111 protein-coding genes and 1 pseudogene (2 of these 112 running past the window's edge) are annotated in these 112826 nt (G+C 59.2%); 72 read left to right on the plus strand and 40 right to left on the minus strand.

Annotated features, from left to right (window positions below):
- From ACP7EE_RS03870 to ACP7EE_RS03880, 3 genes are all read left to right on the plus strand, one after another.
- On the plus strand, positions 1-116 hold the 3' portion of the coding sequence (locus tag ACP7EE_RS03870) for a rubredoxin (RefSeq protein ID WP_034152097.1). The gene continues 52 nt to the left of window position 1, outside the view; only the last 116 of its 168 coding nucleotides appear in the window; its start codon lies beyond the left edge, outside the window; the stop codon is at positions 114-116.
- Between the two features lie 20 nt (positions 117-136).
- Positions 137-1285: an NAD(P)/FAD-dependent oxidoreductase gene (locus ACP7EE_RS03875; RefSeq protein ID WP_426233615.1), complete on the plus strand. Its 1149-nt coding sequence runs from the start codon at positions 137-139 to the stop codon at positions 1283-1285.
- Between the two features lie 190 nt (positions 1286-1475).
- On the plus strand, positions 1476-1751 hold the full coding sequence (locus ACP7EE_RS03880) for an HU family DNA-binding protein (RefSeq protein ID WP_003213368.1): 276 nt from the start codon (positions 1476-1478) through the stop codon (positions 1749-1751).
- 99 nt (positions 1752-1850) lie between these two features.
- On the opposite strand, the gene ACP7EE_RS03885 is transcribed toward ACP7EE_RS03880, so the two are convergent.
- The 3 genes from ACP7EE_RS03885 to ACP7EE_RS03895 are packed head-to-tail and all read right to left on the minus strand — an operon-like array spanning position 1851 to position 4010.
- Entirely contained in the window at positions 1851-2795 is a 945-nt protein-coding gene (locus tag ACP7EE_RS03885; protein ID WP_420649306.1) for a phosphatidate cytidylyltransferase, read from the minus strand.
- Positions 2792-3391 carry a lysophospholipid acyltransferase family protein gene (locus tag ACP7EE_RS03890; RefSeq protein WP_420649305.1) on the minus strand — a complete coding sequence of 200 codons (600 nt, stop codon included), beginning with the start codon at positions 3389-3391 and terminating at the stop codon, positions 2792-2794. The genes ACP7EE_RS03885 and ACP7EE_RS03890 overlap by 4 nt, the downstream gene beginning before the upstream one ends.
- Positions 3378-4010, minus strand: coding sequence for a CDP-alcohol phosphatidyltransferase family protein (locus ACP7EE_RS03895; RefSeq protein WP_426233617.1), 633 nt, complete (start codon positions 4008-4010; stop codon positions 3378-3380). Before ACP7EE_RS03895 ends, ACP7EE_RS03890 begins: the two co-directional genes overlap by 14 nt.
- Positions 4011-4693: 683 nt before the next feature.
- Here ACP7EE_RS03895 and tssA point away from each other — a divergent pair.
- The 44 genes from tssA to ACP7EE_RS04115 all read left to right on the plus strand — a co-directional run bounded on the left by tssA (position 4694) and on the right by ACP7EE_RS04115 (position 50533).
- Entirely contained in the window at positions 4694-6253 is a 1560-nt protein-coding gene (gene tssA / locus ACP7EE_RS03900) for a type VI secretion system protein TssA (RefSeq protein ID WP_426233619.1), read from the plus strand.
- A gap of 32 nt (positions 6254-6285) precedes the next feature.
- A complete protein-coding gene (tssB, locus tag ACP7EE_RS03905) occupies positions 6286-6789 on the plus strand; it encodes a type VI secretion system contractile sheath small subunit (RefSeq protein WP_042561805.1) in 504 nt (167 codons plus the stop codon).
- Between the two features lie 25 nt (positions 6790-6814).
- Entirely contained in the window at positions 6815-8290 is a 1476-nt protein-coding gene (gene tssC, locus ACP7EE_RS03910; RefSeq protein WP_420649302.1) for a type VI secretion system contractile sheath large subunit, read from the plus strand.
- 9 nt (positions 8291-8299) lie between these two features.
- On the plus strand, positions 8300-8707 hold the full coding sequence (tssE, locus tag ACP7EE_RS03915; RefSeq protein ID WP_420649301.1) for a type VI secretion system baseplate subunit TssE: 408 nt from the start codon (positions 8300-8302) through the stop codon (positions 8705-8707).
- A 139-nt stretch (positions 8708-8846) separates the two neighbouring features.
- The gene (locus tag ACP7EE_RS03920) at positions 8847-9131 is read left to right on the plus strand and encodes a hypothetical protein (RefSeq protein WP_426233622.1); all 285 of its coding nucleotides are present in this window, start codon (positions 8847-8849) and stop codon (positions 9129-9131) included.
- On the plus strand, positions 9128-9538 hold the full coding sequence (locus ACP7EE_RS03925) for a hypothetical protein (protein ID WP_426233624.1): 411 nt from the start codon (positions 9128-9130) through the stop codon (positions 9536-9538). The genes ACP7EE_RS03920 and ACP7EE_RS03925 overlap by 4 nt, the downstream gene beginning before the upstream one ends.
- A complete protein-coding gene (locus tag ACP7EE_RS03930; protein ID WP_426233626.1) occupies positions 9538-9930 on the plus strand; it encodes a hypothetical protein in 393 nt (130 codons plus the stop codon). Before ACP7EE_RS03925 ends, ACP7EE_RS03930 begins: the two co-directional genes overlap by 1 nt.
- Positions 9930-10283, plus strand: a complete 354-nt coding sequence (locus ACP7EE_RS03935; RefSeq protein ID WP_426233628.1) for a hypothetical protein — start codon at positions 9930-9932, stop codon at positions 10281-10283. The genes ACP7EE_RS03930 and ACP7EE_RS03935 overlap by 1 nt, the downstream gene beginning before the upstream one ends.
- Positions 10280-10663 (plus strand): hypothetical protein, encoded by a 384-nt coding sequence (locus ACP7EE_RS03940; protein WP_426233630.1) that lies wholly within the window; start codon positions 10280-10282, stop codon positions 10661-10663. The genes ACP7EE_RS03935 and ACP7EE_RS03940 overlap by 4 nt, the downstream gene beginning before the upstream one ends.
- 62 nt (positions 10664-10725) lie before the next feature.
- Entirely contained in the window at positions 10726-11178 is a 453-nt protein-coding gene (locus tag ACP7EE_RS03945) for a hypothetical protein (protein ID WP_426233632.1), read from the plus strand.
- Between the two features lie 27 nt (positions 11179-11205).
- A complete protein-coding gene (tssF, locus tag ACP7EE_RS03950; protein WP_420649294.1) occupies positions 11206-12993 on the plus strand; it encodes a type VI secretion system baseplate subunit TssF in 1788 nt (595 codons plus the stop codon).
- Positions 12957-13964, plus strand: a complete 1008-nt coding sequence (gene tssG / locus ACP7EE_RS03955; RefSeq protein WP_426233634.1) for a type VI secretion system baseplate subunit TssG — start codon at positions 12957-12959, stop codon at positions 13962-13964. The genes tssF and tssG overlap by 37 nt, the downstream gene beginning before the upstream one ends.
- A gap of 11 nt (positions 13965-13975) precedes the next feature.
- Positions 13976-16633, plus strand: coding sequence for a type VI secretion system ATPase TssH (tssH, locus tag ACP7EE_RS03960; RefSeq protein ID WP_426233636.1), 2658 nt, complete (start codon positions 13976-13978; stop codon positions 16631-16633).
- A 10-nt stretch (positions 16634-16643) separates the two neighbouring features.
- The gene (locus ACP7EE_RS03965) at positions 16644-18164 is read left to right on the plus strand and encodes a sigma-54 interaction domain-containing protein (protein WP_426233638.1); all 1521 of its coding nucleotides are present in this window, start codon (positions 16644-16646) and stop codon (positions 18162-18164) included.
- A 279-nt stretch (positions 18165-18443) separates the two neighbouring features.
- Positions 18444-18584: a hypothetical protein gene (locus ACP7EE_RS03970; RefSeq protein WP_003229566.1), complete on the plus strand. Its 141-nt coding sequence runs from the start codon at positions 18444-18446 to the stop codon at positions 18582-18584.
- 18 nt (positions 18585-18602) lie between these two features.
- Complete coding sequence (gene tagH, locus ACP7EE_RS03975) at positions 18603-19799, plus strand: type VI secretion system-associated FHA domain protein TagH (RefSeq protein WP_420649290.1); 1197 nt, start codon at positions 18603-18605, stop codon at positions 19797-19799.
- Between the two features lie 5 nt (positions 19800-19804).
- Positions 19805-20305: a type VI secretion system lipoprotein TssJ gene (gene tssJ / locus ACP7EE_RS03980; protein ID WP_420649289.1), complete on the plus strand. Its 501-nt coding sequence runs from the start codon at positions 19805-19807 to the stop codon at positions 20303-20305.
- Between the two features lie 2 nt (positions 20306-20307).
- Positions 20308-21639, plus strand: a complete 1332-nt coding sequence (gene tssK / locus ACP7EE_RS03985) for a type VI secretion system baseplate subunit TssK (RefSeq protein WP_420649288.1) — start codon at positions 20308-20310, stop codon at positions 21637-21639.
- A gap of 5 nt (positions 21640-21644) precedes the next feature.
- Positions 21645-22520 (plus strand): type IVB secretion system protein IcmH/DotU, encoded by an 876-nt coding sequence (icmH, locus tag ACP7EE_RS03990; RefSeq protein ID WP_426203316.1) that lies wholly within the window; start codon positions 21645-21647, stop codon positions 22518-22520.
- A gap of 13 nt (positions 22521-22533) precedes the next feature.
- The gene (gene tssM / locus ACP7EE_RS03995; protein WP_426233642.1) at positions 22534-26073 is read left to right on the plus strand and encodes a type VI secretion system membrane subunit TssM; all 3540 of its coding nucleotides are present in this window, start codon (positions 22534-22536) and stop codon (positions 26071-26073) included.
- On the plus strand, positions 26073-26801 hold the full coding sequence (locus tag ACP7EE_RS04000; protein WP_426233644.1) for a PP2C family protein-serine/threonine phosphatase: 729 nt from the start codon (positions 26073-26075) through the stop codon (positions 26799-26801). Before tssM ends, ACP7EE_RS04000 begins: the two co-directional genes overlap by 1 nt.
- Positions 26798-27811 (plus strand): serine/threonine-protein kinase, encoded by a 1014-nt coding sequence (locus ACP7EE_RS04005; RefSeq protein ID WP_426233646.1) that lies wholly within the window; start codon positions 26798-26800, stop codon positions 27809-27811. Before ACP7EE_RS04000 ends, ACP7EE_RS04005 begins: the two co-directional genes overlap by 4 nt.
- Positions 27812-27839: 28 nt before the next feature.
- Complete coding sequence (locus ACP7EE_RS04010; RefSeq protein ID WP_426233648.1) at positions 27840-29888, plus strand: type VI secretion system tip protein VgrG; 2049 nt, start codon at positions 27840-27842, stop codon at positions 29886-29888.
- Between the two features lie 5 nt (positions 29889-29893).
- Complete coding sequence (locus tag ACP7EE_RS04015) at positions 29894-30913, plus strand: tetratricopeptide repeat protein (RefSeq protein ID WP_426233650.1); 1020 nt, start codon at positions 29894-29896, stop codon at positions 30911-30913.
- Between the two features lie 16 nt (positions 30914-30929).
- Entirely contained in the window at positions 30930-34109 is a 3180-nt protein-coding gene (locus tag ACP7EE_RS04020; protein WP_426233652.1) for an EF-hand domain-containing protein, read from the plus strand.
- Positions 34099-35004: a tetratricopeptide repeat protein gene (locus ACP7EE_RS04025; RefSeq protein ID WP_426233654.1), complete on the plus strand. Its 906-nt coding sequence runs from the start codon at positions 34099-34101 to the stop codon at positions 35002-35004. The genes ACP7EE_RS04020 and ACP7EE_RS04025 overlap by 11 nt, the downstream gene beginning before the upstream one ends.
- Before the next feature lie 483 nt (positions 35005-35487).
- Positions 35488-35985, plus strand: coding sequence for a hypothetical protein (locus ACP7EE_RS04030; RefSeq protein WP_426233656.1), 498 nt, complete (start codon positions 35488-35490; stop codon positions 35983-35985).
- Between the two features lie 74 nt (positions 35986-36059).
- Complete coding sequence (locus tag ACP7EE_RS04035; RefSeq protein ID WP_426233658.1) at positions 36060-36485, plus strand: hypothetical protein; 426 nt, start codon at positions 36060-36062, stop codon at positions 36483-36485.
- Between the two features lie 9 nt (positions 36486-36494).
- Positions 36495-36956 carry an XAC2610-related protein gene (locus ACP7EE_RS04040; RefSeq protein WP_426233660.1) on the plus strand — a complete coding sequence of 154 codons (462 nt, stop codon included), beginning with the start codon at positions 36495-36497 and terminating at the stop codon, positions 36954-36956.
- A gap of 11 nt (positions 36957-36967) precedes the next feature.
- The gene (locus tag ACP7EE_RS04045; protein WP_426233831.1) at positions 36968-38329 is read left to right on the plus strand and encodes a lysozyme inhibitor LprI family protein; all 1362 of its coding nucleotides are present in this window, start codon (positions 36968-36970) and stop codon (positions 38327-38329) included.
- A 68-nt stretch (positions 38330-38397) separates the two neighbouring features.
- Positions 38398-38886 (plus strand): cell division protein, encoded by a 489-nt coding sequence (locus ACP7EE_RS04050; protein WP_426233832.1) that lies wholly within the window; start codon positions 38398-38400, stop codon positions 38884-38886.
- Positions 38879-40321: a TIGR01777 family oxidoreductase gene (locus tag ACP7EE_RS04055; RefSeq protein ID WP_426233662.1), complete on the plus strand. Its 1443-nt coding sequence runs from the start codon at positions 38879-38881 to the stop codon at positions 40319-40321. The genes ACP7EE_RS04050 and ACP7EE_RS04055 overlap by 8 nt, the downstream gene beginning before the upstream one ends.
- 9 nt (positions 40322-40330) lie before the next feature.
- Positions 40331-42781 (plus strand): alpha/beta hydrolase, encoded by a 2451-nt coding sequence (locus tag ACP7EE_RS04060; protein WP_426233664.1) that lies wholly within the window; start codon positions 40331-40333, stop codon positions 42779-42781.
- A complete protein-coding gene (locus ACP7EE_RS04065) occupies positions 42778-43287 on the plus strand; it encodes a hypothetical protein (RefSeq protein WP_426233666.1) in 510 nt (169 codons plus the stop codon). The genes ACP7EE_RS04060 and ACP7EE_RS04065 overlap by 4 nt, the downstream gene beginning before the upstream one ends.
- A 32-nt stretch (positions 43288-43319) precedes the next feature.
- Positions 43320-44021 (plus strand): hypothetical protein, encoded by a 702-nt coding sequence (locus tag ACP7EE_RS04070; RefSeq protein WP_426233668.1) that lies wholly within the window; start codon positions 43320-43322, stop codon positions 44019-44021.
- Between the two features lie 37 nt (positions 44022-44058).
- Positions 44059-44559: a hypothetical protein gene (locus tag ACP7EE_RS04075; protein ID WP_426233670.1), complete on the plus strand. Its 501-nt coding sequence runs from the start codon at positions 44059-44061 to the stop codon at positions 44557-44559.
- Between the two features lie 10 nt (positions 44560-44569).
- On the plus strand, positions 44570-44941 hold the full coding sequence (locus ACP7EE_RS04080) for a hypothetical protein (RefSeq protein ID WP_426233672.1): 372 nt from the start codon (positions 44570-44572) through the stop codon (positions 44939-44941).
- 19 nt (positions 44942-44960) lie between these two features.
- Entirely contained in the window at positions 44961-45509 is a 549-nt protein-coding gene (locus ACP7EE_RS04085; protein WP_426233674.1) for a hypothetical protein, read from the plus strand.
- Positions 45496-46341: a tetratricopeptide repeat protein gene (locus tag ACP7EE_RS04090; RefSeq protein WP_426233675.1), complete on the plus strand. Its 846-nt coding sequence runs from the start codon at positions 45496-45498 to the stop codon at positions 46339-46341. The genes ACP7EE_RS04085 and ACP7EE_RS04090 overlap by 14 nt, the downstream gene beginning before the upstream one ends.
- A gap of 2 nt (positions 46342-46343) precedes the next feature.
- Positions 46344-47111: a lysozyme inhibitor LprI family protein gene (locus tag ACP7EE_RS04095; protein WP_426233833.1), complete on the plus strand. Its 768-nt coding sequence runs from the start codon at positions 46344-46346 to the stop codon at positions 47109-47111.
- A gap of 82 nt (positions 47112-47193) precedes the next feature.
- Positions 47194-48093 carry a hypothetical protein gene (locus tag ACP7EE_RS04100; protein ID WP_426233677.1) on the plus strand — a complete coding sequence of 300 codons (900 nt, stop codon included), beginning with the start codon at positions 47194-47196 and terminating at the stop codon, positions 48091-48093.
- A gap of 28 nt (positions 48094-48121) precedes the next feature.
- On the plus strand, positions 48122-49210 hold the full coding sequence (locus ACP7EE_RS04105) for a hypothetical protein (RefSeq protein WP_426233679.1): 1089 nt from the start codon (positions 48122-48124) through the stop codon (positions 49208-49210).
- A gap of 293 nt (positions 49211-49503) precedes the next feature.
- A complete protein-coding gene (locus ACP7EE_RS04110; protein ID WP_426233681.1) occupies positions 49504-50091 on the plus strand; it encodes a lysozyme inhibitor LprI family protein in 588 nt (195 codons plus the stop codon).
- A 4-nt stretch (positions 50092-50095) separates the two neighbouring features.
- Entirely contained in the window at positions 50096-50533 is a 438-nt protein-coding gene (locus ACP7EE_RS04115) for a hypothetical protein (RefSeq protein WP_426233683.1), read from the plus strand.
- A gap of 55 nt (positions 50534-50588) precedes the next feature.
- On the opposite strand, the gene ACP7EE_RS04120 is transcribed toward ACP7EE_RS04115, so the two are convergent.
- Positions 50589-50975 carry a DUF6124 family protein gene (locus tag ACP7EE_RS04120; protein ID WP_426233685.1) on the minus strand — a complete coding sequence of 129 codons (387 nt, stop codon included), beginning with the start codon at positions 50973-50975 and terminating at the stop codon, positions 50589-50591.
- Positions 50976-51342: 367 nt separating this feature from the next.
- Between ACP7EE_RS04120 and ACP7EE_RS04125 the strand changes: the two genes are divergently transcribed.
- Positions 51343-51726, plus strand: a complete 384-nt coding sequence (locus tag ACP7EE_RS04125) for an SCP2 sterol-binding domain-containing protein (RefSeq protein WP_426233687.1) — start codon at positions 51343-51345, stop codon at positions 51724-51726.
- A gap of 5 nt (positions 51727-51731) precedes the next feature.
- On the opposite strand, the gene ACP7EE_RS04130 is transcribed toward ACP7EE_RS04125, so the two are convergent.
- From ACP7EE_RS04130 to exbB, 8 genes are all read right to left on the minus strand, one after another.
- Entirely contained in the window at positions 51732-52496 is a 765-nt protein-coding gene (locus ACP7EE_RS04130; RefSeq protein WP_426233689.1) for a Fic/DOC family protein, read from the minus strand.
- A complete protein-coding gene (locus ACP7EE_RS04135) occupies positions 52493-52750 on the minus strand; it encodes a hypothetical protein (protein ID WP_426233834.1) in 258 nt (85 codons plus the stop codon). The genes ACP7EE_RS04130 and ACP7EE_RS04135 overlap by 4 nt, the downstream gene beginning before the upstream one ends.
- Before the next feature lie 370 nt (positions 52751-53120).
- Complete coding sequence (locus ACP7EE_RS04140; protein WP_420649267.1) at positions 53121-54521, minus strand: aminoacyl-tRNA deacylase and HDOD domain-containing protein; 1401 nt, start codon at positions 54519-54521, stop codon at positions 53121-53123.
- Between the two features lie 79 nt (positions 54522-54600).
- The gene (recG, locus tag ACP7EE_RS04145; protein WP_420649266.1) at positions 54601-56676 is read right to left on the minus strand and encodes an ATP-dependent DNA helicase RecG; all 2076 of its coding nucleotides are present in this window, start codon (positions 56674-56676) and stop codon (positions 54601-54603) included.
- A 9-nt stretch (positions 56677-56685) separates the two neighbouring features.
- A complete protein-coding gene (locus ACP7EE_RS04150) occupies positions 56686-57615 on the minus strand; it encodes a LysR substrate-binding domain-containing protein (RefSeq protein WP_426206505.1) in 930 nt (309 codons plus the stop codon).
- Between the two features lie 217 nt (positions 57616-57832).
- A complete protein-coding gene (locus tag ACP7EE_RS04155; protein WP_426233691.1) occupies positions 57833-58579 on the minus strand; it encodes a TonB family protein in 747 nt (248 codons plus the stop codon).
- Positions 58576-59004: a TonB system transport protein ExbD gene (gene exbD / locus ACP7EE_RS04160; RefSeq protein ID WP_420649264.1), complete on the minus strand. Its 429-nt coding sequence runs from the start codon at positions 59002-59004 to the stop codon at positions 58576-58578. Before exbD ends, ACP7EE_RS04155 begins: the two co-directional genes overlap by 4 nt.
- 6 nt (positions 59005-59010) lie before the next feature.
- Positions 59011-59964: a tonB-system energizer ExbB gene (gene exbB / locus ACP7EE_RS04165; protein ID WP_426233693.1), complete on the minus strand. Its 954-nt coding sequence runs from the start codon at positions 59962-59964 to the stop codon at positions 59011-59013.
- Between the two features lie 188 nt (positions 59965-60152).
- Between exbB and ACP7EE_RS04170 the strand changes: the two genes are divergently transcribed.
- Positions 60153-61010 (plus strand): SDR family oxidoreductase, encoded by an 858-nt coding sequence (locus ACP7EE_RS04170; RefSeq protein ID WP_426233695.1) that lies wholly within the window; start codon positions 60153-60155, stop codon positions 61008-61010.
- Between the two features lie 137 nt (positions 61011-61147).
- Here ACP7EE_RS04170 and ACP7EE_RS04175 read toward each other — a convergent pair whose 3' ends face one another.
- The 6 genes from ACP7EE_RS04175 to ACP7EE_RS04200 form a co-directional block, all read right to left on the minus strand.
- Positions 61148-61888 (minus strand): hypothetical protein, encoded by a 741-nt coding sequence (locus ACP7EE_RS04175; protein ID WP_426233697.1) that lies wholly within the window; start codon positions 61886-61888, stop codon positions 61148-61150.
- A gap of 73 nt (positions 61889-61961) precedes the next feature.
- Positions 61962-62342, minus strand: coding sequence for a RidA family protein (locus ACP7EE_RS04180; protein ID WP_003229509.1), 381 nt, complete (start codon positions 62340-62342; stop codon positions 61962-61964).
- A 24-nt stretch (positions 62343-62366) separates the two neighbouring features.
- Entirely contained in the window at positions 62367-64472 is a 2106-nt protein-coding gene (gene spoT / locus ACP7EE_RS04185; RefSeq protein WP_426233699.1) for a bifunctional GTP diphosphokinase/guanosine-3',5'-bis pyrophosphate 3'-pyrophosphohydrolase, read from the minus strand.
- A 57-nt stretch (positions 64473-64529) separates the two neighbouring features.
- Positions 64530-64793 (minus strand): DNA-directed RNA polymerase subunit omega, encoded by a 264-nt coding sequence (gene rpoZ, locus ACP7EE_RS04190; protein WP_007894670.1) that lies wholly within the window; start codon positions 64791-64793, stop codon positions 64530-64532.
- 168 nt (positions 64794-64961) lie between these two features.
- Entirely contained in the window at positions 64962-65582 is a 621-nt protein-coding gene (gene gmk / locus ACP7EE_RS04195) for a guanylate kinase (RefSeq protein WP_426206500.1), read from the minus strand.
- A gap of 12 nt (positions 65583-65594) precedes the next feature.
- Positions 65595-66458 carry a YicC/YloC family endoribonuclease gene (locus ACP7EE_RS04200; protein ID WP_426206499.1) on the minus strand — a complete coding sequence of 288 codons (864 nt, stop codon included), beginning with the start codon at positions 66456-66458 and terminating at the stop codon, positions 65595-65597.
- A gap of 268 nt (positions 66459-66726) precedes the next feature.
- Here ACP7EE_RS04200 and rph point away from each other — a divergent pair, with 268 nt between their 5' ends.
- Positions 66727-67449: a ribonuclease PH gene (gene rph, locus ACP7EE_RS04205; protein ID WP_420649257.1), complete on the plus strand. Its 723-nt coding sequence runs from the start codon at positions 66727-66729 to the stop codon at positions 67447-67449.
- A 28-nt stretch (positions 67450-67477) separates the two neighbouring features.
- Positions 67478-67846: a DUF4870 domain-containing protein gene (locus ACP7EE_RS04210; protein WP_420649256.1), complete on the plus strand. Its 369-nt coding sequence runs from the start codon at positions 67478-67480 to the stop codon at positions 67844-67846.
- Positions 67847-68120: 274 nt separating this feature from the next.
- Here ACP7EE_RS04210 and ACP7EE_RS04215 read toward each other — a convergent pair whose 3' ends face one another.
- Entirely contained in the window at positions 68121-68900 is a 780-nt protein-coding gene (locus ACP7EE_RS04215) for an exodeoxyribonuclease III (protein WP_003229491.1), read from the minus strand.
- 82 nt (positions 68901-68982) lie between these two features.
- Here ACP7EE_RS04215 and pyrE point away from each other — a divergent pair, with 82 nt between their 5' ends.
- Positions 68983-69627 (plus strand): orotate phosphoribosyltransferase, encoded by a 645-nt coding sequence (gene pyrE, locus ACP7EE_RS04220; RefSeq protein WP_426233702.1) that lies wholly within the window; start codon positions 68983-68985, stop codon positions 69625-69627.
- A 45-nt stretch (positions 69628-69672) separates the two neighbouring features.
- Here pyrE and ACP7EE_RS04225 read toward each other — a convergent pair whose 3' ends face one another.
- The 7 genes and pseudogenes from ACP7EE_RS04225 to coaBC all read right to left on the minus strand — a co-directional run bounded on the left by ACP7EE_RS04225 (position 69673) and on the right by coaBC (position 75269).
- Positions 69673-70056: a hypothetical protein gene (locus ACP7EE_RS04225; RefSeq protein ID WP_426233704.1), complete on the minus strand. Its 384-nt coding sequence runs from the start codon at positions 70054-70056 to the stop codon at positions 69673-69675.
- Entirely contained in the window at positions 70043-70615 is a 573-nt protein-coding gene (locus ACP7EE_RS04230) for a hypothetical protein (protein WP_426206496.1), read from the minus strand. Before ACP7EE_RS04230 ends, ACP7EE_RS04225 begins: the two co-directional genes overlap by 14 nt.
- Before the next feature lie 18 nt (positions 70616-70633).
- Positions 70634-70864 (minus strand): hypothetical protein, encoded by a 231-nt coding sequence (locus ACP7EE_RS04235; RefSeq protein ID WP_426233706.1) that lies wholly within the window; start codon positions 70862-70864, stop codon positions 70634-70636.
- 200 nt (positions 70865-71064) lie between these two features.
- On the minus strand, positions 71065-71970 hold the full coding sequence (gene argB, locus ACP7EE_RS04240) for an acetylglutamate kinase (protein ID WP_109626724.1): 906 nt from the start codon (positions 71968-71970) through the stop codon (positions 71065-71067).
- Between the two features lie 24 nt (positions 71971-71994).
- Positions 71995-73371: pseudogene (locus ACP7EE_RS04245) on the minus strand (phosphomannomutase/phosphoglucomutase); the annotation flags it as partial.
- A 228-nt stretch (positions 73372-73599) separates the two neighbouring features.
- Positions 73600-74055 (minus strand): dUTP diphosphatase, encoded by a 456-nt coding sequence (gene dut, locus ACP7EE_RS04250; RefSeq protein WP_426206494.1) that lies wholly within the window; start codon positions 74053-74055, stop codon positions 73600-73602.
- Between the two features lie 5 nt (positions 74056-74060).
- A complete protein-coding gene (coaBC, locus tag ACP7EE_RS04255; protein ID WP_420649250.1) occupies positions 74061-75269 on the minus strand; it encodes a bifunctional phosphopantothenoylcysteine decarboxylase/phosphopantothenate--cysteine ligase CoaBC in 1209 nt (402 codons plus the stop codon).
- 135 nt (positions 75270-75404) lie between these two features.
- On the opposite strand from coaBC, the gene radC reads away from it, so the two are divergent.
- The gene (gene radC / locus ACP7EE_RS04260) at positions 75405-76079 is read left to right on the plus strand and encodes a RadC family protein (protein ID WP_426233708.1); all 675 of its coding nucleotides are present in this window, start codon (positions 75405-75407) and stop codon (positions 76077-76079) included.
- 130 nt (positions 76080-76209) lie between these two features.
- Here the strand turns inward: radC and ACP7EE_RS04265 are convergent, their stop codons facing one another.
- Positions 76210-77796, minus strand: coding sequence for an ABC transporter substrate-binding protein (locus tag ACP7EE_RS04265; RefSeq protein WP_426206492.1), 1587 nt, complete (start codon positions 77794-77796; stop codon positions 76210-76212).
- A gap of 447 nt (positions 77797-78243) precedes the next feature.
- On the opposite strand from ACP7EE_RS04265, the gene rpmB reads away from it, so the two are divergent.
- A complete protein-coding gene (gene rpmB / locus ACP7EE_RS04270) occupies positions 78244-78477 on the plus strand; it encodes a 50S ribosomal protein L28 (RefSeq protein ID WP_007920377.1) in 234 nt (77 codons plus the stop codon).
- 11 nt (positions 78478-78488) lie between these two features.
- A complete protein-coding gene (rpmG, locus tag ACP7EE_RS04275) occupies positions 78489-78644 on the plus strand; it encodes a 50S ribosomal protein L33 (protein WP_016772554.1) in 156 nt (51 codons plus the stop codon).
- 108 nt (positions 78645-78752) lie between these two features.
- On the opposite strand, the gene ACP7EE_RS04280 is transcribed toward rpmG, so the two are convergent.
- The 3 genes from ACP7EE_RS04280 to ACP7EE_RS04290 all read right to left on the minus strand — a co-directional run bounded on the left by ACP7EE_RS04280 (position 78753) and on the right by ACP7EE_RS04290 (position 79906).
- Positions 78753-79061, minus strand: a complete 309-nt coding sequence (locus ACP7EE_RS04280) for a hypothetical protein (protein ID WP_420649247.1) — start codon at positions 79059-79061, stop codon at positions 78753-78755.
- Positions 79062-79174: 113 nt separating this feature from the next.
- Complete coding sequence (locus ACP7EE_RS04285) at positions 79175-79384, minus strand: I78 family peptidase inhibitor (protein ID WP_420649246.1); 210 nt, start codon at positions 79382-79384, stop codon at positions 79175-79177.
- A 159-nt stretch (positions 79385-79543) separates the two neighbouring features.
- Positions 79544-79906, minus strand: a complete 363-nt coding sequence (locus tag ACP7EE_RS04290) for a cupin domain-containing protein (protein WP_426233710.1) — start codon at positions 79904-79906, stop codon at positions 79544-79546.
- 240 nt (positions 79907-80146) lie between these two features.
- Here ACP7EE_RS04290 and ACP7EE_RS04295 point away from each other — a divergent pair, with 240 nt between their 5' ends.
- A complete protein-coding gene (locus ACP7EE_RS04295; RefSeq protein WP_426233712.1) occupies positions 80147-81640 on the plus strand; it encodes an aldehyde dehydrogenase in 1494 nt (497 codons plus the stop codon).
- 261 nt (positions 81641-81901) lie between these two features.
- Complete coding sequence (locus tag ACP7EE_RS04300; protein WP_426206490.1) at positions 81902-83047, plus strand: MFS transporter; 1146 nt, start codon at positions 81902-81904, stop codon at positions 83045-83047.
- A gap of 111 nt (positions 83048-83158) precedes the next feature.
- On the opposite strand, the gene ACP7EE_RS04305 is transcribed toward ACP7EE_RS04300, so the two are convergent.
- On the minus strand, positions 83159-84733 hold the full coding sequence (locus tag ACP7EE_RS04305) for a phospholipase D family protein (protein ID WP_426233714.1): 1575 nt from the start codon (positions 84731-84733) through the stop codon (positions 83159-83161).
- Between the two features lie 344 nt (positions 84734-85077).
- Between ACP7EE_RS04305 and ACP7EE_RS04310 the strand changes: the two genes are divergently transcribed.
- From ACP7EE_RS04310 to ACP7EE_RS04325, 4 genes are all read left to right on the plus strand, one after another.
- Positions 85078-85737, plus strand: coding sequence for a DUF1120 domain-containing protein (locus tag ACP7EE_RS04310; protein ID WP_426233716.1), 660 nt, complete (start codon positions 85078-85080; stop codon positions 85735-85737).
- A 162-nt stretch (positions 85738-85899) separates the two neighbouring features.
- Positions 85900-86607 (plus strand): fimbria/pilus chaperone family protein, encoded by a 708-nt coding sequence (locus ACP7EE_RS04315; RefSeq protein ID WP_420649240.1) that lies wholly within the window; start codon positions 85900-85902, stop codon positions 86605-86607.
- Positions 86607-89051, plus strand: a complete 2445-nt coding sequence (locus tag ACP7EE_RS04320; RefSeq protein ID WP_426233718.1) for a fimbria/pilus outer membrane usher protein — start codon at positions 86607-86609, stop codon at positions 89049-89051. Before ACP7EE_RS04315 ends, ACP7EE_RS04320 begins: the two co-directional genes overlap by 1 nt.
- Positions 89052-89065: 14 nt before the next feature.
- Entirely contained in the window at positions 89066-89602 is a 537-nt protein-coding gene (locus ACP7EE_RS04325; protein WP_426233720.1) for a hypothetical protein, read from the plus strand.
- A gap of 6 nt (positions 89603-89608) precedes the next feature.
- Here ACP7EE_RS04325 and ACP7EE_RS04330 read toward each other — a convergent pair whose 3' ends face one another.
- Positions 89609-91033, minus strand: coding sequence for a PLP-dependent aminotransferase family protein (locus ACP7EE_RS04330; protein WP_426233722.1), 1425 nt, complete (start codon positions 91031-91033; stop codon positions 89609-89611).
- A 179-nt stretch (positions 91034-91212) separates the two neighbouring features.
- Here ACP7EE_RS04330 and ACP7EE_RS04335 point away from each other — a divergent pair, with 179 nt between their 5' ends.
- Entirely contained in the window at positions 91213-91458 is a 246-nt protein-coding gene (locus ACP7EE_RS04335; RefSeq protein WP_420649236.1) for a DUF1127 domain-containing protein, read from the plus strand.
- Positions 91459-91600: 142 nt separating this feature from the next.
- Here ACP7EE_RS04335 and ACP7EE_RS04340 read toward each other — a convergent pair whose 3' ends face one another.
- Positions 91601-92911 (minus strand): NAD(P)/FAD-dependent oxidoreductase, encoded by a 1311-nt coding sequence (locus ACP7EE_RS04340; RefSeq protein WP_426233724.1) that lies wholly within the window; start codon positions 92909-92911, stop codon positions 91601-91603.
- Between the two features lie 149 nt (positions 92912-93060).
- On the opposite strand from ACP7EE_RS04340, the gene ACP7EE_RS04345 reads away from it, so the two are divergent.
- Entirely contained in the window at positions 93061-93414 is a 354-nt protein-coding gene (locus tag ACP7EE_RS04345; RefSeq protein WP_420649234.1) for a YkgJ family cysteine cluster protein, read from the plus strand.
- A 159-nt stretch (positions 93415-93573) separates the two neighbouring features.
- Here ACP7EE_RS04345 and ACP7EE_RS04350 read toward each other — a convergent pair whose 3' ends face one another.
- Positions 93574-94062: an Lrp/AsnC ligand binding domain-containing protein gene (locus ACP7EE_RS04350; RefSeq protein WP_010465173.1), complete on the minus strand. Its 489-nt coding sequence runs from the start codon at positions 94060-94062 to the stop codon at positions 93574-93576.
- A 164-nt stretch (positions 94063-94226) separates the two neighbouring features.
- On the opposite strand from ACP7EE_RS04350, the gene dadA reads away from it, so the two are divergent.
- The 6 genes from dadA (at position 94227) to ACP7EE_RS04380 (ending at position 100316) form a co-directional block, all read left to right on the plus strand.
- The gene (dadA, locus tag ACP7EE_RS04355; protein WP_420649233.1) at positions 94227-95531 is read left to right on the plus strand and encodes a D-amino acid dehydrogenase; all 1305 of its coding nucleotides are present in this window, start codon (positions 94227-94229) and stop codon (positions 95529-95531) included.
- Positions 95503-95856: a RidA family protein gene (locus ACP7EE_RS04360; RefSeq protein ID WP_426206482.1), complete on the plus strand. Its 354-nt coding sequence runs from the start codon at positions 95503-95505 to the stop codon at positions 95854-95856. Before dadA ends, ACP7EE_RS04360 begins: the two co-directional genes overlap by 29 nt.
- 95 nt (positions 95857-95951) lie before the next feature.
- On the plus strand, positions 95952-97025 hold the full coding sequence (gene alr, locus ACP7EE_RS04365; protein ID WP_426233726.1) for an alanine racemase: 1074 nt from the start codon (positions 95952-95954) through the stop codon (positions 97023-97025).
- An 88-nt stretch (positions 97026-97113) separates the two neighbouring features.
- A complete protein-coding gene (locus tag ACP7EE_RS04370; RefSeq protein ID WP_226500797.1) occupies positions 97114-97662 on the plus strand; it encodes a cupin domain-containing protein in 549 nt (182 codons plus the stop codon).
- A gap of 182 nt (positions 97663-97844) precedes the next feature.
- The gene (locus ACP7EE_RS04375; protein WP_426206530.1) at positions 97845-98258 is read left to right on the plus strand and encodes a c-type cytochrome; all 414 of its coding nucleotides are present in this window, start codon (positions 97845-97847) and stop codon (positions 98256-98258) included.
- 135 nt (positions 98259-98393) lie between these two features.
- Positions 98394-100316: an acetyl-CoA hydrolase/transferase C-terminal domain-containing protein gene (locus ACP7EE_RS04380; RefSeq protein WP_426233728.1), complete on the plus strand. Its 1923-nt coding sequence runs from the start codon at positions 98394-98396 to the stop codon at positions 100314-100316.
- Positions 100317-100444: 128 nt separating this feature from the next.
- On the opposite strand, the gene ACP7EE_RS04385 is transcribed toward ACP7EE_RS04380, so the two are convergent.
- Together ACP7EE_RS04385 and rep are read right to left on the minus strand one after the other, a co-directional pair.
- A complete protein-coding gene (locus ACP7EE_RS04385) occupies positions 100445-101017 on the minus strand; it encodes a xanthine phosphoribosyltransferase (protein ID WP_016772573.1) in 573 nt (190 codons plus the stop codon).
- 52 nt (positions 101018-101069) lie between these two features.
- Complete coding sequence (rep, locus tag ACP7EE_RS04390; protein WP_420649229.1) at positions 101070-103079, minus strand: DNA helicase Rep; 2010 nt, start codon at positions 103077-103079, stop codon at positions 101070-101072.
- Between the two features lie 265 nt (positions 103080-103344).
- On the opposite strand from rep, the gene ACP7EE_RS04395 reads away from it, so the two are divergent.
- On the plus strand, positions 103345-105018 hold the full coding sequence (locus tag ACP7EE_RS04395; RefSeq protein WP_426233729.1) for a putative bifunctional diguanylate cyclase/phosphodiesterase: 1674 nt from the start codon (positions 103345-103347) through the stop codon (positions 105016-105018).
- Positions 105019-105127: 109 nt separating this feature from the next.
- Here the strand turns inward: ACP7EE_RS04395 and ACP7EE_RS04400 are convergent, their stop codons facing one another.
- Complete coding sequence (locus tag ACP7EE_RS04400) at positions 105128-106525, minus strand: NorM family multidrug efflux MATE transporter (protein WP_426233730.1); 1398 nt, start codon at positions 106523-106525, stop codon at positions 105128-105130.
- A gap of 158 nt (positions 106526-106683) precedes the next feature.
- On the opposite strand from ACP7EE_RS04400, the gene ACP7EE_RS04405 reads away from it, so the two are divergent.
- Together ACP7EE_RS04405 and ACP7EE_RS04410 are read left to right on the plus strand one after the other, a co-directional pair.
- Positions 106684-107604, plus strand: coding sequence for a LysR substrate-binding domain-containing protein (locus ACP7EE_RS04405; RefSeq protein WP_420649226.1), 921 nt, complete (start codon positions 106684-106686; stop codon positions 107602-107604).
- A 187-nt stretch (positions 107605-107791) separates the two neighbouring features.
- Complete coding sequence (locus ACP7EE_RS04410; protein ID WP_426206659.1) at positions 107792-109768, plus strand: methyl-accepting chemotaxis protein; 1977 nt, start codon at positions 107792-107794, stop codon at positions 109766-109768.
- 14 nt (positions 109769-109782) lie between these two features.
- Here the strand turns inward: ACP7EE_RS04410 and ACP7EE_RS04415 are convergent, their stop codons facing one another.
- The 3 genes in view from ACP7EE_RS04415 to ACP7EE_RS04425 are tightly spaced (at most 22 nt apart) and all read right to left on the minus strand, a layout consistent with a single transcriptional unit that may run on beyond the window.
- Positions 109783-110496: a phosphocholine cytidylyltransferase family protein gene (locus tag ACP7EE_RS04415; RefSeq protein ID WP_426206658.1), complete on the minus strand. Its 714-nt coding sequence runs from the start codon at positions 110494-110496 to the stop codon at positions 109783-109785.
- A gap of 22 nt (positions 110497-110518) precedes the next feature.
- Positions 110519-111121, minus strand: coding sequence for a gamma-glutamyl-gamma-aminobutyrate hydrolase family protein (locus tag ACP7EE_RS04420; protein ID WP_426233731.1), 603 nt, complete (start codon positions 111119-111121; stop codon positions 110519-110521).
- Positions 111118-112826, minus strand: the 3' portion of a protein-coding gene (locus tag ACP7EE_RS04425) for a PEP-utilizing enzyme (protein ID WP_426233732.1). The gene runs 607 nt beyond the window's last position; the window shows 1709 of its 2316 coding nt (coding positions 608-2316); its start codon lies off the right edge, out of view; it ends in the stop codon at positions 111118-111120. Before ACP7EE_RS04425 ends, ACP7EE_RS04420 begins: the two co-directional genes overlap by 4 nt.

Below are 112826 nucleotides of genomic sequence, written 5' to 3' on the forward strand. Positions count from 1 at the left end.
GCTGGCCGGATGACGGCATCGCGCCGGGCACCTTGTGGCAGGACGTACCGGAAGACTGGCTGTGCCCGGACTGCGGCGTCGGCAAACTGGACTTCGAAATGATCGAAATCAACTAAGTTACCCAAAGGATCTAGCAATGAGCGCACCTGTAGTCATCATCGGCACCGGCCTTGCGGGTTACAACCTGGCCCGAGAGTTTCGCAAACTCGACAGCGAAACCCCGCTGCTGCTGATTACCGCAGATGACGGTCGTTCCTACTCCAAACCAATGCTCTCCACCGGTTTCGGCAAGAACAAGGACGCCGACGGCCTGAGCATGGCCGAACCCGGCGCCATGGCCGAGCAGTTGAAGGCCGAAGTGCGCACCCACACGCGCATCAGCGGTATCGATCCGGGCCACAAGCGTTTGTGGATAGGCGAGGAAGCGGTCAGCTACCGCGACCTGATTCTCGCCTGGGGCGCCGAAACCGTGCGCGTGCCAATTGAAGGTGACGGCGCGGAGCTGGTGTTCCCGATCAACGATCTCGAAGACTACGCGCGTTTTCGTGCTGCTGCGGCCGGCAAACGCCGAGTGCTGCTGCTCGGTGCCGGGCTGATTGGCTGCGAATTCGCCAACGACCTGATTCTCGGTGGCTACGAGGTACAACTGGTCGCGCCGTGCGAACAAGTCATGCCGACCTTGCTGCACCCTGCCGCTGCGGCCGCTTTGCAGGCCGGGCTGGAAAGCCTCGGTGCACGTTTCCACCTCGGCCCGGTGTTGACGCGTCTGCACAAAGTCGCCGATGGACTCGAAGCGCAGCTGTCCGACGGCCAGGTCATTGCCTGCGATGTGGTGGTCTCGGCCATCGGCCTGCGCCCGCGCATCGATCTGGCGGCGGCTGCCGGGATTCAGGTCAATCGCGGCGTGGTCGTTGACCGCCATCTGCAGACTTCCCACGCCAATATCTACGCCTTGGGCGACTGCGCCGAGGTCGATGGGCTGAATTTGTTGTACGTGATGCCCCTGATGAGCTGTGCGCGTGCGCTGGCGCAGACCCTCGCGGGAAATCCTGCGGCGGTCAGCTACGGGCCGATGCCGATCACTGTGAAAACTCCGGTCTGCCCGCTGGTGGTTTCGCCGCCGCCACGCGGTACCGAGGGCGTGTGGACGGTTGAAGGGCAGGACGGCGACATCAAAGTGCTGTGCCACGATGCACAGGGCCAATTGCTCGGTTATGCACTGACGGGTGCGGCGGTGCTGGAAAAACTCGCCCTGAACAAACAGCTTCCGGCACTGCTGGCGTAAATACCGGTCGTTCTGTCGGAATCACCCCGCTTTTGCCCCCACAAACGTCGCGGGGAGACTGGCGCCGCCCTTAAGCGCGTGCCATCCTCACTCCCGTCTGCCGCAGAGTAGAGCCTGCGGCGCCTTGGGCGCTGTTCCAACGAGAACAGCACGGACATAACAACAATAAACCGTCAAAGGGGCTTCACTAATGCGTAAACCAGAACTCGCCGCTGCAATCGCTGAAAAAGCAGATCTGACCAAAGAACAGGCCAACCGCGTACTTAACGCCGTTCTCGAAGAAATCACCGGCGCCCTGCACCGCAAGGACAGCGTGACGCTGGTAGGCTTCGGCACTTTCCTGCAACGCCATCGCGGTGCCCGCACCGGCAAAAACCCGCAAACCGGTGAGCCGGTGAAGATCAAGGCCAGCAACACCGTCGCCTTCAAGCCAGGCAAGTCGTTGAAAGACAGCGTCAATCCATAATTGCGCCGAACTCCCTGAATAACGGGGAGAACCGCAATAAAAAATGGGCATTCCGATTCAGTCGGATGCCCATTTTTTATGCTTCAAGGAAACTGCGGCTCAAGCGGAGAAGAAGTACCGCGTCAGGTGAAAGAAGATTGGTGCCGCGAAACAGATCGAGTCCATGCGGTCGAGCATGCCGCCGTGGCCCTTGATCATCGTGCCCCAGTCCTTGGCACTCAGGCTGCGCTTGATCGCCGACATGACCAGCCCGCCGAGGAAGCCCATCACCACGATCACCAGCGACATCAGCAACGATTCCCAGAAGCTGAACGGCGTCATCCAGAACATGCAGCCGCCGATCAACGTCGCGGACAAACCGCCGCCAACCAGACCTTCGACGGTTTTCGACGGGCTCACCAACGGCGCAACCTTGTGCTTGCCAAAGAGCTTGCCGAACACGTACTGCAACACGTCGCTCATCTGCACCACGAACACCAGATAGAACAGCAGCAACGCGTTCTGCCCGTGGAAACCTTGCAGATCCAGCAGCAACAGCGCGGGTGCGTGGCTGATGCAGTAGATGCAGATCATCACCCCCCACTGAATCTTCGCCGTGCGCTCGAGAAAGGCCTCGGTGTCCTGGCTAAGCACGGCAATTGCCGGCAGCAACAGGAACGCATACACCGGCACCAGCAAGGTGAACATCGAGTACCAGTGGCTGCCGATCAGCAGGTATTGCAGCGGGATCAGGATGAAAAACGCCGAGAACAGCGCGTTATGGTCGCCGCGTGCGGTAGGGGTCAGGGTGATGAACTCGCGCAGCGCAAACAGCGAGATAAACGCGAACAGCACCACCGTGGCATTCGGCCCAAGCAACCACGACACGAAGAAGATGATGACCATGCCCCACCAGGCATTCACGCGCTGGTTGAGGTTTTCAATGGTCGAGATCGAGCTCTCGGACGTCGCCCGCCGCGCCAGTACATAACCAACCAGCGAGGCCACGGCCAGCAGGCCGGCAATGGCCGCGAAGAACCAGAGGAATTTGGTTTCCAGACTCATTTCGACAACCTCACGATGGCGTCACGCGCGCGCTCCAGGAATGCTTGCTTGTCCTCATCGGCAATCCTTGGCAGTGGATCGCCGATGCGGATGGTGCAGATGATCGGCAGCGGCACATGCTTGCCTTTGGGCATCGAGCGATGCAGGTTTTCCAGGTAGATCGGTACCAGATCGACGTCCGGGAAGCTCTCGGCCAAACGGAAGATTCCCGATTTGAATTCTGCCGGCAGTGCCTGAGTCGAGCGCGTACCCTCAGGGAAAATGATGATCGAATGCCCGGCGCGGACCACGTCGAAAATCGGCTCCAGTACGTTCACACCCGGCGCTGGATTGCGCTCGATCAACACCGCGTTCAAACCCTTCTGCGAGATGTACGACAGGAAGCGGTTCTTGCCCCAGTAATCGGCGGCGGCCACCGGCTTCACATTACGACGCGCCTCGGGCGGCAGGGCGGCGATGATCGCCAGGGTGTCCATGTGGCTGGTGTGGTTGGCGTAGTAGATGCGCTGGCGGCTGAGGTCCGGCGGACTCTCCCAGCGCGCCGTGACGCCAATCAACAAGCGCAGCACTGAAATCAGCGCATTACTGATCCACATGAGCGTTCTCCTTCAACTGTCTGGAGATGGCCAGCGTGCGCGTTGCGCAAGTGGCTACCGAACCGATGGCAATGATCGTCAGCGCGATCAGCAATACATAGTGCGTCGCATAAAAACTCGTTTCGACCGCGTTCAACAGCAACCCGACGGTCATCAGCGCCATACGGTGTTGTTTGGCCATTGGCCCGATGAAACTCTGCTTGAGCCCGAGCGAACCGCCGAACACCCGCACATAAGCAGTAAGCGCCGCAGCCAGCGCAGCAAACCAACCCAGATCGGATTGGCCAATGGCGTAACCCAGCCCAACGATCAGCAGACTGTCTGCGACCCGATCGGGAAACTCGTTGTACAGACTGCCGATCGCCGACTGCTTGCCACCTTCAATCGCCACCATGCCATCGAACAGATTGCACAACAGCCGCAACTGAATGGCGACAGCGCAGCAGATCGAGCCGACCACGCCGTTGTCGATGTTCAGCGCCAGCGCGCCGAGCAGCGCAAAGACCATGCTCACCACGGAAATCTGATTCGGTGAGATGTCTCTGTTCACCAGTACTTCGGTGAAGCGCTTGGCCCAACCCGCCGAGCGCGTGTTGATGGGCCTTCTGTTTTCATCCATTTGCCAATGTCCATATCAATGATGAGCAATCGCCATCAAGTGACGGCGGGCGACAATATAAGGGCTTTCTTGTTCGGCAACGCTATTAAGTCAAGAAACAATTCGATGTAAGTACATTCGTCGGTAACTGTCAGATCATTTTCGAGAAAAGTGTTCTCTTTCGGTAAGTCTGTAAGTGTCCGCGACATGTGCGAGGCGGCCTGACGAAGCACTAGAGATTGTATGCAATATAAAATGGCATCAAATTGATGGCACTTTTCCCGATTGCTGCTGTCTTGCACGATTTGTTGATAGAAGCTCGTCGGTTTTAGGAATATTCCTACTTCTATTTCTTACCAGTGTTGTCATGATGTTGCCCGCCGTTGTGGAACGAACGTTCGAATTCATGGGGTTGCGAGACGCTCTAGCTCAAGGCTTGCGGAGGATTAGGCGAATTTGGTCAAATTCAAACGGGTATCGGGGAAAACCCTGCGCGATATAGGGCGATCTCCTACACACTCCAATGAACACTTCGTCTTGTTGTTTAATCGGATGCTTGCTAGTGGCCATCATTGTGATTACGATGCGCGCACTTGAAAGAGCACAAACTCAATTGGATGAGTCTCCAAACTGCTCTTCGATACAGTCCCGCGCCGCGGCAATTCCAATAGGCGCACGACCGTTATCCAAATCAAAGGCCATGGATGTCCTACTCAAGCAAACTTTCCGCCCATTACCTCGAACTCGCCAAAGTCTCTGTTTCCAAAGAGAATTTCGCGGGCGAAGACGTTCGTTTTTCGAGCGAATTCGAGGCGCTGGAAAGTGAGCTGGCCAAAGCCTCGTCGATGCACGAAAGCGGGCAGATCGACTGGCTGAAAATTCGCGAAAACAGTGAATCCCTGCTGCGCACCCAATCCAAGGATTTGCGCGTCGGCGCCTGGCTGACGTGGGCGCTGTATCAGCGCGAATCCTTCCCTGGACTGCTCGCCGGCCTCGGTCTGTTGCACCACTTGTCGGAAAACCATTGGGCCGACATTCACCCGCTCAAGGCCCGCACCCGTGCCGCCGCCGTCGGCTGGCTGGTGCCGCGTCTGGAGCAGGTGCTCACCGAAAACATTGCGATCAAGGAACAGCTGCCGATGTTCCGGCAACTGTCCGAGCATCTGGCAGGCCTCGAAGCGGCATGCACCGAACATCTGGGTGATGACGCGCCGCTGTTGCTGCCGATCTCCCGACGCCTGAAGTCGATGATCCAGCGTGCCGCCGACAACCAGCCGGAACCGGGCATGGTCGGCGCGGCCGTGGCCCAGGTGAAACAGGCCGCCGCCCAGTTGCTCACCCCCGGCGCGCCGATCGACAACGAGAAAGACGCCTACAAAGCCCTGCGCGCCCAGCAGGACAGCGCGCGTCCGTTGTGCGCCTGGTGGCTCAAGCAGAAAGCCACCGACCTGCGCGCCCTGCGCCTCAATCGCACGTTGCTGTGGATGACCATCGACCAGGTGCCTGAGCGTAACGCCGAGCAGATCACCGTGTTGCGCGGCCTGCCGGTGGACAAGCTCAAGCAGTATCAGGATCGTTTCGATCAGGGCAAATACGCCGACCTGCTGGTGGAACTGGAGGCGAGTCTGGCGAAGGCGCCGTTCTGGTTCGATGGCCAGCGAATGGTCTGGGAATGCCTCCAGAATCTCAACGCCGAGCTGGCCATGCGCGAAGTGGAAATCCACTTCGCGCTTTTGATTCAGCGCCTGCCCGGTATCGCCGAGTTGCGTTTCCATGACGGCGCGCCGTTTGCCGATCCGTCCACCCGGGCGTGGATCGCCGCCAACGTCATGCCGCACCTGCAAAGCGCCAGTGCGCCGCGCAAGGTCGAGACCGACGTCGAAACCCAGCCAGCCTGGGAAAAAGCCCTCGAAGAAGTCCTGCCGATCTTGCGCAAGGAAGGCCTCAAGCCTGCCGTGCAGATCCTCAAGCAGGGCCTGCAAGCTGCGCAGGGCGGGCGGGTGCGCTTTTTCTGGCAGTTCGCCCTCGCACGGCTGTGCTTCATGGCCAAGAAATACGAGCTGGCGAAAAACCAGCTGGAAACCCTCGATCAGACATTACAGGACTCAGGCCTGCACGCCTGGGAGCCCGATCTTGCATTGGAAGTGCTGCACCTGCTGCACAGTTGCTGCGAGTTGTTGCCGCAGAACCATGCCGTACGTGAACGCAAGGAAGAGATTTATCGCAGGCTGTGCCACCTCGATCTCGAAGTGGTACTCGAATAGGCCCCAGGGCCACAACCGCAAGGAGAAAAGCCATGGCCAAAGAAGGCTCGGTAGCCCCCAAGGAACGCATCAACGTCACTTTCAAACCCGCCACCGGCGGTGCTCAGGAAGAGATCGAACTGCCGCTGAAACTGCTGGCAATCGGTGACTACACCCACCGCAAGGACGAGCGCAAGATCGAAGATCGCAAGCCGATCAGCATCGACAAGATGACCTTCGACGAAGTGCTGGCCAAGCAAGAGCTCAGCCTGACGATGAACGTGCCGAACCGTCTGCAGGAAGAAGGCAGCACTGAAGAGTTGGGCGTGCAACTGCGCGTCAATTCGATGAAGGACTTCAACCCGGCCAGCCTGGTCGAGCAAGTGCCTGAGCTGAAAAAGCTGATGGAACTGCGCGACGCGCTGGTGGCCCTCAAAGGCCCGCTGGGTAACGCCCCTGCTTTCCGTAAAGCCATCGAAGGCGTACTCGCCGACGACGAATCCCGCGGTCGCGTACTCGGTGAGCTGGGCCTGAACGCCGCAGCCACGGACGCCTGAACCCAGCAGCCAAGGAAGCCAACAAATGAGCACTAGCGCAGCACAAGAGAAAGGCGCCGCCAGCGGCGAGTACAGCATTCTCGACAGCATCATCGCCGAAACCCGCCTGACGCCGGACGACGAAGCCTACGACATCGCCAAACGCGGTGTGTCGGCTTTCATCGAAGAGCTGCTCAAGCCGCAGAACAACGGTGAGCCGGTCAAGAAAGCCATGGTTGACCGCATGATCGCCGAGATCGATGCCAAGCTCAGCCGCCAGATGGACGAAATCCTGCACCACCCGGACTTCCAGGCGCTGGAATCGGCATGGCGTGGTCTGCAGTTGCTGGTCGATCGCACCAACTTCCGCGAAAACATCAAGATCGAAATCCTCAACGTTTCCAAAGAGGATCTGCTGGACGATTTCGAAGATTCGCCGGAAGTCATGCAGTCGGGCCTGTACAAGCACATCTACACCGCTGAATACGGCCAGTTCGGTGGTCAGCCGGTTGGCGCGATCATCGCCAACTACTACATGTCCCCAAGCTCGCCGGACGTGAAACTGATGCAGTACGTGTCCAGCGTAGCCTGCATGTCCCACGCGCCGTTCATCGCCGCTGCCGGTCCGAAATTCTTCGGCCTGGAAAGCTTCACCGGCCTGCCGGATCTGAAAGATCTGAAAGACCACTTCGAAGGCCCGCAATTCGCCAAATGGCAGAGCTTCCGTACTTCGGAAGACTCCCGCTACGTTGGCCTGACCGTGCCACGTTTCCTGCTGCGTAACCCGTACGACCCGGAAGAAAACCCGGTCAAATCGTTCGTGTACAAGGAAACCGTTGCCAACAGCCACGAGCACTACCTGTGGGGCAACACGGCCTACGCGTTCGGCACCAAGCTGACCGACAGCTTCGCCAAATTCCGCTGGTGCCCGAACATCATCGGCCCGCAGAGCGGTGGTGCTGTTGAAGACCTGCCGTTGCACCATTTCGAAAGCATGGGCGAAATCGAAACCAAGATTCCTACGGAAGTGTTGGTTAGCGACCGTCGTGAATACGAACTGGCCGAGGAAGGCTTCATCTCCCTGACCATGCGTAAAGGCTCCGACAACGCGGCGTTCTTCTCCGCGAGCTCGGTGCAGAAGCCGAAGTTCTTCGGCATCAGCGCAGAAGGCAAGGCAGCAGAGCTGAACTACAAGCTCGGCACCCAACTGCCGTACATGATGATCGTCAACCGCCTGGCTCACTACTTGAAAGTGCTGCAGCGCGAGCAACTCGGTTCGTGGAAAGAACGTACCGACCTCGAGCTGGAACTCAACAAGTGGATCCGTCAGTACGTTGCCGACCAGGAAAACCCAAGCGCCGAAGTACGGGGCCGTCGTCCGCTGCGCGCTGCGCAAATCATCGTCAGCGACGTTGAAGGCGAGCCTGGCTGGTACCGCGTGAGCTTGAACGTGCGTCCGCACTTCAAGTACATGGGTGCCGATTTCACCCTGTCGCTGGTTGGCAAGCTGGACAAAGAGTAAGAGCGACTCATGGACGGATACGGCAGCCTTTTCGAACGCCTCAATGGCGATGCAGAAAAACGCAAAGGCAGGAGCCTCGAAGCTTCTGCCATGGCGTCTGTGGCTGCCCATCTGGCCAAAATGCTCAGCACCCGGGCCGGCAGCGTGCAAACGCTGTCCGACTACGGGTTGCCCGATCTCAATGACATGCGCCTGAGCCTGCACGACTCCCTGAGTCAGGCCCGCCTGGCCATCGAAAGCTTCATCGAAGCCTACGAACCGCGCCTGAGCAACGTGCGTGTCATTTCCCTGCCGCGTGACAACGACCAACTGCGCCTCGCCTTCAGCATCGAAGGCCTGCTCGAAGTGGCCGGTTTCAAACGTCAGGTCAGTTTTTCCGCGCGGCTGGATGGCAGCGGTCAAGTGAAGGTGAATTAGGATCATGCGAGGGAGCGCCGTACACCGGGGTAAGTTGGCAACGTTGGGGCGTAGCGCTTTGCTATTTTTTGCCCTGACAGCCGCTGCATTGGTGTCTTTTGCCTGTTACGTGAAAACGACGGCGGCACGGCTTGCTCACGTGTACTCCACGACCTGGAACGAATCCGGAACGTGCTACATCCAGTCCTACATTCCGCAGTATTCGGCGCTTGGCGTCGCGGGAAGCATTGCGAAGTTGTTCGCCAGCGAAGCGTTCTTCCGGGTTTACGCCAAAGACGGCACGTTGTTGAAGTCGTCGGAATGGTTGCTCTGGCAGAACGAGTTCACCACCGATGAGCGCTCGCAGTGGGTATACGGTCACGCGATCTACCCGACAGCGACAGGTTACGAGGGCTGGAATATTCCAGCGTGTGGCCAGCCATGAACATGCGTAAGTGCGCGAAGGTGGTTGGCGTCTTCCTGGCCATGGCGTTATTACTGCCAGCGATCGTCGTGATCGGCGAATTGACGCGTGCCCCGTCCCTGGTGACCTCAAGTCCTTCCGGCGATTACCGGTTCGAAGTGGTACCGACCAGTTGGATGATCGGTGCATCCGGCATGCTCTATCTCAGATTGATCGACCTGAAAGACCCCGATCACACCTACCGCACGCCGCTGATGATCAGTGAGTCGCTGTATATGCGCGACTACGAGGACGAGAAGGTCGTCGGCGTGACGTGGATTGATTTCAACAAGGCTGATCGAACATTCACGTGGTCGCTTCCAGGCTGGAAAGAGCATTGGGCCAACAGCGTGATCAGTAATACCCCCTATAAAGTGATAGAAAACTGATGGGTACCCGACTCATTGGATTGGCCGTGCATGCGCTTGCCTGCGTGCTCTACATCGTCCTCAACAACTTCGCCGTGCCGGTCTACAAGCAGCTCGTGGGCGGACTGACCTCCCGTGGCGTAGCCATCGGTATGGGCATGTACCTCATTTTTTACTTTTTCGTTTTTCTGAATCTTGTCCTGGTCTTCATCAATCGCCTCGCCATCAAGTTTGGTGTGGCGATCTTCATGATGCTGGCGATCCTGTTTTACATGCTCCCGCAGTACCCCGTTCGTGGCATGGCGTACTGCGCGCTGGCGGGCGGTTTGACGATGGCCGCGATTGTGCTGAGTCACCTCTTGAATGCAGCCCTTGTCCGCCTGCGCAGGGAACAGGGAGTGGTTCAATCGTGATGCACAAACGTCGAACACTTTCGTCTCTCGTGTTGACTCCGAGCCTGATCGCCAGCTTCGCAGGGCTGATGGGGTTGTTGTTGGCGGGCGTAGTGCTTGCCACACCGGTTTTTTCCAACGCCTTGATGTTGCTCATGGATCGCGCCAACTTCCTCCCGACAGAGTCGTCGATCTGGGTGTTCGAGCCTTACGAAATCAATCAAGGCTCCTCGTCCTACTGGCTCTACGGTGAGGATCGGGTCAACTACTACCATTTTGCTTACACCCCCGAAAACGCTTACCGGGTGATCGGCAAAAACAATCGATGCGTGGGTTTCGACAAGCGTGATGTGCGTACCTGGTGCGCACCATGACGTGGCAGCGGGTGTGGAAATGGCTCAACCATCTACTGAGTCTGATCGGAGCATTAGCCATCATCGCGGTCGTGACGGTCGCGATCAGGTTGAGCTGGAGTCACTCGAAAACACCGGTATTGCCCAGTTACCCCGACGCGGTGTGGCGTGGTGCCGAGGACGGTGGCGACTTCATCGAAATTACCCGGTCGATGCCGCCGGACTACTTCATTGAGGTGCGCTCAGAGGACGGCAGTCTCGTCAAACAAGGCTGGGTGCGCTTCGCCACCCACGATGGCCAACCGTTGACGATGAACCGTGTCAGTGCTTCCGACGGTGAATACCTCTTCATCGACTCGTACGTGCCGATCACCGCGAGCAAGGGAGGGCAGATTCAGTGAGATTTCGCTCTTGCCAGACAATGGTGCTGTCGGTTTGCCGAGCTGAGGATGGAGGCTCGCCAATGATCGACGCAGCGGATGAGATGCCCAAGCTCAGTCGCGCGCAACTGAGCTACTTCATGGTCGCCTTGTGGTGGCCATTGTTGGTGGTGCTCGCGATTTCTTCCTACGACCTGTGGAGTGGCTTGTACACGACGTACGATTCATCCCATACCTATTGGGAATTCCTGTTGTGGTGGGGTATTCCCGGGCTTTTGGGGTTTGCGCTCTGGATGTCTCGATCCGCGAAAAGCAGAACCGAGCAACAAGCGCTGCGGATGGTCTGGTGGGCGCCCGTGAAGTTCATCCCCTTTTACATCGTGCCATGGGTGATTTATGGCGTGTGCTGTTTGATCGCTGGGCAGTCTCAAGACGCCTATATGGCGTTCGGCCTGATCATGATTGTGCCTTACCTACTCATCGGCGGTTACGTGTGTGCCGCAGCAACGGTCGCGGTCTACAGGATATTTTTTTGATGAGTTCCACTACCAGGCAGGTAACCCGTGTCCTTTAACCACTACTACCAAAGCGAACTCACCGCTCTGCGCCAACTCGGTCGCCGTTTCGCCGAGCGTAGTCCGGCGTTGGCGCCGTTTCTGGGCCAGGCCGGGCGGGATCCGGATGTGGAGCGGTTGCTCGAGGGCTTTGCGTTTCTGACCGGGCGTCTGCGTCAGAAACTCGATGACGAGCTGCCGGAGCTCAGCCATTCGCTGATGCAATTGCTCTGGCCGAACTACATGCGTCCGCTGCCGGCGTTCAGCATTCTGCAGTTCGATCCGCTCAAGCGTTCCGGGCCGGCGCTGCGGGTCGAGCGTGATACGCCGATTGAAAGCGTGCCGATTGAAGACGTGCGTTGCCGCTTCCGCACCTGCTACCCGACCGAAGTCCTGCCGCTGGAACTGGCCGGGCTGGTGTACTCGGTGAAGGGCGACGGTTCGCTGCTGAGCCTGCGTCTGGACATGACCGCCGACGGCCACCTAGGCGAACTGGAACTGAGCAAACTGCGCCTGCACTTCGCTGGCGAGCGCTACATCAGCCAGATGCTTTACCTGAGCCTGTTGCGCAACCTCGAAGGCATTGAGCTGATCCCGCTCGACGGCGCCGGCAAGCCGATCGACGGCGTCGGTGGCAAGCCGATGGCGTTCAAGATCTCCGGTGACAAGGTCAAACCGGTGGGCTTTGCCGAAGAAGAAGCGTTGATCCCGTATCCGCTGAACACCTTCCGTGGCTATCGCTACCTGCAGGAATATTTCGCCTTCCAGGACAAGTTCCTGTTCGTCGATGTGCACGGTCTGGACATCCTTAAGGCGCTGCCGGAAGACACGCTCAAGCAGATGCGCGGCCTGGAAATACGCTTCGACATTCGCAAGAGCGGCATCATGCGCATGCGTCCGACGCTGGATAACGTGAAGCTGTTCTGCACGCCGATCGTCAACCTGTTCGAACACGACGCGCTGCCGATTCGCCTCGATGGCAAACAGGATGAATACCTGCTGCTGCCAGCTGAATACGATCTGGAAAACTGCGGCGTGTTCTCGGTGGAAACCGTGACTGGCTGGAAGCCCGGTGGTCTCGGCTATCAGGATTACGTACCGTTCGAATCCTTCGAGCACGACCCGAGTTTCGACGTGCCCAACAGCCGTCCGCACTACAGCATTCGCCAGCGTTCGTCCCTGCTGCACGACGGCCTCGACACCTACCTGAGCTTCGGCATCCGCCACACCGAGGCTCACGAAACCCTGTCGATCGAGCTGACCTGCACCAACCAGAACCTGCCGCGCAAGCTCAAGCTCGGCGACATCTGCATGGCCTGCGAAGACACCCCGGAGTTCTTGAGTTTCCGCAACATCACGCCAGCCACTTCAAGTTTTGCGCCGCCGCTGAACCGTGACTTCCTGTGGAAGCTGATCAGCAACATGTCGCTTAACTATCTGTCGCTGGCCGACGTCAATGCGTTGAAGGTGATTCTCGAAACCTACGACCTGCCGCGCTATTACGACCAGCACGCGGAGAAAGTCAGCAAGCGCCTGCTCGGCGGGCTCAAGCACATCAAACATCATCACGTCGATCGGCTGCACCGTGGTTTGCCGGTGCGCGGTTTGCGCACCGAACTGACCATCGACCCGGAAGGGTATATCGGCGAAGGCGACCTGTTCGTTTTCGCTTCGGTTCTTAACGAGTTTTTCGCGCTTTACGCCAGTCTCAATTCGTTTCACGAGCTGCGGGTAAAAAGCACACAGGGAGAGGTGTACCAATGGACACCACGTATGGGCCTGCAGCCCCTGCTTTAAGCGGGCTGACCCGGGTAATACGCGAGTACTCGCTGTTTCAGGCCGTGCTGCTGGTCATCGATCGGCTGCGCGATGCACACCCGCACCTGAGCGAAGACGATCTCTACGATCAGGTCGAGTTCCAGGCCAACCCGAGCCTCGGATTTCCGCGCAGCGACGTCGATCGCGTGCAGTTTTTCGAAGAACACGGGCAGTTGCGCGCGCGCGTGCGTTTCAACCTGATCGGTCTGGTCGGTTCCGGTTCGCCGCTGCCGGCGTTCTACGGCGAACAGGCCTTGGGCGATAGCGAAGACGGCAACCCGACGCGCAACTTTCTCGACCTGTTCCACCATCGCCTGCAACGTTTGATGCTGCCGATCTGGCGCAAGTATCGCTATCGCGCGAGCTTCCAGAGCGGTGCAATCGACCCGTTCTCGTCGCAGCTGTTTGCGTTGATCGGCCTCGGCGGCGAAGAGATTCGCAAGGCCAAGGAACTCAACTGGAAACGCCTGCTGCCGTACCTCGGTTTGCTCAGCTTGCGCGCGCACTCGGCGGCGTTGATCGAAGCCGTGTTGCGTTACTACTTCAAGCACGAAGACCTGGTCATCGAGCAGTGCATCGAGCGCCGCGTCGACATTCTCGAAGAGCAGCGCAATCGTTTGGGCCGCGACAACAGCGTGCTCGGCGAAGACCTGGTGCTCGGCGAGCAAGTGCGCGACCGCAGCGGCAAATTCCGCATTCACATCACCCAACTCGACTGGCAACGTTTTCACGAATTCCTGCCGATCGGTTTTGGTTACCAGCCGCTGTGCGCGCTGGTGCGGTTCACCTTGCGTGACCCGCTCGATTACGACATTCGCCTGGTGCTGCGCCAGGAAGAAATCCGCGAACTGCGCATCGGTGAGCAGAACGCCTGTCGCCTCGGCTGGACCAGTTGGCTGGGCCGCGAGAAAGCGGACGGCGTGGTGACCCTGGGCAGCAAAATTCATTAAGGACGTGAGCCATGATCAACGTAGACCTGCAACAACTCATTCAGGCGCTGGACGCCGAAACCCGTCGTGATCTGGAGCGTTCGGCCGAGCGTTGCGTCGCCCGTGGCGGCAGCAAGATTCTGGTTGAAGACATGCTGCTGGGCTTGCTCGAGCGTCCGAACGGACTGCTCACGCGCGCGCTGCAAGATGCCGACGTCGACGCTGGTGAACTGAGCGCCGCCCTGCAATCGCGGGTTGAACACAGCGCTTCGCGCAACCCGGTGTTCGCCCCGGAGCTGGTGCAGTGGCTGCAAGACGCGCTGCTGGTGGCCAACCTCGAACTGGGACAGACCCAGGTCGAAGACGCCGCGCTGATCCTCGCGCTGCTGCGCAACCCGATGCGTTACGCGGGCAGCCGTTACCAGCCGCTGCTGGCCAAGCTGAACATTGATCGCCTGAAGGAATTTGCCTTGTCGCAACAGCCGCAATCGGCTGGCAACGGCAAGCCGGCAGCGCAGGGCGAATCGCTGCTCGAGCGCTTCACCCACAACCTGACTCAACAGGCGCGTGACGGCAAACTCGACCCGGTGCTGTGCCGCGATGGCGCGATCCGCCAGATGGTCGACATCCTTGCGCGTCGCCGCAAAAACAACCCGATCGTGGTCGGTGAAGCCGGTGTCGGTAAGACCGCCATCGTCGAAGGCCTGGCTTCGCGCATCGCTGCCGGTGAAGTGCCACAAGTGCTCAAGGGCGTTGAGCTGTTGTCGCTGGATATGGGCCTGTTGCAGGCCGGCGCCAGCGTCAAAGGTGAATTCGAACGACGTCTGAAAGGCGTGATCGACGAGGTCAAAGCTTCGCCGAAGCCGATCATCCTGTTCATCGACGAAGCGCATACGCTGATCGGCGCGGGCGGCAATGCCGGCGGTTCCGACGCGGCCAACCTGTTGAAGCCGGCACTGGCGCGTGGCGAACTGCGCACCATCGCCGCCACCACCTGGGCCGAGTACAAGAAATACTTCGAGAAAGACCCGGCGCTGGCCCGTCGTTTCCAACCGGTGCAATTGCACGAACCGACCGTCAGCGAAGCAGTGACCATTCTGCGTGGCCTGGCTCAGGTCTACGAGAAGAGCCACGGCATCTACCTGCGTGATGACGCGGTGGTTGCGGCTGCTGAACTGTCCGCGCGTTATCTGGCCGGTCGGCAACTGCCGGACAAAGCCGTCGACGTGCTCGACACCGCGTGCGCCCGAGTGCGCATCAGCCTCGCCGCCGCCCCGGAAAGCCTGGAGCGTCTGCGTGGCGAACTGGCTGAAGGCGGCCGTCAGCGTCAGGCGCTGCGTCGCGATGCGGAAGCCGGTCTGCTGATCGACCACGAAGCGCTGGATGCACTGGAAGCGCGGCTGGAAGAAGCCGAAGACGAAATGGTCGCACTGGAAGCCCTGTGGACCGAGCAAAAGGCCCTGGCCGAGCGCTTGCTGGATCTGCGTCAGCAACTGGCCAAGGCGCGTGAAGCCGCCGCCGTCGAGCCGACGGTCACCGTTGAAGAAGACGCCGAAGGCACGGTGATTGAAACCCACGCTGCCGAAGTCGACGAAACCCAAAGCGTGGCAGCGCTGGAAGCTCAGCTCAACGAAACCCACAGCGCCCTGACTGCCGCTCAAGTCAAAGAACGTCTGGTCAGCTTCGAAGTCTGCCCGCGACTGGTGGCCGAAGTGATCAGTGCCTGGACCGGCGTGCCATTGGCGCAACTGGCCCGCGAGCACAACGCCAAGGTCGCCAGTTTCGCCACCGATCTGCGCACACGCATTCGTGGTCAGGAACAAGCGGTACACGCTCTGGATCGCTCGATGCGCGCCACGGCTGCTGGCCTGAACAAGCCTGACGCGCCGGTTGGCGTGTTCCTGCTGGTCGGCCCGAGCGGCGTCGGCAAGACCGAAACCGCGCTGGCGCTGGCTGACTTGCTGTACGGCGGTGATCGTTTCATCACCACCATCAACATGTCCGAATTCCAGGAGAAGCACACCGTTTCGCGCCTGATCGGCGCACCGCCGGGCTACGTCGGTTATGGCGAGGGCGGCATGCTCACCGAAGCCGTGCGGCAGAAACCGTACTCGGTGGTGCTGCTCGACGAAGTCGAAAAGGCTGATCCGGACGTGCTCAACCTGTTCTACCAGATCTTCGACAAAGGCGTGGCCAACGACGGCGAAGGGCGCGAGATCGACTTCCGCAACACGCTGATCCTGATGACCTCCAACCTCGGCAGCGACCGCATCAGCGACCTCTGCGAAAACGGCGCGCGGCCGACCGCCGAAGTGCTCGAAGAAACCATCCGCCCGGTACTCAGCAAACACTTCAAACCGGCGCTGTTGGCGCGGATGAAAGTGGTGCCGTACTACCCGGTCGGTGGCCCGGTATTGCGCGAGCTGATCGAGATCAAACTCGGCCGTCTCGGCGAGCGTCTGAATCGTCGTCAGCTGGAATTCACCTGGTGCCAGAACCTTGTCGATCACCTGTCCGAGCGCTGCACCCAAAGCGATAGCGGTGCGCGCCTGATCGACCATTTGCTCGATCAGCACGTGCTGCCGTTGGTAGCCGACCGCTTGCTCGATGCGATGGCCACCGGTGAAAGCCTCAAGCGCGTGCACGCCACGCTCGACGGCGACGCCAGCGTGATGTGCGAGTTCGCCTGAGGTGGGTGTGATGTTCACTCGAGTGCCGCAGCCACTGGCCTACGCCGAAGCCTTGCTGGCGCAGTTCGCCAGCCTGTCGCGGGCGGCGGACGATGCTGCGTTGCTGGGTGAATTCGTGCGCGGTCTGGCCGAGCTCAGCGGTTGCGAATTGACGCAGCTGTATCTGCTCGACGCCACGCACACCTGCCTGGGGATGAATGCCGAGTGTCTCGGTGGCCAGCTACAACCGCGCGGATCGGCGAGCCTGCCGGCAGACTACAACGGTGAGCAATTGCTGCAGTTTGCTCTGTGCCAGAACCGCGTGGTCTGCCTCAGCGAGTTGAGCGGCAGCGTGCACGAAACCAGTTTCCTGCCGGCGGCGGTTTTGCCGTGGCAGTCGCTGCTGTGTGTGCCGCTGGTCAATCAGCAGAAGTCGGTCGAAGGCTTGCTGCTGTGCGCGAGTCATCGTGACATCGACCTGCAAGGTTTTGCCGATTCCCTTGGGCAACTGGGTTCTTTCGTGCTCGGCCAACTGCATTTGCTGCAACGCCTGCGTCAGCCAACGGGCGATTCGCGGCCAGCCTCGCACAGCGTGCCGAGCGCCAGCGGTTATGGATTGATCGGCAGAAGTCCGGCGATGCGCCAGACCTATTCGCTGATCAGCAAAGTCCTGCACAGCCCGTACACCGTGCTGTTGCGTGGCGAAACCGGCACCGGCAAGGAAGTCGTGGCGCGGGCGATTCACGATTGCGGCCCGCGTCGCTCGCAGGCATTCATCGTGCAGAACTGCGCGGCGTTCCCGGAAAACCTGCTGGAAAGCGAGCTGTTCGGCTATCGCAAAGGTGCCTTCACCGGTGCCGACCGTGATCGTGCCGGGCTGTTTGATGCAGCTAACGGCGGCACTTTGTTGCTGGATGAAATCGGTGATATGCCGCTGTCGCTGCAAGCCAAATTGCTCCGCGTGTTGCAGGAAGGCGAGATCCGTCCGCTGGGTTCCAACGACACGCACAAGATCGACGTGCGCATCATCGCCGCCACTCACCGTGATCTGTCGGTGCTGGTCAGCGAAGGCAAATTCCGCGAGGACTTGTACTACCGTCTCGCGCAATTCCCGATCGTACTGCCGGCCCTGCGTCAGCGCGAAGGCGACATTCTCGATCTGGCGCGGCACTTCGCCGACAAGGCTTGCGCGTTTTTGCAGCGTGACCCGGTGCGTTGGTCCGAAGAGGCGCTGGAGCATCTGTCCAGTTACACCTTCCCCGGCAACGTGCGCGAACTCAAAGGTCTGGTCGAACGCGCGGTGTTGTTGTGCGAAGGCGGCGAGTTGCTCGCCGAGCATTTCTCGCTGCACATGGAACCGATGTTCGAGGACAACAGCAGCCTCAATCTGCGCGAACGCATGGAGCAGGTCGAACGCAGTCTGCTACTCGATTGCCTGCGCAAGAACGACGGCAACCAGACCCTCGCCGCCCGCGAACTGGGCCTGCCCCGGCGCACCCTGCTGTACCGGCTCGGCCGCTTGAACATCAACCTGGGTGACTTCGATGGTTGATCTGAAAACCTATCTGAAGGTGAGCAATTCCCCTGTGGCGAGGGAGCTTGCTCCCGCTCGGCTGCGCAGCAGTCGCAATCGGGGTAACTCGGGTTTCCTGCACCGATCGGATCGCAGGTCTTGGGGCCGCTTCGCAGCCCAGCGGGAGCAAGCTCCCTCGCCACATTGGTTTGGCGCAATGGCTCGATGTAGAGCCTTCGCGCCTCCTTCAAATACTTATTTCAGCGCCGCCCGCAAGGGTCGGCGCTTTGTGCTTTGTCTAGCCCTGGAGACCCTCTGATGTCTGTTCGTCACTGGCACGCCGTCCTGCTGACCCTTGTCGTTCTATGCGGCCTCGGCGGCTGTAGCGGCAATTACAAATTCAACGACAACGATTATCGCCCGTTGGGTGATCCGCAGGCGGTCAATCGCGGCAAGTGACCGCAAGGAGCATCAAACATGGAATTGGTTTTCGAAATGCTGAACACCAAGCAGTTCGTGCCCACCGAGTTGTGCCAGAAGACCTTCAAACAGGCCGGCGGCGTAATCGGGCGGGGCGAGGACTGCGACTGGATCATCCCTGATCGCAAGCGGCATCTGTCCAACCACCACGCGATTGTCAGCTATCGCGAAGGTACGTTCTTCCTGACCGATGCCAGCAGCAACGGGATTCAGGACGGCGGCAGCGGCGCGCGCCTGCACAAGGGCGAGCCGGTACGCATCGAGCACGGCAGCACTTACGTGCTCGGCGACTTCGAGATTCGTGCGCGACTGGTGCGCGACCCGGCGACATTCGACGGTGAAGCCGGGCGTCCGCGCGCCGCCGGCAGCATCATTCCGGACGACGCGTTTCTGGATCTCGATCCGTTGAATGCCATGGATCAGCAGGAGCGCGTGTACTCGGAAATCGACGAGCTGCTGGCGCCGACTGCCAAACCCGAAGATTCCCGTCAGCGTGCCGACTACGCGCGTATCGACATGGAAAGCCTGATGGTGCCGGAGCTGATCGACGCGCCCGCAGAGCCTGCACCCGCGCCGGCGCCGAAAGCCGTCGAGCGTCAGAGCGAAGGTTTCTGGGAGCACTTCGGCGCCGCGCTGGGGGTGAATCTGAAGAACCTCAGCCACGACGAACGCGAAGCCATGGCGCTGAACGCTGCACGTCTGCTGCGCCAAAGCATCGGCGGTTTGCAGCAGAGCCTGCGCACCCGTTCCGAGCTGAAAAACGAGTTGCGACTGGCGCAGACCACGGTGCAAGGCACCAACAAGAATCCACTGAAATTCGCCGTCGATCCGAGCGAAGCGCTGGACATCCTGTTGCAGCCAAGCAAGCCGGGTCACTTGCCGGCCGAGCAAGCGATATCCCGGGCGTTCCGCGATTTGCAGGCGCATCAGGTGGCATTGCTGACGGCCAGCCGCGCGGCAGTGCGTGGCACGCTGGAGCACTTCTCGCCGCAACAACTGACCCTGCGTTTCGAGCGCGACAACAAGCCTTTACTCGCGACGTCCGGCAGCCGCTGGAGAGCGTACGGCCGTTATCACCAGGCACTGCGTCAGGACGATGACTGGAGCGAACGCCTGTTGGCGCGCGACTTCGCTCAGGCCTACGAAGAACAGATCCGCCTGATCTCCACCCTCCACACCGACCACCAAGGATGATGCGCATGTCTCGCCGCTCGACCGCTTTTATCAAGACGCTGACTGCGCTCACCGTGCTGGTGCTGCTCGCCGGTTGCTCGTCGCTGTCGCCGTACTCGAAAGTGACCAAGCTCAATCTGAAGCTGACCGGTAGCGATCAGCTCAACCCGGATCTCAACGGCCGCCCTTCGCCAATCGTCGTGCGCCTGTTCGAACTCAAGCACCCGGTGACTTTCGAGAATGCTGATTTCTTCAGCCTCTACGAGCGCGCCAAGGAATCCTTGAACCCGGATCTGGTGGCCAGCGAAGAAATCGAACTGCGCCCGGGCGAAACTGTGGAAATGAAGCTCAGCGTGGAGGAGGGCAGCCGTTACGTCGGCATCCTCGCCGCCTACCGCGACCTGCCGGAAACCAAGTGGCGCTACACGATCCAGATCACTCCGCTGGAAGCCACCGATGCGGATGTGACGCTGGATCAGGCCGGCATTCGCAACACCCATGAAGTGCTCGCCAAGGCGGATGACTGATCATGAATACCCATAAAGTCATTTGGCAGGAAGGCATGCTGCTGCGTCCGCAGCACTTCCAGCACAACGATCGCTATTACGATCACCAGATGAAAACCCGCACCAAGTTGCTGGGTGGCTACACCTGGGGTTTTCTTAATCTGGAGATCGACCTGCAGTTCCTCAACATGGGCAAACTGGTGATCAGTGGCGCCTCGGGGATTCTGCCGGACGGCAGCCTGTTCGAACTCGGTGGCAACACCGAACCGCTGGCGCTCGACGTGCCGCCGAACACCGGTAACACGCCGATCTATCTGGCGCTGCCATTGGTCACCGGCAACCACATCGAGTCGCGCCGCCCGGAGCAATCCGACGTGCTCGCGCGTTACACCGCGTACGACGCCGAGGTGGCTGACTCCAACGCCGGCGACGATTCCGCCAGCCAGGTCAGCTGCGGACGTCCAGACTTCAAACTGTTGCTCGGCGAGCAGCAGAGCGATCAGGCCTACGTGAAGCTGAAGATCTGCGACGTGCTCGACACCACGCCCGACGGCGTGATCAGCCTCGATCCGGATTTCGTGCCGACCTACATTCAGGCCCACGCCTCCAGCTACCTGCTGTCGTGCCTGAAAGAAGTGATCAGCATGCTCGGTCACCGTGGCGACACGATTGCCGAGCGCATTCGTTCGAACGGCAAGGTCGGCGGTGCTGAAGTCGGCGACTTCATGATGCTGCAACTGATCAACCGCACCGAACTGCTGTTGCGCCATTACCTCGGTCTGGAGCAAGTGCATCCGGAAGAGTTGTACCGCACGCTGCTGACCATGCTTGGCGATCTGGCGACCTTCTCCAGCGACAGCAAACGCCCGCGTCTGGACAGCCGCTATTCCCACGCGGACCAGGGCGCAAGCTTCCGCAAACTGATGGAGTCGATCCGTCAGGTACTGTCGATGGTGCTCGAACAGCACGCCATCGAGCTGGTCCTGCAAGCGCGTCAGTACGGCATCATCGTATCGCCGTTGCACGACCACAAACTGCTTGGCTCGGCTTCTTTCGTGCTGGCAGCCAGTGCCAACTGCGACTCCGAAGAACTGCGCCACCGCTTGCCGGCGCACCTCAAGGTCGGCCCGGTGGAGCGCATCCGCCAACTGGTCAACCTGCACTTGCCGGGGATCAAGGTCAAACCGTTGCCGGTGGCCCCGCGGCAGATCGCGTTCCACTCGAACAAAACCTATTTCATCCTCGAACTCAGTTCCGAAGACCTGGCACAACTCGAGCGCTCCGGCGGCTTCGCGTTCCACGTGTCGGGCGAATTTGCCGAGCTTGAACTGAAATTCTGGGCCATCAGGAACTGACCGACATGATCAAGGACATGGAACACAACCAGGACGACAAAACCGTCCTGCTCGACCGTCAGGGCCACGGCCCGGCGTCGAGTCCGCTGACCGACTTCGCCGCGCCGCCGCGTTTCGAGCAACTGGAAGAACGCATGATCTACGCCGCGCGCCTGCGTCCGGCCGAAGCGTTCAACATCAGCCTCAATTCGCTGGTGGCCGCATCTTCCGAACTGCTCTCGGAAGTGGTGCGGCTCAAGCACAGCGAAACCCGCGAAGACCTGTACGCGCTCAACGAGCGTCTGACCGCCGGCCTCAAGCTGTTTGAAGTGCGCGCGCTGCACAACGGCGCCGAAAGCAGCCAGGTGATGGCCGCGCGATACGTGCTGTGCACCGTGGTCGATGAAGCTGTCGTGACCACGCCGTGGGGCAACGAAAGCGAGTGGTCGCAGATGAGCCTGCTCAGCAGCTTCCACAACGAAACCTTCGGTGGCGAGAAGTTCTTCCAGCTGCTGGATCGCTTGTCGAAAAACCCGGTCAAGCACCTGCCGATGCTGGAATTGATGTACCTGTGCCTGTCCCTCGGTTTCGAGGGCAAGTACCGGGTGCAGGCGCGCGGCATGCTCGAACTCGAAGGCATCCGTGATGCTCTCTACCGGCAGATCCGTCAGTTGCGTGGCGACGTGCCGCGCGAGTTGTCGCCGCACTGGGAAGGCCTTAACGATCAGCGCCGCAGTCTGGTGCGCATCGTGCCGGCGTGGATGGTGGTGCTGTTCACCCTCGTCTGCCTGGTGGTGATGTATTCGGGCTTCGCCTGGGTCTTGGGCGAGCAGCGCGAAACCGTTCTGCAACCATATCAGCCGCTTGATCCGGCCGCGGTTCAGCCGCAGTCGCAGCCGTAAACAGGGACGTGTGATGAAAAAGTTTTTCAAGAAAGTCGGCGCCTTCCTGCGCCAGACCTGGGTCTGGACCTTGCTGCTGGTGCTGTTCGTGGCGCTGCTGGTGTGGTTTGTCGGCCCGCTGTTGGCGGTGAATGACTACAAGTTCTGGGAAGGTGCGACCTCGCGTCTTTTGACCATCAGCGTGCTGTTCCTGATCTGGGGCCTGACCATGGTCTTCGTCAGCTGGCGCGCCGGTGTGCGCAAGAAAGCCGTCGAAGCAACCGAAGATGGCCAGGACCGCATTCGTCGCGAAGAAATGATCGACGAAGAGCAGAAAGAGCTGAAGGCGCGTTTCAAGGACGCCCTGAAAACCCTCAAGACCTCGAGCCTGTATCGCGGGCGCAGCGAGCGCTGGCGCAGTGACTTGCCGTGGTACTTGCTGATCGGTCCGCAAACCAGCGGCAAGACCAGTCTGCTGGACTTTTCCGGTCTGGAATTCCCGATCAACAAGATCGACCGCAAGCTGACCCGTGACACCCTCGGCACCCGTCATTGCGACTGGTACTTCGCCGACCACGGTGTGCTGATCGATACCGCCGGGCGCTACCTGACCCAGCCGGATGCCGAAGTTGACGGCAGCGCCTGGAGCACCTTGCTCGAGCTGTTGCGCAAGCGTCGTCGCGGCCGTCCGTTGAACGGCGTGCTGGTGACCATTCCGGTGGAAGCGCTGCTCGGCGGCAGTGAGCAAGACATCGACACCCTGGCGCGCCAGGTGCGTGCGCGTCTGCAAGACGTGCATCAGAAACTGCACGTCGATGTGCCGGTGTATCTGGTGCTGAGCAAGGCTGACAAGCTGCTGGGCTTCGACGAGTTCTTCGATCAACTGACCCGCGAAGAAAGCGATCAGGTGCTGGGTACCAGTTTCCGCAAGGATCAGGTCGGCACCGATGTGGCGGTGCTGCGCGGCGAGTTCGAAGAGCTGCTGCGTCGTCTGAACAGCCAAGTGATCATGCGCATGCACTCCGAGCGCGACACTCAGCGCCGTGGCCGCATTCTCGACTTCCCGCATCAACTGGGGCAGATCGGCGAGCGCCTGTGCCTGTTCGTCGACATGGCGTTTACCGGCAACCGCTATCAGCGTGCCACGCAATTGCGCGGTTTCTACCTGACCAGCGCACCGCACCTGACCCAGGAAATGGACGCGACCACCGCCGGCATCGGCGCCAATCTGGGCATGAACGCCGGCGTGCTGCCGACGTTGCGCAGCGGTCGTTCGCGCTTCATCCATCATTTGCTCAGCCGGATGATTTTCCCGGAAGCCGATCTGGCCGGTCTGGACAAACGCGAGCGCAGCCGCATTCATTGGGGCCAGCGTGCGTTGTACGTCGGCGCACTGGCGGCGCTGGCACTGTTCGGCATGCTCTGGGCGGGTGGTTTCTCGGCCAACTACGAGCGTCTGGAAAACCTGCGCAACCTCGCACAGAACTGGGGTCAGCAGCGTTCGGCACTGACCCCGCGTGATGACGCGATGGGCGTGCTGAAAACCCTCGATACCAGCTACGCCGCGACTCAGGTATTCCCGAAAAAAGGCGACGTTTCGTACCACGAACGTGGCGGTCTGTATCAGGGCGAAGACGTCAATCCAGTGGTCAAAGTGGCTTACGAGCACGAGCTCGAACAGCAACTGCTGCCACGGGTTGCCACTCAGCTCGAAGGGCAGATCCGCGCCAACATGAAGGATCGTGACCGGCTGATCAACAGCCTGCGCGCCTACCTGATGCTGAACATGAAGGATCGTCGCGACGCCGCGTGGCTCAAGGACTGGATCGCTACTGACTGGTCGCAGCGCTACACCGGCAACACTGCGGTGCAGAACGGTTTGAACACGCATCTCGAGCGTTTGCTGCAGCAGCCGTTTATCTACCCGCTCAACGATCAACTGGTGGCTCAGGCGCGTCAGGTTCTGCGTGCCGAATCGCTGGCGACCGTGGTTTACCGCATGCTCCGCGAGCAGGCGCGCAACCTGCCGGAATACCGTTTCAGCCAACACCTCGGCCCGCAGGGTTCGCTGTTTGTCGGCACCGATTACGTGATTCCGGGCTTCTATACCCAGCAGGGTTATCAGCAGTATTTCTCGGTACAGGGTTCGGCGCTGGTTACCGACATCCTGCGAGACAACTGGGTGCTCGGTGAAGGCGCTGGTATCAGCGACATGGACTTGCGTCGCCTGATGGTCGAGCTGGAGCAACTGTACTTCCGCGATTACGCCAACTTCTGGAGCGAGGCCGTTGGCCAGGTGGCATTGCCGCCGATCAACGATGCGGGTGAGGGCGCCGAGCAACTGGCGGGCCTGACTTCGGCCAACTCACCGGTACTGGCGTTGCTGACTGAAGTGCGTGAAAACACCCGCTTCGAAGCTGCTGCAGATCCGGTTGAAGAAGCGGGTGATGCCGCTGATGCACTGGCGGGTCAGAAGGGCAAATTGGGTAAGGCGGGCAAACTGGCGTCGGCCGTCGCGGACAAGGCTTCGGCCCTGAACGTGGCGAAAAACCTGCCGGACACCGCCAAGAAATCCCTGCAACGGCGCTTCGAACCGCTGCATCGTCTGCTCGATGAGAACAACGGCCCGGCCGCTGACCTGACGCCGGCGCTGAGTGCGCTCAACGACCTGCAACTGCAACTGGCCAGCCTCGCGCGCTCCAGTTCGCCGGAGCAAGCCGCGTTCGAACTGGCCAAGACCCGCATGAGCGGCCAGCGTGATGCCTTGACCAACCTGCGTAATGCTTCTGGTCGTCTGCCGCGTCCGCTGAGTGTGTGGTTCAACGTGCTGGCCGAAGACTCGTGGCGTCTGGTGCTCAACGATGCTTACCAATACCTGAACGGCCGTTATCAGAACGAGCTGTACAGCGTGTATGGCAAAACCATCAGCAAGCGTTATCCGTTCAGCGCGTCGAGCACCAGCGATGTGGCGATCAGCGATTTCCGCGAGTTCTTCAAGGCTCAAGGCATCGTCGACCGCTTCTTCGACAGCTACATGCGTCCGTTCGTCAGCGGTGATCCGGGCAACTACCGGATGCGCAGCGTCGATGGCCACAGCCTGCCGGTGTCCAAGCTGTACCTCGACCAGATGGCCGCGGCGCAGACCATTCGTCAGAGCTTCTTCTCGATCAACCCGGCCGAGCCGACCGTGCAGTTCAAACTGGAGCCATACACCCTCGATCCGGCGGTCAGCCGTTCCGAGTTCAAGTTCGGCGACAAGACCATGGAATATCGCCACGGTCCGATTTTGCCGATGACCTTCAAATGGCCGACCGATGCTGAAGACGGTCGCACCAGTCTGGTGATGGACAAAATGGCCGGGCGCCCGATCGGCATCGAGAAGAACTCCGGCCCGTGGTCGCTGTTCCGTCTGTTCGACCTGATGCAGACCGAGTACCTGACCGGGCGCGACGTGCTGGTGCTGAAAGCCGATGTAGGTGGCCTGCGCGCCAACTACCTGCTGACCAGCCAACGCTCGCCGAACCCGTTCGACCTCGGCGTGCTGCGCACCTTCCGTATGCCGGTGCAGCTCTGATGCTGGTGGCCAGCCCTTGGCGCAGCGCGGCGCGAACCGACCTGGGCAAGGTGCGGGCGCGCAACGAAGATGCCTTCCTCGACACCCCGCAGCATGGGCTGTGGGTGGTCGCGGACGGCATGGGCGGACATCAGGGTGGCGACATCGCCAGCCAGTTGATCGTCGCCAGCCTGGCCGAATTGCCGCAGCACGAGGATTTCGACGAACGCCTCAAAGCCATCCGCCAGTGCCTGCACTGGCTGAACCGGCGTTTGGGTCAGGAGTTGACGGTCACTGCCGGGCGTCACGACAGCATCATGGGCAGCACCGTCGTGGCGCTGCTGGTGGACGGCAATCGCGCGGCCTGTATCTGGGCTGGCGATAGCCGTTGTTATATGTGGCGCGGTCAGCGTTTGTATCAGCTGTCCAAGGATCATTCGCTGCAGCAGCAACTGATCGACGAGCAACAGATGAGCGTCGAACAGGCTGCTGCGCACCCGGCGGCCCAGGCATTGACCCGGGCCGTCGGCGCGGCGGAACAACTGACCCTGGATGTGCTGGAGCTAGAGGTGTATCCGGGCGATGTGTTTTTGCTGTGCAGCGATGGCTTGTATCAAGGCCTGAGCAGCGACGCCCTCGGCAACGCCCTCAGCCTGACTGCGCCGCATGTGGCGCTGGAACGTCTGTTCGACGGCGCCCTGCGTGGCGCCGCGCGCGACAACCTGACTGCCGTGGTGATCCGCCAATGACTGAAATCGAATCCTCAGTCGATGACTTGCTGATGAGCGAAGAGCAGGCCAACAACCTGACCTATTTCGCTTTTGCGCCTATCAACAAAATGCAGCACAACGCCGAACCCGCGCTGGCGCCCACTCGGGCCAGCGTCGGCGAACTGCCGGATGTTCTGGCAGGCCGCTACCACCTCGAGCGTCTGCTCGGGGCCGGTGGCATGGGTGCCGTTTACCGGGCGCGGGATCTGCTGCACGAACAGTTCGGCGATCCCGATCCTTACATTGCGCTGAAAATTCTCAGCGAAGAATTTGCCGAGTCGCCGGACGCCAGTGCCTTGCTCTACAGCGAGTTCGCCCTGACCCGACGCCTGCGCCACGACAACGTGCTGCGACCGCACACGTTCGAAGTGGACACCGATTGCCAGCGGGCCTTCATCACCATGGAACTCATGCGTGGCCTGACCCTGGACAAATTGCTCTGCGAGCGGCCCCTCGGCCTGCCGTGGAAAGAACTGCGCGACATCGTGCTGCCGCTGCTCGACGCGCTGGCTTACGCCCACCGTCGCGGCGTGTTGCACGGCGACATGAAACCGAGCAACGTCATGCTCAGCGAAGACGGCGTGCGCCTGTTCGACTTCGGTCTCGGGCAAGCCGAGGAGGGCATCCTGCCCGGCCTGCCGCACCTGAGTCGCGAGCGCTTCAACGCCTGGACGCCGGGCTACGCCGCGCCCGAACTGCTTGAGGGCCAACCGTTGTCGGCCAGCGCAGACGTGTACGGCGTGGCCTGCGTGATCTTTGAGCTGGCGGGCGGCAAACACCCGTTCCGCCGCTTGCCCTCGACCCAGGCCCGCGACGAGCACCTGGAGCGCGAGCTGCAAGCACCGCAGCATTTACCGAAACACTGTTGGCCAGCGCTGCGTACTGCGCTGGCTTTTGATCCGGCAGAACGCACCATCACTGCCGACCAATTGCGTGACGCCTTGGGCGCCACTTCGTCCTGGCTGCAACGTCTGCGACTGCGGGCGTAACGGATGACATTCGAACAGGGAGCACTTTATGTTCAACCCCGCTAACGAAACGCACTTCAGCCTTAAGGTCGAAGACTACGTGGGCGACCTGCAAGTCCTGTCGTTTACCGGCACCGAGGGCATCAGCCAGCCGTATCGCTTCGACCTCGAACTGGTCAGCGAAAACCCCGATCTGGACCTGGAAAAACTCCTGCACAAGCAGGCGTTCCTCGCCCTCGATCCACAAGGATCGGGCATCCATGGCCAGATCTATCGCGTCGCTCAAGGTGATGCCGGCAAGCGCCTGACCCGTTACAAAGTCTCGCTGGTGCCGCAACTGCAATACCTGCATCACCGCACCAACCAGCGCATCTATCAGCAGATGTCGGCGCCGAAAATCATCGCGCTGATCCTCGACGAACACGGGATCAAGGGCAACGCCTACAGCTTCCAGTTGAGTCAGCCGTGCCCGGATCGCGACTACTGCGTGCAGTACGACGAAACCGACCTGCATTTCGTCCAGCGCCTGTGCGAAGAAGAGGGTATTCACTACCACTTCCAGCACAGCGACAAAGGTCATCTGCTGGTATTCGGCGACGACCAGACCGTGTTCCAGAAACTTGGCCAGCCGACTGCTTACGTGCAAGGCAGTGGCATGGTCGCCGACGAACCGGTGATCAAGAGCTTCAAACTGCGCCTGGAAACGCGCACCGGCCGTATCACCCGCCGCGACTACGACTTCGAAAAACCGCGCCTGAAAATGGAAGCGGCCTACAAACCAGAAACCGCGCCCGACAGCGAAAGCACCGAACCGGATCTGGAAGACTACGACTACCCCGGTCGCTTCATCGACCGCGCGCGTGGCAAGTTCCTCAGCCAGCGCGCCCTCGAACGCCATCGCGCTGACTACCGCCAGGCCGAAGGTCGCGGCGACCAGACCAGACTGGTCAGCGGCCACTTCATGGAACTGTCCGACCACCCGCGCAGCGAGTGGAACGACCTGTGGCTGCTCACCGAAATCTTCCACGAAGGCAAACAACCGCAAGTCCTCGAAGAATCGGTGACCAGCGACACCACCGACAATAAAGACGACTTCCACCAGGGCTACCGCAACACCTTCCTCGCCACCCCGTGGGACGTGTTCTACCGCCCGGCGCTGGAACACACCAAACCGCGCGTGCTCGGCAGCCAGACTGCCCACGTCACCGGCCCCAAAGGCGAAGAAATCCACTGCGACCAATACGGCCGCATCAAAGTCCAGTTCCACTGGGACCGCGAAGGCCTGGCCGACGACAAAACCAGCTGCTGGCTACGCGTCTCCAGCTCCTGGGCCGGCGACCGCTACGGCGCCATCAGCATCCCGCGCATCGGCATGGAAGTCCTCGTCACCTTCCTCGAAGGCGACCCCGACCAACCACTGGTCACCGGCTGCCTCTACCACAAAGAAAACCCGGTGCCCTACGCCCTGCCAGCGAACAAAACCCGCAGCGTGTTCAAAACCCTCAGCTCACCGGGTGGCGGCGGCTACAACGAACTGCGCATCGAAGACAAAAAAGGCGCCGAACAAATCTACATCCACGCCCAGCGCGACTGGGACGAAAACATTGAACACGATCAGAAAATCCGCGTCGGTAACGAACGCCACGACACGGTGATCAAGAACACTTACACCGAACTCAAAGCTGAAGAACACCGCACCACGATTTCCGACCGCAAGATCGAAGCACGCTCGGATGACCACCTCACGGTTGGGCAGAACCAGCATGTGAAGCTGGGGACTGCGCAACTCACCAGCGTGGGGAAAGAGATCCACCTCAAGGCTGGGGACAAGATCGTTATTGAGGCTGGGACTGAGCTGACGATCTTGGGTGGCGGGAGCTTTATCAAGCTGGATGGCGGCGGCGTGACGGTTGTTGGGCCGGTGGTGAAGATTAATGCGGGTGGCTCGGCTGGGTCGGGGACGGGGATCGGGATTAAACCGCCGGTGCTGCCGGGGGCGGCGGATAAGGATAAGGCGGGGAGTTTGATGGATCAGGCGTTGTTGAATGCTCCGCCTGAGAAGGTTAAACCGAAGGCTTTTTTTGTGTTTTCTGAGTGATCGACATGAATGGTTTTTTGAAGAAGAGGAATGGCTTCGCCGTAGCGGCTTTCACCGCGTCGCTGTTGAGCCTGTTTCATGGCAGCGCTTATGCGGAGGAGTGTCCGTCTGAGGACTTTTCCCAGTTCCTGCCGGCGTTCTCTGCGAATGCTGAAACTCAGCAGCGGTTGACTGCGATGACGGTGAAGTCGCTGGTGTTGAAACCTACTGGGGAGAGCGGAAATTTTGATCCGCAAACGACGGGGGTTAAAAGCTCGACGTTGGCATTTCCACTGATGGCACCCGTAGCCACAGAAAAGACCGAAGGTGTCGAAGTCGAAGCGGTTGACGACAGTCATTTCAATGTTGTGGATAAGCGTGCAGGTAACAGCAACATCAAAATATTCAACTTTTCTCGCCAGGCGTGTTGGGTTCTAGAGGGAGTTGAGGACTGGTCGATTAGTGAGAAAAATCTCGTTGTGGCAAGTACCACGACCATGAATACGGCCGAGAATTTTTGTTATCAGCGCGCGCAAGCCTTCGCTGGGCTAGGTGGGCTGGAGCAGTATCGGCTGACCGGCGAACTGTTTGTGGCCGCGCTGGAAAACTATGTGTGCGCTGCTGCTTCTGGAGACCCACAAGCAAGTTTAAGTGCTGCGGGACTGAGTCTTTCCGGCATGGCACCACAGTTGGAAACGGAAAAAGTCGAGGCGCTTTTCAAGGCCGCCGCAACAACGCTTGCCGATGGTGCAGCTTCTCTTTCGACTTTCTATTGCTATGGAAACAACCCTGTACCCGAAGGGCCTTGCAAACATCCAGAGCAAGCCGAAAAAGAGCTCATTCGCGCCGCATCCATGGGTTCGGTCGATGCGATGAATTACTTGGGTTACTCGTTTGAAGAAGGGAGGCTCGTTACCAAAGATATGTCCAGAGCGCTTGCCTGCTATCGCCTCGCAGCTGACAAGGGTAACGACACCGCTGCCGGAAATCTGAAACGTTTAAACGCGCAAGTCGCTGCTTCTACCAAGACCAGCTATTGCTATTAATTTGCAGGATGCACAAATGACCGAACCACTCGATTTAAGAAACCAGTACACCGGCGGTGATTACGTCTATCTGATGGGGGGCAATGGCACTCAAACCAACGCCGCAGGGAAAAAACTGATCGATTGTTCCCATATGGTGAACCTTCTGCTCACTGGCGCGGGCTACCAGATTGAGTATGAGGAGACGAGAGCTATGAATGCCTCCTCTCGTTTTTATACGGTGGTGCCGCCGGCAGAGGTCAAGAAAGGGGATATTGCTCTGTGGATTGACATCCTTCCTCTAACAGGAGGCAGTCGCCGTCTGTTTCATACCGGCATTGTCATGGAGTACAACGCAGAGACGGGAGCAGGAAAAATATTTGGTGCTCAGACCACCAACGGACCTTCGGAAGCATTCTTTGGACGTAACCCGCCTGCATACTACTGGCCAGTTCCAACTAAGTTTCTGAGGGCGAAGGAGGAGTATCGGACAGGTGCCACCCCAGCCCCAGCCCCAGCGCCCGCGGCAGCACCTCCCCCGGCAGGTCCTGCGCCTTTGATGACCTTTCAATATCCGTTCAGAAAAGCTGACGGCAAGCAGTTCGCTGATGCGGAGGAGATTTATAAAGCCCTCGAGGCAGAAACTGCCGGCCACTACCTGCTGGGCAGCAACAAGTTTTGGCACGGCGGCATTCACATCAGCAATGCTAGTGCTCCGCAATGCGTATTGAACGAACCGATACGTTGTATGGCTGACGGAGAGGTCGTGGCTTACCGCCTCAACGAAGATTATTTAAAGTCGACATTCGGTGCAGGGGAAACGGCGAAAAAACTGGATTACTCCAGTTCCTTCTGCTTGGTGCGGCATGAATACAAGTCTGTGCCAAATCCGGAAGAGGGGCCAAACAAAGGGAAGCAAAACAAGCTGTGTTTTTATAGCCTTTATATGCACCTTTTGCCGTATAAACACTATCCATTAGCTGAGAATGAAAAACCGAAGCCGATAGTGACGATGACGGTTAAGGATTTCAAAGCATACGATGAATTTCCCGCTTCGAATAACTTTCCATCACCGGGCAAGTTGGCAAAAAACACTAAGCTTGAGGTGCTGGAAAAGCGAGTGGTTGAAAATGTTACCTATGCTAAAGGAAAAATACTTTCTGGTAGTGTAAAGCATGGATCAGCCACTGTTCGTGAAGCAGGGCAAGAGGTTTGGTTTGCATACTTAAAGAACGGTGAGCCATATCAAAACTCTAGCCATAAGGCAATTTGGGTAGCAGATGCGATACCTGAACGTGCTAGGCCAAACTATTGGCAAGGCAAGGTAAAGGCTAAAACGACTCAGCGTTTAGCTATGTACGGAACGCCCGTTAATCCTGAGGATGGGAAGCCTGCGGGTGCCCGGATTGAAAGTAATCGGGAGATAACGGTCGGCAGCACTATTGAGTTTGAGAGTAAAAATATAGTTAGTTTGGTTGTCGACAATAAACTACGAAGTATGGCGCCGTGCACTCCGGTAGAAGCTAGTATTTGGACTGGTGATGGAAGTGTGCCAGAAAATTTTTGGGCTGTTATCGAGAGCGACCCTGAAAGCCAGTATGTACAATGGGAGTCAATCACTCCATCCGAATTTGAAGTTGTAACAACTAACGTCCGTATTAAAGCAGGAGACCCAATTGGTTATTTAGGGGCGATTGAAAACCTTGTTGATGAAACGGGAGAGACTGATAGTAAGTTTCAAGTTCATGTGGAAATATTTACTGCTGAAGCCGAGGTGAAAGATTTTCTGGATAATATTGCAGGCCTGAAAACAGGCAAGCAATATCTATATTTGCCAATCGACACAAAGCTCAAAAATAAGCTACCAGGTACGGGTACTAGTGAGCCACTCAAGAATGAGCACGCAATTGAATTAAACAAAGTATCGATTGTGAAGGAGGGTGGCGAAGATTGGTATGAAGTGAAGTTGGTTGATGAGGAGCAAGCGGTCACTGGATTGGTGAAAAAAACGGGAGCGGAAATCATATCCCAACACGACTGGAAGAAATTGGGTTTTCAAATTGTCGAAGAAAACAACGCTATGGCAGATGGTTTTTTGGATCCAGATGATATGCCGGAGTTTTTTAAGCAACTATTTATTAAGATCGATAAAAACCATGATGGAGAAGTTGATCCAGGAGAACTCACGGAAGCGCTTAAAAACGCATCTACGCGTGAGAAATGGACAAAGCTTATTGCTCATCATCCGACGGAGTGGAAGCATACTTCGGATAATGTTAAGTGGAGTAAGCTGGACAAGATTTTGGAAGAGCGTCCAAAAACACTAGATCATGAGAAAGAGCGTATTAGCAAGTATGTTTTTTGGGACGAGCTTGGGGCGGCGGCGATCAGTTCAGAGTTGATCTGGCATTTTCATCCGATTGGCTTTATAAATAATTTTCTTTCACGCACATGCATTCCTCTAGAAAAGGCACAAGAAATCGCGTTATTGATCACGTCTGCATATGAGGGTTCGACGGCCACTTCGTTGGATTATCAGGCGGTCGCAGGTAACTTTGATGGAGCAGGGGTGTCTTTTGGTATTATTCAGTGGAACTTTGGGTCTGGAACTCTCGGGCCACTATTGCTAGCAATGAGGTCGAAAAACCAAATAAAATTTGATAATTGTTTCGATGGGAATATGAATTTCCAAGTAATGCTGAACGCCATTACTACTGGAAACATCCAGTCTCAGTTGGATTGGGCGGATGCTGTTGCAGCGAGTAATCCCAACTGGAAAAGTTCGTTCAAGAAGATTGGAGAGGTTGAAGAATTTAAGGCAATCCAATTGGAGTTTGCTGCCCATTACAATCAGAAGATAAACTCATGCTTGGATCTTATGAGGGAATTGGCTCCTCATTTGATGAAGACAGTTCAGTTGCGAACATACTGCGCACTGTTCGATTTGTGTGTACAGCAGGAGGGATTAGTTAAAGCGGAGCAGCTGATCCGAACTGAATTCCCTTCTGCTCAAATTTCAACTCAGAAAGACTTACTTATATTTGTATGTAGAAAACGTGCGGAAAAGGCGATAGTGAATTGGCGATCTGATGCGTTCAGTCGACGTATGGGGATCATTCAAGGGCAGATGTATACGGCCACGATAGATGGCATTACAAAGCATCGATCAAATGTGAATTTTGGGCTGGTCATAGAGGGAGATGTCTGTGAACTTTAAGAGTGTTTTGTTTTTATTTTTGTTGATGCCAGCCTTTTCCGTTGCAGCGAAAGATATGGTGTGCGATGTTGATAGTAATATATGTACGATTCCAAGTGTTGAAAATTTCTGTGAGTCGGGAGATATCTCTAAAATAAAGTGGGATATTCGCTCTCGACAATATATTTTTTCTTGTGAGTGTGATTGTACTTCTCAAGAGAATAAGATTTGGCTCGTAGATGGGTTCGGTGGCTCGCCTGTTAGATTTGTGGAAGCCAGTAAAATTGAAAGCTCAGTTGGTCTTTCAAGAAGCAAAAGTGGCGTTGCAGATGTTTTTGGATTGGTCCCTTATTGCCGTGTGTCGGAAATCAAGGAAGATCAGCTCGTCGTTTTACAGAAGGTTCCAAGTGAGAACGGCTCTAGCAATCCATATTGCTATGAAATTACTGATGAACTGCCGTCCGAAGTTTGCTCTACGTCTGAATGTACTAATAAGCTCCGCTTGGCTAAAAAAATAGCGAAAGCTACGAAAACTCAATCTCTAATTGAATTTAGAGATGCCACTGCCAGAATATACAACGACAAATTTCGCTTTCAAAGTTTTCCAAAGCGCGATTTTTTAGAAAAGTATATTTCAGTATACGGATACTCTAAGTCTGATCAGCAGATTTATAATGATATTGCCTATTATTGGCAGCAGGCAGGCTTTGCTGAAGACTCTATATGGTTGCTGAAGAAGGTCATATCAAATAATCCTGACCGTGTTGTCGCTTATTTGAATATGGCGGATTCTTATTGGTCGGTTGGAGAAAAGGCAAAGGCTTCCGAAAACTATAAAAAATACAGCGTGCTTATGATTGATTTAGGTAAGCGAGATAAAATCCCCGGTCGTGTTGTTGAGCGAATTGATTTTTAGCGTGGAAGTGTCTGGTTGAAATACGTGCGATTTGCACTAGTAGGGATTAAGAAGTTGATCGAAAGGGGCTGAATTGTTTTTGGTTGGCGGCTTTAGCTCCGTAGGACTTAAATAGAGCTGCCCTGTTTTTGGACCGCAAAGGGGGGGGCAGATTTATTTGTTGAGATTGGTTGGGTGGCGCAAATAGATCTGTTCTGTTCGTTGTACGGCAGTGCCTGCAAGGGTAGCTCAATGGCTTGCTGGATAATATCGGGAAAGTAGATTAGAAGCGGGAGATTTTATGAGTTTCACAATTTTAATTCTGCCGAGAAGACAAATAAGCCTGCCCCCAGTTTCTTGCCACATTTCTTGTATAAGGTCTTTGTTTTGATGCGATTTATGCCTCTCTCCTTGTTTATCTATAGCAGTGTTGCGTGGTCTACTCCAATAGATCATAAGCTACTCTGCAAGAATGTAGATCAAGGGGCCGAATCAGCATCCCGCTTGACTCTCACTTCCGAAAGTGTGGAATTTTTCCTTGAAAACTCTGAGCGCGGATGTCGGTCAGATTATGTCTTTCGAGAAGCGTCAGATAGGGCGAGCAACTACCTTATATTCTCTTATCCAACCAGTGATGAAATGGGGCTTAACGCGCAGATCATGATTTTTGCTGCGCCAGCCTATGGTGGGCTAGCTCAATATATTGGATCGATACCCGCCGGTGTTTCCGACTTGGAAGATGGGAGTTACAAAGACATTCAACAGTCTGGCAACTCAATTTACGAAAGAATTTATCGTATAGATCGTGGTGAAGTGGTGACTATGGTCCCGCGTAAAGAACTTATTATTGCCGGTAAGCAATGCGTATATAAAGTTGAAGGTGACAGCGCTTGTGAGGAGATGCTGGGAAGCTTTGATAGTCCGATATGTGTTTTAAACGAAGGCGAACGGAAAATTTTGGCGGCCGTGAATGAATGCGCGGATATGAGTAAAGATTTTTAAGCGCATTTAGGGGGGGTGAATTTTATCTTCTACTTTATTCCATCCGCCGATTATCTATTTCATAAGAATTTAACATGAAAAAAGCACCACTTTTTCTGGTTGGTCTTTTCCCTCTGATGGCCCACAGCGCAGTCACCACTGAATCACTCTGCTTCGAGGTTTCTCAAGACAGTCCCGTAAAGTTCGAACTGCGGACGTACTACGACGAATCCAGCAAATGGTCGGGCGGCTTTGTGAAGTACGCCAAATCCAACGAACCTATTTCCATTGTGCTGACGGATTCCCAAAACGAGGTTCTCGACCCGGATGCCCCTTGGCAACACACCATGACCTGGTCCGAGGTCATCTCCGGCAAGGTCACGGGAACCTACGAACGGGTGACTCAAGGCTCGCAGATCGTCTCGATGACTTACACGAAGAAGTCCAACGGCAAAGAATATGGTTTCTGGATCAGTACCAGCGTCGACTCTTCTCTAGAGTCCGGATGCAAGTGGGAGTAGGGCGAGCACATGCAATTTAAAACTCTAGCGGTTTCACTGATCGGCTTGATGTGGACGATCCCGGCATTGGCCGAAACCGTCACGTTCATTCCAACCAAAGGCGTCGAGGCGACGCTGGTTCTCGAAGGCTCGATACTGAACGTCGCGGTTAAAAGCGAAATGCACAGCGAGTCGCGAACAATCGAGTTTGAAGCTGAAAACGCACTCCACGTGCAGGTCGATGATTTCAATTTCGACGGCGCCAAGGATTTCTCGGTTTGGCAGCTTGATGACGGCATGGGCACTTACGACTACTACAGGGTTTTCGTTTACCAACCCCAGACCGGCGTCTTCAAGGAGTTGCAGCCGGATTGCGGTGATGGTTTCGTCAATCTCCGCGTCGACAAAAAACGCAAAGTGTTGCTAAGCACTTACTGGGGCATGAACGGACCAGATCAATGCATCACCCGATTTACCCGACGCAAAACCTGAATTTTTCAAGGATGAACACAGTGAAACGTTTTATTTTTACCCTGGTGGTCGCGCTGTTGCTTCCGGTTTCGGCGGTCTATGCGCAGGACGACTGCAGCAAGGTCGGCTCAAGTCTGGAAATGGTCCCCTGTTCTGAGGCGGCGAAGAAGGCTGCTGATGCGCAGTTGAATGTCAGCTACAAGCGGTTGATGTCGCGGCTTGAGTCTGACTATCGAGCAGATCCGGCGTTGGGTAAGGAGTACGCGGCAAAGGTTAAAGAGTCGCAGCGTGCATGGCTCAAGTTGCGCGATGCGAATTGCCCTTTGGAGGCGTTCGAGATCGAGAGCGGGATGCCGGCGCACGTATTCGCTGTTAATTCGTGCATCGCCAGAATGAGCCGCAAGCGCTCGACGTATCTCGACAAGATCTCTCCTGAACAGCTTCAGCAGTCATCCGATAAAAGCGCCGCGTGTCCGTCCGAAGACTTCATGACGTTCCTTGAAGCGTTTTCTGCCGATAGCCAATCCCAGCGTCGACTTACGGCGATGACGGTCAAGTCGCTGGTGTTGAAGCCGGCAGCCGAGGCAGGGCGTTTTGAACCGATCGTCACAGGTGTGAAGGGTGCCGAGTTGAGCTATCCGTTGATGGCGCCTATCCCGTCTCGCAAGATTGTCGGAGTCAAGATTCAAGAGGTCGACGATAGTCACTCCATCGTTGTGGACAAGCGTGCGGGTTGGAGCAACATGAAAGTCTTCAACTTTTCCCGGCAGGCTTGCTGGGTGCTTGAGGGTGTTGAAGATTGGTCTATCAGCGCTAAAGAACTGGTCGTTGCGAGCAAGCCCAAGATGAGCAAGGAGGAGAACTTCTGTTACCAACGCGCTGAGGCGTTCGAAGCATTGGGTGCTCCGGAAGATCAACCGCTCACCGTTGAGCTGTATGAAGCGACGCTGGAAAACCTGTTGTGTGCCGCCCGTTCCGGCGATCCACTAGCCAGTTATAAAGCGGCCATTCTGAGCCTCTCGGGCATGGCGCCACAGGTGCCGACGGATACGCTTGAGTCATTGTTCAAAGCTGCCGCGACCACTTTGCCGCTTGGCGCGATGGGGCTTTCGCAATTTTATTGCGACGGCAACGAACTGACATCCACCGGTCCCTGCAAACATCCCGCACTTGCCGAGGAGACGCTGATTCATGCCGCAAAAACGGGCAGTCCCGTAGCTTTATCCTTTTTGGGTTCAGCCTTCGAGCGCGGTGAAATGAAGACCAAGGACATGGCTCGTGCCCTGGCCTGTTACCAAATGGCAGTTGCGCAGGGCGATGAAGGTGCGATCAGGATGCTGGAGCATCTGAAACAGGATTCCGCCAACGAACTGAAAGCCAGTTATTGCTTCTGACAACCCACGATCCGTGGCCATTTTCCTTTAAACTCCCCACCCCCAAAGGAATGCTCTCAGGACACGGAATGCCAGTCCCTTCTCTATCCCTTCGCCGCGCGTTGGTGCTGTGGCTATACGCCGTTGCGCTAGTGCATTTGCTCGTCAGTTTCGCGCTGACCTGGGCCGGTCATTCCGGGTTGTTCGACGGCTATTTGCAAACGATCGAGCAGGCTTTCTGGGCCGCTGATGCAGTGCCCGTGGCTGCGCGTGAGCAGCAGGTCTGGTGGCTCGGTTTGTTCGGTGCGACGTTGCAAAGTTATTCGCTGTACATGCTCGCGCTGGTGCACATCGGCAATCGCTTGAAGGCTTCGATGGCTTGGGGTTGGTTGATCGCCGGCATCGTGCTGTGGGCGCCGCAGGATATGTTGCTCTCCGCGCAAAAACAGGTGTGGTCGCATCTGTGGTTCGACTGTTTTGCGCTGCTGGTTTTGTTGCCGCCGCTGTTTTGGTTGTTGCGTCATGACCGCAAAAAATCCCTTTCCGTTACCGCATTGAGTGAGCCGAACCATGCCTGATTTTTCGCTGCTGGATTGGGCGGTCGCGTTGCTGATTGCCCAAGCGTGTCTGGGTGCGCTCGACACGCTATATCACCACGAATTGACGGTGGCGTTGCCGTATCGCCATAGCGCGCGGCTGGAGTTGTCGATCCACGCGATGCGCTCGTGTTTCTACGGCGTGCTGTTTTTGGGCATGGCGCATCTGGCGTTTCACGGCACGTGGGCGATTGTGATTGCGTTGCTGTTTGCGCTGGAGATCGGCCTGACGTTGTGGGATTTCGTGGTCGAGGATCGCAGCCGCAAGCTGCCGGCCATCGAGCGCATCATGCACACGGTGCTGGCGGTGAATGGCGGGGCGTTTTTTGCGTTGTACGGCGTGCAACTGGCGCAGTGGGCGAGTTTGCCGACTGGTTTGGGCACGGTGGATTTCGGCTGGCGTGGCTGGTTGCTGACGCTGTTTGCGATTGGCGTGACCGCTTCGGGGATTCGCGATGGGCTGGCGGCGTTGCGCATGCAGCGCGCGGGCAAGCCGTCGAATCCGTTTGCCGGCGGCGCCTACATGCGCGTGCTGGTGACGGGCGGCACCGGGTTTATCGGCGAAGCGCTGGTCAATCAATTGCTCGACGCTGGCCACACCGTCAGCGTGCTGGCGCGTGATCCGTTGAAAGCCGCGTACCTGTTCGACGGTCGCGCGCGTTGCGTGCGCTCGCTGAGCAAACTCGGTTACCACGAAACCTTCGATGTGGTGATCAACCTCGCCGGTGCGCCAGTGGCCGGGCCGCGCTGGAGCACCAAGCGTCAGGCGCAACTGCTCGCCAGTCGCGTCAACACCACCGAAGCGCTGCTGAGCTGGCTGAAAAACGCCACGCACAAACCAGCGCTGTGGATTCAGGCATCGGCCATTGGTTACTACGGCGTGCGCGATGCCAGCGAACATCTCGATGAAACATCGAGCAAGGGCGACGGCTTCATGGCCGAGCTCTGCGCGCAATGGGAAGCCGCCGCGCGACCGGCCACTGAGTTTGGCGTGCGCCAAGTGGTGATGCGCCTTGGCGTGGTGTTCGGGCCGGGCGGTGCGTTGCTGCCGTTGCTGATTCCGTTCCGCCTGGGCTTCGGCGGGCGCATGGGTGATGGCCAACAGATCATGAGTTGGGTGCATCGCGACGATGTGATCCGGGTGGTCGCTCGCGCGTTCGACGATCAAAGTCTGAGCGGCACTTACAACCTGGTGGCGCCGGATACGGTCAGTCAGGCGGCGTTCGCCGAACAGGCCGGCAAGGTCCTCAAGCGCCCGGTGTGGTTCCACATTCCCGCCGCGCCAGTGCGCGCGTTGGCAGGGGAAATGGCTCAGCTTTTTTTCGACGGTCAGCGTGTACTGCCGCAGCGTTTGAGCGAAGCGGGCTACTCGTTCCGCTATCCGACCCTCGACGCCGCCCTGCGCGATCTGGCCTGAGGATCGCCCATGAGCAAGCCGCTGATGTACCTGCTGGCGGGCAACGGCAGCGCTGCCGATTGGTGGGATGACGCGCTGCCGCGTTTTCAGCGTTACGACGTGGTGCCGCTGGAGCTGCCGGGCTTCGGCGCCAATCCGCAGCCACCCTGTGAGGATCTTGCGGATTACGCGCAGACCTTGCTGGCGATGACGCAAAAGGGCAGCGCGATCATGGCGGTCGGGGTCAACGCCTTGCTGGTATTGCATGCATTGCAACGGCAGCCGGGACACTTTTCCCGCAGCGTACTACTGGCGCCAGTCGGGGCGTTTTTGTGGCAACGACGGCTGCCGGCGCTGATGTCGCCATTGCCGATTCGCAAAACCATTCACTGGCTGCTCTCGAACAAACCGACGCTGTTCGCGCGCAAGTTTTCCAACCAGACCTGGACCCCCGCGCAGTACCAACGCATGGGCGCCGGCTATGCCCGCTGCCGCGCGTTTGTGCCGCACTGGGACTTGGTGCGTGCCGACACCGCGCTGCCACTTCTGGAGTGGATTACTGATCCGGTGGAACTGGTCTGGGGTGATCAGGACGCCGTGCTCGGCATCGAGCAAGCGGCGGCGTGGTCGGCGATTCTGGCTCGCGCTGATCTGACCATCAGCCTCGAACCCGGCTGGGGACATTACCCGTGGATCGACGCGCCGGCCGAATTTGCCGCGTGGCTGGAGTCCGGCGAGCGCGGGTTCGTCGCGCATACCAAGGGCGGGCGCTTGCGTCTGGCCGAGCTGGCCGGGCAGCCGGTCCCGGCGGCGTTGTCGCTCAACGATTGCGACGATCCACGCTTGCCCGCGTTTCTCGCCGGTCAGCCCGACGCGACTTGGGCCGTGCGCTCCTCCAGCTACGGCGAAGATCAGGCCGACTCGGCGAATGCCGGTTTGAGCACGACCTATCTGCGCGAGCCGACCGCCAACGTGCCGGCGCGCATCGCCGAGCTGACAGCCGAAGGCGTCGAGGAAGTGGTGGTGCAGCGCTTCATCACGCCGCAGGTTTCCGGCATTGCGTTTGTGCGGCATCTGTCGGTTGAGCTGGAGTGGGTTGAAGGGCATCTGGAGTCGTTGGCCGATGGTCAGGTCAGTCCCGAGCGGGCGACCCTGTCGCGGCTCGGTGATGCCTGGCGCAGCGCCTCGTTTGTCGCAAAACACGGTTTGACCGAAGACCTGTTGTGGCGCTTTTTACAGGACGTGTTGCGCGTATTTCACTACGTGCCCGGCGATGTCGAATGGGCCTGGGACGGCACGCAACTTTGGCTGCTGCAATACCGGCCGATCAGCGATTACGGCTGGCGCCGCCACCTCACCGCCGCCAACATCGCCGAGATCCTGCCGCCGCAACCCAGCGTGCTGGTGGAGTACGCCCAGCGCCGCGCTGCCGCGAGCATTCCGGCGATCATGGCGCGTTGGGATGCGCGGGTGTTGCAGGACAACGAGCCGTTCACCGCGGTGTTCGGCGGCGCGTCCTACATCAACAATGATCTGTTTCTCGCACGGCTGGCTGACTGGGGCATCAGCGCCAGTAACTATGCCGGTGAAGTCGGCGGCGCGACGCCGCATCTAGCGTGGCAACCGCTGCGGATTCTGCGTTCGCTGCCGCTGTTCCTGCGCATGCAGCGCATCGCCCGTGGCCATTTGCTGACCCTTGAACGCGGCTTGCAACGCTTCGATCAAGAGCTGTCCGACCTCGTCACCGAGGGTGCCGACGGTCAGCAACTGGCGGACTGGTTCACCCGGTTTTACGTGTTCGTGGTGCAGGGCAATCTGTGCATCGCCACGGCGCTGGCCAGCAGCGGCGGCGCATGGCTGGGGCGTCCGCCGACCGCATACGACAACCTGGAAAACAGTCCGCATCGCCTGCCGTGGGAGACCGATCCGGCGACCCTGCGCCCAGCCCCGACCGAGCTGCCGCTCCAGGCATTTCCGCAATGGTCGGTAGTGATCCGCCTCGCCAACGCATCCGGCCTGCCGGGCCTGCGCGGTTACTACCTGCAAGTGCGCGAGTGGTACCGCGACAACCTGATGCGCATCTTCTTCCGCCTGCATCACGCCATGCCGCTGGCCGATCGCGAAAACTGGTTCGCCCCGCACCCGGACATTCGCAGCCGCGACGGCAGCTTCTGGCAGGACGGCCGCGAAGGCACCGAACAAGCTGCCGGGTTCATGATTTATCCGGGGCAAGTGCGGGGCGTTCTTGGCGCTGACATCTTGCTCGAAGACACCCTCGACCCGGGGCGGCATGCGCACTATCAAGCCGCTCGAGCGGTGATTGCGCGGATGGGTGGGCGCTTGTCTCATGGATCGACGTTGTTGCGCGAACTGCGCAAGCCTTCGGCGGTGATGCCGCAGGTTGATCCGGCTTGGGTGGGGTGTGAGGTGGTGTATCGGGATGGTGAGTTGGAGCTTTTGAATTCGAAGGATATGAAGTGAAACGACTGCTGTTGTTATGTGTGAGCTGGTTGCCGATAGCGGTTATGGCGGCAGGTGTCTGCAATCAGGAAACTGACTCCAAATATTTCTTATCGCAATGGTCGGAGCGCAGTGAACAGCCGGAAGACATACTTTCCAGTTTCGATGGAAAAGAATTTTCTATCGATCCGGGCCACGTGGTTTTTCGCGGCGATCTAAATGACGATGGTATCGAAGACTTCATCTTCAATTCCCGCGTCGGCATTGGCTCATCAATGGATAGCACATTCGCCTTCCTGATCCAGTGCCGCGGTTACTTGAAATATTCGGGCGGCGATTACTTCGCCGGGGTCAAAGTTTTGGACGGTCCGCCCAAAGGTGGAGGTGAATTCAGGGATATCGAAATCTACTCCTACATCAGGGACAAGAGCGGACGGATTCGTTACAAAGGTGAGGAGGGCATGACCCGGCCACATCTTTGGCAATTCAATCCGCAAACACAGCGTTACGAAGGGCAGTCTGAGTAATGGGCTCTAAGAAGTCTCGATGCCTGTGTGGAGTGTTGATCAGCGCTCTCGTGCTCATGCCAGCAGTCCAGGCCGTCGCTGCAAACACCGTGGTGGTCGGCAACTCAACGGGCCAGCGGCCGGTTGCCCAAGGGGCCACGAAAGCCTCGGTCGACATGACCCCCTGCCGTTTTTCGATGACGCTTGCGCAAGATCAATGGCTGCAATTCAACGCACCCGATCTGATATTCATCGCCTCCCTACAACTGCCCGATTCCACCAGCGCACCACACTTGTGGCAAGCGCCGACATCCAGCGGTTATGAATGGAATTTTGAAAAGTCGGGCAATCTGACTCAGCCATGGTTCGGAATCATGTGTGAAAGCGTCGGCAGCTTTTCCTCCCTGACGACCCAGCCGCCAGCAGATGACACGATCGAACTGCAACTGCTGCGTGAGGCCAATGACCGCAAATGCCCGGCGAGCTTGACCGAAAATGGCTGGCGACCAACACCACTGGCCGGTGACCCGCAAACCTATGCCTTTGAGTCACTGGAGGGGGCGAAGTCGTCGGGGTTCATCATCGGCTATCACACCCCGCATCAACCTCAATTCAGCCGTATCGCCTTCTGCCTGACTCAAGGTGAGCAGGTGCTGATCGGCGCCGCCGAATCAGGCTCGGCCACCCCGTTGGCGATCAGCGCCGCCGGGTTCGAACAGATCAAGACAGCCGTGCGCAGCATTGCCTTCGAATGAGCATCCCGACGATACGTCGCACAGATGGAGTTACAGCGTGAAAGGATTTTTGGTTCTACTCGGCAGCTTGCTGCTGGCGGTCTCATCCATGGCCTTCGCCACCGACCCTGCTTTCAAGGATTACACCGTCACCCCGGTCTTCACCGGCACTCACCCTGCACTGGTGCCGCAGGAAAACAGCAGCCCAGTGATGGACAGTGCGCGAGCGAAGGCCCTGAAAGGCAAGGTTAACTTCGCCGGCCATTACATCGTGCACCAGCTCGGTTGCGGCGGTGGCGCCATCTGCGCCGAAGTGCTTGATGCGCGCACCGGAGAAGTGGTCGGCGGGCTGCCGAATGCCTACGACGGCAGCACGTTCGCCATGCTCTACCAGCCCGACAGTCGCTTGATCTTCATCACCGGTATCACCCTCGACGGCGAAGAAGACGCTCAGGGTAATTCGCTGGAAAGCGTCAACCGGTATCGCTCCTACGAATTTGTGAACAACGAATTCCGCCTTCTGACGATGACCGACACGGAATCGCCGCCGCTTGAATAAGGATGATGGGATGAACGGTTTTTTCATTCGGCACGTTCTGAGCGCGCTGCTGCTTTTGCCTTTGGCCCTGCCGGCGAGTGCCAATGAAGGGAGTTGCTACGGCTACCTGACTGAACTGGTCAGGAGCAGCGACTTTCCGTTTCTGTATGTCGGCAAGGACAAGGTGAATCTGCTGATTGATGAGGATGACGGAGAAATGGTGCGTGCCCAACTGTTCTTCGACACCGACGGCACCGGCACAATTGGCTGGATCAAGTACACCCCGACCACGCGCGTGTTGCTCAACACCTCGGCGGAGCTGGATGAACCGGTGGTGTTGTCCTTCGACGCAAGGTTCGCCGATGGCTACGCAAAGTGTTTGATGGAAAAACAGGCCGGTTAACCGCGACAGGGATTTCACGATGAATCGGTACTTTTTCGCCGGCAGCCTGGCATGGCTGCTCTCGTCGCCGGCGCTCGCTGCGCCGGCGGATGCTTACACCCAGCGCGACGTGATGGACTGCGCTGGTGTTGAAGTGGTGTTGGTGTCGTCATGCCGATCGGTAACGGTGGATGATGCAGAAACCCACCTCATCGCGGTTTGTTCCGATCAGACCATCAACATCGGCGGCAAAGTGCTGCGGCGCAACATCGACAAGGTTTCACAGCTCACGTCCGACGGTAAGAAGGCAAAGATGCTGAGTAACGTGGTAGTGGCGATGGATTGTGTGCAAGGCGCTAAAGGTAGCCTGGTTTCCATTGGCGGTTACGGCGGTTGTGGATCCTGCCCGGAGTGGCATGGATATTACTCACCGGTCGGACGGTTGGAGTATTACAGCTACAGCAATAGCTATAAGTCGTTTGGTTCGAAAGGTTCTCGTGAAGGGCTTATCGAGGCTTATGGCGTCACGAAGAGACAACTGCAATCGGAAAGCCCGACAGTAAAAAGGATCGTGTATGGCCAGCCTTAAATGGGCGCTGATGTTCGTCAGTTTGTTTGCCGCCAGTGCCTTCGCCGCAGACCCGCCAATAGTCGGTATCGACGGACATACGGTGACGTTTCGAGCGAAAAAATGGACGATGCCCGGTGTGGAGTCGGCGACCGCATGGTTCACCGCAAGCGGCAAAACCTTCCCGCTCTTCAGTGCTGACGTTGGCGCCGATGGGCACTCCGATATGCTCAGTCCTGACAAGAAAACCTTGCTGCTCGACCCGGTGATCTTCGGCATGTTGTCGGAGGAGGACGGTAAAGAGACGCTGCAATCACAACAGCATTGCGATGTGATTTCGATGGAGACGGGTTGTGTGCTGGCTGAGCGTTCTGCTTATTTTTGTGTCGGTAAGTGGGTGAGTAATCAGTGGGTTTCCGCAGACGGTGATGTGCTCTCTCCCACCTTGGAGACGGTGTCCCCCAAGGACTTGTTGAAACAGGTCTCAAGTATCGAACCGGCGCAGTCCCGCGCGCAATCCATCGAAGGGAGCCTGGACTTCTTGAGTCCCGAATCCTACATGGCATGCCACCCCCCAGCGCAAAATGTTCAGGCCTATAACGACCTGGGTTTCTACTTGGCCGAGGGCGGTAGAGATGAGCTGGCGCTGAGGTTTTATCGCGGCGTTGAGGCGGTCGGTAAACGCACGGTGTTGATGCTGAACATGGCGGACTCACTGTGGCGACTAAACAGGAAAGACGAAGCCCAGCGTTATTACCGCGAGTACGGCGAAGCAATGGCTGCGGCCGGCAAGGCACAAAAAATACCTCAACGTGTAGTTGAGCGATCCGTCATTCAGGGAATGAAAAATTGAACATGTTTGTGCGCTTTATCGCGTTGTCCTTGGGACTGCTATCCGCTTCAATCGCGCTCGCTGAGGACAACTGCAAAGTCATCACAGTGAGCTGGCAATACGACCAATGCGTCGAGGCCGACCGCAAGAGTGCCGATGCAAAACTCAATGCCAGCTACAAAAAATTGATGACTCGATTCGAGTCTCAATGGAAGCCTGAACCTGAACAAGCAAAGGCATACATGGCCATGGCCAGAGACTCGCAGCGTGCGTGGATCAAGTTACGCGATACCACGTGCCCTCTCGAAGCCACGGACATCGAACCCGGTGCAGCGGCGCACACCACCGTCACCAATAACTGCATCGCCAGAATGAGTCTGGAACGTGTTGCCTATCTGGACGCTATCGCGCCGGATGGTCCGAGTGAAGTGGTCGATGTCGCCAAGGTTTCCAGTTCTGCTTCTCAACGTTTCGGCGATGTTGTGGCTCGGTACGTCACCACGTTTGGTAGTCCGTGTCTCAATGTGCAGATCCTTGCGCCAAATGGCAATTGGAGGGTGTTGTCGTCCAAACGCTTTTGCAGTTTTGCTGGCAAAGCGTTTTGGACTGACTATGCCGACGCTGGTTTTGAGGATCATGTATTTGCTGATGACGGCTTGCACGTGACGCTTAGCCTGACCGAGCTTCGTGGACCGGGAGAGAAGCGCTTGGCCTGTGTGATTCCGATTCAGAACTCACAGATCAAAGAACTGCAATGCGATACATCTGAGTCATCGCAACCAGCAGCGTAAATATTCATCAACAGGGAAGTGAGTGGAATTGGTCAGGCTCTCAAGTTGTATTGGTGCGCTCGGATTCATGGCCGGATTGTCGATGCAGCCGGCAGTCGCAAATGATCCCCAAACCATCGGCCAGTTGCATCCGCCGGTAGTTGCCTCGCTGGGTGATCAAAAGATCACGGTGTTCTTTTTGAAGAACAACCTCAAAGATCAGGTGAGAGAAGCGCATGTGCCCGATGCTGAAATTTTCTACGCCCCCGTGGATGCGCCAACGCCTTCGCTGAATTATGTGTGGAAGGTCGAAGGCGAGGAGATCGCATCGGTGTTCTTCTTCGAGCGCAAATCCCCTGCGCGAGCGGGGAAGTCGATGTTTGTTCTAACAAAACGCAAAGTCTCGGATAGTCATTTCGAAGGTAGCTCCTACTCGGTGCTGGAACTGCCGCTCTTCAGGGATGGCGATCACTTGTCGTTGCAGTTCTTTCGCGGTGACCCGCCAGAACCCGAGTTTCAGAACTGTCGCGACGGGCTGAATAAGGAAGATGACGTAGAAGTCGAGTGCGCTTACAAGGATGCGGCGAGCGTTAAAAAGCGCTTGGCAGAATGGGATGCACAGATGATTGCGCGCTCAAAAGTGGAAGCGGTGAATGTCGCTTGTCCCTCCACAGAATTCTCAGCGTTCCTAACAGCCTTTTCCGAGCGCGCAGATGTGCAAAAAACCTTCGTCCAACAGCCGCTGCAAATGGTCACGACCGTAGCCGGCGATCCTGAACCGGAGATGCAAAAAAACAGCCTCAGCGGTGATCAGTTGAAGTTTCCAATCATCCCTGATCTGGCGAAGCGCGAAGTCCAAGGCCTGACGTTGACGGTCAAGGAAGAGCGGGGCAACAAGGCCACGGCGATTCTGCAGAAGCCGGATACCGACTATGTCTTCGAGTATCGGTTTGTCCGTGGGCAGTGCTGGCGGCTGGAAGAAGTGATGGATTACTCGCTTTGATACAGGTGAAAAGTTGAAAAGATTAGGCTTGATCGCGGTATTGCTGTGTTCTTTCTCGGCAGTGGCGGGGCCGATGTTTCCGTCACTCAAGTCGTGCATGGACGCCGACAGCGACTGTGCGCTCGCGCTGAAGGACGATTTCCTGGTGGACGCACAGTCCGGGCAGCGTCTCTCCGAAAGTGCGGTATCGGCCGGAGCGATGAGTGTTTTCTGGCTGTATCGAGATGGCGAGCGCTACATCCTGGAGGAAGAAAATTCCTCACAGTCGAAGACGCGCCGTTGGCTGGTTTTTTCCTACAACAATGGAAAAGTGCTACTCGACGGTGCCTATATTTTCTCGATAGACATTGATATGAACACCGGCCCGTATTGGCATGGTTACGATTGTCGAGGTGATGCCAAGCCATTCGCTGTTCCCACGAAAGACTCATTCAGTGACGTCGCTTTGGAGGAGTTGTGCGGGGGGGCGGAAGGCTGGGTCGTCTCGGGGAAGGATTCCGTAGTGCCTGTATCTGCCAAGGGGCTGGCTGTGAGCGTCCCCGTTTATCACGCCCGCACCCGTGATGGTTCAGCGACGTACCTTTTTACCGAAAGCGATGTTCCGGATCTTTCGAAGCTGGTTTGCCTGTCCAATTGTGCCGATATTGCGCATACACCGGAGCGCGTCTCGCATGAGACGGCGCCATTGAAGGGTGGGCAGGACGGAACGCTGTGCTCGGATGACGAAGACATTTATTTCAGCTGTCCGTTGACTGGCGGCAAGACGGTTTCTGTTTGTGCGAGTGGGAACAGCAAGCCTTCGGCTGGCTTTGTTCAGTACCGTTATGGTGTGCCGGGAAAAATAGAGATGGTGTTCCCGAAGAGCGCTGTACCGCCCAAAGGAAAATTCTTTGTAGTGAATGCGTCGGAAGGCAGTGTGAACCTGAACATCATCAAGTTTAAAACCGGTCCATACACCTACCTCGTTAATCAAGCCTTCGTCAGCTATCTGACCGTGCTCAAGGATGACAAACTTATCTTCAGGCAGCGTTGCGCTGCCGGAGGTTATTCTTTTATCAACCGGTCAGCGCTCCAAGGGTTGCAGTCACGTACTAAAAGCGCAGAAGACTTTCGCTAGCTCGATTGGTAATGACATCGAGACAGGGGACATAGCGTCCCCTTAACTTCAGCAGCAATCTCGCTACGACTTAATCCCGTATTCCTTCAATTCGATGTGATCGGGCTTCAGCCTGTAATCAAATGGCGGCCAACAAAGGAAAGCATTTGGCAATCAATAATTTGATGCGATTGCGTTGGCGCGGCACAGCACAGAGTCGATCAAGGCAAGTCACTGCATTTGAAGTTCAGAGTGCGCGGGGCATAATTTCCGTATGAGCATGCCACGATGCGCTGCACTGATGGAGTAATAGCATGAATGGATTTTTCTTTTTTTTCGGTAGCCTGCTATTGGCTTCCTCTACTGCCGCATTTGCCGCAGAAACCTGCAATCCCGACAGTTTTTCCAACCCCGACTTGATCACCTGCGGTCAGCAGACTTTCGAGAAAGTCGATGCAGTGCTGAATGAGCAATACAAGAAAGCGCTGGCCAGTTTGGCGCCGGCCGACAGGAAACAGCTGATCGACGTGCAGAAGAAATGGGTACGTTTCAAGGACGCGTATTGCGAGGACATCTATCAGTCGGCGTTGCCCGGCGCAGAGGCGCCTATCGAAAGGCTTGGTTGCCTGGTGCAAACAACCAATGCACGGTTGGGGGAGTTGGTCGCTCTACAGACTGGCGTGATGATTGATGGCTTCTACAAAGCGGCATCCGTTATGGCAGGGGAGAACCGGGAGAAGGGAATGGTGGCTTCAATCGAGCGATTGGGAGGGGCTGAGCTCGATGATCCGCTTTGGACGCAATACGTTGATGGGCACTGTGAAATGAGTGAGCGTGTGTTCCGGGAGGACATTGCTAACTGTGCGATGCGAATGCGCTTTCAATTACCTCTGAATCGTTGAAGGAATGATCGGTTTGAAATCATTGTCTGCGTTTATTTCTGCGCTTCTTCTAATACCGATGACTGCCCACAGTGAGGTCAATACCGAGATTTCTTGCTTTCGTTCGCAGGAAGGAAAGAGCATCAATTTCGAGTTTCGGTCCTATTACGATACGGTCACCCGTTGGAGCGGGGCAGGGGTTCAATACACCAAGTCCCATAAGGTGATTCCACTTGTCTTTCGGAGCACCGAAGAGGAAGTCATGGCAGAGGGGCGCCCTTCTCAGTTCACGACAACTTGGGTGGAGGTTTCCGAGGGATCGCTGACAGGCGAGTATGAAATGGTCAGTCAAGGTGCCCGAATCTATGGGATGACCTACACGAACTACAAATCCGGGAAGAAGTATTCATTCGATCAAGACATCGCCATGGAGGCGTCGCCAGAGAACGGCTGTCAGTGGTGAGTCTGGGCTCATCAGAAAAGGGGACTTAACGTCCCCTTTTTCCGTCCGCGATTTGTTACGGCTTAACCCCGTACTCCTTCAACTCGATGTGATCGAGCACACCTTCAACCATTAGCTGCACGCCATCCGCCATTCTGCTCAGGGCCAATGCCACCGAGCGGCGTGTGCCGTCGAGGTCGTCGGCCAGATCGGCGGCGATGGCGCTGATGGATAGCAGGTCTTCCGAGGCGTTGGCCATTAGGGCTTCGGCGTCGATGTCGCTGGAGAGGGTGAAGAGACCGCCTCGGCGTTTCGGAGGTGGGTCGGACGGTGGGGCGGATGCAGGCGCGGGTGCCGGGCCGAAATGGTGGTCGAGGGCGCGTTCGGCGGCTTCGTGGAATTTCTTCGAGTCTGGGGATTCGTACGGCGAAACTGTTTCGTCAGCGGGCGTTGGATTGGTCATCGGTGTAAATCCTTTTAAGTTGGAAAGATTTGCTCCGAGGTCGGACTTGCACATCCGGCCACCGATTTTGCGGTGACGAACAAAGGTTATCGACGAACCCTCAACCCGCATAGTTCATGGACAGCGCCAGAGTTTGAAGGACATTTCCGACAGGGTTGCGGGTTAGAAGATCAAAAGATCGCAGCTTTCGGCAGCTCCTACAGGAATGTGTTTCGGCAGGTGTAGGAAGTCGGGCGTGAAAGAGTGACTTGGTAGTCATCAGGCGGGAAAAGCGTGGCAACGTCTTCTATCAGTGGCAGATAGTGGCGAATTGGCGCGAAGCCGTTACACTGCGCCGGCCGTTCATTTTCCTTTTGAGGCTGTGCGCATGAAATTTCGTTTTCTTCTGTGGATGCTGGGTCTGTTGATGGGTAAGGCCAGTCGGACAAATCCTGCGTTTCAGCAGCAGTTGGGTGACAAGGATCTGGTGTTTCAGATGCAGACTCTGGACGGCAAGGTGGCGCGGCATTTCGTGGTGAAGGATCAGCGCATTACCAGCAAGTCAGGGATGGTGGCGGAGCCGGCATTCGCGATTGCCTTCAAGGACGCGGCATTCGGGTTTGCCACGATGCAGGCGAAGAACAAGCAGTTGGCGTTCATGCAGGGGATTCAGGACAAGACGATTCAGATCAAAGGCAACCCGGCACTGGTGATGTGGTTCCAGGGGTTGATGAAATATTTGAAGCCGAGAAAGGCCAAGCCGAAGGCGTAGGTCTTTCAGCCATTCGGCTCGGGAGGCTCGCACCCGTCGAGTGGCTGGGCGCGGTATGACTTGTAGATTTGCTGGACTTGCGGGTGGTCCAGGTTCTCGTATGTGATGTCGTCCTTGTCCAGGCCATCCAGACCTCTGATGCCACCGATGGTCTCGGGCCACTCGTCACGACTGGATATATCGACTACGAACGGCTTGAGGTAGTTGTCTAGATGCCTTTCGCGAGGCTCTCGGATCTCATCGCTGAGTGCCCGCAAGTAATCGTCTTTGCTTGTCTTTGACCAGTCGATGGCGAATTTGGCTCGATAACAGAGTTCCATGAAGACTAATAGAATCGTGCGACCATTTCCGTCCAGGAAGGGGTGTGCGAAAGCCAGCTGACCCATTACCCCGCCGGGATGGTCTCTGAAGCGCTTCTTGTCAGCTGCCAGCTCAAGCGCATAGTCAACAGACATCTTGATGGAGTCCGGGCGCTCGAACACGGTGCTGCGCGGGTCGTCGAGGGAGCCCTTGAAGACTGCCAGGTGAGGGACAAGCTCGTTCCGGTCTTTTCCGGCCCAGTGATAGAAGCCCGAGAACAGGATTTCGTGAACTTTGAGAACAGTCTTGTAATCGAGAGGCTTTTTCTTGGCCAAGTAGGCAAGCGCTTCCTCGATACTCAATTCGAACGCAAGATGCTCTGACTCTTTTACTTCAGTAGGGTCTTTTAGTTGCAGCGAATTTTGAAGGTATCCAGCCGTTTCGAAGTCGCCGAACGGGTCAAAGGTCATGCGCTACGTTTCTGTGCGCGCCTTTCCTGAAGATAACGCCCTTGCAGCGCCAGGATTTCAGCTTTGCTCAGGACGCCTTTTCTCTTGAGATTGACCAGCAACTGTTCGATGCCGTCCAGCTCGACGACATCGCCAGCCAAACGGGTAATGCTCACGGCCATACGACTCATGCCGTCACGTTCGGCGGTGACCTTATGGTCTTTCGCAAGCTTACGGACTTGGTTTGCAACACTGACAGCAGATGATTGGGTCATCGGAAAGCCCTCTATTTGCCACCAAATCATAGCAGGGCGCCTTCCTGTTGTCCTCGGTGGCTCATAGCCAACGATCAGATGAAAAGTGAGGAAGTATGTGGGTTGTCGGTAGCTGCTTTTGTGGCGAGGGGATTTAGCGAATCGTCGCACCGCCCCGTTGGGTTGCGAAGCGGCCCCAGACTCTGGGATCTGAGTTGTAACTGACACACCTTGTTGGCCGGGTTTGCGACTGCTGCGCAGTCGAGCGGGAGCAAGCTCCCTCGCCACAGGGGTTGTGTTGAGTCAGTTGGATCGGGGTGGATTCATCGCGGGCAAGCCCGCTCCCACAGAATCGCGTGGATCTTGCGGGGGCGGCTTGCCCGTGATGCGTTTAGGCCTGGCTGAATTGCGAGGCCAGTTCGCGCAGCAGGACTTCAGCTTCGAGGACTTTGCTGACGACGTCGTTGGCTTTGTCGCGGGTCAGGCCGACGCGTTCGAGCAGGGCGTCGGGGATGTCTTCGTCGGGGCCTGAGCCGACTCCGCGAGCGCGTAGCAGGCGTACCGCCAGGCACACGAGGTTCGGGTATTCGGCGTAGGCGCCGTCGTAGCTTGGGTCGTGCTGGAAGCGCAGGGCGGTGGCCAGTTCGTCCGGCATGTCCCAGTAGCGCATCAGCCACGAGCCGATCTGTTCGCGACTGATGCCGAGCAAGTGTTGCTCGACGTAGCTGTGGCACAGGTGCGGGTTGACCTCGAGGTGGCGGCAGATCAGCGAGAAGTGCGGCGGGAACACGTGGGCCAGCAGCAGGTAGCCGAAGTTGTGCAGCAGACCGGCGAGGTAGGTCAGGCCGGCTTCCGGGCGCTGGGCGCGCGGCATGGCGCGGGTCAGGCCTTCGATGACGGCGGCGGTGTAGATCGATTGCTGCCAGTACGGCGTGGTGTGTTGCGGATGGTCTTTGGGCAGGCTCAGGGTCTTGCCAAGGGCCAGGCCCAGCGCCAGATTGATCACCAGATCGAAACCCAGCACGCGGACGATGGCGTCTTCCACCGAACGGATCTTGCCCGGCGAGGCGTAGTACGGCGATGCCGCCCAGCTCACCACTTGTGCGGCCAGTGCCGGATCGGTTTCGACCACGCCAGTGATGTCGTCGATGGTCGCGTTCGGGTCAACCCGCAGCTTGATGATTTTTTGCGCAGTTTCGGCCAGCGGCGGAATCTCGATGGTCGCTTCCAGACGCTGCTGGATGCGCCGCGCGGTGAAAGCTTGCACGGCCTGGGTGATTTCCTCGCGGTCATCATCCGGGCGGTCGAGGTTCGGGCGGATGCTGGTCAGGTTTTCGCCGAAGTTGGCGGCGCTGGCCTTGGTCAGCATGGTCTTGAAGGCTTCGCTGGTGATCTCCAGCAGCAGGCCCGGCTCGCCGGAGTTGATCAGCAACTTCGGTTCACGCAGCAGGCTTTCTTCGTAGAGGCACGGCGAACTGGTCAGCGCCGGCAGGCCCGGCAACAGGCTCAGGCTGTGCTTGCCGAGCATCTTTTCCAGGCGCTCGGTGGACACGGCGGTGAGGCGGCGGCCGGTCAGTTCGGCGAGGCGATTGAGGTCGAGCAACTGGCTCTGCGGGAACAGCACCATCAGCGCGCCCACGGCGTCATCGAGCAAAACGGCCTGGACTTTGCGCGAGGCATTCAGGCCGTGGTGGTCGAGCACTTCTTCGTAGGCGATGCCCAGCTTGCCCAGCAGCAGCCGAATTACCGACGGAGCTTGCGGGGGTTCGGGGGCGAGAGCAGCTTCGGTCATGGTCTGTATCCGTTTTTGAAACAATTGCTGGAGTATAACCAGCTTGGTTGGGACGAGGGTTCAGAAACTGCGACGCTGCTCACACTTGACCATATTGCTGCCCATGGCGCAGCCAGCGGTCGAGCAGCGGACTGACGTGCGTCGGCCAGCGTTCGAGCAACGCTTGCGCAGCATCGCGCACGGCGGGCAGCAGATCGGCGTCGCGCATCAGGTCGGCGACTTTGAATTGCAGCAGGCCGGTCTGGCGGGTGCCGAGCATTTCGCCGGGGCCGCGCAGCTCAAGGTCTTTCTCGGCGATAACGAAGCCGTCGTTGGTCTCGCGCATGATGCCGAGGCGCTGACGACCGATCTGTGACAGCGGCGGATGGTAGAGCAGCACGCAATGGCTGGCCGCGCTGCCGCGTCCGACCCGACCACGCAACTGGTGCAGTTGCGCCAAGCCGAGGCGCTCAGGGTTTTCGATGATCATCAGACTGGCGTTAGGCACATCGACGCCGACTTCAATTACCGTGGTCGCGACCAGCAGTTGCAGGTTGCCGGCCTTGAATTCGGCCATGACGGCGGCTTTCTCCACCGGTTTCATACGGCCGTGGATCAGCCCGACTTTCAACTCGCCGAGGGCGAGGGTGAGGTCTTCGAAAGTGGTTTCGGCGGCCTGGCAGGTCAGCTCTTCGGATTCTTCAATCAGGGTGCAGACCCAATAGGCCTGACGACCTTCGGCGCAGGCACCGCGCACGCGTTCGATGACTTCGACGCGGCGCGTGTCGGTGACCAGCACGGTGTTGACCGGGGTGCGACCGGGCGGTAATTCGTCGAGGATCGAGGTGTCGAGGTCGGCATAGGCGCTCATCGCCAGCGTGCGCGGAATCGGCGTGGCGGTCATGATCAATTGGTGCGGACACATGCGCCCGCCAACACCTTTCTGCCGCAGTGCCAGACGTTGCTGCACGCCAAAGCGGTGCTGTTCGTCGATGATCACCAGCGCCAGATTCTTGAACTTCACTTCGTCCTGAAACAGCGCGTGCGTGCCGACCACCATCGGTGTGCCGCTGGCGATCTGTTCCAGCGCGGCGACACGGTTCTTGCCTTTGAGCTTGCCCGCCAGCCACGCGACTTCGATGCCCAGCGGTTCGAGCCAGCGCTTGAAGGTGATGAAATGCTGCTCGGCGAGAATCTCGGTCGGCGCCATCAGCGCGACTTGATAACCAGCCTCGAGTGCCTGCAACGCAGCGAGGGCGGCGACCACAGTTTTACCCGCGCCAACGTCGCCCTGAATCAGCCGCAGCATCGGTTCGTGCTGGCTGAGGTCGTAGGCGATTTCGTTGCCGACACGCTGCTGGGCGCCGGTCGGGGCGAAGCCGAGATTGGCCAGATATTTCGGCGGCAGCTTGGTAGCTTTCGGCATGGCCGGCGCGCGCAGGGAACGCATGCTCTCGCGCAGACGTTGCTGGGACAGTTGATGCGTCAGCAGCTCTTCGAAAGCCAGGCGATGCTGCGCCCAGTGATGACCGAGCGCGAGTTCATCGACGTCGGCATCGGCGGGCGGGTTGTGCAGGTAGCGGATCGCGTCGGCGAGTGGCGCCAGTTGATAGTCCCGCGCCAGCTCGGTCGGCAGCCAGTCGGGCAGGCTGGACGGGCCGAGCAGGGTCAGGGTCTGCATGCACAGTTGGCGCAGCCGCGCCTGGGTCAGGCCTTCGGTCAGCGGGTAGACCGGGGTCAGGGTTTCATCCACTGGCGGCGGTTCGTCGCCGGTGATCGCGCGGTATTCCGGGTGGTAGATTTCCAACCCCGAAGCGCCGGGCCGGGCTTCGCCGTAGCAGCGAATCCGCGTGCCGCGTTTCAGGCCTTCTTTCTGCGCATTGCTGAAATGATAGAAGCGCAGGCTCAGCCCGCCGGTGCCGTCCTGCATGCGCACCACCAGACTGCGGCGGCGGCCCATGACCACGTCGGCGCCGCTGACGGTGCCTTCGACCACGGCGTCCTGTCCCGGTCGCAAGTGGCCGATCGGCACCACGCGGGTGCGATCCTGATAACGCAGGGGCAGGTGAAACAGCACGTCCTGGAGGTTCTCCAGACCGACCTTGGCGAGTTTCTCGGCCATGGCTTCACCGACACCCTTGAGTGCCGTCACCGATACTTGCGACAGCTCCGTCATGACGCTGACTTAACCGGCTGTGACCGGTGCCGCTGGCTTGGCCACCGAGCACAGGCGAATGGAGTCGGCGAGGATCTCGATGGCTTTCGGCCGTGGGAAGCTCGCGCGCCAGGCAATGGCCACGGTGCGGAACGGTACCGGTGCCGACAGCGGCCGCACTTCAATGACGCCCGGAGCGTAGTGATGGCTGTCGACTGCCGACAGCGGCAGGATCGAAATGCCGAGGCCGGACGCGACCATGTGGCGGATAGTTTCCAGCGAGCTGGATTCAACCGTGGTGTGGCGCGCGCCGTCGTTGCCTTTGGTCAGGGTTGGGCAGGCTTCCAACACTTGGTCGCGGAAGCAGTGACCTTCACCGAGCAGCAGCAGGCTCTTGTCGTTGAGCAGCGCGGCGTCGATGGATTCTTTCTGGGTCCACGGGTGCTGGGCCGGCATCAGGACGTAGAACGGCTCGTCGTAGAGTTGCAGGGTCAGCACATCGGCTTCGTTGAACGGCAAGGCGATGATGATCGCGTCGAGCTCGCCGTTGCGCAGTTTGTCGCGCAGCACGTGGGTGAAGTTTTCTTCGATGTACAACGGCATCTGCGGGGCGACCCGGTGCAGTTGTGGAATCAGATGCGGGAACAGGTACGGGCCGACGGTGTAGATCGCGCCGACTTTCAGCGGGGCGGTCAGCTGGTTCTTGCCAGCCTGAGCCAGCTCGCGAATGCCTTGCGCCTGCTCCAGGACTTTCTGCGCCTGGGCGACGATGCCTTCACCGACCGGCGTCACGCGCACGGCACTCTTGCTGCGCTCGAAAATCAGCACACCGAGTTCGTCTTCAAGTTTCTTCACGCCCACCGACAGGGTCGGCTGGCTGACGTGGCATTTCTCGGCGGCGTGGCCGAAATGCTGCTCTTGGGCGAGGGTAACGATGTAGCGCAATTCTGTGAGGGTCATAGCAAGCGTCCATGAAGGTGCGGGCCAAGCATACCGGCTGCAATCGATAGACGCACGTTATCAGACTGAGTGATGAGAGCGACACCGGGCAATAGCGGTTTGCCGCAGATAGATATGCAAAAGGCACCTTACGGTGCCTTCTTTAAGTGGATTCTTCCGGTTGGAGAAAATCCCTGTGGGAGCTGGCAAGCCAGCTCCCACAGGTTTTTGTAGTGCTTTAACGCCGGCGTTCGAGGGAATACACAAACGGCGCAACAATTTCGATTGTGCCATTGGTCAGCATGTCGGCCGGTGGCTTGGGCAGCGGCTGTGCGCGGCGGATCATTTCCAGGGTGGCCCGGTCCAGATCGGCGTTGCCAGAGCGGCCCACCAGTTCGAACGACAACACGTTGCCTTCAGCATCGACCACGAAACGCAGTCGGTTCAGACCTTCTTTGCCCCGTGCCTGTGCGCTTTGCGGGTACTTCTTGTACTTCTGCAAATGCGCGAGCAGGGTGCCTTGCCAACTGGCCTTGGCCGCCAATTGTGCTGGCGATGGGCCGGGCGCCGGCTGTGCTGACTTCTCGGTTGGCGCCTGGGTTGGTTGAGTGTCGGCCGGTTTTTCCTCGGAAGGTTTTTCCTTCGGTGGATCGGGCAGCTTCTTTTCGACTGGCTTCGGCGGTTTAGGCTTTGGCTTGGGTTTAGGTTTCTGCACCGCGATTTCGGCTTTCGGTGCTTCGGCCAGTTTCGGAATCGGCAGTTCTTCCACCGGAGCCGGTGGCTGCGGTGGCGTGACGACTTTCGGCGGTGCCGGCGGTGGCGGGGCCGGGAGCGGTGCCAGCTCGACCATCATTGCCTGCGGCGGCAATTCGATGGGCGGGCGGGCGGTCCAGTTCAGGGCCAGCGCGATGGCCAGCGCATGCACGCCCAGCACCACGGCCAGGCTACCGCCGTAACGCGTCAGCTTATGGCGCGTCGTGATCATTTTTTGACTGCGCTCTCAAGACCGACCAGGCCGACCTTCAGGTAACCGGCGGCGCGCAGACTATCCATCACGCTCATCAGGTCGCCGTAATCCACGCCTTTATCGGCCTGGAAGAAGATCGTCGTGTCCTTCTTGCCCTTGGTTTTCGCGTCGAGGGTGGCGCCGAGCGACGCGGCGGTCACTTCGTCTTCGCCGAGGAACAGGCGCTGGTCAGCTTTCACGCTGAGGAACACCGGTTTCTCTGGCCGCGGCGCCGGTTTGGCGGTCGAGGCTGGCAGGTCGACTTTGATGTCCACAGTGGCCAACGGCGCGGCCACCATGAAGATGATCAACAGCACCAGCATCACGTCGATGAACGGCGTGACGTTGATTTCGTGGTTCTCGGCCAGATCGTCGTCTGCGCCTTCTTTCAAATGCAGGCCCATGGCCGATTACCCCACTTTGACCATGTGCGGCTGCGAGCTGCTGCGCTCAGGCTGGTGGTCGAGATCGCGGCTGACCAGCAGCAGCACTTCTGCCGACGCATCGGACACCTGCGCCTTGTAGCCGGCGATGGAGCGGGCGAACACGTTGTAGATCACCACCGCTGGAATCGCGGCAACCAGACCCAAAGCGGTGGCCAGCAACGCTTCAGCAATACCAGGCGCCACGACGGCGAGATTGGTGGTCTGGGTTTTGGCGATGCCGATGAAGCTGTTCATGATGCCCCACACGGTACCGAACAGGCCGACGAATGGCGCGGTCGAACCGATGGTGGCGAGCACGCCGGTGCCGCTGCTCATGTTGCGGCCACAGGCGGCAACCAGACGCTCGAGGCGGAAGCTGACGCGTTCCTTGATGCCTTCTTTCTCGCGGGCGTTGGTCGACAGGTGCATTTCTTCCAGCGCATCGTGCACCAGCAGATTGGCCAGGGTGCCTGGCTTGGCAGCTGTCGCGCTGGCTTCTTTAAGGGTGGTGGCTTTCTTCAGTGCGGCGATTTCGCCACGCAGACGACGCTTGGCGCCCATCAGCTCGAAGCCTTTGGCAATCCAGATGGTCCAGGTGATGATCGAGGCGATGGCCAGACCGATCATCACGATTTTCACGATGATGTCGGCGTTCTGGTACATGCCCCATGGCGACAGGTCGTGGGCCATGCCCAGCGAGTTGTCGGCTTCAAGGACTTCAGGTGCGTCAGCGGCGCTGGCGTCGACGGCTTGCACGGGATCGGTGGCGGCCGGCGCAGCGGCGGGAGCGGTTTGCTCCTGAGCTGGCGGAGCGGCAGGTGCCTGGGCGTCAGCGAAAGCGGCGACTGGCGCGAGCATCAGGCTGAGCAACAGGGCAGCCACAGCGCTCCAGGCGCGAGGTCGTGTGGTAGGCGAAGCGGTGTTTTGATTACGTGTCATGCTGGCCGGACCTGAGATAGAAAAACGGTAATGCTCTTCCAGGCCTCGTGAGGCCGAGAACAAAAGTGGCGTGCATTATTGCAAGTAATTCTTGTTAACAAAAGTAATAGAGTATCTTTTTTTCCTTGATTGCTAGCCGCTCGTCCTGTGCCGAGGCTAGTCTGTCGCTTTGAAATGGGAGTTTATTGATGTCCGCGCCTTCTGTTCTGATTGCCGGTTGTGGCGATGTCGGCAGCCGTCTGGCCAAGCAATTGCTGGCTGAAGGCTGGGAGGTTCATGGCCTGCGCCGTGATATTTCACGTCTGCCGGATGGCGTCATCGGTGTGGCCGGTGACTTGTTCAATGAAGACTGCCCGGAGACCTGGCCGGTCGGCGCCGTGGATTATCTGGTGTATTGCGCGGCAGCCACCGAGCACGATGAGGCCGGTTATCGCGCGGCGTATGTGCAGGGTCTGCAGAACGTTTTGAGCTGGCTGGACGATTACGGGCAAGTGCCGGATCGACTGTTGTTCGTCTCCAGCAGCAGCGTTTATGGGCAGCAGGAAGGCGAGTGGGTCGATGAAACATCCGCAACTGTTGCCGCCGGGTATTCCGGGCAGGTGATGCTGGAAGCCGAGCAAGTGGCGCTGAACAGCGGCATCCCGGCGAGCATCGTGCGTCTGACCGGCATCTATGGTCCTGGCCGTGAATGGCTGCTGACGCAGGTGCGGCGTGGTTATCGCGTGGCAGTCGATCCGCCGCTGTACGGCAATCGCATTCATGCGGATGACGCGGCCGGGCTGATGGCGTTTCTGCTGGAAGCGGATCGCAAGGGTGTGACGCTGGACGATATCTACATCGGCGTCGACGATGCGCCCGCACCGTTGGCCGAGGTGGTGGGGTGGTTGCGCGAGTATCTGGGTGTTACCGAGTGGTCGGAAGACGCAAGCGTGCGTCGCACCGGCAGTAAGCGTTGCAGCAATGCACGGGCGAAAGCGCTGGGCTGGACGCCGAAATACCCAAGCTACCGCGAAGGCTACGCGGCGATCCTCGAAGGTAAATGCTGACTCCCAAACACCACAAACCACTGTGGGAGCGGGCTTGCCCGCGATGGCGCCCTGGCAGTCAACACAAGTGTTGAGTCTGATGGCCTCATCGCGGGCAAGCCCGCTCCCACAGGGTTAAGTGTTGTTCTCAGGTATGGTTACTGCTTCTCAAGCAACCACTTGCGATCGCCGGGAGTAAACGCCGGCATTTCATCCGCCAGTGCCGTGTTCACGGTCTGAAAGATTTCCAGCTCCTTGCCCTTGCGCGCAAAGATCCAGGTATTGCCCTGGCCGTTGAGCTGCAGCCACATATTGTCGTTGCCGTTGCTCATCGACGCGCAATCACCCGCCAGGCACAAGGCGTAACGATCAGCACCCGGCAGGCCGGTAACCTGGCCATCCGCCTGGAATTGCACGGTGGCGCCTTCACCCTCGCCGCTGGCGATTTTCCAGCTGCCGCCCAGGTAGGCCGAGTACAACGCGCGTTCGAAACTGGCTCCAATTGGCGCACCTTCCGGTACGGGAATCTGTGCGCGGTCGAACAGCTGCTGTGGTTCGTTTTCGCTGGCAGCCTGTTGCAACTGGCTGCCATCGCGTTTCAGTTCGCTGGCGGAGCTGCCATAGAAGTCGACTTTCCAGGCCCCGGACTGTTCGCCCAGCAGCCGTCCTTCGACTTTCTCAAAACCGTTGGTATAGCGGGCCTGACTGGCCTTGGTGTTGACGTCCCATTCCAGATTCGGGCCATAGGCCTGAAGCGCTTCGCGCAGGGGGCCGCCCTTGGATGCGGCATCGATGGCCACCTGATTGATCCAGGTGCCGCTGATGTCACGGTCGGCAGGGTCGCTGGCGCAGCCGCCGAGGAAAATGGCGAGCAGCGAGAGAGCAAGCGCTTTGCGCATGGTGGAATCCTTTCAAAACCTTTTCTTTACCGCAGAGCAGTCGGCGCAGCGTTTGAGGGCTGCGCCGCGCGCATTACTCGATGACCAGGATGGCATCCATTTCAACCTGCGAACCCTTTGGCAGGGCAGCAACGCCGATGGCGGCGCGAGCCGGGTATGGCTGGTCGAAGTACTTGCCCATGATCTCGTTGACCTTGGCGAAGTGGCTCAGGTCGGTGAGGAAGATGTTCAGTTTAACGATGTCTTTGAACGAACCGCCGGCCGCTTCGGCCACGGCTTTGAGGTTTTCGAAGACCTGAACGGTCTGGGCTTCGAAGCCTTCAACCAGTTCCATGGTTTTCGGGTCCAGAGGAATCTGGCCGGACATGTACACGGTGTTGCCAGCCTTGATTGCCTGGGAGTAGGTGCCGATGGCAGCCGGGGCCTTGTCGCTGGTGATAACAGTCTTGGTCATGTATGACTCCTTGTAATGTTGAATTTATGCACGCATGCGGGTGATGCGGATCACCCCGGTCAGTGCGCGCAGTTTCTTGATCGCGCGGGCCAGGTGCACACGGTCGTGGACGCTGACCACCAACTGGACAACGCTGATGCGACCATCGCGTTCGTCCATGCTGATTTTCTCGATATTGCCGTCGGCCGCGTTGACGCTGCTGGCCAGCAGGGCGATCAGGCCGCGCTGGTGTTCCAGCTCGACGCGCAGCTCGACATTGAATTCGCCGGTGACATCCTTGGCCCACGAGAGCTGAATGCATTTTTCCGGGTTGTGCCGGATTTCGCTGATGTTGCGGCAGTTGTCCAAGTGCACGACCATGCCTTTGCCCGCTGACAGGTGGCCGACAATCGGATCGCCCGGAATCGGCGTGCAGCATTTGGCGTAGCTGAGTACCAAGCCTTCGGTGCCGCGAATCGCCAGCGGGCCTTCCGGACTTGGCAACTGTTCGCCTTCGCCGAGCAGGCGTCGCGCCACAACATAGGCCATGCGGTTGCCCAGACCAATGTCTTCGAGCAAGTCTTCGATCAGTTCGAGGCGGTATTCGCTGAGCATGGCTTTGACGCGTTCGGCCGGGATCTTCTCCAGCGCGCTGTCGAAACCGTTCAGCACTTTGTTCAGCAGGCGTTCGCCGAGGCTGATGGACTCGGAGCGGCGTTGCAGCTTAAGCGCGTGGCGAATGTGCGTACGCGCCTTGCCGGTGACCACGAAGTTGAGCCAGGCCGGGTTCGGCCGTGCGCCGGGAGCGCTGACGATTTCGACCGTGGAGCCGCTCTGCAGCGGTTCCGACAGCGGCGCGAGACGTCGGTTGATCCGGCAGGCGATGCAGCTGTTGCCGACGTCGGTGTGCACCGCGTAGGCAAAGTCGACCGCCGTGGAGCCTTTGGGCAGCTCCATGATCCGGCCTTTGGGCGTGAATACGTAGACCTCGTCCGGGAACAGGTCGATCTTCACGCTCTCGATGAATTCCAGCGAGTTGCCGGCACGTTGCTGCATTTCCAGCACGCCTTTGACCCACTGGCGCGCGCGGGCGTGAGTGCCTTTCGGCTGCTCGTCGCCGCTGGATTTGTACAGCCAATGGGCGGCGATGCCGTTGTTGGCCATCTCTTCCATTTCACGGGTGCGGATCTGGATCTCGATCGGTACACCGTGCATGCCGAACAGCGTGGTGTGCAGCGACTGATAGCCGTTAGCCTTGGGGATCGCGATGTAATCCTTGAAGCGCCCCGGCAACGGTTTGTACAAATTATGAACAGCGCCCAGCACGCGGTAGCAGGTGTCGACCTTGTCGACGATGATCCGGAACGCATATACGTCCATGATCTCGTTGAAGGCCCGACGCTTGCCGCGCATTTTCTTGTAGATGCCGTAGAGGTGTTTCTGGCGGCCACTGACTTCGCCCTGGATCTCGTCGATCGCCAGGCAATGGCTCAGCGACTCTTCGATCTTGTTGACGATTTCCTTGCGGTTGCCCCGGGCACGTTTGACCGCCTGGTAGATCCGCGCGGAACGCATCGGGTGCATGGCCTTGAAGCCGAGGTCTTCGAACTCTATGCGAATGGCGTGCATGCCCAGCCGGTTGGCGATGGGGGCATAGATTTCGAGGGTTTCCTTGGCGATGCGTCGGCGTTTTTCGCCGGACAGCACTTCCAGCGTGCGCATGTTGTGCAGGCGGTCGGCAAGCTTGACCAGGATCACGCGAATATCGCGGGCCATGGCCATGGCCATTTTCTGGAAGTTTTCGGCCTGGGCTTCGGCTTTGGTCTCGAAATTCATCTGGGTCAGTTTGCTGACCCCGTCGACCAGTTCGGCCACGGTTTCACCGAACTGCGCTTGCAGCGCTTCTTTGGCGATCCCGGTGTCTTCGATCACGTCATGCAGCATCGCAGCCATCAGGCTCTGATGGTCCATGTGCATGTCGGCAAGAATATTTGCCACGGCAAGAGGATGCGTGACATACGCCTCGCCACTGCGGCGGCGTTGGCCGTCGTGGGCTTGTTCGGCGTAGAAATACGCTCGGCGGACCAGGTTGACCTGGTCTTTGCCGAGGTAGGCCGATAAGCGATCGGCGAGGGCGTCTATGCTCGGCATGATGACTCCTGCCGTACGTTGTGACCCTGCGCCGTGCTACGTCGACCAGGCATAGGCTTAGACGGCCTCGTTGGACTCGTCCTCGAACGCTGCGAACAGCGGTTCGTCTTCGACGATTTCAGCGTTGGCGATGAACTCGTAGCTCATCAGGCCTTCAGCGATTTCACGCAGCGCTACAACGGTAGGCTTGTCGTTTTCCCACTGAACCAGTGGCTCTTTGCCGCCGGTGGCCAGTTGACGGGCACGTTTGGTGGACAGCATGACCAGCTCAAAACGGTTTTCCACGTGGTTCAGGCAGTCTTCAACGGTTACGCGGGCCATGGTATTCCTCGGAGCGAATGCAAGATGCGCGCTGCCCGGTTGGGCGAGCGGACTGAGCAGTTTAAAAAAACACCAGCGATTAGGGAAGCGCTGATTTTTTGACCAACCTCTTCAACGCGCTGCAAGTGCCAATGTAAAGCCCTTGCAGCGGTTTTGGGAAGTGCTGTTTCAACCGAGCAATTCGGCCAACAGTTTGCCGAAACGCACCTGTTGGCGCCTCTGTTGCAGCTGATTGGCGCGGAAAATCGCCTTCAGGTCGTCCAGCGCATGGGCGAAATCGTCGTTGATGATCAGGTAGTCGTATTCGACGTAGTGGCTCATTTCGTTCACCGCTTCGCGCATCCGTCCGTCGATGATCTCGTCACTGTCCTGGCCGCGATTGGTCAGGCGCTGATGCAATGCTTGCAGCGACGGCGGCAGAATGAACACCGAGCGGGCCTGCGGCATCAGCTTGCGCACTTGCTCGGCGCCCTGCCAGTCGATTTCCAGAATCAGGTCGTGGCCTTCGTCCAGGGTCTGTTGCAGATGGCTTTGCGAGGTGCCGTAGAAGTTGCCGAACACTTCGGCGCGCTCGAGAAAATCACCGTGCTCGCCCATCTTTACAAAGTCTTCGCGGGTCACGAAGTGGTAGTTCACGCCGTCGACTTCACCAGGGCGCATGGCGCGGGTGGTGTGCGAGACCGAAACGCGGATCTCCGGAATGGCGTCAGTCAGGGCCTTGACCAGACTGCTCTTGCCCGCACCCGATGGGGCGGAAATGATGTACAGGGTGCCGGTGCTGTGGGTCATGTCGGGGTAGCCTTACTCAATGTTCTGCACTTGTTCGCGCATCTGTTCGATCAACACTTTGAGGTTGACCGCTGCCTGGGTGCTGCGCGGATCGAAGGCTTTGGAGCCCAGTGTGTTGGCTTCGCGGTTGAGCTCCTGCATCAGGAAGTCCAGCCGGCGACCGGCCGCACCGCCGGATTTGAGCACCCGGCGCACTTCGATGATGTGGGTACTCAGGCGATCCAGTTCTTCGGCCACGTCGCTCTTTTGCGCGAGGATGACCATTTCCTGTTCCAGGCGCTGCGGGTCGAGCTCGGCCTTCATGTCGGCGAAGCGGTCGAGGACCTTCTGGCGCTGGGTGGCGAGCATCTGCGGCACCAGTTCACGCAGGGTCGTCACGTCCTCTTCAATCGAGGTCAGGCGCTCGTTGATCAAGCGGGCCAGCTCTGCGCCTTCGCGCTCACGGCCGGCCTTGAGTTCTTTCAGCCCTTGATTGAACAGCGCCAGCGCTTCAGCGTTCAGCGCTTGTGGATCAGTTGCGTCGCCCACCAGCACGCCGGGCCAGGCCAGTACTTCCAGCGGATTCAGCGCCGCCGGGTTCTTGATCAGGCTCGCGATAGTTTCGGCGGCGGCGACCAGTTGCGCGGCGCGCTCGCGATCGACTTGCAGGGCTTTGCCGGTGCTTTCTTCGGTGAAGCGCAGGGTGCATTCGAGTTTGCCGCGCGACAAACCCTGGCGCAGCGCTTCACGGACGGCGCCTTCGAGGTCGCGAAACGACTCCGGCAAGCGCAGATGGGGTTCCAGGTAGCGGCTGTTGACCGAGCGCAGTTCCCAGCTCAGGGTGCCCTGGACGCCGGCTTTCTCTACGCGGGCGAAGGCGGTCATGCTGTGCACCATGGTGGTACCTCGCAATGCAGATCGGCGCAGAACTGACGTTCTGCGGCCACGATCTCAATGAATGTAAGCCGACTGGCAGCAAAGGCGCAGGATTGTAGCGCAGTGCAGCGAATGCGCCCAAACACACGGTGTGACAAAGGGCTGCAGGCCGTCGGTAATCTGCGTTTCACGGCCTTCAACCGTCGGGCCGAATTTTTAAGCAGTGCCCAGCGCGGTGCACGGCTCTATAATGCTCGGCAGTTTTCCGTCCCCAGTACAGGTATCTCCTATGAAACGTCCAAGTGGTCGCGTTGCCGATCAGCTCCGCTCGATCCGCATTACCCGCAACTACACCAAGCACGCCGAAGGATCGGTACTGGTCGAATTCGGTGATACCAAGGTCATCTGCACCGTCAGCGTCGAAAACGGCGTGCCGCGTTTCCTCAAAGGTCAGGGCCAGGGCTGGTTGACCGCCGAGTACGGCATGCTGCCGCGCGCTACTGGCGAGCGTAATCAGCGTGAAGCGAGCCGTGGCAAGCAGGGCGGTCGTACGCTGGAAATCCAGCGTCTGATCGGTCGTTCGCTGCGCGCTGCGCTGGACATGTCCAAACTGGGCGACGTGACCCTCTACGTCGATTGCGACGTGATCCAGGCCGATGGCGGCACTCGCACTGCTTCGATCACCGGCGCCATGGTTGCACTGGTTGATGCGCTGAAAGTGATCAAGAAGCGTGGCGGTCTGAAGGGCGGCGACCCGCTCAAGCAAATGATCGCCGCCGTGTCTGTGGGCATGTACCAGGGCGAGCCAGTGTTGGATCTCGACTACCTTGAAGACTCCGCAGCCGAGACCGACCTCAACGTCGTGATGACCAGCACCGGTGGCTTCATCGAAGTGCAGGGTACCGCCGAAGGCGCGCCGTTCCAGCCTGAAGAGCTGAACGCCATGCTCGAACTGGCCAAGAAAGGCATGAACGAAATCTTCGAACTGCAGACCGCCGCACTGGCTGACTGATTCGGTTCACAACCGCAAGGAGAATGCGATGAGTGATGAGCAACAGTTGCTGCCCAAGCCGAGCCAGGAGGTTCGTCAGTGGGCGATGTTTTGCCACTTGTCAGCCTTGTTGGGGTTCTGGATTCCATTCGGCAACCTGATCGGGCCGCTGATTCTCTGGCAGATGAAACGCGAGAAGGATCCGTTTATCGATGCTCAGGGCAAGGAAGCGCTGAATTTTCAGATCACTGTGGCGATTGCTTCGATGATCAGCTTCTTCCTGATGCTGTTGGTGATCGGTTTCTTCCTGCTCGGGTTGGTGGCTATTGGCGCGTTGGTGCTGACGATCATTGCCGGGGTCAAGGCTAACGAGGGCGTGCCTTATCGTTATCCGTTTACCTGGCGAGTGATCAAATAGTCTTCGGGTTTGCCTGAGATTGCCCTCACCCTAGCCCTCTCCCAGAGGGAGAGGGGACTGACCGAGCCGTCCTCTCGAGCTACATCGACCTGAGATTCCTCAATCGAACTCGAGTTTGAAAAGCACGAAGATCGGCTCCCTTTCCCACTCGCCCCCCTTGGGGGAGAGGGTTGGGGTGAGGGGGAAGCGATCTCTCAGGCGGCGCAAATCTCAAAAGTTGCCCACAAAAAAACCGACATCACTGTCGGTTTTTTTGTATCTGCGAAAAGATGCTTTAGATCGTCAGCGTCCAGTCGTAGTCCACGATCAGCGGCGCGTGCTGCGAGAAGCGTGGCTGACGCGGCAGGCGTGCGCTGCGCACGAAGCGCCGCAGGCCCGGGGTCAGTAGCTGGTAATCGAAGCGCCAGCCGAGGTTAAGCATCTCGGCCTGTTCGTTATCTGGCCACCAGCTGTACTGATCACCTTCACGGCTGACTTCGCGCAGGGCGTCGACATAACCCATGTTGCCGACAATCTCGTCCATCCAGGCGCGTTCTGGCGCCAGGAAGCCCGGAGATTGCTGGCTGTCGCGCCAGTTCTTGATGTCGAGCTTCTGCTGCGCGACGTACAGCGAGCCACAATAAATGTACTCGCGACGTTTACGCCGCTGCTTGTCCAGGTACTTGCCGAAATCGTCCATGAGCTTGAACTTCTGGTTCAAGTCTTCGTCGCCGTTCATCCCCGAAGGGAGCAGCAAAGTGGCAATACTGACTTTGTCGAAATCTGCTTGCAGGTAGCGCCCGTAGCGGTCGGCCGTCTCGAAACCGAGACCGCTGATGACAGCCTTCGGTTGCAACCGCGAGTACAAAGCCACGCCGCCTTGGGCGGGTACTTCGGCATCGCAGGCATAAAGGAAGTAGCCATCCAGTTGGAAGGCTGGGTCATCCAGTTCAAAGGCGGAGGCACGGGTGTCCTGCAGGCAGATGACGTCGGCATTCTGTGCCTGCAGCCAACTGAGCAAACCACGCTCGACTGCAGCCTGAATACCATTGACGTTCACACTGATGATCCGCATAAATGGCCCCAAAAATCGCGTGCGTGTATGATACACGGCGTCAAGCTAATTAGCTAAATCCGTGGTATTTGGGGTTTTTTTCATGCAAACGTATCAGCGCGATTTCATTCGTTTTGCCATCGATCGCGGCGTTTTGCGCTTCGGCGAGTTCACCCTGAAGTCCGGGCGCACCAGTCCTTACTTCTTCAATGCCGGCCTGTTCAACTCAGGTTCCGCGCTGGCGCAGCTGGGTCGTTTCTACGCCGCTGCCATCGCCGAAAGCGGCATTTCCTTCGACGTGTTGTTCGGCCCGGCCTACAAAGGCATTCCGCTGGCGGCGACCACCGCGGTCGCGCTGGCTGAACATCACGACCGTGATTTGCCATGGTGTTTCAACCGCAAGGAAGCCAAGGCCCACGGCGAAGGCGGCAGCCTGGTCGGCGCACCGCTGACCGGCGACGTGCTGATCATCGACGACGTGATCACCGCTGGCACCGCTATCCGTGAAGTGATGCAGATCATCGCTTCTCAGGACGGCGCCAAGGCAGCCGGCGTGCTGATCGCGCTGAACCGTCAGGAGCGTGGCAACGGCGAGTTGTCAGCGATTCAGGAAGTCGAGCGCGATTTCGGTATTCCGGTGATCAGCATTGTTTCGCTGAACCAAGTGCTGGAATTCCTCGCTGACGATCCGCAGCTCAAACAACATCTGCCAGCAGTCGAAGCCTACCGCGCGCAATTCGGCGTTTGAGAATCAAAGGCCCTGTGAAAACAGGGCCTTTTTTTCAACTCAAAATCAACGCAGCTGGTGCCATTTGGCGATGAGCTGCCAGCTCAGCCAGATGTTGAGTGCCGCGAATCCAAGTAGCGCCCAGGCCATCATTACGTAAAGCGTGCGACCCACATCGAAATTCCACAGATCCAGCGTGCTCGTGCGCACGATTTCTACGGTCGCCGGCAGGTTGATGTAGAACAGCGCCGTGAAACCGCAGCTCAATGGCAACGCGCATCCGAATAGCGTTCTGCGCACTTGTCCTCGACTGCGTTTTCTGGCCAATGGGCCTGACTGGGTTGCATCCAGCTCCAATGCCGCGCGCATTCCCGGCCACGCCAGATTGAACAGAAAAGTCGTCAGGGTCAGCAGCAAGCCACTGACCGCGACGATGTCACTGAACGGCATTCAGGCCGAGTGTCTGGCATAACAATGCGTGGGAATCTTCGCTGATCTCGAATTGCCCGGCACTGCCTTTGCGCTTGGTGATGGGTTTGAAGGTCGGCTCGTTTTGAGTGATCAGCATGTTCAGCTCATCGCGGATGACATCCGAACTGATGACCACCAGATACACGTTCTGCGCGTGCTCGGCAGACTCGACTACCGCGCGCATGCTGTGTTGCAGAATGTCGTCGAGTTGATTGCGAAAGCGCGAAACGGTGTTCTTGAGCAGGGTTTTGCTCTGGCTTTGGGTCAATTGAAAAATCGTCGATATCTGCGATTCGGTCGGCAATGTTTGCTCGAAGTAGCTTTGGATCAGATACAGCAATCGATCCTGCTTGGCTTCGTCGGCCCGGCTCGGCATGCCGCCCTCGACAAGCATTTTCAGGTATTCGGTCAAGCTCGCCTTGGCGATACGTTGCAAGGCGCCAGCGATTTGCGGATCGGTGATTCGCAGGGTTTTCTTGACCGGCTCTTTTTGCTCCAGCTCGAAAGCAGCGGCGTCTATCGTGAACGAGATCTGCATGGCTCATTCTCTCCGAGGTTATCGTCCGCTGCCGGTAGGTTTTTTGGCTGTTCCCGGATACGGGTCCTGCGGCGCATCACCTTGGCCGGTCAGTACTTTCCAGCCCTTGAGCGGGTGGGAGGCTGGCGTGAAGTCGGGGCAGGGCGGCATCGACTTATTTGACTTGCCCGAATACTCTCGGCCGCAATCCGCGCATGCGTAGGTACCTGCTGAAATGTCACTGCCATAAGGAACGTTGTCTTTTTGCATGGTAAATCTCCGGTGGATGAGGGGAAGATCCTAGGGAGATTTGTTCTGAGGCGATGTCGGACGTTTCGTTGATTTGGGTCAGACGTTTCTTGCGCGCATAAAAAAATCGCAGCCTTCGTCAGTTCCTACGGGGATTTCGTACATCCGAAATCCCGCTTTGCAGGAGCTGCCGCAGGCTGCGATCTTTTGCGTTTCAGCTATCAGGGACGCTTGCGATTGCTGATCAGCGTGCCCACACCGGTGTCGGTGAAGATTTCCAGCAGGATCGCGTTTGGTACACGACCGTCGATGATCAGCGAGCTACCAACGCCACCCTGAACGGCTTCCAGTGCGCAGCGGATCTTCGGCAACATGCCGCCGTAGATCGTGCCGTCGGCGATCAGGTCGTCGACTTGCTGCGTAGTCAGGCCGGTCAGCACCGTGCCGGATTTGTCCATCAGGCCGGCGATGTTGGTCAGCAGCATCAGCTTCTCGGCCTTCAGTGCTTCGGCAACTTTACCCGCCACCAGGTCGGCGTTGATGTTGTACGACTCGCCATTGGCGCCAACGCCGATTGGCGCGATCACCGGGATGAAATCGCCTTTGACCAGCAGGTTCAGCAGATCGGTGTTGATCCCGACCACTTCACCCACCTGGCCGATGTCGATGATTTCCGGCTGGGTCATCTCCGGCGTCTGGCGAGTCACGGTGAGTTTCTTCGCACGAATCAGCTCGGCGTCTTTACCGGTCAGGCCGATGGCGCTGCCGCCGTGACGGTTGATCAGGTTGACGATGTCCTTGTTGACCTGGCCGCCGAGGACCATCTCCACCACGTCCATGGTTTGTGCGTCGGTCACGCGCATGCCATCGATGAAGTGGCTCTCGATCGACAGGCGCTTGAGCAGATCACCGATCTGCGGACCGCCGCCGTGGACTACGACCGGGTTGATGCCCACGGCTTTCATCAAGACGATGTCGCGGGCGAAGCCGGTTTTCAGCTCCTCGCTTTCCATCGCGTTGCCGCCGTATTTGATCACCAGCGTCTTGCCGACGTAGCGGCGGATGTAAGGCAGCGCTTCGGACAGGACCTTGGCGGTGTTGGCGGCGGCTTCGCGTTCGAGGGTCATTCAGGGCTCCGGGTGAATCAGAAATCAGAACGGTAGTTGGAGATCAGGTGCAACGCGCTTCAACTGGGCGTGGAACACGTCCTTGATGCGCTGCAATTCAGCCTCGTCATCGGCCTCGAAGCGCAGCACCAGCACCGGTGTGGTGTTGGACGCGCGCACCAGGCCCCAGCCTTTGGCGTAGTCGACTCGCACGCCGTCGATGGTGGTCAGGTCAGCGCCTGCGCCCCATTGCGCGTCGTGCAATGCATCAATGATGCTGAATTTGCTCTCTTCGGTCACATGGATATTGATTTCCGGCGTAGAAATATCGTTCGGGAAGGTCGCAAACAGCTCTTCCGCGGTGGATTTTTCTTTGCTGAGGATTTCCAGCAGCCGTGCGGCACTGTAAACACCGTCGTCGAAACCGAACCAGCGTTCCTTGAAGAAGATATGCCCGCTCATTTCGCCGGCCAACAGCGCGCCGGATTGTTTCATCTTCTTTTTGATCAACGAGTGACCGGTCTTCCACATTAGCGGGCGACCGCCATATTCCTTGATCAGCGGCACCAGACGACGGGTGCATTTGACGTCGAAGATCACTTCCGCGTCCGGGTTGCGTGCCAGCACGTCGCGGGCGAACAGCATCAGCAGACGATCCGGGAAGACGATGGTGCCGGTGTTGGTCACCACGCCGACACGGTCGCCGTCGCCGTCGAAGGCCAGACCGATATCAGCGTTGGTCTCTTTGACTTTGGCGATCAGGTCGACAAGGTTTTCCGGTTTGCCCGGGTCCGGGTGATGGTTCGGGAAGTTGCCGTCGACCTCGCAGAACAGCGGGATGACTTCGCAGTTCAGCGCCTCGATCAATTGCGGGGCAATGACGCCGGCCGCGCCGTTGCCGCAGTCGACCACGACTTTCAGGCGCCGCGCCAGTTTGATGTCCTGGACGATTTCGGTGTTGTAGCGGTCGAGGATTTCGACCTGGGTCACGCTGCCCTGGCCGCTGCTCAAGTTGTTGCTCTTGAGGCGCTCGTGCAGGGCCTGGATCTGTTCGTTGGCGAGGGTGTCACCGGCGATCACGATCTTGAAGCCGTTGTAGTTCGACGGGTTATGGCTACCGGTGAGCATCACCCCGGACTTGCCGGCCAGTACGTTGGCGGCGTAGTACAGCGCAGGCGTTGGCACCAGGCCGACGTCGCTGACGTGGCAGCCGCTTTCGGCGATACCGCGAATCAATTCAGCGACCAGCTCCGGGCCGGACAGGCGCCCGTCACGGCCGACCGACACGTTTGGTTCGCCCTGGGCCAGGCTCTGCGAGCCGATGGCGCGGCCGATCCAGTAAGCGGTTTCGCCGTTCAGAAATTCCGGCACGGTGCCGCGGATGTCGTAGGCGCGGAAGATGCTGTCGGGAAGTTTCGGGGCAACGAGGGCGGGGGTGGTCATCTGCGGAAATGCTCCATCTCAAAAGTGACTGGACAGACCGACGACTGATTCGACGGCAAGCTCAAACTGAAGGGTATGACGGCGTTTTCCACAGAGAGTTCGTGGTATGAAAGGGCCATGACACCGCGAACGGCGCGGCTTTGGTCAGCTAATGCCTTGATTTTCATGCCGAGGGAGAAGACTCCCTCAGTATGATTTTCTGTCGGTTTACTTGGTTCCGGAATGCCCGAAACCACCCGCGCCGCGTTCGGTTTCGACGAACTCTTCAACCATTTCGAAATGCGCCTGCACCACCGGTACCAGTACCAATTGCGCCAGACGCTCGCCGATGGTCATGGTGAAGTCAGTCTGGCCACGGTTCCAGCAAGACACCATCAGCGGGCCTTGGTAATCGGAGTCGATCAAGCCGACCAGATTGCCCAGCACGATGCCGTGCTTATGGCCCAGGCCCGAGCGCGGCAGGATCAGCGCCGCCAGATTCGGGTCGCCGATGTACACCGACAGACCGGTAGGGATCAGTACGGTTTCACCCGGTTTGATCACGGTGTCCTGTTGCAGCATGGCGCGCAGGTCGAGGCCGGCGGAACCCGGAGTGGCGTATTGCGGCAGCGGGAATTCGGTACCGATGCGTGGGTCGAGGATCTTGGCTTGCAAAGCGTGCATGTAAATTAAACCTGGTTCAGACGTTCGGCGATAAAAGTGACGAGCTGGCGAGCAATCTTGCTCTTGCTGGTCTGGGCGAAAACCGTGGCGTGGAGCGCACGGTCGATGACGCTACAGGCGTTTTCTTCGCTGTTGAAACCGATGCTCGGGTTGGCGACGTCGTTGGCGACGATCAAATCGAGATTCTTGTCCTTGAGCTTGCGTGCAGCGTAGTCGAGCAGGTGTTCAGTCTCGGCGGCAAAACCGACACTGAACGGACGGTCGGGACGGGTCGCGATGGTGGCCAGGATGTCCGGGTTACGCACCATTTGCAGGACGAAGCCGTCACCGCTCGTAGGGTCTTTCTTGAGTTTTTGTGGGGCGATGACTTCTGGACGGTAGTCCGCGACCGCAGCCGAGGAAATGAACACGTCGCACGGGATCGCGGCTTCGCAGGCGGCGAGCATGTCGCGGGCGCTGACCACGTCGATGCGCGTGACCCGATCCGGCGTCGGCAAGTGCACCGGGCCACTGATCAGCGTGACGCGGGCGCCAGCTTCAGCCGCAGCTTCGGCCAAGGCAAAGCCCATTTTCCCGGAGCTGTGGTTAGTGATGTAACGCACCGGGTCGATGTTTTCCTGAGTCGGGCCGGCCGTAATCACCACGTGTTTGCCGGTCAGTGCCTGACGCTGGAAGCAGTCCGCCGCGCATTGGGCGAGATCTGTAGCTTCCATCATGCGGCCCATGCCGACGTCGCCGCAGGCCTGGCTGCCGGAGGCCGGGCCGAAGGTCTTCAGGCCACGGCTTTCGAGCAGTTGCAGGTTGGCTTGCGTCGCCGGATCGCGCCACATAGCCTGATTCATCGCTGGAGCCACAGCCACGATGGCGTCGGTGGCCAGCACCAGCGTGGTCAAAAGATCGTTGGCAATGCCTTGGGCCAGACGCGCGAGCAGGTCGGCGGTAGCCGGGGCGATCAGCACCAGATCCGCCCATTTCGCCAGCTCGATGTGGCCCATCGCCGCTTCGGCGGCCGGGTCGAGCAGATCGAGGTGCACCGGATGGCCGGACAGCGCTTGCATGGTCAGCGGGGTGATGAACTCGCTGCCACCACGGGTCATGACCACGCGCACTTCGGCGCCCTGGTCGATCAGGCGGCGAACCAGGTCGGCGCTCTTGTAGGCAGCAATGCCACCGCCGACGCCCAGAACGATGCGTTTCCGATACAGCCGCTGCATAGGTCTGCCTTTGATTTCGTGGGTGACATACGTGGCGAAACCCCCTCCCCAGAGTGAATTCGCCCGCAAAAAAGATGGGCTACGATATCACAGCGACCGCTACGGAACAGCGGCGCCCACAGACAAGGAATGTGTATGAGTATTCGCGATTGGCCGGCGGCGGAAAGGCCGCGGGAAAGGTTGTTGGAACATGGGGCGGCAAGTCTTTCGGATGCTGAACTGCTGGCGATTTTCCTGCGCACTGGTGTGCCGGGGCAAAGTGCAGTGGATCTGGCGCGGCATCTGTTGAATCAGTTTGGCAGCCTGCGTTTGCTGCTTGAGGCTGATCAGGAAGCGTTCAGCAAACAATTGGGTCTTGGTCCCGCGAAATTTGCACAGCTGCAGGCTGCGCAAGAAATGAGCCGGCGGCATCTGGCCGAGCACTCACGCAGAAAACCGGCGCTGGAGAATCCGCAGGCGGTCAGGGACTATCTGAAAGCCATGCTGCGCCACGAGCCGCACGAGGTGTTCGGCTGTCTGTTTCTGGATTCCAAACATCAAGTGCTGACCTTCGAGGCGCTGTTTCGCGGCTCGATCGACAACACCAGCGTGCATCCCCGGGAAGTGGTGAAGCGTTCGCTGGCGAACAACGCGGCGGCGGTGATCCTCTGTCACAACCATCCGTCGGGGAACAGCGATCCCAGTCAGGCGGACAAGCTGCTGACCAAGCGCTTGCAGAAGGCTCTGGAGTTGATCGACGTGCGCGTGCTCGATCACTTCATCGTCGGGGATGGTGAGCCGTTGTCGATGGCGGAGTGTGGCTGGATGTAAATCTCAAGGAACTATAAAACCCTGTGGGAGCTGGCTTGCCAGCGATGATGGCGGCAAATTCAGCACAATTGTCGCCTGGAGCTCCGCTATCGCTGGCAAGCCAGCTCCCACAGGTTTTGTTGTGTAGCGGCTATTTGAGACTGACCTTGGAATAGTCCTGCCGCCCAAACGGGCTCACCGAGTAACCCTGCACGTCCTTGCGCGTCAGCGCAGACGCCGTCGGGTGCGCCAGCGGCAGCCACAGTGCCTGTTGCTGAATCTGCGCCTGTGCCTGCTCGTAGAGCTTGGTGCGCACGCCTTGTTCGCTGGTGGTCTTGCCGGCACTGATCAGCTTGTCCAGATCGGCGTTGCAGTAGCGCGCGAAGTTGGTGCCGGACTTGACCGCAGCGCAGGAAAACTGCGGCGTGAGGAAGTTGTCCGGATCGCCGTTGTCGCCGGCCCAGCCCATGAACAGCAAGTCATGCTCGCCAGCCTTGGCGCGGCGGATCAACTCGCCCCATTCGATCACGCGAATCTCCGCCTGAATGCCGATTTCTGCCAGATCCGACTGCAACATCTGCGCGCCGAGGCTCGGATTCGGGTTCAGCAGGCTGCCTGACGGACGGGTCCAGATGGTGGTCTGGAAACCGTCCTTCAAGCCCGCCTTGGTCATCAGCGCCTTGGCTTTCTGCACGTCGTGGGCATAACCGGGCAGGCCTTTGGCGTAGCTCCAGGTGTTCGGCGGGTAAGGGCCGTTGGCGGCTTCGGCGGTGTCTTCGAATACGGCTTTGAGGTAGTTGGCCTTGTCGAAGGCGAGGTTGATCGCCTGACGCACTTCCGGCTTGTCCAGTGGCGGGTGCTGGCTGTTGATGCCGACGAAAGCGGTCATGAACGCGTCAGTTTTTTCGACTTTCAGCGTCGGTTCTTTCAGCGCTGCCTGCACGTCCAATGGCTTGGGCGACAGCGCGATCTGGCACTCGTTACGCTTGAGCTTTTGCAGGCGCACGTTGGCGTCCGGAGTGATGGCGAAAATCAGCGGGTCGACCGAAGGCTTGCCGCGGAAATAATCGGGGTTGGCCTTGTAGCGAACTGCAGCGTCTTTCTGGAACCGTGTGAAGACGAACGGGCCGGTGCCGATCGGCTGGCTGTTGAGCTTGTCGGTCGCGCCGGCCTTCAACAGTTTGTCGGCGTATTCGGCGGAGTAGATCGAGGCGAAACCCATGCTCAGGGTCGCGAGGAAGGTCGAGTCCGGGTGGTCGAGGGTGAAGCGCACGGTCAGCGGATCGAGTGCGTCGATCTTCTTGATCAACGCGGGCAACTGCATCGATTGCGCATGCGGGAATCCGCTCTGCGCAACTTTGTGCCACGGGTTGGCCGGGTCGAGCATGCGGTCGAAGCTGAACTTGACGTCTTCGGCGCTCAGTTCGCGGCTCGGCTTGAAGTAGTCGGTGCTGTGAAATTTCACCTGCGGGTGCAGCTTGAACACGTAGGTCAGGCCGTCAGTGCTGACTTCCCAACTGTCAGCGAGGCTCGGGACGACCTTGCCACTGGCGGTGTCGAAATCCACGAGGCGGTTCATCAGCACGTCGGCCGAGGCGTTGGTGGTGGTCAGCGAGTTGTACTGCACCACATCGAACCCTTCAGGGCTGGCCTCGGTGCAGACGCTCAGGGCGGCAGCCTGGGCCAGTGGGCTGAGCAACAACGGGGCAAGCAGCAGGGGTAGGGCAGCGAGGCGCATGGTGGGAATCCTTTACAGAACGAAGGCCCATCTGCAAGTGCAGTCTGGAAAAGTCCTACCCTAGTGGTCGCGATTGCAAATGACTATCCCCTTTTTGCTTTTTTGGGGTCGGGTGACTGGCGTTCTGGTGCGGGCTGCGTAGTGAAAATTCTGAAATCGGCGCTCTTGCGAATTTTCTTCGACGAATGGTAAAAGCTGCCGATAGCCTTTGTCTGAGGCGCCTGCGGCCAGAAAGATCAGCTTTTTAGCGGTTCATTGCACACGGAAAGTTGTTGCTCTGCGGTCTTTCTGGTATAAAGCAGCGCTCTTTTCTAGGGGCCCGGTTCCTTCGCTTGTAAGTGAAGCCGGTAAGACCTCTGAAGAAACGCGGCGCCTGGCGCCAAATGACTGAGAGATTAAGCGGCCAACCCATGCCGGGTTGGGCATGTGGTTTTAGAGGGCTGAGGCATGTCGAGAGTATGTCAAGTTACCGGTAAGGGTCCGGTGACTGGGAATAACATTTCCCACGCAAACAACAAAACCCGTCGTCGTTTCCTGCCGAACCTGCAGCATCACCGCTTCTGGGTTGAAGAAGAGAAACGTTTTGTGCGTCTGCGCGTATCTGCTAAAGGCATGCGTATCATCGACAAGCGTGGCATCACTGTCGTGCTCGCCGAACTTCGCCGCGATGGCAAGATTTAAGGGAGCTAATCATGCGTGAATTGATTCGTTTGATCTCGAGCGCCGGTACTGGTCACTTCTACACTACCGACAAGAACAAGCGTACTACCCCGGACAAAATCGAGATCAAGAAATATGATCCGGTTGTTCGCAAGCACGTGATGTACAAGGAAGGCAAAATCAAGTAATTGATTTTTCCGGACTTACGAAAAAGGCCCGTATCTCACGATACGGGCCTTTTTTGTGGCCTGTTGAGCCGGAATCGGTCACCTGCTCAGCAGCGGCAGGTCAGTGGATCAGCCGCACTGGACGTGGCTGTAGACGTTTCCTTTCGCGCTGAACACACGGAGGCGATCGCTGCGGTATTCCTGGGTATAAATCTCCCCGGTTTTTTCATGGCGTACGGTTGCTGCCCCCGACATCTCGCGTAGCTCTTCCAGAAGCTGTGGGGTAACTGCGGTCTCTACGAGGGGGTTGTATGCGAAGTTGCCATCGCACTGGCTTGGTCGAGCTGCATTGTCGGAGGCCGAGGCTTCGACGGCTGCGAAGCTGATTGCCAGCAGGGCGGTCAGGGCTGCGCCCTTTAGAGAATTCATTCTGGTCATGTTATTTCCTTGTTTGATGGTTAAAGCGCCTCGTTTCCTTGAGGCGTGATGAAACGGTACCGAACGGCCTGTTGCCGAGTGCGGTACATATGGATGACTTGTGGGATTGGCAATCAACCGCAGATCAGTTCGATGATCTCGTCGCGTGCGTTGACCAGTACCCGGATGCGATCCGGTTTGGGCAAGAGATTGAACATATCCTCCGGCCGCTCCAGTCGATGCTTTTGCACCCCCGCAGCGTCGCGAATGGCGCTCAGGGTTTCAGGGGTGGCGACTTGGCCGACAGCAAATTGCGCGGCGTTGATGTTGCAGAAATCAGGCATGGTGCCTCCTTGCGTTCTATTCGGATTGAGGCGCTCGCCGGTCAATGCTGCCGAAACGTCCGTGTCGGTAGGAATTTTTCCGGTGTATGAGCGCCGTCGCGAAGTTTCACTCAGAAGCACCGCACACGTCTTACTCAGGTCGTCACTGGCTGTGTCAGATCAGGCCTTCTGTTCGAAGATCACATAAACCTTGCGGCACGCCTCAAGCACTTCCCAAGTGCCACGAAACCCTGCGGGAATCACAAATCGGTCGCCAACACGCAAGGTCTTGGCATTGCCATCGCTGTCACGCAGCACCGAAACGCCCTGAAGGATTTCGCAGTATTCGTGCTCGGTGTAGTTCACCAGCCATTGGCCGATGGCGCCTTCCCACACGCCGGCGCCCATCTGCCCGCACGGGCTGTCGTATTGATTGAACACGGCTTGCTCGGGATCGCCCTTGAGCACTTTGGCCGGGTCCGGGCGATAGCGTTCGGCCTGGTCCATGGTCAGGCTGATGTCGACGACGTTCTGGATGTTCATTGTTGTTATCCCCCCGTAAATACGGCGCGATTGGCTGGAAAGGGCCAAAGTCTATGTTGATTAAAATCAACACTGCAAGGTCATATGGCGACTTTATGTCAAATATATTGAAACAACCCCGGCCGCTGGTTTAGGGTGGCGGATGCCTCTGGCCGAAAGAACGGCTGGCCGGGCAGAATTTTTGAGGACGCTGGCGAAGATCGCGCGGCGCTCGTATTCAACAAGCGGAGGACACTCGAAATGACCACCCTGACTCGTGCCGATTGGGAACAACGCGCCCGCGACCTGAAAATCGAAGGCCGCGCTTATCTCAATGGCGAGTACACCGATGCCGTCTCCGGCGAGACCTTCGAGTGCATCAGCCCGGTCGATGGCCGTCTGCTGGGCAAGATTGCCAGCTGTGACGCCGCCGATGCCCAGCGCGCCGTGGAAAATGCTCGCGCCACGTTCAATTCCGGTGCCTGGTCGCGTCTGGCGCCTGCCAAACGCAAAGCCACCATGATCCGCTTCGCCGGCCTGCTCAAGCAGCACGCCGAAGAACTGGCCCTGCTCGAAACTCTCGACATGGGCAAGCCGATCAGCGATTCGCTGCACATCGATATTCCAGGTGCGGCGCAAGCGCTGAGCTGGAGCGGTGAAGCGATCGACAAGATCTACGACGAAGTCGCCGCCACTCCGCACGATCAGTTGGGTCTGGTGACCCGCGAGCCGGTTGGCGTAGTCGCTGCCATCGTGCCGTGGAACTTCCCGCTGATGATGGCCTGCTGGAAACTCGGCCCGGCGCTGTCGACCGGTAACTCGGTGATCCTCAAGCCGTCGGAAAAATCGCCGCTGACTGCTATCCGTATTGCAGCGCTGGCGGTCGAAGCCGGGATTCCAAAGGGCGTGCTCAACGTGCTGCCGGGCTACGGCCACACCGTCGGCAAAGCCTTGGCTTTGCACAATGACGTCGACACGCTGGTGTTCACCGGTTCGACCAAGATCGCCAAGCAGCTGATGATCTATTCCGGCGAATCGAACATGAAGCGCGTGTGGCTGGAGGCCGGTGGCAAGAGCCCGAATATCGTGTTCGCCGACGCGCCGGATCTGCAAGCCGCCGCTGAATCCGCCGCCAGCGCCATCGCCTTCAACCAGGGCGAAGTGTGCACCGCCGGGTCACGTCTGCTGGTCGAGCGTTCGATCAAGGACAAATTCCTGCCGATGGTGATCGAGGCGCTGAAAACCTGGAAACCGGGCAATCCGCTGGATCCGGCGACCAACGTCGGTGCGCTGGTGGATACCCAGCAGATGAACACGGTGCTGTCGTACATCGAATCCGGCCACACCGACGGCGCCAAACTGGTGGCGGGCGGCAAGCGCATTCTTCAGGAAACTGGTGGCACGTACGTTGAGCCGACGATTTTCGACGGCGTGAGCAACGCGATGAAAATTGCTCAGGAAGAAATCTTCGGCCCGGTGTTGTCGGTCCTCACGTTCGACACCGCCGAAGAAGCGATCCAGATCGCCAACGACACGCCGTACGGTCTGGCGGCAGCGGTGTGGACTCAGGACATCTCCAAGGCGCACCTGACCGCCAAGGCACTGCGTGCCGGCAGCGTTTGGGTCAACCAGTACGATGGCGGCGACATGACGGCACCGTTCGGTGGCTTCAAGCAGTCGGGCAACGGTCGCGACAAGTCGCTGCATGCGTTCGACAAGTACACCGAACTGAAGGCTACGTGGATCAAGCTGTAAACCGCTGATGGGGGCCTGATTCAATCATGCTCCCAACGTTACAGAGATCTCCCGTGGGAGTGAGTTTTTGTGGTGAGGGGATTTATCCCCGTTCGGCTGCGAAGCAGTCGCAAAATCATTGCGCGCGATGTACCTGATACGTCGCGGTTGCAGGTTTTGGGGCCGCTACGCGGCCCAACGGGGATAAATCCCCTCGCCATGAGGGCTCGCTCCCACATTGGTTTTGTGTTGCAGATAAGAATATCCACAGGAGCGTGGGCCATGCGTTGGGCGACGTATTTCGCCGTGTTGGCGTCTGTCTTGAGTGTCGGCCTGGCGCTTGGTGTCAGTATGCCGCTGGTGTCGTTGCGTCTGGAGAGCTGGGGTTATGGTTCGTTCGCGATTGGCGTGATGGCGGCGATGCCGGCAATTGGCGTGTTGCTTGGGGCGAAGATCTCCAGTCATCTGGCGGCGCGTTTCGGTACGGCCAATCTGATGCGCTTGTGCTTGTGGGCCGGCGCGTTGTCGATCGGTCTGCTGGCGCTGTTGCCGAGCTATCCGGTCTGGCTGCTGCTGCGGCTGATGATCGGGGTGATCCTGACCATCGTGTTCATCCTCGGCGAGAGCTGGATCAATCAACTGGTGGTCGAGCATTGGCGCGGGCGGCTGGTGGCGCTGTATGGCAGCAGTTATGCGCTGAGCCAACTGTCCGGCCCGTTGCTGTTGGGCGCGTTGGGCACAGATCACGATTACGGTTTCTGGGTCGGCGTCATTCTGCTGATCGCTTCGCCGCTTCTGCTGTTGGGCCGTAGCGGGGCGCCGAGCAGCGAGGCCAGCAGTGTCACATTCAGCGATTTGTGGCGCTTCAGTCGTGAGCTGCCGGCGATTGCCTGGGCGGTGTCGCTGTTCGCCGCGTTTGAGGCGATGATCTTGACGCTGCTGCCGGTGTATTGCCTGCGCCAGGGCTTCACCGCAGAGATCGCATTGGCGATGGTCAGCACGGTGGTGGTCGGTGATGCGCTGCTGCAATTGCCGATTGGTGCGCTGGCGGATCGGCTGTCGCGGCGCACCTTGTTCACCGGCTGCGCAGTGATCTTGATGCTGTCGAGTCTGGCGATTCCGCTGCTGATCGATACCTTGCTGATCTGGCCGCTGTGGGTACTGTTTGGTGCCAGCGCGGGTGGTTTGTTTACCTTGTCGCTGATTCTGATCGGCGAGCGTTATCGCGACGATGCGCTGGTGCGGGCCAATGCGCACATTGCCCAGTTATGGGGTGTCGGTTGTCTGGTCGGGCCGCTGGCGGCGGGGGCGGGTAGTCAGTGGATCAGCGGGCATGCGCTGCCGTTGTTGATGGCGGCGGGGGCATTCGGGCTGGTGATTCTGCTGATGCGCCAAGGCGCGTTCGGCACAGTGGCTGAGCCTGCCTGAGATCTTTGTGGCGAGGGAGCTTGCTCCCGCTTGAGTGCGCAGCGCTCACAGAATTATGGGGCCGCTGCGCAGCCCGGCGGGAGCAAGCTCCCTCGCCATAAAAGCGCTTTACTACAGCATCCGCTCAAGTCCGACGTGGGTGCTGAACCACGCATTGAAGCGTCGCCACCAACTCCCAGGCTCCTTGGTCAGTGTGTGCAGTTTGCCGTCGTCCTCGGTGACCCAGACGATGTTGCCGTCCTGCAATTTCGCTTCATAGCTGAGTGCCGGCGCCATGCCCTGCATCGCCAGTTCACGCACATGCGCCGCCAGTTCCGGGCTGTCCACCAGCACCCCGACTTCGGTATTCCACAGCACCGAGCGCGGGTCGAAATTGAATGAGCCGATGAACGATTTCTGCCTGTCGAAGATCATCGCCTTGCTGTGCAAACTGGAATCAGAGCCGCGAAACGACTTGCTGTAAAACACATGCGGCCCGCTGCCGCTGCCGCCGCCGTCGCCGGGCTGGCGGCGCAGTTCGTAGAGTTTTACCCCGTGCTCCAGCAGTGCCTTGCGATAAGGCGCGTAACCGCCGTGTACTGCCGGCACGTCGGTGGCTTCGAGCGCGTTGGTCAGCAGCTTCACCGAGACCCCGGCATCGGCACGCCCAGTCAAGTACACCAGCCCCGGCTGGCCCGGCACGAAGTAGGCGGAAATCATGATCAGCTCTTTGCTCACGCCGCGCAGTTCCGGCGCCAGTTGCGTGGTCAACAGCAACTGCGCATCCGGCTCGCCTTTTGACAGCACCTTGCTCGGCGCATCCCACAGCGCCTGATTCCAGGCCCAGATCAGCTCACGGCGCCAGACATCCATGCGCGGATCGGTGCGGTACTTCATCAACTGCTGATACAGCGCGTGATTCTGTTTACGGGTTTCTTCGAGGGATTCTTCCAGCCGGGTGCGGGTGTTTTGCAGATCCCTGACCGACGGTTTGCTGGAGAGGAATTGTTCGATCGGCTTGCTCAGTGCGCTGTTCCAGTACTGATCGAAGCTGTGGCCGAGCTGTTCCGCCACTGGCCCGACGCTGAGCATGTCGATGTCGGTGAAATTCAGGTTTGGCTCGGCATCGAAGTACTCGTCACCCAGATTGCGTCCGCCGACGATGGCCACGCTGTTGTCCGCCAACCAGAGTTTGTTGTGCATGCGCCGGTGTTGCAGCGACAGGTTGAACAGCCGCCCGGCCGCGCGGGTGACACCGGTGCTGCGCCCAAGATGCAGCGGGTTGAACAGGCGAATCTGGATCTGTGGATGCGCGGCCAGCGTGGCAATGATCTGCTCGAGACCGTCGCTGGTGGTGTCATCCAGCAGGATGCGAACGCGCACGCCACGGTCGGCGGCTTTCAACAATTCTTCAACGAGCATCCGCGTACTGACGCCGTCATGCACGATGTAGTACTGCAAATCGAGGCTGCTTTGCGCGTTACGGATCAGTTCGGCGCGGGCGGTGAACGCTTCGGTGCTGTTCGACAGCAGGCGAAAGCCTGACTGACCCTTGTACGGCGCAGCCTGAGCCTGAATCGAACGGCCGAACGCCGAGCCGTCCGCCGGCAGCGCCTGGCTCGGCTGGCGAGGTGCGCTCAGCGAGGCGCATCCGCCAAGCAGCAGGACGAGCAGCAGTGCAAACGGTAGGGAGTGTCTGGAGCTCAAGTCGGATCATTCCGCGTGTGGCCGAGGCCGGAAGTATGGCACGGCGTTGCTGGCGTGCTACCCAACTCACTGATCAGTCAATCCGACCCGCGCGGTAGAGCGGCGTGTAGCTTATGACTGTCGGCGGGGCGAGAGTTCTTAAACAAATTGAAGAATTTTCCGGCTCACATCAGCTACGCCATGCAGCGATTTTTCCAGCGTCGATCAAGAACCTGCCTTACATCACATCCACGAAGCAATTGGAATAATGGCCGCGCTGATTCCGAGGCAGGACTTTTCCTGTTTTTCAGCAGAAGACGCGCAGCTGGCCGTCATCTTTCGGTTCTTATGGAGTGAGAAATTTCATGCGCAAAACCTTTCGTGCAATTGCTGTGGCAACCGCCCTGTCACCGGTACTGGTCATGGCCGACGGTGCAGATCTGAGCATCACCGGCACTATCATCCCGACCTCGTGTACCCCGGGCTTTACCGGCGGCAACACGGTGCATCTGGGCGATATTTCTGCCGCATCGCTGAACCGCGACCGCCAGACCGAACTGGCCAACCACAATGTCACCTTGAGCGTCAGTTGCTCGGCGTCCGCGCCGATGGCGATCAAGGTGCATGACAATCAGTCGCATACCCAACTGCCGGGCATCGTCGTCGACGGTACTGACTGGGCCCTGTACATCTACGGGATCGGCGAGGTCGGCGGGACCAAGATCGGCGGTTATGGCCTGCGATTCGGTACGCCGACGGTCGATGGGCAAACTTCAATCGTGATGTACAAGCAAGGCACCGATACCAATTGGGACGTGCCGGCGCCTGCCACGCTGGTGGGTAAAAACTATGAAGGCAATCTGCGTTATTCGTGGGGTCGCAGCGTGTCTGCCGGGCCGCTTGCCGGGGTGGTGCACATCTTTCCCATGACGCTGGTGCCGGTCATTGGCCCGGCATCGAATCTGCCGATCACCTCTGCGATTGCCCTCAACGGTTCGGCGACCTTCGAGCTGCTTTACCTCTGACGGGGCGCGCGTCGACGTTTTGCGTCGGCTGCGCCAGACACTCTTTGCGGTGACGTCGACAGGCTGCGGCTGCGTGCGCGGCCTGTCATTTCCAATCAACACATCTGGCTGGCCCGTGGCCCGGCATCAATGCCGGCTGCGCGCTCGCCTGTGGACAACGACATGAACACCTTTGTGCGCAACGCCATCACCAGTGTGCTGCTGGTTGCCTTATGGGTGCCAGGCCCGATCCAGGCGGCCGGAATGGTTCCTGAAACACCGGTCGTGGTACTGGATGAAGCGGTCGGTGAGGCCGGGATCAATGTGTTCAACAGCGAAGCGCATCCAGCGCTGTTGCACACGTCTATCGAAGACGTGCCACAGGACACCGAGCCACTGTTGTTGCTGACGCCACCGGTTACCCGGGTCGAGCCCGGTGCCACCCAGCGTGTGCGTTTTATTTTGCGCAGTGCCGAGCCGTTGAAAACCGAGCGCCTGAAACGGGTCGTGTTCGAGGGTATTGCGCCGCAGGATTCATCGGGCAAGGCGCAGGTGAATTTCAGTGTGCGCCAGAACATCCCGGCGATCCTGCGCCCGGCCAATCTGCCGGTCGACCGTGAGCCATGGAAGCATCTGCTCTGGTCGCGCCAGGGCGCCGAGGTGCAGGTGCGCAATCCCAGCCCGTATGTCGTACGGCTGGGCCACGCGGTGAACGTGCTGCCGGGGCGGCAGGAGATGGATCTGGGGCGCACTTACGTGTTGCCCGGCGAAACACTGACATTGAGTGGGGCGGTCACGCCGGGCCAGGAAATGACGCAGGTGCGGCTGTTTCCAGTGACCACTTACGGTTTCGCCATTGAGCACTACGATGCACCGTTGGTGATGGACTGATGAACCGGCGCTGCCACTGCACCACTTGGCTGCTGCTCGCGCTCGGCGGTGGGTGGACGCCGAGTCATGCCGCTTCGAGCGAAACGCGCGCCCCCCTGCTGATGGTGCAGTTCAATCAGGACGTGCTCAAGTCGCGCGGGCTGGATCCGCGTGTGGCCGACTATTTCAGCCGGGCGTCGCGCTTTCGCGAGGGCGAACAAGCAGTAACACTATCGGTCAACGGCGCACCCAAAGGGCGCTTGCAGGTGACCTTCGATGCCGAGGGTGAATTGTGTTTTGCGCCCTCTTTGCTGGAGCGTGGCGGCATCAGAAATCCGCAGCCTGTTGCGCCCGTCCCCGGACCTGCATGCGAGCTGTTCGCTCAACGCTTCCCGGATGCCGTGGTGCAAGCCGATCCGTCGCGCGAACACGTCGAACTGCTGGTGCCGACCGATGTATTGCTGCCTGATAGCCCGGCGCGGCGCAACTTCGTCAATGGCGGCACGGCGGGACTGTTCAATTACGACGCGTTGATGCTCGGCAGCCGCTATGCCGGGCAATCCTCGCAGTACCGCAGCCTCAACGCCGAAGTCGGCCTGAATGCGGCGGACTGGGCTTTTCGCAGTCGTCAGGCGTACAGCGAGTCCGGCGGGCAGGGCCGGGTCGAGCATCTGTACGCCTACGCATCGCATACCTTCGAGCGCTATCAGGCCAATCTGCAATTGGGCCAGTTGAATATGCTTTCGCCGCTGTTTGCCGGCGAGGCCTTCAACGGTTTTCAGGTGCAGCCGGAACTGGCACTGATGGAGTTCGGCGAGGACAGCGCCGGTGCCCGGGTTGAGGGCATCGCCTATTCCGCAGCGCGGATCGAGGTGACGCAGAATGGTGCGCTGATCTACACCACCGTAGTGCCCAGCGGCCCGTTCACGCTGGTGGGTTTGCCGCTGCTGAGTCAAAACGTCGATCTGGAAGTCACGGTGCACGAAGAGGACGGCCAGCAGCGGCGGTTCATTGTGCCGGCTACGCAGCTGCGCGGGGCGCTGCCGGGCCGGGCGGCAGGCTATGGATTGGCCGCCGGGCAGGTGCGGCGTTATGCCGGGGACGAGCGGGATGCGCCGTCGTTTGTCGCGGCCAGCAAGGATTGGCAACTTGGCCCGCGCTGGCAGACCACCGGCGGAGCGATGCTTGGCAGCGGCTATCAGTCGTTGGGCTGGGCGATGCAAGGGGCGGTCGGTGATCGCCTGATACTGGGTGGCCGCCAAGTGATTTCCCGGGCGCAGGACCAGGCACTGTCCGGTACGCAGTTGCAATGGACCGTCAACGGTCTGCTCACCGAAGGACTGTCAGCCAGTCTCGCGCTGACTCAACAGACTCAGGATTTTCGTACGCTGTCGGACACCACTTGGGATGCGCGCAACGACCAGCCGTTCCAGCGCGTGCGCAATCAACTGTCGGCGAATCTCAGTAGCAGCAGTCCGACCCTTGGCAGTTTATCCGGCAGCTATTCACGGTTCTCGATGTTTGACGGGACGGCCTCTTCACGCGTCGCGCTGGCCTGGTCGCAGAGCATCCGGCGGGCCAATGTGTCGCTGACTGTGGAACGCGATGTTGGAGGTGATGCGGATGATGCGCGCGGCACGGCGGCGTATCTGAGCGTCAGTCTGCCGTTGGGGCCGCGCCAGTCATTGCGCGGCTATGTGCGCAATGATCAGGTCAGCGGCACGCGCAGCGGTCTGCGCTTCAACGAGCAACTCAGCGATACCCTGGCCTACAGCGTCGGCGCCGAGCGCCCGGATCACGGCACCCTCGACTACAACGGGCGGCTCAACCTGCTGCCGCGTTACAGCCAGCTCGACATGGGCTATTCGCGCAGCGGCGCCGGCGATCAGACCTATGACGTCGGCTTGCGCGGCGGGGCGCTGGTGCATGCTGACGGCGTGACCCTCTCACCTTATCCGCTGCGCGATACCTTTGCCTTGCTCAAGGCCGGCGACAGCGCCGGGATCAAGCTCAACACCCCGCGCGGCCCGGTCTGGACCGACTACGCAGGCCATGCAGTGGCAGCGAGCCTGCCGGCCTACAGCAAGGGCCGGGTGGAACTCGACACCGCCAGCCTTGGACGCAACGTCGATGTGCACAACGCTTATCAAGAAGTCGAGGCCGGACGCAACGCGGTGTCACGTCTGGCGTTCGAGATAGTGACGACGCGGCGCCTGCTGTTGCAGGCGCGCACGGTGGATGAGGTGTTTTTGGGCAAGGGGTTCGGTGTGTTCGACGGTCAAGGGGAATACGTCACCAGCGTGCTGGCGGCCGGGCGGATTTTTCTGCCTGACGTTCAGCCGGGTCTCGAATTGCATGTCCTGCTACCGGAGGGACAACGCTGTCGTCTCGAGTTCTCCATGAGCGAGGAGCGTGATCTCGACGCACTGTATGAAACCGCGCAGGCCATCTGCCGGACTGTCTGAACAAGGAAAACAGCATGCACAGATTGAAAGCAGCGGCTCTGGGCGGGATATTGCTATGCCTGCCGATGTTCATGGAGCAGGCGCAGGCGAACCCCGATTGCACCATCAGACTCGGCCCTGCCACCATCGATTTTGGCTCGACCACCCGCGGGCAGTTGCTGGCGCAGTCGACTTCGGCGAATGTATTGAGCTTTGGTTTGCGTCGGGCGCAGGTCACTGTTCAGTGTGAACGGCCCGGCCCGTTGCGCATGGAACTGGTCGGGCCGGCGGCCGATGCCGCGCAATATCGCTTCGGCGCCGGTACGCTGCGGGTGCGTGTGCTGGCGCTGCGCATGGACGGCAAGCCGGTGCAGTGGCTGAGCGAGGGAGAAGGGCTGGATAGCGACGTTTTGCGTCCGGGTTCGCGGCTGACACCTGCGCTCGCCGGAACAGCAATCGAAGGCCAAAGTCTGGAAGTCGAGCTGGAGCTGGAGGCGCGTATCCCGACAGTGGCCAGCCGAGTCAGTGACCTGACCCGTTTCGAGGCTGACCTGGGGTTTCGCCTGCGCTGAGCCGGGTCAGCTGTGACTGTCAGCCAGCAGTCTGATCGCCGCTGCGCCTACCTTGCGCACCGCGTCTTCAATCTGCGGTGTCGGCTTGGCCGCGTAGTTCATGCGCAGGCAATTGCGGTACTTGCCCGAGGCGGAAAAAATGCTGCCGACGGCAATCTGTACGCCTTGATCGTGCAACGCCCGATTCAGTTTCAGCGTATCGAAACCTTCCGGCAGTTCGACCCACAGCATGAAGCTGCCTTGCGGACGGCTGGCGCGCGTCCCAGCCGGGAAATAGCGCGTCACCCAGTCAATCATCGCGTCACGATTGCGCTGGTATTGCATGCGCATCCGCCGCAGATGTGGCTCGAAGTGTCCGGCCTTGAGAAATTCGGCGATAGCGATCTGTGGCTGCGGCGCGGTGGAACCGGTGCTGATGTATTTCATGTGCAGCACTCGTTCCAGATACCGCCCCGGTGCGACCCAACCGATGCGCAGCCCCGGCGCCAGGGTTTTGGAAAATGAACTGCACAGCAACACCCGACCGTCTTCGTCGAAAGATTTGATCGTGCGCGGACGCGGGTAGGTGTAGGCCAGTTCGCCATACACATCGTCTTCGATGATCGCCACGTCAAACTTCTGCGCGAGGTTGAGCAGCGCGCGTTTGCGCGCCTCGGGCATGATGTAGCCGAGGGGGTTGTTGCAGTTGGGCGTGAGCTGGATAACCTTGATCGGCCATTGCTCCAGCGCCAGTTCCAGTGCTTCGAGGCTGATGCCGGTGAGCGGGTCGGTGGGGATCTCCAGCGCTTTCATGCCCAAGCCCTTGAGGGTCTGCATGGCGCCGTGAAAGCTCGGCGAATCCACCGCCACAATGTCGCCCGGCTCGCAGATCGCGTGGATGCTGGTGGACAGTGCTTCATGGCAACCGGTGGTCACCACCAGATCGCTGGCGCTCAACTGACAGCCGGAATCGAGCATCAGCCGCGCGATCTGTTCGCGCAGTTCGAGGGTGCCATGGATGTTGTCGTAATACAGGCCGGGCATGTCCTGCCGGCGGCTGATTCGGGCGAGACCACGCAACAGCGGCTTCATGGTGGGTGAACTGATGTCGGGCATGCCGCGACCGAGTTGCACAACGTCTTTGCGCGGCACGGCGCGAATCAGTTCAAGCACCTGATCCCACTGCGAAATCTCCACCGGCCGCTGCGCCGGACGCCCGACCGCGGGCAGCTCAGGCAGCTCGCGACCGACCGGCACGAAGTAGCCGGACTTGGGTTTCGGCGTCGCCAGTCCGCTGTCTTCGAGCATGCGATAAGCCTGCTGCACCGTGCTCAGACTGACTCCATGTTCTACGCTCAAGGCGCGCACCGATGGCAAGCGATCGCCAGGGCGGTAGAAACCTTGTTCGATGCGCGTGCCGAGTAATCCGGCGAGGTTCACATAAAGAGTCATGACACTGCCTCGATGCAGATGATTCGTTAAACCAGTACAGATGCAGCAAAAATCGACAATTCAGCGGCAGAACCAGCAAATCTGTATGGAGTTAATACAGTTGTGTTGAATCTGTAATGCTTTTGCCGACCCGCGCATCATGGAATCTCTGGCTACCCAAGTAAACAGGAGCGACAAAAATGAACGGTTTGAGCGATGTGCGGCTGACGTTACACAGTCAGGAACTGGTGGCAGGGCAGGAGGACAGTGCATGGAATACAGCCCTGCGCAACGCGCCGTCCGGCCTGAGTCGCTGGGGACTGTTCTGGCATCGTCTGCACACGCGCAAGGCGTTATTGAGTCTGACGGCGGATCAGCTCGAGGATATCGGGCTGACGCGGGAGCAGGCGCAGGAGGAGGGCTTGAAGCCGTTCTGGCGGATCTGAGGTCTGTATTGCTTACATGGGCCTCATCGCTGGCAAGCCAGCTCCCACAGGTTTCATGGTGAACACAAATGTTGTGAGCATCCGAGATCACTGTGGGAGCTGGCTTGCCAGCGATAGCGATTTCAAGGGCGCCGAAAAACTATCAGACCAACTCTTTCAGGCGATGCCACAACATCCCCAGCGCCAGCAACGGCGAGCGCAGATGTTTGCCGCCGGGGAAGGTGATGTGCGGCACTTTGGCGAACAGATCGAACCCGCCGCTGTGCTGCCCGCTGATCGCCTCGGCGAGCAACTTGCCGGCCAGGTGCGTGGCATTCACTCCATGGCCTGAATAGGCTTGTGCGTAATACACATTCGGCTGATCCGCGAGCCGACCAATCTGCGGCAACCGATTGGCGCCGATGCCGATCATCCCGCCCCACTGAAAATCGATCTTCACCCCGGCCAGTTGCGGGAACACTTCGAGCATTTTCGGCTGCATGTACGCGCCGATGTCCTGCGGATCGCGCCCCGAATAATGGCAGGCGCCACCGAACAGCAAACGCCGATCCGCCGAGAGCCGGTAGTAATCCAGCGCGACCCGTTGATCGCACACCGCCATGTTCTGCGGCAGCAGTTCGTGGGCCTGTTGTTCGCTCAGCGGTTCGGTGGCGATGATGTAGCTGCCGGCGGGCAGCACTTTGCCGCTGAGTTGCGGATTGAGGTTGTTCAAATAAGCGTTGCAGCCCAGCACCAGAGTCTTCGCGCGCACCGAGCCCTGCGCTGTGTGCACCCGCACTTCAGGGCCGTAATCGATGCGCGTGACAGCCGACTGTTCGAACAGCTTCACGCCCAGATGCTGCGCGGCGGCGGCTTCGCCCAGTGCCAGGTTGAGCGGATGCAAATGCCCCGAACCCATGTCGATCAAACCGCCGATGTAGCGTTTGGAGCCGACTACGGTGTGCATTTCATCGGCTTGCAGCAGGCGGGTTTCGTGGCGGTAGCCGAGGCTGCGCAGTTCTTCGGCGTCCTCGGCAAAACCTTCCAGGTCACGCGGTTTGTTGGCGAGGTCGCAATAGCCCCAAGTCAGGTCGCAGGGAATCTGAAATTGCTCGACGCGCTGGCGGACGATTTCCACGGCTTCCAGGCCCATGAGTTTCATCTCGCGCACGCCGTCGGCACCGATCACGTTGGCGAACTGATCGAGGCCGTGGCCGACCCCGCGAATCAACTGCCCGCCATTGCGCCCGCTGGCGCCCCAGCCGATCTTGTGCGCTTCGAGCAGCACCACGCTCAAGCCGCGTTCAGCCAGTTCCAGCGCAGTGTTCAACCCGGAAAAGCCGCCGCCGACCACGCACACGTCCGCGATCAGCTCGCCTTGCAGCACCGGATGATCAGGCTGCGGCAGGCTGCTGGCGGCGTAATAAGAGGCAACGTGCGGTTGGCTCGCGGTGCTGTGGGCGCGGGCAGTCATGGGCGTCATCCTGAGGCGGGGGGTGTCGAGAAAATTTGACGGAGCATAAGCCGCAGGCCCGAAGGTGGGCAACACTGGTCGGGCGTTGCTGTCTGGATCGGGGGTTTTGCGGCACAATTGCCGCCTATTTCACGTTGGTTACCGCGTCGATGAGCTGCAACAGCGAGACAATCCGCACCCTGCGTCAGCAAATTCCTTCGTTCGACTGCGTGCCGGGCTGCCACGACTGCTGCGGGCCGGTTACCACGTCGCCGGAAGAAATGGCGCGTTTGCCGCGCAAGACCCGCGCCGAGCAGGATGCGGCGATGGAAGAATTGAACTGTGTGCATCTGGGGCCGAATGGCTGCACGGTGTATGGCGAGCGGCCGCTGATCTGCCGGTTGTTCGGCACCACCAAAACCCTGCCGTGCCCGAATGGGCGCGGGCCGGTGGAGTTGATTCATCCGCGTGTCGAGAAGCAGATTTTCGAGTACATGGCGGAGAATCGGCAGGTTTTGGTTTAGCGGATTTTGCTTTGGGCCGAGTCGACGCCATCGCTGGCAAGCCAGCTCCCACAGGATCGTGGTGGACACATATTTTTGTGACCGCCAGCAATCACTGTGGGAGCTGCGGTGCGACGATTCGACTTGCCAGCGATAGGGCCGGGTCAGGCCCAGCAAATCTCAATCCGGGATCGGCAGACATAGGCTTTCTTTGACTTCTTCCATCACGATGTAGCTCTTGGATTCGCGCACATGCGGCAGCTTGAGCAGGATGTCGCCGAGCAGTTTGCGGTACGAGGCCATCTCGGAAATCCGCGCCTTCACCAGATAGTCGAAATCCCCTGACACCAGATGGCATTCCAGCACGTGCGGGAGTTTCAGCACCGCGCGTCGGAACTCTTCGAAAGTGTCGCCGGATTTGTAGTCGAGGCTGATCTCGACAAACACCAACAGACTACCCTTCAAGTGCTGCGGATTCAGCCGGGCGTTGTAGCCCATGATGATCCCCTCGCGCTCCAGCCGCCGCACGCGCTCGGTGCAAGGTGTGGTGGAGAGGCCGACCTTTTCACCCAGTTCGGTAAAGGAAATCCGCCCGTCGGCCTGCAAGATGCGCAAGATGTTGCGATCGATCTTGTCCAGCTCACGTTTGGTCTGAGTGTTGGTACGCATAGGGGATGCGCCTCCGTGAAAAGGGTTTTTGCCGAGAATTGTCGCCAAATATAGGCGCTTATACAGTGAAAAGCACTGGCCATTCTTTTTTACACTGCGCGCATCATTGCTCTGACTACAGAGCCAACAGACATGCGCGGCACGCCGCGATGAGGGATACAAAAATGCGCGTTATGGTCTTGGGTAGCGGCGTCATCGGTACCGCCAGTGCTTACTATCTGGCCCGTGCCGGATTTGAAGTGGTGGTGGTCGACCGCCAGCCTGCCGCGGCCATGGAGACCAGTTTCGCCAACGCCGGCCAGGTCTCGCCGGGTTATGCCTCGCCGTGGGCCGCGCCGGGCGTACCGCTCAAGGCCATCAAGTGGCTGCTGCAACGTCACGCGCCGCTGGCGATCAAGGCCACCGCCGACATCGACCAATACCTGTGGATGGCGCAGATGCTGCGCAATTGCACCGCCAATCGTTACGCAGTGAACAAAGAGCGCATGGTGCGTCTGTCCGAGTACAGCCGCGACTGCCTCGACGAGTTGCGCGCTGAAACCGGCATCGCCTACGAAGGCCGCAGCCTCGGCACCACGCAATTGTTCCGCACGCAGGCGCAGTTGGATGGCGCGGCCAAAGACATCGCCGTACTCAAAGAGTCTGGCGTACCGTTTGAAGTCCTCGACCGCGCCGGCATTGCCCGGGTCGAGCCGGCGCTGGCAGGCGTTACCGATATCCTCGCTGGCGCCCTGCGTCTGCCGAACGATCAGACCGGCGACTGCCAGATCTTCACCACACGACTCGCCGAAATGGCAGTCAATCTCGGTGTCGAATTCCGCTTCGGTCAGGACATCCAGCGCCTCGACTTCGCCGGTGATCGCATCAACGGTGTGTGGATCGACGGCAAGCTGGAAACCGCCGACCGCTACGTGTTGGCGCTCGGCAGCTACTCGCCGCAACTGCTCAAGCCGCTGGGCATCAAGGCCCCGGTTTATCCATTGAAGGGTTACTCGCTGACGGTGCCGATCACCAACCCGGCGATGGCCCCGACGTCGACCATCCTCGACGAGACCTACAAGGTCGCGATCACCCGTTTCGACAACCGCATCCGCGTTGGCGGCATGGCCGAGATCGCCGGTTTTGACCTGTCGCTGAATCCGCGCCGCCGCGAAACCCTGGAGATGATCGTCAACGACCTTTATCCTCAGGGCGGCAATCTGGCCGAAGCGAGCTTCTGGACCGGCCTGCGTCCGACCACGCCGGACGGTACGCCGATCGTCGGCGCGACCCCGTTCAGCAATCTGTTCCTCAACACCGGTCACGGCACCCTCGGCTGGACCATGGCCTGCGGTTCCGGCCGATTGCTGGCAGACCTGATGGCGAAGAAAACGCCGCAGATCAGCGCCGCCGGCCTCGATATTTCTCGTTACGGCAATAAACCTCAGGAGTCCGCAAAACATGGCAATCCAGCGCCAGCTCACCAATGAGCGCATGAGTCAGATCGTCAGCCACAACGCTACGGTGTATCTGTCCGGGCAGGTCGGCGATGACTTCGACGCCGGAATTGAACAGCAGACTCGCGAAGTACTGGCCAATATCGAGCGCTTGCTCGATCTGGCCGGCACCGACAAACAGCACTTGCTGTCGGCGACCATCTACCTCAACGACATCGCGGCGCATTTCGCGGGGATGAACTCGGTGTGGGATCAGTGGCTGCCCAAAGGCGCCGCCCCGGCCCGCGCTACCGTCGAAGCGAAGATGGCCAAGCCGAGCATCCTGGTTGAGATCTCGATTGTCGCTGCGTTGCCGTAACCCGCTGTAAAGATCCCTCTCCCGGTGCTGTTGGCGGTTCACGTCGTCAGCCAGCGCCGGTTTTTATTCCCATGACCGCCTAGAAGTCTGCCGCCATGCGTCCTGCTCGTGCCCTGATCGACCTTCAAGCCCTGCGTCACAACTACCAGATCGCCCGTGAACTCACCAAGGCCAAGGCCCTCGCGGTGATCAAGGCGGATGCCTACGGCCATGGCGCGGTGCGTTGCGCCCAGGCGCTGGAAGGCGAGGCCGATGGTTTTGCAGTGGCGTGCATCGAAGAAGCGCTGGAGCTGCGAGCCGCCGGGATTCGCGCACCTATCCTGCTGCTTGAAGGCTTTTTCGAAGCCGATGAGCTGGCGCTGATCGTCGAGCATGATTTCTGGTGCGTGGTGCATTCGCTGTGGCAGCTCGAAGCGATCGAACAAGCCGCACTTAGCAAGCCGATTACCGTGTGGCTGAAACTTGATTCGGGCATGCACCGCGTTGGCCTGCATCCGAAAGATTATCCGGCGGCTTATCAGCGTCTGCTGGCCAGCGGCAAGGTTTCGAAAATTGTCTTGATGAGCCACTTTGCCCGCGCTGATGAACTGCACCAGCAGAGCAGCGCCGATCAGGTCGCAGTGTTCGAGGCCGCGCGCCAGGGTTTGGCTGCCGAAGTCAGTCTGCGCAACTCGCCGGCCGTATTGGGCTGGCCGCAGATCCACAGCGACTGGGTGCGTCCGGGCATCATGCTCTACGGCGCCACACCGTTCGAAGAAGCCCACACCGTGGCCGGGCGTCTGCTGCCGGTAATGACCCTCGAATCGAAAGTCATCAGCGTGCGCGAACTGCCGGCGGGCGAGCCGATCGGCTACGGCGCACATTTCATCACCGACAAGCCGATGCGCATTGGCGTGGTGGCTATGGGGTATGCCGACGGATATCCGCGTCAGGCACCGACCGGCACCCCGGTGCTGGTGGCGGGCAAACGCAGCCGATTGCTCGGTCGTGTGTCGATGGACATGCTCTGCATCGACCTCACCGATGTGCCGGAAGCGGACCTCGGTTCAACGGTCGAGTTATGGGGCAAGAATATCCTCGCCAGTGAAGTGGCGAAGTGTGCGGGCACCATTCCGTATCAGATCTTCTGTAACCTGCGCCGGGTGCCAAGGCTCTATTCCGAGGGTTGACGCCCAAGCGGGGGTCAAGTGTTGTAAATACTGAACGCTGTCGCCATGATAACGCTCAATACTTCTACAACATCTGGAGGCTCCCACATTGGACGTCGGTGAACGACTGCAATCGATTCGCAAGCTCAAAGGGCTTTCCCAGCGTGAACTCGCCAAACGCGCGGGCGTCACCAACAGCACCATTTCGATGATCGAAAAGAACAGCGTCAGCCCTTCGATCAGTTCGCTGAGGAAAGTTCTGGGCGGGATTCCCATGTCCATGGTCGAGTTCTTTTCCGAAGAAATCCTGCAGGAAATCCCGACCCAGATCGTCTACAAGGCCAATGAGCTGATCGACATCTCGGACGGCGCCGTGACCATGAAACTGGTCGGCCGCGCGCACCCGAGCCGCGCCATCGCGTTCCTCAATGAAATCTACCCGCCGGGCGCCGACACCGGCGAAGAAATGCTCACCCACGAAGGCGAGGAAACCGGGATTCTGGTCGAAGGCCGACTGGAACTGGTGGTGGGCCTTGAAACTTTTATCCTCGAAGCCGGCGACAGCTACTACTTTGAAAGTACCAAGCCGCATCGTTTCCGCAATCCGTTCGATGCACCGGCGCGACTAATCAGCGCAGCCACGCCGGCGAATTTTTAAGCAAAGAGGCGCCAGGCCATTACGGCGAAGGCACCCGCAACGTTTTACCGATTCGCAACAAGACCCCTTTAACCATGGGGTTGTTTCAGTGTGGCGGGCTAACCGCTATACTTGCGCCCGCCTGCGAACCGTGGCCGCAGGCGTGAATAGCCACCATTGAGGGTGAACGCGTGAATCTAATTATGAAAATGCTGGCCGTACCAGCAACCGTACTGGCCCTCTGGGCTGCCAGCGCTCAAGCTGCGACGAACGACGATATTGCCAAACGCCTCGAGCCAGTCGGCCAGGTGTGTGTTCAGGGTCAGGAATGCAAGGGCATGGAAGTGGCTGTGAGTGCCGGCGGCGGTGATGCCAAGACGCCTGACTCGATCATTGCCAAACATTGCAACGCTTGCCACGGCTCCGGCCTGTTGGGTGCACCGAAAATCGGTGACACGGCCGCCTGGAAAGAACGTGCCGACAAGCAGGGCGGCCTCGACGGCATCCTCGCCAAGGCCATCACCGGCATCAACGCCATGCCGCCGAAAGGCACCTGTGCTGATTGCTCCGACGCCGATCTGAAAGGCGCGATCGAGAAGATGTCCAACCTGAAGTAAGGCGCTCTTCTGATGAAAAAACCGTCTTCGGACGGTTTTTTTGTGCCTGCGATTCAGCCTTGAGGCTGTTCATTGCAGCAAAGACCCGGCAATCTCGGTCGTACCTCTATTCACGGAACGGGCGGGAGGCTTCAGATGGTGCAGTTGTGTTCGATCGAACAAGCAGTGGACGACGTGCTGGCGCGGTTGCCGGCGCATATCCACATGGGCATGCCGCTGGGCCTGGGCAAGCCCAATCACTTCGTCAACGCGTTGTACCGGCGCATCGCAGCCCTGCCCGAGCGGCAACTGACGATCTACACCGCCCTGTGCCTCGGCCGGCCGAACTTGGGTGACGGCTTGCAGAAGCGCTTTATCGAACCCTTCGTCGAGCGCGTGTTCGGTGACTATCCGGAATTGGCGTTCCTCGCCGATCTGCACCGCGACAGCTTGCCCGCCAATATCCATATCGAACAGTTTTTCATGCAGCCCGGCAGCCTGCTCAACAGCGCGCCGGCCCAGCAGGATTACGTCAGCAGCAATTACAGCCACGCCGCCCGCGACATCAACGCTGCGGGTCTCAATCTTGTGGCGCAGTTGGTCGCGAGCAGCGGCGAACATCCGGATCGTCTCAGTCTGAGCTGTAACCCGGACATCACCCTCGACCTGCTGCCGATGATCGCCAAGCGTCGCGAGGCCGGGGAAACCATTCTGCTGGTCGGTCAAGTGCACACCGATCTGCCTTACATGCCGGGCGATGCGGAAGTCGACATCGATGCCTTCGATTTTCTGATAGACGAAAAGGACAGCTCCACGCTGTTCTCCACGCCGAACATGCCCGTGGGTTTTCAGGATCACTTCATCGGTTTGCACGCGAGTACGCTGGTGCGCGACGGCGGCACGCTGCAGATCGGCATCGGTTCGATGGGCGATGCGCTCACCGCGGCGTTGCTCGCCCGTCAGGCCGACAATGCCGGTTATCAAACGCTGCTGGCCGACATCAATCTCAGCCAGTGGGCGCAACTTATCCACAAGGAGGGCGGCACCGCGCCGTTTGCCAAAGGCCTTTACGGTTGCAGCGAAATGTTCGTCAACGGTCTGCTGGTGTTGGCGGATGCGGGGATCATCCGGCGCAAGGTCTACCCCGACGTGCCGACGCAGGAGCAGGCCAATGCCGGCACTCTCGATGAGGCGGCGCAAACCGACGGCATTTCGGTGCATGGCGGCTTCTTCCTCGGCCCGCGCAGTTTTTATGAGCGCTTGCGTGAGTTGCCGCAAAGCAAGCGTCTCGAATTCAACATGACCCGCATCAGCTACATCAACGAGCTGTACGGTCAGGAACAACTCAAGCGTTTGCAGCGCCTCGATGCACGGTTTATCAACACCGTGTTCACCATGACCCTACTGGGCGCCGGAGTGGCTGATCAACTGGAAGACGGGCGCGTGCTCAGTGGCGTTGGCGGGCAGTACAACTTCGTTGCTCAGGGGCATGCACTGGAAGGCGCGCGCTCGGTGCTGATCCTGCGCAGTTGGCGCGAGTCGGGTGGCGATGTCAGTTCGAACATTGTCTGGGAGTACGGCCACTGCACGATTCCACGGCATTTGCGCGACATTGTGGTTACCGAGTACGGCATCGCCGATCTGCGCGGTAAGACAGATTCAGCAGTGATTGAGGCGTTGTTGAACATCAGCGATTCACGCTTCCAGCCGGGGCTGATCGAGCAGGCGCAGAAGGTCGGCAAACTGCCGAAGGATTTCCGCATCGATCCACGTTTCGCCGACAACACGCCACAACGCTTGCAGGCGATTGCCGCAAAACATCCGAACCTGTTTCCGGAGTATCCGCTGGGCTGTGATTTTACTGAGGTGGAACGCGACCTGTTGCGCGCGCTGAACTGGCTGAAGAGCAAGTTCAAACTCACCGAAATCTTCGAACTCGGCAAAGCCGCCCTCGACGCACCCGAGGCTGCGCTATACCCCGAGCATCTTGAGCGCATGCAACTGAGCAGTCCGGAAGGCCTGAAAGAAGATCTGTTTCAACGCCTGCTACTCACAGGCCTAAAAGCCACACAGCCATAACGACCAACACATAACCTGTGGGAGCTGGCTTGCCAGCGATGGCGGTGTATCTTCCAACATCAATGTTGGCTGACAGGGCCCCATCGCTGGCAAGCCAGCTCCCACAGGGTTAATGCGGTCTGGCATGGTTATTCGATGAAGGTTACAACGCCATCCTTCAACGACTGCACGCGAGCCAGCGACTCGACGCGATAGCCCTGCGAATCCAGCTCGGCACGCCCGCCCTGGAACGATTTCTCGATCACGATACCCAGACCGGCGACGGTAGCGCCGGCCTGCTTGATGATCGAAATCAGTGCCTGGGACGCCTTACCGTTGGCCAGGAAGTCGTCGATGATCAGCACGCGGTCGCTGCTGGTCAGGTGGCGCGGGGAGATGGCCACGGTGCTTTCAGTCTTCTTGGTGAACGAGTAAACGGTCGCCGACAGCAGGTTTTCCGTCAGGGTCAGGGACTGTTGCTTGCGGGCGAAGATCACCGGCACGCCGAGGTTCAGACCGGTCATGATCGCCGGGGCAATGCCCGAAGCTTCGATGGTGACGATCTTGGTGATGCCCGAGTCCTTGAACAGCGCGGCGAATTCGTCACCGATCAGCTTCATCAGGGCCGGGTCGATCTGGTGGTTCAGAAAGGCGTCGACTTTCAGGACCTGATCGGAAAGCACGATGCCTTCTTCGCGGATTTTCTTGTGCAGTGCTTCCATGAAGCTGTCCTCGTTCGGCGCATGCGCGCCTGATCAAAAAAAGTGGTCAATTCTAGCGCTTTAACATCGCGCGTATATCCGCCAATGCGCTGTTGCCGCGCACGACTTTGACTTCGGTCGGTGTGTCGTCGTTGCCTTCCCACGCCAGATCGTCCGGCGGCAGCTCATCGAGGAAGCGACTTGGCGCGCAATCGATGATCTCGCCGTACTGTTTGCGCTTGGCGGCGAAGGTGAAGGCCAGGGTCTGGCGCGCGCGGGTGATGCCCACGTAGGCCAGGCGGCGTTCTTCTTCAATGGTGTCGGCTTCGATGCTGGAGCGGTGCGGAAGGATTTCCTCTTCCATGCCCATGATGAACACGTAGGGAAATTCCAGACCCTTGGACGCGTGCAAGGTCATCATCTGCACGCCTTCGGCGCCATCTTCCTCTTCCTGCTGCCGCTCGAGCATGTCGCGCAGGACCAGTTTGCCGATGGCGTCCTCGACGGTCATTTCGCCTTCTTCGTCCTTCTCGAGGGTGTTCTTCAACGCCTCGATCAGGAACCAGACGTTGCTCATCCGGTAGTCCGCAGCCTTGTCGCTGGAACTGTTGGTGCGCAGCCAGTTCTCGTAGTCGATGTCCATGACCATGCTGCGCAGCGCCGAGATCGGGTCTTCGCCGGCGCACTGCTCGCGCACCTTGTCCATGAAGCGCTTGAAGCGCGACAGGCGATCGGTGAAGCGACTGTCGAGATGTTCGCCCAGGCCGATTTCGTCGGTGGCGGCGTACATCGAGATCTTGCGTTCGGTGGCGTAATTGCCGAGTTTTTCCAGGGTGGTCGAGCCGATTTCGCGGCGCGGCACGTTGATCACCCGCAGGAAGGCGTTGTCGTCATCCGGGTTCACGATCAGCCGGAAGTAGGCCATCAGGTCTTTGACTTCCTGGCGGCCGAAGAAGCTGTTGCCGCCGCTCAAACGATACGGCACTTGATGGTGCTGCAACTTCAGCTCGATCAGCTTGGCCTGGTAGTTGCCGCGATAGAGGATCGCGAAATCGCTGTACGGGCGGTCGGTGCGCAAGTGCAGGCTGAGGATTTCCATGGCCACGCGCTCGGCTTCGGCGTCCTCGTTGCGGCAGCGGATCACGCGGATCTCGTCGCCGTGACCCATTTCACTCCACAGCTGCTTTTCGAATTCGTGCGGGTTGTTCGAGATCAGCACGTTGGCGCAGCGCAGAATGCGGCTGGTCGAGCGATAGTTCTGCTCCAGCATCACGACTTTCAGCGATGGATAGTCGTCCTTGAGCAGCATCAGGTTTTCCGGCCGCGCGCCGCGCCAGGCGTAGATCGACTGGTCATCGTCGCCGACTACGGTGAACTGATTGCGCGTGCCGATCAGCAATTTCACCAGCAAATACTGACTGGCGTTGGTGTCCTGATATTCGTCCACCAGCAGGTAGCGGACTTTGTTCTGCCACTTCTCGAGGATGTCGGGGTTGTCCTGAAACAGCTTCACCGGCAGCAGGATCAGGTCGTCAAAGTCCACCGCATTGAACGCCTTGAGCGTGCGCTGATAGTGGGTGTAGACGATGGCGGCAGTCTGTTCCTTGGGGTTGCGCGCGTTTTCCAGCGCTTCGGGCGGCAGGATCAGGTCGTTTTTCCACGAGCCGATCATGTTCTTGATCTCGTCGACGCCGTCGTCGCCCGCGTATTCCTTTTGCATGATGTCGGTCATCAGCGCTTTGACGTCAGTCTCGTCAAAGATCGAGAAGCCCGGTTTGTAGCCCAGCCGCACGTGTTCCTTGCGGATGATGTTCAGGCCCAGGTTGTGGAAAGTGCACACCGTCAGGCCACGGCCTTCGCCGCCCTTGAGCAGGGTGCCGACCCGTTCCTTCATCTCGCGCGCGGCCTTGTTGGTAAAGGTCATGGCGACAATGTACTGGGCGCGGATGCCGCAGTTCTGGATCAGGTGCGCGATTTTGCGCGTGATCACGCTGGTCTTGCCGGAGCCAGCGCCGGCGAGCACCAAAAGAGGGCCGCCGACGTAGCTCACGGCTTCTTGCTGCCGGGGATTGAGTCGGGACATAGAAAAATTCGGGAGTCGTTGACGAAATGGGCCGGCATTTTAACAGGCTCAGCGAATTGTGCTGCTCTGTCCGACTTGTGACGCAATACGCGATTCAAATTTGCCGGTTTTGCTACTTTCACGCAGGATGCGTGGTGATTTTGCGGCTAATGTTCTCACTCATGACACACAGTGCGGTTTTTGATAACTGTTGTCATTTGGACATTGCTCTGCGCAACGGCATAATGCCCGCCGCCCACATCATTGCAGAGTCTAGGGAGTCAGCTTGACTACGCCTGTCGAACCCTTGCGTTTGCTGCTACTGGCCGAAGAGCCAGCGTGGACAGCGTTATTACGCGAGTGTCTGGCTCCCATGGGGAGCGCGGCAGTGCTGATCAGCGCGCCGAGCTGGGAGTCGGTCAGCCGCCTGTTCGAAGACAACCGCAATGCGGTGTTGTTGACCATTGCGGCATTGCAACCGGCACCCGGGCGTTGCAACCTGCCGACCGTGCTGTTGCTGGAGCACGAACCAGCGAGCGCACCTGATGGCGTCAGTGACTGGCTGGTGCGTGATGCGCTCGATCCCGACATGCTGCGTCGTTGTCTGCGCCATGTGCGCGAACGTGGCGTGCTGGAAAATACTCTGCAACGCCTCGCCGAGCAGGATCCGCTGACCGGCATCGCCAACCGTCAGGGCTTCCAGACGTTGTTGACGGCGCGCCTTGCCGAAAACGATGGCCGCGGCCTGGCCCTCGGTCATCTCGATCTCGACAATTTTCGTCACGCCAACGACGCACTCGGCCATCAGGCCGGCGACCGTTTGATCCTGCAAGTGGTCGCGCGGCTGAAAAGTCAGCTGGAGGCCGGTGATCAACTGGCACGTCTGGGCAGCGACGAATTTGCCTTGCTGATCGACACCCGCCGCGCGCCGCAACGCGCCGAGTGGATTGCCGAACGCATCACCGAAGCCTTGGCCGAACCCTACTGGGTCGACGGCGAAAGCCTGTTGATCGGCTCCAGCCTCGGCATCGCGCATGCCCGCGCGCAGGGCGGCGCCGATCCACTGATGTGGCACGCGCATATCGCCATGCAGCAGGCCAAGAGCACTCAGGGCTGCACCTTTCATATCTTCAACGAACGCATCAACCGCAACGCGCGCAGCATGGCCGATCTCGAAAGCGAGCTGCGCCGGGCCTTGCGCCGCGATGAGCTGGAGTTGCATTACCAGCCGCGCCTGAACATGGCGGACGGGCAGATCGTCGGTCTCGAAGCCCTGGTGCGCTGGCGCCACAGCGAACGCGGTCTGCTGCCGCCGAGCGAATTTGTGCCGCTGGCCGAGCAGAGCGGGCTGATCGTGCCGCTGGGTTATTGGGTGATTTCCCGTGCCTTGCGTGACATGCAGGCGTTGCGCGAACGCGGTCTGCCGGCGCTGCACATGGCGATCAACCTGTCGTTCCGCCAGTTTCAGGACAGCCAGTTGCTGCCGACGCTTAGTCGTCTGATCGCTGAGCGCGGGGTCGAGGCGCAGTGGCTGGAATTCGAACTCACCGAAACCGCCGTGATGCGCCGCAGCGACCTGGTCAAACAGACCATGGATGCCCTCGGCCGCCTCGGCGTGCGCTTCTCGCTGGATGACTTCGGCACCGGGTTTTCCTCGTTCGTGCACCTCAACAGCCTGCCGATCACCTTGCTGAAGATCGACAAGAGCTTCGTCGGCGGCATGGAACAGCGCGAAGAGAACCGTAAACTGGTGCACGCGATGATCAACCTCGCGCACAACCTGCATCTGGAAGTGGTCGCGGAAGGCGTGGAAACCTCGGAGCAACTTGAGCTGTTGCGCGGGTTTGGTTGTGATCAGGTACAGGGGTATCTGATCAGCAAGCCGTTGCCGCTGGCTGAGTTGGTTGAGTATTTATCCTTCGATGCGAGCCAGCAGACGCCTCTCGAAATCGTGAGCTGAGCACATCCCCTGTGGGAGCGGGCTTGCCCGCGATGGCGGCGGATCAGTCAGCATTGATATCGACTGACACGCCCTCATCGCGGGCAAGCCACGCTCCCACAAGGTGATCTCAGTCAGTCTGGGCAGCTGTGTACTGATGCGTAGCAGCAGGCTCGCGCCGAATCATCCGCTTCATCTTCCACTCGAATGCCAGCGTCAAACTCACCGCCGCACACGCCAGCCCCAGCGCCAGCCCCCACCAGACGCCCGTCGGCCCCCAGTGCAGATGGAACGCCATCAGCCACGCCGCCGGTGCGCCAATCAGCCAGTAACAACCGAGACCAACGAGGAACGTGGTCTTCGCATCCTTGAGTCCACGAATGGCGCCCATGGCGATCGTCTGCGTGCCATCGAACAGCTCAAACCACGCGGCGACTGCCAACAGGCTCACGGCCAGTTGAATCACCTCGGAAAATGCCGGGTCGTTGTGATCGAGGAATAAGCCGACCAATTGATTTGGCAACAGCCAGAACACCATCGCAAAGGCCAACATCACCACCGCACCGAATAGGATCCCGACCCGGCCGGACATCCGCGCATCATTGAGCTGCCCGGCGCCATAATGCTGGCCGATGCGCATGGTGATCGCGTACGACATCCCCGCCGGCACCATGAACGCTACCGAGACAATTTGCAGCGCAATCTGGTGCGCACCGAGCTGCGTGCTGCCCATGGTGCCCATGCACAGCGCCGCGAAAGCGAACAGGCCGACTTCCACCGCATAAGTGCCGCCGATCGGCAGGCCCAGACGCCACAGCTCTTTGAGGTATTGGCGGTTCGGCCGCGACAAGCCCTGACGCAACGGATAAGCGTCGTAGGCCGGATGCTGACGAATGTGCCAGGCCAGCGCCAGTGCCATGCAGTTGGCGACAATCGCCGTGACCAGGCCGATGCCCATCAAGCCGAGTTTCGGCAGGCCGAACATGCCGGTGATCAGCGCGTAATTCAGCAGAAAATTCGCGACCGTGCCCACCAGGCTGATAACCATCACTGGCGTCGCGCGGCCGATGGCGCTGGTGAACCCGCGCAGGGCCATGAAGCTCAGGTAGCCGGGCAGCGCGAACGGCAGCGCGATGAGAAATTGCCCGGCGGCGGTGACGTTGGTTTCGGTCTGGCCGAACAGCAGCAATACCGGTTCCAGGTTCCACAGCAGCAGACCGGCACCGAGCGCCATCAGCCACGCCAGCCACAAACCGGCCTGAGTCAGTTTGGCAGCGCCGACAATATCGCCGGCGCCCTGGCGAATCGACACCAACGTGCCGACCGCCGCAATCACGCCGATGCAGAAGATCGACACGAACGAATAAGTCGCCGCGCCCAGCCCTCCGCCGGCCAAGGCTTCGGGGCTGAGGCGGGCCATCATCAGGGTGTCGGTCAGCACCATCAACATGTGCGCCAACTGCGAGGCGATCAACGGCCCCGCCAGCCGCAAAATGGCCCAGAGTTCGGTACGCACAGGTCGCTGCATGGTCATCACATCCATTTAATCGAGGGGGCAAGAGACCGTCGATTCTCGGCCCTCAACAAGCTTTGCACAAAGGGATAAAAAGGATGGGTAGCATGATTAAAACTCATCCAGGCGTGATTCTGCTAAGTTGGCGAAATCCCGCAATTGGAGCCTGATCCATGTCCCGTCGACTTCCTCCCTTGTATGCCTTGCGCGCATTCGAAGCGGCGGCGCGGCACAGTTCGTTTACCCGCGCGGCTGAAGAGTTGTCGATCACCCAGAGCGCGGTCAGTCGGCACATTCGTACGCTGGAAGAGCATTTCGCCTGTCGGCTGTTTCACCGCAGCGGACGCAATCTGCAACTGACCGAGTCGGCGCGCATGCTGTTACCGGGTATCCGCGACGGCTTCACCGCGCTGGAAAGAGCCTGTAATACCCTGCGCGCCGAAGATGACATCCTGCGCATGAAAGCCCCCTCGACCCTGACCATGCGCTGGTTGCTGGCGCGCCTCAGTCGCTTCCGTCATCTGCAGCCGGGCAATGAGGTGCAACTGACCAGTGCCTGGATGGACATTGATTCGGTGGATTTCAACGACGAGCCATTCGATTGCGCAGTGCTGCTGAGCAACGGCCATTTCCCGCCGGACTGGGAGGCGAGTTATCTGTTCCCTGAAGAGCTGATTCCGGTCGGCGCGCCGAATTTGCTCAACGATCAGCCGTGGGACGTGGCGCGGCTGGCCAGCGCCGAGCTGCTGCACCCGACCCCGGATCGTCGCGACTGGCGCAACTGGCTGCTGCGCATGGGTCTCGCTGATCAGGTCTCGCTCAAGGGCGGGCAGGTCTTCGATACCCTGGAACTGGGCATGATTGCCGCCGCTCGCGGGTACGGCGTCTCCATGGGCGATTTGCTGATGGTTGCCGAGGATGTGGCGCAGGGCAGGTTGAGTTTGCCGTGGCCGACCGCCGTCGCCAGTGGGGAGAATTATTATCTGGTGTGGCCGAAAACCCGTCCGGGAGGTGAACGTTTGCGCCGCCTCAGCGACTTCCTGCAAGGCGAAGTGCGCGCCATGGCCCTGCCGGATGTCACACGCTTGAGCTGAAACGTTCGAGCCTGCACAATGCCGGCCTTTCGCCATAACCGCGCTATCTACTCAAGTATTCGGTTTTGCCGCCGAATACGTGCAGGTGGGACCGACGTGCCGGTTTCACGATTCACCCCCATTATTAGAAATTTTCCGAGCAAGTGCCGCGATCAAGGAGGATCCGCAGCTCGGCCAGGAGCTGTCCATGTCTCAACCTCGTGCTCGGATCGCCTCGCAGCTGGGCCTCGCGCTCGCCGTGATACTGGCGATTGTCATCAGCGGCAGTACGGTGTTCGCCCTGCGCTCGCTGGATACCGCCAACCTCGCCACCCGTGAGGAGCATCTGGCCAGTGAGGCGCGCCTGCTGGCCGACCAGCTGAGCACCTTTCACGGCACGCTGCGTGAAAGCACTCAGCGCCTGAGCGGGCTGTTCGAGAAGCGGTTCAGCACGGGGCTGAGCATTCATCCGGATGAACCGGTGAACGTGGCCGGCACCCAGACTCCGGGTCTGCACCTGGGCAGCGAAGTGTTGAACAACAACTTCAAGGAAGTTGACGGCTTCAAGCAGATGACTGCCGGCGTCGCCACGTTGTTCGTGCGCAGCGGTGAAGACTTCGTGCGGGTCAGCACTTCGCTGACCAAGCAGGACGGCAGCCGCGCCATCGGCACCTTGCTTGACCACGCCCACCCGGCCTATGCGAAGTTGATGGCGGGCCAGAGCTACGTAGGCCGTGCCTTGCTGTTCGAACGTTCTTACATGACCCAATACACCCCGGTGCGCGACAGCGGCGGCAAGGTGATTGCGGTGCTGTTCGTCGGGTTCGATTACACCGACGCGCAGAACGCCCAGTTCGACAACCTCAAGCGCTTCCGCATCGGCCAGACCGGTTCGCTGGCGCTGCTCGATGAGCAGAACAAATGGTTGGTGCCGCCGGCCGGTGTACAGGCGCTGGATCAAGCGATTCCGGTGATCGGCGGCCTGGCAAAGAAACCGGGTAAAGGCGAATTCTGGAGCGACAAATCGGAAGACTTCTACAGCGTCGCCGTGCCCTTCGATGGCGGGCCGTGGTCGGTGGTGGCGAGCATGCCGAAAAGCGAAATCCGCGCCGTGACCTGGAGCGTCGGCATTCAACTGGCCATCGGCAGCCTGCTGGCGATGCTGATCGCGGTCGGTTCGGCGGTGTGGCTGTTGCGCAGCAAATTGCAGCCATTGGGCGATCTGGTGCGTCAGGCCGAAGCCTTGGGCGCCGGTGATCTGAGCGTGCGTCTGAACGTGTCGAGCAACGATGAGATCGGTCAGCTGTCGCGCGCGTTTAACCAGATGAGCCAGGCGCTGTCGACCATGGTCGAGCACATCCGTCGTGCTTCGGGCGAGGTCAACAGCCGTGCTCAGGCGCTGTCCGGTTTGTCCGGTGGTGCGTATGAAGGCATGGAGCAGCAGTCCGGCGAAATCACCAGCATGGCTGGCGCGGTTGAAGAGTTCTCCGCGACTTCGCTGGATATCGCCGACAACATGGGTGCGACCCAGCGTCTGGCCCAGGAAAATGCTCAGCAAACGCAGATCGGTCGCACCTCGATGGGCGAAGCGTCCTCGTCGCTGGAGCAGATTGCCGGCGCGCTGAACAGCACCGCCACCGTGATCAACACCCTCGGCCAGCGCTCGCAGGAAATCGGTGGCATCGTCGGTGTGATTACCTCGATTGCCGAACAGACCAACCTGCTGGCGCTCAACGCCGCGATTGAAGCGGCGCGTGCCGGCGAGCAGGGTCGCGGCTTTGCCGTGGTGGCCGATGAAGTGCGCAACCTCGCTTCGCGTACCCGTCAGGCGACGGATGAAATCTCCGGCATGATCCAGAGCATTCAGCAGGAAACCGGCAACGCCATCAGCACCATGGAACAAGGCAATTTGCTGATGCAGGAAGGCTTGTCGCGCAACGCCAACGTCGCTTCGGCACTGGCGCGTATCGATGAGCAAAGCCGTTCGGCCGGTGAGCAGTTTGCCGCGATCACCACCGCGACTCAGGAACAGAGCAGCACTGCGACTCTGCTCAGCAGCAACTTGCAGAGCATCGCCCTGGCCAACAGCGAGCAGCGTGAAGTGGTTTCCAATCTGGCGATTACTGCCAAGGAGCTGGAAAAACTGGCAGCAGATCTGCGCTCCGAGGTTGACCGCTTCCGTTGAAGCGGCGCGCCTGCTTACTGGTAGGCAGAGAGGTCTTCGCTGGAGTCGACCTCTCCCCATTCTCCCGTGTAAGGCACAGCTTCGATCGGCACTCGACCGGCATCGATGACCCGTTGCAGGGTGTTGGTCATGTGCATCTGGTCGCACTGGCTCGGGGTCAATTCGCTGCGTAGGCGAACCACTTCTGCCCAGCCCTCGGGCGTGAAGCGCAGCAGACCCATGTACTGGCCTTCGACTTCATCCACCGTTTGCGGTTTGTTGCCGATTTCCGCCAGCGTCTGGTCGCTGTTCAGACGGAACGTTTCGGCGTCCAGCAATGGATCGCCGAAACGTTGTGTCCACAATGCCAACCAGTTCGGGTCATAGGTCACGGCCAGCGATGCCTGGTTGGTCATCAACGACTGCACAGCCGTCGGGCTGTAGAAAATATCCGAATAACTCACGATGCACGGCTGCCCGGCAAGCCAGGCTTCGGCGCATGCCAGAGACGCGACCATGTTGGTTTCAGCCCAGCGTGGGTTATGAAATTCGCTCAGACCTTTGTCGGCCAGCAACGCGCGCTTGTAGCCTGTGACCACAGCGATTTCGCTGATGCCCGCCGCGCGCAGTGACTCCAACTGCCATTCGAGCAATGGTTTGCCGCGCAATTCGACCAGGCATTTCGGGCGTTCATCGGTGAGACTTTTCATGCGACTGCCACGGCCGGCAGCGAGAATAATGGCTTTCACAACAGGTCTGTTCCGTAAGTGATCAAGTGGGGTCGGATTCGCCAAAAAGCAGCTGGATGCGCTGCACATCGTGCGCGGCAAAATCGGCCTCGCGTTCCGGGTGCCACATCCAGCCTTGCCAAGGCAGGCGTGAGTGGCGGATGGCTTCAATTTCGCCGTCTTCGCTGTGCGCCAGCACTTCAAATTCTGGCGGGCAACTGGCAAGGGACAGGTTGTGAAAGCTGTTCACGTCTGCTTTGATCTGGCCGGACAACCGGTGCCGCGTGCGCACATGGCCGGTCACCGGCTGCAGCTCTCCGCCTGCCCAGTGCGCGAGCATTTGCATGCCTCGGCAAATACCGAGCACGGGCAGACGCCGGGTGCGGGCATGGTCGAGCAGTTGCTGTTCAGTCAGGTCGCGGGCCGGGCATTGGCCGATGTCATTGCCGCCGGACAGCACAATGGCATGGGGCGAAACCGCCGCCAGCCACTGCTCAAGGCAAGCATGATCCAGGCCATTGGGCACCGGCACTGGAATAAAACCGGCCGCCAGCAGAAAAGCGCACAAACGCTGATCCAGCGCATCGCGGATCTCGCCGCGCTCCGGGTGGTTGTCCACCCGCTGGCTGATCGCCACGACTTTCACGTCATCATCTCCACCCTGCGGCCCGGGCAATCCAGATGCAGGATGTCCGCTGTCGACCAGCGACGATAGAGCACTTCACCTGCACCGATCACGGCCGGCAAACCGAGTTCACCGGCACGAATCGCCATATGCGAATTGGCCCCGCCCCACGCCGTGATGAGCCCGGCAATCGGGTAAGCAAACAACCAGTCGAAGCCCGGGTCGGCATTGGGAATGCAGACAATTGCTCCGGCGAGTTTTTCCCGGTCATCGCATTGCACCACGGGCGCAGTCACACGCTTTTGGGTGATGAAATTCGGCGCCGTTTCCGGCCACTCGAAGCTCCACACATCCTCGGGGCAGGTAATCATCGGCGGCAGCGATAACTTCAGCGTTTCGGCGTAGCGCGCCTTGCCTTGTTCGATGCTGCGCAACAGCACCTCTTTGGGATCCGCAGCCGCCACGTGCAGCTCGGTGAAGGCGCTGATATCGCAGTAGGCCAGGTCTTCACGCCCGATGCCGTGTTCGGCACCGACTTGCGCAATCAGTGCCAGAGCGTCGGACAGGTTGCGCGTGAAGTGGAATTTGGCCAGCTCGCGCAGTTCGATGCCGTTTTGCAGGAAGTCCAGCAAACCCACCGGATCCGGCTGCAAGCCATGGGCTTCGAGCTGCTTCACGATCTCGCGCATCTGCGGCAGCGTCAGCGAAAACGGCTGAACAGGCTCCGGGGCAGACGGACGTTGATTCCAGTCAAAGTACAGTTCCGGCGCTTCATCGTAACGCGGCGACAGAATGTCGTAGGTGCCCGGACGCAAATGCCCGTAGCGCGACAGGAACGTCGCCTTGTCGAGCATCGCCCGATCACGCGCCAACTGACCGCTGACGGTAGAAACACCGGCCATGAACGCATCGTAGTCAGCCTGCGAAAACACGCCGACGGCCACCAGCGACCTGAGCATCTGCACCGCGACAAAACCCGCGCGGGCCAGGCCGGCGAAGGGCAGGGTGCCGTAGCGTTTCGCGTCCTCCAGAAGCCAGTAGATGCGCTCCAGCGGGTCGGCGTCGGAGGCCAGCAATTCTTCGCGGCGAGCGTTGAGAACGTCGAGTTTGTTGGCATCGCTGCGCCACAAACCGTCTTTCGGGTGGACGATGCGGTTGGTCAGCTTGCGCAAACTGGTGCTGATGGCTTCCAGTTCATGTTGCTGAAAACCGGCACTGGCCAGGCGCTCCAGCTGTTGTGACAAATCCAGGGTGTAGCAGGAGAAAACGATCTCGAACTCCACCTTGTCGTGCAGCGTCGGTTCCGCCAGCAGCCGCTCGATGTAGTAGTCGACCAAGCGCCCGGCCAGCTCTTCGTCGAGGTCTGCCGGTATGAAGGAGTTGAACGACAGCCGCACGTCAATGTAGGGCAGGCCGAAAAAGTGCGGCATCAGCGGAAAGCTGCGCAGGTTTCGGTAGCCATAGTTGTGACGCTGATACGCCCAGATCGAATCCGTCACCAGATCCCGATACAGCGAAAGCGCCAGCGGTTTCGGACGAATGCCGATGATCTCGGCCGGGTTCCAGTCGGGCATCACGCCATAGACTGTTCGCTGGCCGATCAGGAACGGATGCGGGCGCATGCCGCGCGCCACTTTGCGCTGGATACTCTGCAGCCGCGCAGCTTGCGCAGCATCCGATTCCGGACGCCCAGGCAAAATCAGGGGGCGAGCCTGGAGCAACCAGA

Origin of the sequence: Pseudomonas sp. TWP3-2, from assembly GCF_049897765.1 — a bacterium.
GTDB lineage: Bacteria > Pseudomonadota > Gammaproteobacteria > Pseudomonadales > Pseudomonadaceae > Aquipseudomonas.

What these genes read in the sequence shown, in the direction of transcription:
- ACP7EE_RS03965 (WP_426233638.1), top strand. Translation starts at nt 16,644, where the DNA reads ATGTTCACTCGAGTGCCGCAGCCACTGGCCTACGCCGAAGCCTTGCTG.
- exbB (WP_426233693.1), bottom strand. Translation starts at nt 59,964, where the DNA reads ATGACACGTAATCAAAACACCGCTTCGCCTACCACACGACCTCGCGCC.
- ACP7EE_RS04095 (WP_426233833.1), top strand. Translation starts at nt 46,344, where the DNA reads ATGTTTGTGCGCTTTATCGCGTTGTCCTTGGGACTGCTATCCGCTTCA.
- ACP7EE_RS04010 (WP_426233648.1), top strand. Translation starts at nt 27,840, where the DNA reads ATGTTCAACCCCGCTAACGAAACGCACTTCAGCCTTAAGGTCGAAGAC.
- ACP7EE_RS04175 (WP_426233697.1), bottom strand. Translation starts at nt 61,888, where the DNA reads ATGCGCAAAGCGCTTGCTCTCTCGCTGCTCGCCATTTTCCTCGGCGGC.
- ACP7EE_RS04130 (WP_426233689.1), bottom strand. Translation starts at nt 52,496, where the DNA reads ATGACCTTTGACCCGTTCGGCGACTTCGAAACGGCTGGATACCTTCAA.
- ACP7EE_RS04000 (WP_426233644.1), top strand. Translation starts at nt 26,073, where the DNA reads ATGCTGGTGGCCAGCCCTTGGCGCAGCGCGGCGCGAACCGACCTGGGC.
- ACP7EE_RS04335 (WP_420649236.1), top strand. Translation starts at nt 91,213, where the DNA reads ATGAACGGTTTGAGCGATGTGCGGCTGACGTTACACAGTCAGGAACTG.
- dut (WP_426206494.1), bottom strand. Translation starts at nt 74,055, where the DNA reads ATGCACGCTTTGCAAGCCAAGATCCTCGACCCACGCATCGGTACCGAA.
- tssE (WP_420649301.1), top strand. Translation starts at nt 8,300, where the DNA reads ATGGACGGATACGGCAGCCTTTTCGAACGCCTCAATGGCGATGCAGAA.
- icmH (WP_426203316.1), top strand. Translation starts at nt 21,645, where the DNA reads ATGATCAAGGACATGGAACACAACCAGGACGACAAAACCGTCCTGCTC.
- ACP7EE_RS03895 (WP_426233617.1), bottom strand. Translation starts at nt 4,010, where the DNA reads ATGGATGAAAACAGAAGGCCCATCAACACGCGCTCGGCGGGTTGGGCC.
- tssM (WP_426233642.1), top strand. Translation starts at nt 22,534, where the DNA reads ATGAAAAAGTTTTTCAAGAAAGTCGGCGCCTTCCTGCGCCAGACCTGG.
- ACP7EE_RS04125 (WP_426233687.1), top strand. Translation starts at nt 51,343, where the DNA reads ATGAAATTTCGTTTTCTTCTGTGGATGCTGGGTCTGTTGATGGGTAAG.
- ACP7EE_RS04090 (WP_426233675.1), top strand. Translation starts at nt 45,496, where the DNA reads ATGGCCAGCCTTAAATGGGCGCTGATGTTCGTCAGTTTGTTTGCCGCC.
- ACP7EE_RS04230 (WP_426206496.1), bottom strand. Translation starts at nt 70,615, where the DNA reads ATGCAGATCTCGTTCACGATAGACGCCGCTGCTTTCGAGCTGGAGCAA.
- alr (WP_426233726.1), top strand. Translation starts at nt 95,952, where the DNA reads ATGCGTCCTGCTCGTGCCCTGATCGACCTTCAAGCCCTGCGTCACAAC.
- ACP7EE_RS03880 (WP_003213368.1), top strand. Translation starts at nt 1,476, where the DNA reads ATGCGTAAACCAGAACTCGCCGCTGCAATCGCTGAAAAAGCAGATCTG.
- ACP7EE_RS04345 (WP_420649234.1), top strand. Translation starts at nt 93,061, where the DNA reads ATGAGCTGCAACAGCGAGACAATCCGCACCCTGCGTCAGCAAATTCCT.
- radC (WP_426233708.1), top strand. Translation starts at nt 75,405, where the DNA reads ATGAGTATTCGCGATTGGCCGGCGGCGGAAAGGCCGCGGGAAAGGTTG.
- ACP7EE_RS04265 (WP_426206492.1), bottom strand. Translation starts at nt 77,796, where the DNA reads ATGCGCCTCGCTGCCCTACCCCTGCTGCTTGCCCCGTTGTTGCTCAGC.
- ACP7EE_RS04400 (WP_426233730.1), bottom strand. Translation starts at nt 106,525, where the DNA reads ATGCAGCGACCTGTGCGTACCGAACTCTGGGCCATTTTGCGGCTGGCG.
- ACP7EE_RS04225 (WP_426233704.1), bottom strand. Translation starts at nt 70,056, where the DNA reads ATGCCGTTCAGTGACATCGTCGCGGTCAGTGGCTTGCTGCTGACCCTG.
- ACP7EE_RS04280 (WP_420649247.1), bottom strand. Translation starts at nt 79,061, where the DNA reads ATGACCAGAATGAATTCTCTAAAGGGCGCAGCCCTGACCGCCCTGCTG.
- tssG (WP_426233634.1), top strand. Translation starts at nt 12,957, where the DNA reads ATGGACACCACGTATGGGCCTGCAGCCCCTGCTTTAAGCGGGCTGACC.
- tssA (WP_426233619.1), top strand. Translation starts at nt 4,694, where the DNA reads ATGTCCTACTCAAGCAAACTTTCCGCCCATTACCTCGAACTCGCCAAA.
- ACP7EE_RS04100 (WP_426233677.1), top strand. Translation starts at nt 47,194, where the DNA reads ATGCAGCCGGCAGTCGCAAATGATCCCCAAACCATCGGCCAGTTGCAT.
- coaBC (WP_420649250.1), bottom strand. Translation starts at nt 75,269, where the DNA reads ATGCAGCGGCTGTATCGGAAACGCATCGTTCTGGGCGTCGGCGGTGGC.
- ACP7EE_RS03930 (WP_426233626.1), top strand. Translation starts at nt 9,538, where the DNA reads ATGGGTACCCGACTCATTGGATTGGCCGTGCATGCGCTTGCCTGCGTG.
- recG (WP_420649266.1), bottom strand. Translation starts at nt 56,676, where the DNA reads ATGACGGAGCTGTCGCAAGTATCGGTGACGGCACTCAAGGGTGTCGGT.
- ACP7EE_RS04055 (WP_426233662.1), top strand. Translation starts at nt 38,879, where the DNA reads ATGCCTGATTTTTCGCTGCTGGATTGGGCGGTCGCGTTGCTGATTGCC.
- tssK (WP_420649288.1), top strand. Translation starts at nt 20,308, where the DNA reads ATGAATACCCATAAAGTCATTTGGCAGGAAGGCATGCTGCTGCGTCCG.
- ACP7EE_RS04215 (WP_003229491.1), bottom strand. Translation starts at nt 68,900, where the DNA reads ATGCGGATCATCAGTGTGAACGTCAATGGTATTCAGGCTGCAGTCGAG.
- ACP7EE_RS04375 (WP_426206530.1), top strand. Translation starts at nt 97,845, where the DNA reads ATGAAAATGCTGGCCGTACCAGCAACCGTACTGGCCCTCTGGGCTGCC.
- ACP7EE_RS04315 (WP_420649240.1), top strand. Translation starts at nt 85,900, where the DNA reads ATGAACACCTTTGTGCGCAACGCCATCACCAGTGTGCTGCTGGTTGCC.
- exbD (WP_420649264.1), bottom strand. Translation starts at nt 59,004, where the DNA reads ATGGGCCTGCATTTGAAAGAAGGCGCAGACGACGATCTGGCCGAGAAC.
- ACP7EE_RS04155 (WP_426233691.1), bottom strand. Translation starts at nt 58,579, where the DNA reads ATGATCACGACGCGCCATAAGCTGACGCGTTACGGCGGTAGCCTGGCC.
- ACP7EE_RS04040 (WP_426233660.1), top strand. Translation starts at nt 36,495, where the DNA reads ATGCAATTTAAAACTCTAGCGGTTTCACTGATCGGCTTGATGTGGACG.
- pyrE (WP_426233702.1), top strand. Translation starts at nt 68,983, where the DNA reads ATGCAAACGTATCAGCGCGATTTCATTCGTTTTGCCATCGATCGCGGC.
- ACP7EE_RS04015 (WP_426233650.1), top strand. Translation starts at nt 29,894, where the DNA reads ATGAATGGTTTTTTGAAGAAGAGGAATGGCTTCGCCGTAGCGGCTTTC.
- ACP7EE_RS04385 (WP_016772573.1), bottom strand. Translation starts at nt 101,017, where the DNA reads ATGGAAGCACTGCACAAGAAAATCCGCGAAGAAGGCATCGTGCTTTCC.
- ACP7EE_RS04115 (WP_426233683.1), top strand. Translation starts at nt 50,096, where the DNA reads ATGATCGGTTTGAAATCATTGTCTGCGTTTATTTCTGCGCTTCTTCTA.
- ACP7EE_RS04020 (WP_426233652.1), top strand. Translation starts at nt 30,930, where the DNA reads ATGACCGAACCACTCGATTTAAGAAACCAGTACACCGGCGGTGATTAC.
- tssC (WP_420649302.1), top strand. Translation starts at nt 6,815, where the DNA reads ATGAGCACTAGCGCAGCACAAGAGAAAGGCGCCGCCAGCGGCGAGTAC.
- ACP7EE_RS04320 (WP_426233718.1), top strand. Translation starts at nt 86,607, where the DNA reads ATGAACCGGCGCTGCCACTGCACCACTTGGCTGCTGCTCGCGCTCGGC.
- ACP7EE_RS04120 (WP_426233685.1), bottom strand. Translation starts at nt 50,975, where the DNA reads ATGACCAATCCAACGCCCGCTGACGAAACAGTTTCGCCGTACGAATCC.
- ACP7EE_RS04050 (WP_426233832.1), top strand. Translation starts at nt 38,398, where the DNA reads ATGCCAGTCCCTTCTCTATCCCTTCGCCGCGCGTTGGTGCTGTGGCTA.
- tssB (WP_042561805.1), top strand. Translation starts at nt 6,286, where the DNA reads ATGGCCAAAGAAGGCTCGGTAGCCCCCAAGGAACGCATCAACGTCACT.
- ACP7EE_RS04340 (WP_426233724.1), bottom strand. Translation starts at nt 92,911, where the DNA reads ATGACTGCCCGCGCCCACAGCACCGCGAGCCAACCGCACGTTGCCTCT.
- ACP7EE_RS04170 (WP_426233695.1), top strand. Translation starts at nt 60,153, where the DNA reads ATGTCCGCGCCTTCTGTTCTGATTGCCGGTTGTGGCGATGTCGGCAGC.
- rpoZ (WP_007894670.1), bottom strand. Translation starts at nt 64,793, where the DNA reads ATGGCCCGCGTAACCGTTGAAGACTGCCTGAACCACGTGGAAAACCGT.
- ACP7EE_RS04325 (WP_426233720.1), top strand. Translation starts at nt 89,066, where the DNA reads ATGCACAGATTGAAAGCAGCGGCTCTGGGCGGGATATTGCTATGCCTG.
- ACP7EE_RS04035 (WP_426233658.1), top strand. Translation starts at nt 36,060, where the DNA reads ATGAAAAAAGCACCACTTTTTCTGGTTGGTCTTTTCCCTCTGATGGCC.
- ACP7EE_RS04350 (WP_010465173.1), bottom strand. Translation starts at nt 94,062, where the DNA reads ATGCGTACCAACACTCAGACCAAACGTGAGCTGGACAAGATCGATCGC.
- tagH (WP_420649290.1), top strand. Translation starts at nt 18,603, where the DNA reads ATGGAATTGGTTTTCGAAATGCTGAACACCAAGCAGTTCGTGCCCACC.
- tssJ (WP_420649289.1), top strand. Translation starts at nt 19,805, where the DNA reads ATGTCTCGCCGCTCGACCGCTTTTATCAAGACGCTGACTGCGCTCACC.
- gmk (WP_426206500.1), bottom strand. Translation starts at nt 65,582, where the DNA reads ATGACCCACAGCACCGGCACCCTGTACATCATTTCCGCCCCATCGGGT.
- ACP7EE_RS04005 (WP_426233646.1), top strand. Translation starts at nt 26,798, where the DNA reads ATGACTGAAATCGAATCCTCAGTCGATGACTTGCTGATGAGCGAAGAG.
- ACP7EE_RS04150 (WP_426206505.1), bottom strand. Translation starts at nt 57,615, where the DNA reads ATGACCCTCACAGAATTGCGCTACATCGTTACCCTCGCCCAAGAGCAG.
- argB (WP_109626724.1), bottom strand. Translation starts at nt 71,970, where the DNA reads ATGACCCTCGAACGCGAAGCCGCCGCCAACACCGCCAAGGTCCTGTCC.
- ACP7EE_RS04140 (WP_420649267.1), bottom strand. Translation starts at nt 54,521, where the DNA reads ATGACCGAAGCTGCTCTCGCCCCCGAACCCCCGCAAGCTCCGTCGGTA.
- ACP7EE_RS03875 (WP_426233615.1), top strand. Translation starts at nt 137, where the DNA reads ATGAGCGCACCTGTAGTCATCATCGGCACCGGCCTTGCGGGTTACAAC.
- dadA (WP_420649233.1), top strand. Translation starts at nt 94,227, where the DNA reads ATGCGCGTTATGGTCTTGGGTAGCGGCGTCATCGGTACCGCCAGTGCT.
- ACP7EE_RS04285 (WP_420649246.1), bottom strand. Translation starts at nt 79,384, where the DNA reads ATGCCTGATTTCTGCAACATCAACGCCGCGCAATTTGCTGTCGGCCAA.
- ACP7EE_RS04110 (WP_426233681.1), top strand. Translation starts at nt 49,504, where the DNA reads ATGAATGGATTTTTCTTTTTTTTCGGTAGCCTGCTATTGGCTTCCTCT.
- ACP7EE_RS04360 (WP_426206482.1), top strand. Translation starts at nt 95,503, where the DNA reads ATGGCAATCCAGCGCCAGCTCACCAATGAGCGCATGAGTCAGATCGTC.
- tssH (WP_426233636.1), top strand. Translation starts at nt 13,976, where the DNA reads ATGATCAACGTAGACCTGCAACAACTCATTCAGGCGCTGGACGCCGAA.
- rep (WP_420649229.1), bottom strand. Translation starts at nt 103,079, where the DNA reads ATGTCCCGACTCAATCCCCGGCAGCAAGAAGCCGTGAGCTACGTCGGC.
- ACP7EE_RS04085 (WP_426233674.1), top strand. Translation starts at nt 44,961, where the DNA reads ATGAATCGGTACTTTTTCGCCGGCAGCCTGGCATGGCTGCTCTCGTCG.
- ACP7EE_RS04410 (WP_426206659.1), top strand. Translation starts at nt 107,792, where the DNA reads ATGTCTCAACCTCGTGCTCGGATCGCCTCGCAGCTGGGCCTCGCGCTC.
- ACP7EE_RS04045 (WP_426233831.1), top strand. Translation starts at nt 36,968, where the DNA reads ATGAACACAGTGAAACGTTTTATTTTTACCCTGGTGGTCGCGCTGTTG.
- rpmB (WP_007920377.1), top strand. Translation starts at nt 78,244, where the DNA reads ATGTCGAGAGTATGTCAAGTTACCGGTAAGGGTCCGGTGACTGGGAAT.
- ACP7EE_RS04300 (WP_426206490.1), top strand. Translation starts at nt 81,902, where the DNA reads ATGCGTTGGGCGACGTATTTCGCCGTGTTGGCGTCTGTCTTGAGTGTC.
- ACP7EE_RS04135 (WP_426233834.1), bottom strand. Translation starts at nt 52,750, where the DNA reads ATGACCCAATCATCTGCTGTCAGTGTTGCAAACCAAGTCCGTAAGCTT.
- ACP7EE_RS04405 (WP_420649226.1), top strand. Translation starts at nt 106,684, where the DNA reads ATGTCCCGTCGACTTCCTCCCTTGTATGCCTTGCGCGCATTCGAAGCG.
- spoT (WP_426233699.1), bottom strand. Translation starts at nt 64,472, where the DNA reads ATGCCGAGCATAGACGCCCTCGCCGATCGCTTATCGGCCTACCTCGGC.
- ACP7EE_RS04310 (WP_426233716.1), top strand. Translation starts at nt 85,078, where the DNA reads ATGCGCAAAACCTTTCGTGCAATTGCTGTGGCAACCGCCCTGTCACCG.
- ACP7EE_RS04380 (WP_426233728.1), top strand. Translation starts at nt 98,394, where the DNA reads ATGGTGCAGTTGTGTTCGATCGAACAAGCAGTGGACGACGTGCTGGCG.
- ACP7EE_RS04295 (WP_426233712.1), top strand. Translation starts at nt 80,147, where the DNA reads ATGACCACCCTGACTCGTGCCGATTGGGAACAACGCGCCCGCGACCTG.
- ACP7EE_RS03935 (WP_426233628.1), top strand. Translation starts at nt 9,930, where the DNA reads ATGCACAAACGTCGAACACTTTCGTCTCTCGTGTTGACTCCGAGCCTG.
- ACP7EE_RS03925 (WP_426233624.1), top strand. Translation starts at nt 9,128, where the DNA reads ATGAACATGCGTAAGTGCGCGAAGGTGGTTGGCGTCTTCCTGGCCATG.
- ACP7EE_RS03970 (WP_003229566.1), top strand. Translation starts at nt 18,444, where the DNA reads ATGTCTGTTCGTCACTGGCACGCCGTCCTGCTGACCCTTGTCGTTCTA.
- rph (WP_420649257.1), top strand. Translation starts at nt 66,727, where the DNA reads ATGAAACGTCCAAGTGGTCGCGTTGCCGATCAGCTCCGCTCGATCCGC.
- ACP7EE_RS04290 (WP_426233710.1), bottom strand. Translation starts at nt 79,906, where the DNA reads ATGAACATCCAGAACGTCGTCGACATCAGCCTGACCATGGACCAGGCC.
- ACP7EE_RS04235 (WP_426233706.1), bottom strand. Translation starts at nt 70,864, where the DNA reads ATGCAAAAAGACAACGTTCCTTATGGCAGTGACATTTCAGCAGGTACC.
- ACP7EE_RS04080 (WP_426233672.1), top strand. Translation starts at nt 44,570, where the DNA reads ATGAACGGTTTTTTCATTCGGCACGTTCTGAGCGCGCTGCTGCTTTTG.
- ACP7EE_RS04210 (WP_420649256.1), top strand. Translation starts at nt 67,478, where the DNA reads ATGAGTGATGAGCAACAGTTGCTGCCCAAGCCGAGCCAGGAGGTTCGT.
- ACP7EE_RS03885 (WP_420649306.1), bottom strand. Translation starts at nt 2,795, where the DNA reads ATGAGTCTGGAAACCAAATTCCTCTGGTTCTTCGCGGCCATTGCCGGC.
- ACP7EE_RS04180 (WP_003229509.1), bottom strand. Translation starts at nt 62,342, where the DNA reads ATGACCAAGACTGTTATCACCAGCGACAAGGCCCCGGCTGCCATCGGC.
- ACP7EE_RS04200 (WP_426206499.1), bottom strand. Translation starts at nt 66,458, where the DNA reads ATGGTGCACAGCATGACCGCCTTCGCCCGCGTAGAGAAAGCCGGCGTC.
- ACP7EE_RS03940 (WP_426233630.1), top strand. Translation starts at nt 10,280, where the DNA reads ATGACGTGGCAGCGGGTGTGGAAATGGCTCAACCATCTACTGAGTCTG.
- rpmG (WP_016772554.1), top strand. Translation starts at nt 78,489, where the DNA reads ATGCGTGAATTGATTCGTTTGATCTCGAGCGCCGGTACTGGTCACTTC.
- ACP7EE_RS03890 (WP_420649305.1), bottom strand. Translation starts at nt 3,391, where the DNA reads ATGTGGATCAGTAATGCGCTGATTTCAGTGCTGCGCTTGTTGATTGGC.
- ACP7EE_RS04330 (WP_426233722.1), bottom strand. Translation starts at nt 91,033, where the DNA reads ATGACTCTTTATGTGAACCTCGCCGGATTACTCGGCACGCGCATCGAA.
- ACP7EE_RS04060 (WP_426233664.1), top strand. Translation starts at nt 40,331, where the DNA reads ATGAGCAAGCCGCTGATGTACCTGCTGGCGGGCAACGGCAGCGCTGCC.
- ACP7EE_RS03945 (WP_426233632.1), top strand. Translation starts at nt 10,726, where the DNA reads ATGATCGACGCAGCGGATGAGATGCCCAAGCTCAGTCGCGCGCAACTG.